The sequence below is a fragment of the Eggerthella sp. BIOML-A1 genome, assembly GCF_009875595.1.
GTDB classification, from domain to species: Bacteria; Actinomycetota; Coriobacteriia; order Coriobacteriales; family Eggerthellaceae; genus Eggerthella; species Eggerthella lenta.
Map to the genome: position 1 here is coordinate 270,077 of NZ_WWRZ01000006.1, position 80,845 is coordinate 350,921.

Sequence of the window (80,845 nt, forward strand, 5' to 3'; positions counted from 1 at the left end):
GCATCGGGCGAGGCCGTGGGCCTGCCCGCGGGGCAGATGGGCAACTCCGAGGTGGGACACCTCAACATCGGCGCCGGGCGCGTGGTGTTCCAGGAGCTCACCCGCATCAACCGTGCCTGCGCCGACGGTTCGCTGGCGGCGAACCCCGTGCTGAACGAGGCGTTCGCGGCGGCCGCACGGCCGGGGGCGGCGCTGCACCTCATGGGGCTCGTGTCTGACGGCGGCGTCCATTCCTCCAACGAGCACCTCTACGCGCTCGCGCGCGCTGCGAAGGAGGCCGGGGCATCGCATATCGTGGTGCACTGCTTCATGGACGGCCGAGACGTGCCGCCGAAGAGCGGTGCGGGCTATCTGGACGAGCTGGAAGGCGTGCTCGCCGAGCTGACGGATGAGGGCTGCACGGCCGAAATCGGCAGCATCTCGGGACGCTACTACGCCATGGACCGCGACAACCGGTGGGAGCGCGTCGAGCAGGCGTGGCGCGCCGTTGTGGCCGCCGAGCCGCGCGCGGACGCGACGGCCGCCGAGGTCATGGCCGCTTCCTACGCCGTGGACGTCACCGACGAGTTCGTCGTGCCCACGGCGCTGACCGGGCGCGGCGTGCGCGACGGCGACGCGGTCGTGTTCTTCAACTTCCGCCCCGACCGCGCCCGCGAGATCACGCGCGCGCTGGTGGACCCTGCCTTCGCGGGTTTCGAGCGCGGCGCGCGCCCGCAGGTGAGCTTCGTGTGCCTGACCGAGTACGACCCCGAGATACCCGCTCCGGTGGCCTATCCCAAGGAGTTCCCCGAGGAGGTGCTGGCCGACGTGCTGGCCGAGGCGGGCCTTGCGCAGTACCACATCGCCGAGACCGAGAAGTACGCCCACGTGACGTTCTTTCTGAACGGCGGGCGCGAGGAGCCGAAAGCGGGGGAGGAGCGCGCGCTCATCCCCAGCCCCAAGGTTGCCACCTACGACCTGAAACCTGAGATGAGCGAGCCTGACGTGGCCGCCACGCTGGCCGCGGCCATCGACGCGGACGAGGCCGACGTGTACATCGTGAACTTCGCGAACCCCGACATGGTGGGGCATACGGGCGTCATCCCGGCCGCCGTGGCCGCCATCGAGGCGGTGGATGCGGGCGTGTCCCAGGTGCTGGCCGCTCTCGAGCGCAAGGGAGGCACGGCGCTCATCACGGCCGACCACGGCAACGCCGACAAGATGCTCGCCGAGGACGGCAGCCCCTTCACGGCCCATACCACGGCGCCTGTGCCGTTCGCGCTCGTCGACTTCGCGGAAACGGGGCGCACGCTCGACGGTCGGCTCGGCGCGCTCTGCGACATCGCGCCCACGCTGCTCGAGCTCATCGGCCTCGAAGCCCCTGCCGCCATGACGGGGAGGAGCCTGCTGGCGTAGGTGGCGTTTTCGCGGGGATGAGGCGAGGGGGACGGGGCTGGCGTCCCGCTCCGTCTCGTCCCGCTACGCGAACGCCTGCGCCGCCCTTGCCCTGACGGGAGCCTTTCGCTATACTTAGAAACTTGCGTACCGATATACCTTTGATCGAAAGAAGAGAGACGAACCTTGAATCCGCTCCTCATCATCACGCTCATCCTGCTCGTCGTTTCGGGCATCGGCCTCATCGTGTTCATCCTGTTGCACTCCGGCAAGGGCACGGGCATCTCCGACATGATCGCCAGCTCGGTGTACTCCACCCAAACCGGTACGAGCATCGTCGAGAAGAACCTCGACCGCATCACCATCGCGTTCGCGATCATCTTCATGCTTTCGCTTATCGTCCTTATGATCATCTATCCCCACGGGACGATTGCAAAATAGCGAAAATTGCCCCTTCACAACGCAGAAGGGTTCGGGTAGAATAACCTGCGTTGCGTTTCGAGCAACACGTCGGAGTGGTGGAACGGCAGACACGCTAGCTTGAGGTGCTAGTGCCCGTTTAAGGGTGTGCGGGTTCAAATCCCGCCTCCGACACCAGAGAGAATGGAGAGAGCCTTAGGGCTCTCTTTTCTTATACCTCCGCATTGTATATGCGGACGGAGCCGCTTTCGGCGAAAGGAGCGGGCGTGGCGAAGGCGCTTGCAACGAAGAACCCGGTATCGGAGCGCATGCGCTCCATCCGGCGCGTGCTGTGGGTCATCCTCGTGCTGAACCTGGCGGTGGCCGCTGCGAAGTACGTCTACGGCCTGATGAGCGGATCGGCGTCCATGCAAGCCGACGGCATCCACTCGGTGTTCGACTCGGCTGGCAACGTGGTGGGCCTCGTCGGCATCGCGTTGGCGGCGCGTCCGGCCGACGACAGCCATCCTTACGGCCATGCGAAGTTCGAGACGTACGCAAGCCTCGTGATCGGCGTGCTGCTGCTTCTGGCGGCCTTCGAGGTGGGTTCGAGCGCGGTGGGCAAGCTCGTGTCCGGCGTGTACACGGCCGAAGTAACTCCCGTGTCGTTCATCGTCATGGTGGGCACCCTCGCCGTCAACATCGGGGTGACCACCTACGAGCGCCGGTGCGCGAAGCGGCTCAAAAGCGAGGTGCTTGCGGCGGATGCGAACCATACGCTGTCCGACGCGCTCGTGTCCATCGGGGTCATCGTCGGTCTGGCGGCCGTGGCGCTGGGCTTTCCCATGGCCGACCCCATCATGGCGCTCGTGGTGACCGTCGCCATCCTGGCCACGGCCTACGACGTATTCAAGCACGCGCTAGCCACCCTGTCCGATCATGCGCGCATTCCCGACAAGGACGTGCGTGCCGTGGCGATGGGCGTGCCGGGCGTGCAGGATGCCCATCATATCCGCACGCGCGGCACCGAGGGAGAGGTGTACGCCGACCTGCACGTGCTCGTGGCGCCCGGGATGACCGTGGGGGAGGCCCACGAGCTGTCCGAGCGGGTGGAGCGCGCCATCATGCAGCGGTTCCCGAACGTGATCGAGGTGCTCGTCCACATCGAGCCGAACGACGGCCATGAGGACTGAGGGCGCATGACCGAGGCGGTGTTCTTCGACGTGGGCTCGACGCTCATCCGGCCGTGCCCGTCGGTGGCCGAGACGTTCGCGCGCGTTGCGGCCGAGCGCGGCCACGACTTGACCGTGCGCGACGTCGAGCCGCACATGCCGGCCATGGACGCGTACTACGAAGCGGAGTATCTGCGCGACGGCGACTTCTGGTGCTCGCACGAGGGGTCGACGGCCATTTGGCTGGACCAGTACCGCTACGTGTGCCATCTCGCGGGCATCGGTCACGATGCGGAAGGCGTGGCGCAGACGGTGCACGAGGCCTATCGGCGCGCGGAATGCTGGGAGACGTACGCCGACGTCACAGCGTGCCTGAGAGCGCTCAAGGAGCGTGGATACGCGCTGGGAGTGGTATCGAACTGGGATGCGGGCTTGGAAGGGCTCCTGCGCGACCTCAGGCTGCTGCCGTACTTCGACACGGTAGTATCTTCGGCGGTGGTGGGCTACCGCAAGCCGAACCCGGTCATCTTCAACCTGGCTTGCGAGCAGATGGGCGTGCGCGCCGAATCGAGCGTGCATGTGGGCGATCGCCCCGATGCCGACGGGGACGGGGCGGCCGCTGCCGGCATCCGCGCGGTGATCGTCGACAGGCACGATGCCGAGAAAGATTGCGGCTACGAGTGCGTGACGGCGCTCACCGACCTCTTAGAGCTGCTCTAACCTTCATCGTTCGGAGCGAGGCATGAAAAAAGCCCGTCGGTTTGCCGACGGGCTTGTACGATCATGGAGCGGACGACGGGGTTCGAACCCGCGACCCCGACCTTGGCAAGGTCGTGCTCTACCAGCTGAGCCACGTCCGCATGGGTAACGCTTTTCAATTCTCAAACCGTCCGCCCCGCAAGGGGAGCGAATGGAGGCGACGCCCGGATTCGAACCGGGGGTGAAGGCTTTGCAGGCCTCTGCCTTACCACTTGGCCACGTCGCCACCTCGTCGACACCGTCATGAAAAGGCCGGTCAAAACTTTTGATAATGACCGGCCTGTTAGCGACGATGGAGCGGACGACGGGGTTCGAACCCGCGACCCCGACCTTGGCAAGGTCGTGCTCTACCAGCTGAGCCACGTCCGCATGGGTAACGCTTTTCAATTCTCAAACCGTCCGCCCCGCAAGGGGAGCGAATGGAGGCGACGCCCGGATTCGAACCGGGGGTGAAGGCTTTGCAGGCCTCTGCCTTACCACTTGGCCACGTCGCCACCTCGTCGACACCGTCATGAAAAGGCCGGTCAAAACTTTTGATAATGACCGGCCTGTTAGCGACGATGGAGCGGACGACGGGGTTCGAACCCGCGACCCCGACCTTGGCAAGGTCGTGCTCTACCAGCTGAGCCACGTCCGCATCGGCGAGGAAATATAATACTGGAAGTGTCCGTAGCGCGCAACCCCCGATTTCAGAAAAGTTCGCAAAAATATTTTCGAAATTTGTCTTTGATGGTCGGCGAACTTCTGGTAGACTATCTGCTTGCTGACGCGGAAAACTTCCAAAGCAGCAAGCATTCATGGGCGATTAGCTCAGGGGGAGAGCACTACCTTGACACGGTAGGGGTCACAAGTTCAAATCTTGTATCGCCCACCATGAATTCGAAAGAGCCTTCGATCTGCGAAGGCTCTTTTTTGTTGCCCCGGCTCCGAGGCTTCTCTCGTCAAAGTGACCCGGAAAAGTGCGAACGCGCGAACGATTTGGGAAATGACGGCGAAAGCGGGGTCTGCTGGCGCAAGTGGGGCGGTTTGGTAATCTTGGAGCCGCTCTATTCTCTCGTTTGATGCGGGGAGGGGGCGATGCGCGTGCGTTTGTGCAGGTCGGATGTTCTCGGCATGTCGGAGGCGGCGGCACCGGTTACCAAACCCCTTGATTCCTGCCGTACGCAGAGGTTTTCGTCGTCATCGCGGCCCCTGCGGGGCCGGCAGCGTGCCGGACTTGCTGCCGGCCCTGGCGTTCGGTCAGTCTTCCAGTTTGGTGAACTCGTGGTGTCCGCAGTTGGGACATGCGGGAAGGGCTTCGGCATCGCTCGTGATGCGAACGACGTAGCCGCAGTTGTCGCAGCGGTAGCGTCCCGCGCCCGGCTTGTCGCCTGTCTTGTACTTCATGGACGTCTCCTTATCTGATCGTCGGTTGCCTTGGTCCGTTCAGCGTACCGCAGGGCGTCGGCTGGTCGGTTGCGGCGGCGCAACGGTTCTCTATCCGCTCGTTTGCGCGGCATGGCGGCCGTGTTGCTGACAGCGCGCATGCGCATCATCGCCCGAAAAACACGGAATCGAGCGCGAAAGCGTGTTTTTCGGGCGATGATGCGCCATCGGGCAGCCGCCTTGCGCCCCATCCCGCTGCATCTTGCGCCCGCCGCTTACCGGCGGGGCGTTGCGGGGGCGGGCGACTTCGGATATCCTAGCCGTCGTGAGAGTACGCAAGCGCGTACGAAGGGGCGCACCACCTCGGGTGCGATCTGCTTCGTGCGCGCTTTTTTCGTGCCCGGAGGCCGGCGGATGCGCCGGCGGGGGCGGAAAGGAGGGCGAGACGTGGCGCAGGTGAACGGACGGGCGCGGCCCGAGGCGGACGGTTCGACGCTCGCGCAGCTGCTGGAGCGCGACGGCTTCGACGCCGCGCGCGTGGCGTGCGAGCTGAACGGGGCCATCGTGCCGCGCGACGCGTACGCGGCCACGGTGCTGCGGGCAGGCGACGTGCTGGAAGTGGTCCGCTTCGTGGGAGGCGGCTGATGGACGCGCTTTCGAGCCGCATCGGAGAAGAGGCGCGCGTGAGGCTGGCGGCGGCGCGCGTGGGCGTGGCGGGGTTGGGCGGCCTGGGGTCGCACATCGCCGTGATGCTGGCGCGCTCGGGGGTGGGCGCGCTGCACCTCGTGGACTTCGACCTCGTGGACGAGTCCAACCTCAACCGCCAGCACTACTTCCGCGAGCATATCGGCCGGCCGAAGACCGAGGCGCTGGCCGAGCAGCTGCTGCGCATCGACCCGGGCATCGAGCTTACGCTCGACCGCGTGCGGGTGGATGCCGGCAACGCGGCGGCGCTGTTTGCGGGCGAGCGCATCGTGTGCGAGGCCTTCGACGACCCCCGCTGCAAAGCCGACCTCGTGAACGCGCTGCTGACGGAGGCGTCGAATACCGTGGTGGTGGCGGGCAGCGGCATGGCGGGTGCGGGACCGGCCGACGCGCTGGTCACGCGGCGCGTGGGGCGGCGGCTGTTCGTGTGCGGCGACGGCGAGGCCGACGTGGCCGACGAGGCGCTCTTCGCCCCGCGGGTGGCTCTGTGCGCGGCGCAGCAGGCGCTCGTCGTCGTGCGCCTCGTGCTGGGACTCGAAGGAAACTGACGGAAGCAACGGGCCGCAGAGGGCGGTCGGGAAGGGATATCCATGGCATACGAACCGGATACTTGGTCGCTGGGCGACCGGACGTTCACCTCGCGCTTCATCCTGGGGTCGGGGAAGTTCAACCTCGACCTCGTGGAGGCGGCCGTGCGCGATGCGGGCGCCGAGATCGTCACCTTGGCCGTGCGTCGCGCGAACACGGGGCAGGACGGAAGCATCCTTGACGCCATTCCCGAGGGCGTGACGCTGCTGCCGAACACATCGGGGGCGCGCACGGCCGACGAGGCGGTGCGCATCGCGCGGCTGGCGCGGGCGATGGGATGCGGCGACTTCGTGAAGGTGGAGGTCATCCGCGACGCGGCCTATCTCATGCCCGACAACGCCGAGACGGTGCGCGCAACGGCGCAACTGGCCGAGGAGGGCTTCGTCGTGCTTCCCTACATGTTCCCCGACCTCGTCTGCGCGCGCGACCTGGTACGCGCGGGCGCGGCGGCCGTCATGCCGCTGGCGGCGCCCATCGGGTCGAACAAGGGGCTGGCCGCGCGCGACTTCATCAAGATCATCGTCGACGAGGTGGACGTGCCCGTCATCGTGGACGCGGGCATCGGCCGGCCCTCGCAGGCGTGCGAGGCCATGGAGCTGGGCGCGGCCGCGGTCATGGCGAACACCGCGGTGGCCACGGCGGGCGACGTCCCCCTCATGGCGGCCGCGTTCAAACGCGCCGTGGAGGCGGGGCGCGCGGGATACCGAGCCGGCATGGGGCGCGTGCTCGACCGCGCCGAGGCCTCGTCGCCCCTCACCGGGTTCCTCGCGGATTAGGAGGGGCCATGACGCAAGCAGGCACCCGCTCCGCAACGCCCTCGGCGGTTCCGCGCTTCACGCGCCTCGAGGCGGTGGACCCCGCCGACGTGGCGCGCGATCGCGGCATCGACCCTATGGCCTACCTTCCGGACATGGACGTCACCGACTCGCCCGTGCTCGACGAACTGCTGGCACGCGCGGCGGCGTTCGACTTCGACGCGGCGACCGAGGCCGACGTGCGCGCCGCGCTCGCGGCCGACCGCCTTTCCCCCGAGGGCTTCGGCGCGCTGCTGTCGTCTGCCGCCGAGCCGTTGCTGGAGGAGCTGGCCGCCGCCGCCCGCCGCGCGCGGCGGCGCTGGTTCGGCAGCACGGCGTACCTGTTCACGCCGCTGTACCTGGCGAACTACTGCGACAACCACTGCGTGTACTGCGGCTTCAACCGCGACAACGACATCTGCCGCGCCCGTCTCGACCGCGCGGGCATCGTCGCCGAGCTCGACGCCATCGCGGCGACGGGGCTCGAGGAGATCCTGCTGCTCACGGGCGAAGACCGCGCGCGCACCGACCCCTTCTACATCGGCGAGGCGTGCAAGCTTGCCGCCGAGCGCTTCCGCATGGTGGGCGTGGAGGTGTACCCCATGAACGAGGACGAATACGCCTACCTGCACGAATGCGGCGTCGATTACGTCACGGTGTTCCAGGAGACGTACGACCCCGCGCTTTACGGCAAGCTGCACCTGGCGGGGCGCAAGCGGGTGTTCCCGTACCGTGCGAACGCCCAGGAGCGCGCGATGAGAGGCGGCATGCGGGGCGCGGCGTTCGGCGCCCTCTTGGGCCTCGGCGACTTCCGGCGCGACGCGTTCGCGTGCGGACTGCACGCATGGCTTGTGCAGCGCGCCTACCCGCACGCCGAGCTGTCGCTGTCGTGCCCCCGCCTGCGCCCCATCGCCGGGAACGGGTCGCTGGGGCCGCGCGGCGTGGGCGAGCGCCAGCTGCTGCAGGTGATGTGCGCCTACCGGCTGCTGCTGCCGCAGGCGGGCATCACCATCTCGTCGCGCGAGCGCGCGGGCTTCCGCGACCAGGTCATGGGCATCGCCGCCACGAAGATATCCGCCGGCGTGTCCACGGGCGTCGGCGAGCATGCGGACGGATCGACTGCGGGCGACGACCAGTTCGAGATCGCCGACGGCCGCGACGTGGCGCAGGTGCGCGCCGCGCTGCGCGGCGTCGGCCTCGAGCCGGTGATGAACGACTATGTTCGCCTGTGAGCCCTCGGCGGCGGACCCGACGTTTCGGCGCGTGTTCGTCACCGACCGCCTCCGCTGCGCTCTCCCGTTGCCGCAGCAGACGGCGTTCCTCGCGGAGTCGGGCGCCATCGACGCGGTCATCCTGCGCGAGAAGGACCTCGACGATGCCGCCTACGAGCTCCTCGCAGCGGAGATGGCCGCCGTCTGCGCGCGCTGTGGCATCGCCTTCGTCGCGCACGCGCACGTGGAGGCGGCGCGCCGCCTCGGTTGCGCCGCCGTGCACCTGCCGCTGCCGCTGTTGCGCGCGCAGGGCCGTCCCGACGGGTTCGCGTGGGTGGGCACGAACGTCCACGAGGCCGACGAGGTGGCCGAGGCCGAGGTTCTGGGAGCCGACGTTCTCGTCGCGAGCCCCGTGTTCGCGCCTTCGTGCAAGCCGGCGTCCACGGCGCGAGGGTTGCCCTTCCTGCGCGCTGTGCTGGATCGCGCGCATGCGCCCGTGTTCGCGCTCGGCGGCATCACCGACGAGAACGAGCGTCTGATCAGGGAAGCAGGGGCCGCGGGAGCGTGCCGCATGGCGGATTACGCGCGTCGTCGAGGCGTTCGGCAAGCCGCCCCGTGCAAATACGAGCGAAGTAGGGGATAATAGACCGTCGACGAGCGAACGAGCGGATCGGCAACGGGAACGGGGGAGACGCGGTGGGAGCGTCCAATTTCAGCGAGCGAGAGCTGGCGGGCGCGTGCGAGAAGTACGCGCGTGCGGTGAACGACATCAAAGATCGGTACGGGTTCGATTTCGTGTCTATCGGGTTGACGGCGTTCATCGGCGCGCCGCTCAAGTGGATATACAGCGCAGGCGCTACCGGCGAGCGCCATCGCCGCATCGTGCTGGCACCGGGGCACGGCATCGGCGGCATCACCATCAAGGCGGGCAAGCCCATGATGTTCACGAACATCGACGAGGAGATCGACCCGCGCGAGTACTCGTCGTACCCTATCGTGTTCGCCGAGGATCTGCATAGCTTCTGCGCGTTGCCGCTCACGCGCGACGGGCGCGTGGTCGCCGTGCTGCTGTGCGCGTTCCGCACGGTGAGCGATCGGCACGAAGCGGCGTACCGCCAGGTCATCGACGATCTGGACGGCACCTTGTGCGATTTGGACGTCGTTTCCGACGACTTCATGGATTTCGAAAGAATCGCGGTGGAGAAACGCGCCGACGATCAGAAGAACCCTATCTTCATCCGCTCGGAGCTTGCGCGCGTCATCGCCGCTCAGGAGGACGAGCGCAAGCGCATCTCGCGCGAGCTGCACGACGGCATAGCGCAGGAGCTGCTGACGCTGTCGTTCGTGTTCAAGCGCCTTGTCGCGCATGTTGACGAAGAGGGCTACGAGCTGCTGGCGGAAGCGAACAACGATCTTGCCAACGTGCTTGACGAGCTGCACAACCTGTCGGTGCAGCTGCGACCTTCGGCTCTCGACCATCTTGGTTTCGTTGCGGCTCTGCGCTCGCAGGCTGCCGTGTTCGAGCGCACGTACGGCAACGAGATCGTGTTCGAGGGCAGCCTGTCGTGCGATCGCTTCGATCAGGCTCTCGAGACGCAGGCGTACCGCATCTGCCAGGAGGCCATCCTGAACGCCTGCAAGTACTCGGGTTCCGAGAAGGTGATCGTCCGGCTCGAGGATTCGGCCGGATGGCTGCATGTGAGCGTGATCGACCACGGATGCGGCTTCGACACCGAGCAGCCGGAGATCAAGGGGAGCGGCTGCGGTCTCGTAGGCATGCAGGAGCGCGCGAGCGTCATCGGCGCCCGGCTCGCGATGGAATCCGACGAGCATGGCACGAAGATGACGCTGGTTGCGCCGATGCACGTGGCGGAAGGCAAGGAGGCGGGCGCATGATCAGAGTAATGCTGGCGGACGACCACGAAGTGGTACGCGTGGGTTTCAGGATGATACTCGAGCAGGACCCCGACGTGCGGGTGGTGGCCGAGGCAGCCGACGGCGCGCAGGCTTACGCCATCGTGGCGCGCGAGAAACCGGACATCCTGCTCATGGACATCTCCATGCCCCCGGGGCAGAGCGGGCTGGTGGCCTGCGAGAAGATCGCGAAGGACTTCCCCGGCACGAAGGTGGTCATCCTCACGATGTTCGCCGAACCGGAGTACCTCTTCTACACGCTACGCGGGGGAGCGGCGGGCTACGTACTGAAGAACTCGACGTCAGAAGAGCTGATCGCCGCCGTTCATGCGGTGGCCGAGGGCGGCAGCTACATCCATCCGAAGATGACGGCCATGCTCACCAAGCAGCTTGTGGCCGGAGGAGAGGAAGAGGATCGCTCCTACCAGCAGCTCTCGAACCGCGAGCTGGAGATCCTCCAGCTTCTGGCCAAGGGCTTCACGAACAAGGAGATATCCGAGCAGATATTCCTCTCGGTCAAGACGGTGGAGGCCCACCGTTCGAAGATATACCAGAAGCTGGGCCTGAAGACCCGCGCCGATTTGGTGGACTACGCCCTCAGGCACAAGCTGCTGAACGTGTAAAGGGGAAGGCGGCGCGCGCGAAAGGTGCGGCCTCTGGTGCATCGCGAAGCCGCGCGATGCACCAGAGGCCGCACCGGGTCATTCCTCGCCGTTCGGGGCGGCCGGCTTGGAGGCGCGTCCCAGGGTGAACGACAGGGCGCGCGTGGGGCAGGCGTCGATGCACGAACCGCAGGCCATGCAGTCGCCGGCCCGCACGATCGCGTCGCATCCGTCGAGCGCTGGCTCGAGGATCGCGGGATCGGACAGGCATGCATGCTTGCACGCGTCGCAGTGAATGCAGGCTGCGGGATCGATCTTCACGTTTACCTGGCCGAATCGGCCAAGCGCCTCGTAGAAGCCGCCCAGCGGGCACAGCGAGCGGCACCACACGCGATAGCCCCAGAACAGTTCCGTCAGCACGATGGCCAGCAGCACCCAAACGCCTGTCACGGCACCGAAGAGGATGCCCTTGTTGACGGCGCTTATGGGCGAGAATGCCTCGAACACCGGCACACCGGTCAGCGCTGACAGGCCCAGCACGGCAAGGGCGATCCACAGCTTCGCATGGCGCGGCACCGGCATCTCGCGCACGTCGATGCGCAGCTTGCGGCGAGCGAAGTCCACGATCTCGAGGAGCAGGTTCACCGGGCACACCCATCCGCAGAACGCCCGGCCTCGGATCAGCCCGTACACGATGAGCACCGGCAGCGCGGCCAGCAGCCAATCGAGCTCGAACGTTTTGGAGGCGGCGATGACCTGCAGAGCGCCGAAGGGGTCGAGGATGTCGAGACCCCCGATGGACGAGGAGGACAGGCTGCCGAAGAAGGGAAGCTGGGCGGGGGTCGCCGCGGCGTCGTCGCCGCCGACGGACGTTCCGAACAGGCTCCATCCGGCCGCAAGCACCGGGGCGGCGAACAGCACGAGAGCCGCCGCCTGCACGGCATGGCGCAGCCAGGACCAGCGAAACGCGCGCCGCGTGTCCGAAGCTTCGCTCATCGCGTACCGGCCTCGGCCAGCGTGGGATCGTCCTCGAAGTTAGCGTACACGAGGTTGATGCCGGTCACGCCTTCGATGCCGATGAAGCCGCTCGCGATGTCGTGCGAGTCGTCCACGGTGTCGGCCTCGATGGTGACGACGATCTTGTGCCCGTTCGTCTCGTGCACCTCGACGCCTTCGCGCTGCGCCAGCTCCCGGGCCACGTCGTCGGTGCGATCGGGCATCGTTTCCACGACCAAACTCGAAATAACCATGATGGGTTCCTCACGTTCGTTCTTCTTATCCTCCGAGGGCCCGCCCCCTTGGAAGGAGGGGGCGGGGCGAGGAGGGAGGGCGGACGCGCGACGCTCCGTCCGCCGGGTAGGCACGTATCTCTTACGCCTGCGCGTGGCAGGTGATGCACTGCTCGTGCGTCGGGTCCATTTCCAAGGAACCCGCGTCGCCGCCCGCGTAGTGGTCGGCGGGCAGGGCGGTTGCGTCGGCCAGCATGGGGTTGGCCTGGTCGTTCGCGCCGTGGCAGCCGTAACAGCCCGCCGCGCCGAGGTTTTCGAAGCGCCCGTCGTGGCTCGTCGGCATCAAAGGCGGAGCGCCGGCGGGCACGTTCGCGTTCACGTCTTCCCTGGGGGCTTCCTGGCTGCAGCCTGCAACCGTGCCCAAGCCCAGCGCCATCACGGCCACGAGGGCGGCGGTTATCATGTGCTTCTTCATCGTCTTCCCCTTAGAGCTTCGTAATGGATACGCAGGTCTTCTTGTAGTCGGGTTCCTTGGACAGCGGGCAGTACACGTCCTGCACCGCCAGGTTCACCAGGGTCTCCTCGGCGAAGAACGGAGCGAACGTCACGCCGGCCGGGGGCTCGGTGCGGCCCGCCGTGGACACCTTGATGTCGAACTCGCCGTACGTCGACTTCACCTTCACCATGTCTCCGTCCTGGATGCCCAGCTTCTTGCAATCGTCCGGGTTCATGTTCAGCAGCGCCTCGGGCAGCGCGCGGTCGAGCTCGGGCACGCGACGGGTCATCGTGCCGGTGTGCCAGTGCTCCAGCAAGCGACCCGTGACGAAGTAGAACGGGTACTCGTCGCTGGGGGTCTGCGCGGGCGGTTCGTAGGGGCGGAACACCACGGACGGCTTCAGGTTGGCGGACTTGTAGAAGCTCACGCCGCCGGCCTGTCCGGGCTTGCCGTACTGCTTCACGCCGACCTCGTCGAAGCCCTCGTCCTGCGAGCCCTCGGCGAAGCGCCACTTCGTGGACTTCCAGGTGCCGTTCACGTTGCGCACCGGCCACGTCATGCCGTGGTTGGCAAGGTACTCCTCGTAGGGGGCCAGCTGCTTTGCCTCCATTTTGAGCTTGGCGCCGAACGTGCCGTCGGTATCGTCGTTGATAGCCTTGGCCTTGTCGTTCATCTCGGGGTTCGAGAAGATGCGGTACTCCTCCCACAGCAGGCGGTTCGTCTCGCGGTCGTCGTTCTTGAAATCGCGGGCGTTCTTGTCGTAGATGAAGCCGAACAGGTGGTCGAAGGCATCCTCGCTGCCGATCTTCTCGCCGTCGAGCACGCGATGCGCTACTTCCATGAACGTCCAGAGGTCCCACTTGGCCTCGCCCGGAGCGTCCACGGCCTTCTCGAAGACGGCGGTGCGGCGCTCGGCGTTGCCGAACTGGCCCTCTCGCTCCACCCACAGCGCCACGGGGAGCACGACGTCGGCGTACTGCGTGGACAGGGTGGGATACACCTCGTTGACCACGATGAACGTGTCGAAGATGCCCTTGTTGTCAGCGCCTTCGCCAAGGAAACGGGTGAGGTTCGGCATGGACTGCGCCCAATTGTTATGGGCGGACCACATGAAGTCGATGTTGCCCTTGGAAAGCTCGCGGAACATCTTCACCGTGTGCATGCCGGGAGCCTTGATCTCGTCGAGGTAGCCTTGCGGGAGATCCCAGATAGCCTCGGTGTAGCGGCGGTGCTGCTCGTTTGCCACCAAGAGGTCGGCCGGCAGGCGGTGGCTGAACGTGCCCACTTCGCGGGCGGTGCCGCAGGCGGTGGGCTGCCCGGTCAGCGAGAAGGGGCCGCAGCCGGGCTGGGCGATCTTGCCGGACAGCAGGTGGACGTTGTAAATGCAATGGTTCATCCATGTGCCGCGGTTGTGCTGGTTCACGCCCATGGTCCACAGCGACATGACCTTCTTGTTCGGATCCGCGAACACCTCGGCCAGCTCCTTGAGGTCCTCGACGGCCACGCCGGAGAGCTGAGAGGTGTACTCGAAGGTGTAGGGTTCCAGGCGCGCGGCGTACTCCTCGAAGGTGATAGGGCTCACCGCGTCCACCTTCGAGCCGATCTCGCTCTTGTCGTAGCCGTCCTCGAAGGAGTTGCCGATGTCCTCGGTGCCCTGCTTGAACTGCAGGTGGTCGTTCACGAAGGCCTCGTCGTACTTCTTCTCCGACACGAGGTAGTTCGCGATACAGTTCGCGATGGCGAGGTCGGTGTTCGGATGGAAGATCATCGTCTTGTCGGCGCTCGCGCTCGTGCGCGTTCTGATGGTGCCGAGGTCGTAGTGCTTCACGCCCTCGCCCGAGAGCTTGCGGGCCGTCAGGCGCGAGTATAGCATGGGGTGCGCTTCGGCCATGTTGGCGCCCCAGGTGACGAACACGTCGGCTTCGTCGAGGTCGCTGTATGATCCGGCGGGCTCGTCGGTTTGGAACACGTTCATGAACGCCACCACGGCGCTGGCCATGCACAGGCGCGCGTTCGGGTCGACGTTGTTCGAGAGAAGACCGGCTTTGATGAACTTGGCGCAGGCGTAGCCTTCGGTGATGGGCTGCTGGCCGCTCAGCCAGAAGGCCAGGCGCGACTTGTCGTTCTTCCACGTCTCTTTGAGCTTGGAGGACACGAGGTCGAGAGCTTCGTCCCAGCTCGCCTCGCGCAAACCTTCGCCGGTGCCCTTCGTGGACTTGTCCTCGCGGATCATCGGCGTGGTCAGGCGGTCGTCGCCGTACATGATCTTCGCCAAGTAGTAGCCTTTGACGCAGTTGAGACCCTTGTTGGACTCGTTGTCCGGGTCGCCTGTCACGCTGATCAGCTTGTTGTCCTTGACCTCGCAGATGACGCCGCAACCGCAGCCGCAGAAGCGGCACACCGACGTGTACTTCTGTCCGTCGCCCGAAGCGGCGGTCGTCGATTGGCCTTCGCCGCTTGCGCATCCCACGAGCGACGACATGGTGCCTGCCGCCGCCGCGCTCGCCAGCGCTACTGCCGTGGCCTTGACGAATCCTCGTCTTGAGATGTCCATGACATCCCTCCTTTTCCTCCCGTTACCCATTGCTATGTCCTAAACCTCCAACGGTTTGGCAGCTTGTTCAGGGGAGCTCGGCGCAGCTGCGCCGAGCTCGTCATGCCGAGGGCTCGATGCCGCCCGCCCGCTCCTCGTCGCTTGCGATGCGGATGGCCACGCGGGGCTCGCTGACCACGCAACGTTCCACGCATAGGCCGCATCCCACGCACTTGTCCTCGTCGATGACGGGGGCGAACACGGAGTGGATGGCATCGCCTTCGCGCAGGCGGTAGTCGATGACGATAGCTTCGTCGATGAGAGGGCAGGTGCGGTAGCATACTTCGCAGCGCATGCCCTGGAATGCGATGCATAGATCCTCGTCGATGACGGCGATGCCCATCTTCACGTCGGAGCGGGTTTCGATGTCGCGCAGCGCGTTCGTGGGACAGGCCTCGACGCAGGGAAAATCCTCGCATAGGCGGCAGGCCTGGGCGCGCGCATCGATCATCGGCGTTCCCACGGCGGTTCCTGCGTCGTCGCGTGCCGGCTTGATAGCGATATAGGGGCAGGCCTCCATGCATTTCCCGCACTTGACGCAGCGCGAAGCGAAGTCTTTCTCGCCATGCGCTCCGGGGGGCCGCAGCAGATCGGCTTCGCCATGGGAGGCGTAGAGCGCCGCCTGGAATGCCACCAAGGCTGCCGATGCACCCGCTATGACGCTCGATACTTTCATGAAATCTCCTCTTCCTTGCTCCGTATCATGCGCTCGAGCAGGTCATATGCCTATCGGGGTATATCCGAGGGCGCGTGAGGATAAACCCGACGCGGGGCAAGGGTTTTATACTGTTTTTAGAAAAGAATAATATTGAGGTGGAGAAACAAAGCGCCCCGCATCGTCGAAAGCGATGCGGGGCGCGAATATTCGAATGCTCGAATGCGAGGATGGAAGCGTGCGGCTAGGAGCTCAGGCGAACGCCGACGTACACGGCGGTTTCGGGCAGGCCCGAGATGTCGTACATCTCGGACAAAGGGAGAGCCGAGACCTTCCATGTGTACGCGGTTCCGTCGACGTCGACCGTGCCCTGCTTGAACGTGTTGCCCACTTCGTCCACGCCCATGCCGTCCTCGGCGATGGTGGCCGGATCGAAGCCCTCGGCGGCGATGGCGGCGTCAATGGCGGCATCGAGGCTGCCCGAAGAGAAATCGGCGTAGCGCAGTCGCATGGACGTGCCGTCGCTGCGGTCGGCGTCGAGCGTCCACGAACCGTTGAGCAGCAAGGCCGCCTCGCTTGCGGAAAGCTTGGACACGCCTTTGTTGTACATCAGTCCTGCGTCGAGCTCGCTCACGTCGGACGGAAGCTTGATCAGCTCGAGGGCGGCTTCCGGATCGTCCGACATGCCTCCCTTGTCGATGACGGTAAGGCCTGCATCGGCGACGGCCTGCTTGATCTCGTCGTCGTTCAGCGTGATGTAGGATGTGAGCGCCGGCAGGTCGTAGGACACCTCGCGCGACAGGTTCTCCTCGACGCTGGCTTGCGCGCGAGCCGTGCCGCCCCTCACCGCGTCTAGGACGTTGAACAGCAAGTAGCCGCCGATAAGGGCTGCGACCAGGACGAAGGCGAACATGATGGCGATTTGCGGCCTCGGCATGTCGAGCGGGCGACGAAGGCCGCTGTCATCCAGATAGCGCACGGGGCCGTCCGTGTCCGCGTATTCGTTTCTGCGTGATTTGAATAGCATTGCGTCTCCTGCGACGATGTGCATGATCGGCGCGCAACCCACGTTGCGCTCTGCGCATTATAGCATTGCCCGCCGCGCCCCGCGTGCAAGCGCCTGCGACAACGCGATATGTACGCGTTGTGTTGAATTACGGTTTCGGTCATTATGGAGTTCCTGCGTCGTGGTAGGATACCAGACGCCCGTGGGGGAGTAGTTGGCTTGCGTTTCGAAAGCGCAAGCGGCACGATCAACATCATGGCCGAAAGGCCTGGCGTGTCTTAAATAACGGGACTCATGGCGCGGTCCGCTCTCATGCGGCCGCGCCATGAGTCTTTTTTTATGGACGTCCCCCGCGCGGAACAGACGAGGAACTCGAAGAAGGAGCTTGCAACCCGTGGATCTATCAATCTTCGCGTCACCCGAGGCATGGATCAGCCTGGTCAGCCTCATCTTCCTGGAAATCGTGCTCGGCGTGGACAACCTGGTGTTCATATCGATCACGACGAACCGCCTGCCCGAGGACAAGCAGCACATAGGCCGTAAGCTCGGCCTGGCCGGCGCCCTGGTCATGCGAATCATCTTCCTATGTTTCGCGTCGTTCCTCGTGCATATGACCACGCCGCTGTTCACCATCGACCTCGGGCCTTACGCGCACGGATTCTCGGTGCGCGACCTCGTGCTGCTCGTCGGCGGCGGCTACCTTATATACAAGGGTATCGCCGAGCTGCGCGACACGCTCAAGCTGACCGAGCTCAAAGCCGAGCACTGCGAGGAGCACAAGGCGCTGCACCGTATCGCGCTGCCGCAGGCCGTGGGCACCATCATGGTCATGGATCTCGTCTTTTCCATCGACTCGGTCATCACGGCCGTGGGCATGGCCGACCACCTCATCATCATGATCATCGCCGTCATGCTGGCCGTGTTCCTCATGATGATCTTCATCGACCCCATCTCGAACTTCATCAACGGCCACCCCGAGATGAAGATGCTCGCGCTCACGTTCATCGTGGCCATCGGCGGCCTGCTGGTCATCGACAGCGCGGGCTTCCATACCGGCATCGAGCTTCTGCATATGCCGCTCGAGAAGCTGATCGTGTACTTCGCCATGGTGTTCTGCATCGTGCTCGAGCTCATCCAGATGCGCTACAACGCCAACTTCCTCGCGTGGCGCAAGGATCGTTGGAAGAACGAGACTGCCGCGCAGATCGACAGCGTGCGCGCCGAGATGATGGAGCAGATGAAGCGCGAGGACGCCCGGCCGCAAGACGCGGACGCGTCCGGCGTTTCGGACGCTCGTCCCGAGCGCATCACGCCGGTCATCATCGGAAACAACGTGTACGTCATGATGCCCATGGCGGGAGAGGACGCCGCGTCGTTCAAGGAGCTGATGGCGACTTCCGACACGGCGAACGCTGCGTTCGGCCAACCGCTCGAGATCGGCGCGCAGGTGGAAGACGTCCCCGCATCGGAAGATCCGTCCTACGAGGTTCCGGAAGGGAAGTAGCGCTTGTCGGAAAGGGACCTGCAGGCCCCTTTCCGTTCGGTTTGATGCCTGTTCGTCGATGTCGGACGAAGGCGATCCTCGTCGGACAGTTCCCTATTCGACGGCGAACAGGTCGTAGCCTTCCTCGCTCACGAAGAAGCGCGCCGCGCGCGGCAGGATGCGCGCCGAGAACGGGGTCATGAGGCGCGTCGCCTCGCCGTCGTACTGCACCTCCATGGGCGGGTCGGCTTCCACGCGCACCGTGCGTGCCCGGTGGATTTCCAGCGCGCCCGTGCGGTCGGGAAAGTCGCCGCCGCGGTCGAGGAGGCCGGCCAGCACCGCCGGAATCAGCTCGAAGGCGGTTTTCGCCTTGAGCACCACCACGTTGAACTCGCCGTCTCGCGGCTCGTTGTCGTGCGTTACCGTGATGTCGAACTGGATCTTCGAGAAATTCACGAGCAAGATGCCAAGCCCGTCGCTCTCCAGGCGCTCGCCATCGAGGTCGAGGATGAAATGCGATTTCTGCGGCATGGGGTTCGCGATGGCCGCCGATAGGTAGGCCATGGGACCGAACAGGCGCTTGCCCGCTTCGGCGCCGTGCATGATGGCCGCGTCGTAGCCCGCACCCGCCATGATGCCGAAGCCGAACTTGCGGCCTTCGACTTCGATCTCGCCGAGGTCGAAGTCGAGCGTGCGGCCCTCGCGCACCATCTTCGCCAGCGCGTGGGGCTCCATGGGGGAGGCCAAGTTGAGCGCAAGCAGGTTCGCGGTGCCGGCTGGGAAGGGCAGGACGGGGATGCCCGAGTCGGCGAGCATGTAGCTGACCGTGGCCACGGTGCCGTCGCCGCCGCTTGCGATGACGGCGTCGAACGACGCGGCGTCGTCCAGAAGGGTGCTCACTCCGGTGGTTCCGTCCGTCGAGCGCAAGCACGCCTCGTCGCCGTCCTGCATGAACGAGCGTACGAAGTCGTACACGGCTCCTTCGCCGAAGCCGGAGGAGAGGTTGTTGATGACGAGCAGTTTCACCGGTTCCCTTTCCGATCGTTTGCTATGATGGCATGGTACAACATGAACCGAGAAACACAAGGTAAGGAACACCGGGTGTACATAGCAAACCAAGAAAACCTCGCGGCGTTCGCGGAGCGCGCCATGCATTCCAGCGTGCTGGCCATCGATACGGAGTTTCTGCGCGAGAAGACCTACTATGCGAAGCTATGCCTGATCCAGCTCGCGACCGACGATGAGACGGCCATCGTCGATCCGTTCGCCGTCGACGATCTGAAGGTGCTCGCGCCCGTGCTGCGCAACGAGAACGTCATGAAGCTGTTCCATGCAGGCAACCAGGATCTGGAGATCCTGCTGCGTGAGGTGGGCGTGCTGCCGCATCCCCTGTTCGACACGCAGGTGGCCGCCGCGCTCCTGGGCCATACGCAGCAGATCGGCTACGCGGCGCTCGTGCATGCCGAGTGCGGCGTGACGCTGAAGAAAATCGACTCGTTCACCGATTGGTCGCGTCGTCCGCTGTCCGATTCGCAGTTGGAGTACGCGGCCGACGACGTGGTGTATCTGCCGCGCATGTACGAGCGCATGCGGGCGCAGCTCGTGGAGCTGGGGCGACTGTCATGGCTCGATCGCGACTTCGAGGATTTGGCGGATCCGGCGCGCTACGCCGCCAACGAGCGCGAGCGCTACAAGCGGCTCAAGCGCGTGTCCCAGCTGTCGCGCCGTCAGCTGTCGGCCGCGCGCGAGGTAGCGGCCTGGCGCGAGCTTGAAGCGCAGCGACGCGACGTGCCCCGCAAGTGGGTGGTCACCGACGAGCAGATCGTGGAGGCCTGCAAGCGCGAGCCCCGTTCCATCGACGACCTGTTCATGGTGCGCGGGCTGTCCGACCGCCTCTCCACGAAGGACGCGCGCACCGTGGTGTCGCTGATCGCGTCCGCGTTGGACGCGTCTCCCGACACCTGGCCAGAGCCTGATCGCTGCGGCAAGAACGAGCCGAACGTCGACGCGGAGCTGGATCTCATGTGCGCGCTCGTGCGGCTGCGCGCGAAGCAGAACGGCGTGGCGTTCCCCACGCTGGCCAGCCATGACGACCTGGCGCGCGTCGCGCGCGGGTACCGCGAGGGCGTCGATCTTCTGCGCGGTTGGCGTCGTGCGCTCGTGGGAGAGGAGCTGCTGGAGCTTCTGGAAGGCAGGCTCGCGCTCAGCATCGACGGCTCCGAGCTGCGCGTGGAGCATCGGAGTTGAGCGCCTCCGGCGTCTCGGCGCCGTCAGTTACGAATCTTTCGCGCTGAATCCATGACGGTTTCGAGGCGATCATCTGTTTCATTATAGAATAGCGGGGAACGAAAACGATGCGGACGAGAGCGTTCGCGCATGCAACCTTCTGAAGGAGTGTTACACCCATGTTCGGATTGAGCAACGGATACCTGCTGCTGATCGTCGTCACGCTGGCCATCGGCGGCCTTGCAACCTGGTACGTGAACTCCCAGCTTAAGAAATACACGCACGTGCCCATATCCACGGGCCTCACCGGCGCCGAGGCTGCGCGCCGCATGCTCATGTACTACGGCATCGGCGACGTCGAGGTGCATCGCGGCGGTCCCGGCCAAGACTTCTTCGACCCGCGGACGAACTCCGTCACGCTGTCGCCCGACGCCTACGCCGGGCGCTCCATCACGGCCACGGCCACGGCGTGCCACGAGGTGGGCCACGCCTGCCAGTACGCGCAAGGCTACGCTCCCATGAAGATCCGCGGCGCGCTGGTGCCTGTGGTGAACCTGGCGTCGAATGCGTGGATCTTCCTGTTGATGATGGGCATCTTCCTGAACATCGCCGGCCTCACCACGGCCGCCATCGTCATGTACGCCGCGGTGGTCATCTTCCAGCTGGTCACGCTGCCGGTGGAGTTCAACGCCTCGCAGCGCGCGATGGCCTACATGAACACGACGGGCCTGCCCCAGGCCGAGCAGGCGGGCTCGTTCAACGTGCTGCGCGCCTGCGCCCTCACCTACGTGGCGGCCGCCCTCACCTCCATCCTGCAGCTGCTGTGGCTGCTCGGCCAGCGCCGGGACTAGCGGCGAGCCATGGGGTACGGGGAGACGGCGCGCCAAGACGGCCTCGGCGCCGCGCTTGAGCGGGCTCGCGCGGCGACGCGCTCCGAGGGCGGGGGGTCGCCGGATGCGCTGTCGGTGTCGGGCGCGATGGCGTTGGCGAAGGGAGCGCTCGAGGGCGTGACCGTGAGGCTCGTGGGCGAAGTGTCCGAGGTCTCGAACAAGCCCGGCTACAAAGCCGTGTACTTCACCGTGAAGGACCAGCGCGCCGCGTTGCCGTGCATGATGTGGAACAACCGTTTCCAAGCGTCCGGCGTGCGGTTGGCCGTGGGCCAGCTCGTGGAACTGACCGGGCGTTTCGCGCTGTACGCACCGAAGGGCCGCATGAATTTCGACGTGTTTTCCATCGCGCTGGCCGGAGAGGGTAACCTGCGCATGCAGGTGGCGAACCTCGCGCGCAAGCTGGAAGCCGAGGGCCTTATGGCGCCGGCTCGCAAACGGCCGGTGCCTGCGTATCCGGCGCTCGTCGGACTGGTCACCTCGCCGCGGGGCGCGGCCGTTCACGACGTGCTGCGCACACTGCGCCGCCGGTTCCCGCTGGCTCGCGTGCTCGTCGCGGGCGTGGCGGTCGAGGGCTCGAACGCGCCCGCCGGCATCGTTGAGGGCATGCGCGCGGTCGTGCGCGCCGGGGCCGAGGTGGTGCTCGTGGTGCGCGGCGGCGGGTCGTTCGAGGATCTCATGCCCTTCAACGACGAGGGGCTGGCGCGCATGATCGCGAAGTGCCCCGTGCCGGTGGTCACCGGCATCGGCCACGAGCCCGACACGTCCATCGCCGACATGGTGGCCGACCTGCGCGCCTCTACGCCCACGGCCGCCGCCGAAGCCGTAAGCCCCGCCCGCGAGAGTCTCGGCCGCTTGTTCGAGGCGCGTTCGTCGTCGCTGCGCGCCAGCATGTCCCGGGCGCTCGACCGCGCCGGGGCCGAGGTGCGGCGCTGCGCTACGCGTCCGCTGTTCTGCGACGCGCAGCTTCTGTACGCCACCGAGGCTCAGATGCTCGACCTGGCCTCCGATCGTCTGTTCCGGGCGCTGCCCGCGAACCTGGCGCGCGACGAGGCTTCGGTCGCGCGCCAGCGCGAGCGCTTGGCCTGCGCGTTGCCAGCCAGCCTCGATCGCAGCCGCACGCGTCTCGAGCACGAGCGCGAGCGCCTGGCGTCGTGCGGCGGCGCTCTCGTGCCGCGCTTCGGGCAACAGGCGGCGCTTGCCGCCGCGCGTCTGCACGACCTGTCGCCGCTTGCCGTGCTGGGGCGCGGCTACGCCATCGCGCGCACGGAAGACGGCGCCGTGGTCAAGAGCGTGGAGGCCGCGCCGCCTGGCACGGCCGTGGACGTCGCCGTCGCGGACGGCGTGCTCGCCTGCCGGGTGGAGCAAGCCAGGCGCGTGGACACCGAAATCATCGATTGGGAGGATGCATCATGACGGAGAACACCGAACTCAGGCCCATCGAGGAGCTGACGTTTCGCGAGGCCATGGCCGAGCTGGACGGCATCGTCGGAGTGCTGGAAAGCAATTCGCTGGAGCTGGAAGACAGCCTGAGAAGCTACGAGCGCGGCGTGGCCCTGCTCGCGGCGCTGCAAGGCCGTCTGGCTGAGGCTCAGCAGAAAGTGGACGTGCTCATGGGCGAGCTCGTGGCCGACGCCGACGACGGTGCGCGCGACACCAGCTTGTCCTAGCGGGGAAAACCGGCTTTCGAGAAGGAGAAGGATATGCGCAAGGAAGACTGCCTGTTCTGCAAGATCGTGGCGGGGGAGATCCCCTCGGCGAAGGTGTACGAGGACGACCGCGTGCTCGCGTTCGAGGACGTGAACCCGCAGATGCCCGTGCACACCCTCATCGTGCCGAAGAATCACTACGACAACATCGGAGACGGCATCCCCGACGACGAGATGGGTTATCTGTTCAACACGGTGAAGAAGATCGCCGAGCTCAAGGGCATCGCCGAGAGCGGTTACCGCGTGATCGTCAACACGAACGACGATGCGCAGCAGTCCGTGCATCATATCCACGTGCACGTGCTGGGCGGCGCTCCCATGAACTCGGGCGATCCTTCGGCGAAGTAATATTCTGACCTGCGAATACGCTTCGATCGAGGTCGTCTTGCCGTTGTCCGGCAGACGGCCTCGACGCTTGTTTTCGGTGAGCGGCGCGCCGCTGGCCGATACAGGCCTCCGTTTGCCCGCGGAGCTTTCCGCCGCCACCTTAGAATATATGCTTTAGGAATACCGAAGGAGGCAGGTCGTTGAACGTACTAGTCATCAATGCGGGGTCATCTTCCTTGAAGTACCAGCTGGTCAACGTGGAGCAGCAGGAGCTGCTTGCGAAGGGCATCTGCGAGCGGGTAGGTTCGGCCGAGGCGTTCCATAAGCACGGCCTCGATAAGAACGAAGAGGTCATCGATGCCAAGATGGCCGATCATGACGATGCGATGGCGCTCGTCCTCGAATCGCTGACGAGCGGGCCGACGAAGGCCATCGACTCGCTCGAGGAAATCGATGCGGTAGGCCATCGCATCGTGCAGGGAGGCAAGTACTTCGATCGCTCGGTGCTTATCGACGACGACGTCATCCAGAAGATCGACGAGCTGGCGGAGCTCGCGCCTCTGCACAACAAGGCGGCGCTCATGGGCATCAACGCGTGCCTCAAGCACATGCCGAGCACGCCGATGGTTGCCGTGTTCGATACGTCGTTTTTCCAGACGCTGCCGCCGAAGGCTTACATGTACCCCTTGCCCTACGAGCTGTACGAGAAGTACGCCATCCGCAAGTACGGCGCCCACGGCACCTCGCACCGCTACATCTCCGAGCGCGCGGCCGCCGTGCTGGACGAGCCGATCGAGGACCTCAAGCTCATCACGTGCCACCTGGGCAACGGTTGCTCGATATCGGCCATCGACCATGGTGTGGCGGTGGACACCTCCATGGGCCTCACGCCGCTCGACGGCCTTATGATGGGCACGCGCTGCGGGGCCATCGACCCGGCCATCGTCCCGTTCGTGATGGAGCACGAGGGCCTGACTGCGGGCGAGATGAACGACCTCATGAACAAGAAATCGGGTCTTCTGGGCATATCCGGCATCTCGAACGACCTGCGCAGCGTGAGGGATGCCTCCGAGCAGGGTCACGAGCGCGCCATGCTGGCCTACGACATGTACTCGAACTCGGTGAAGAAGTATATCGGCCAGTACATCGCCGTCATGGGCGGCGTGGATGCCATCGTGCTCACGGCCGGCGTCGGCGAGAACTGCGAGAAGATGCGCCGCATGATCTTCGCGGGCTTGCAGCCTCTCGGCATGATCCTCGACGAGGAGAAGAACCGCCAACGCGGCTTCGAGCGCGAGATATCCACCGAGAGCTCTCCGGTGAAGATCATCATCATCCCCACGAACGAGGAGTACATGATCGCTCGCGACACTTACGAGATTCTCCATGAGAAAGTGGACGTCCCGCTGGTGTAAACGCACGAAGCTGTAAACGACGAGGCCCCCGCAGTTCAACGCGGGGGCCTCGTCGTTTGGCAAGCAGGCGGCGTCCGCCTTACTCCGCCTGCTTCGCTTGAGCCTGCACGCAGGTGATGGCGATGACGCCGACGATGTCGTCGGCGGTGCAGCCGCGGGAAAGGTCGTTCACGGGGGCGGCGATGCCTTGGGTGATCGGACCGTAGGCTTCGGCCTTCGCCAGGCGCTGCACCAGCTTGTAGCCGATGTTGCCGGCATCGAGGTCGGGGAATATCAGCACGTTGGCCTTGCCTGCGACGGGGGAGTCGGGAGCCTTCGAGGAGCCCACGGACTCGACGATGGCCGCGTCCAGCTGCAGCTCGCCGTCGAGCGCGAGACCGGGCGCCAGCTCCTTCGCGATGGCCGTTGCTTCGACCACTTTGGCCGCGTCGTCGTTCTTGGCCGAGCCGTAGGTCGAATGCGACAGCAGCGCCACGGCGGGCTCGGTGCCCATGAGCGTCTTCCACGACTTCGCGGAGTTCACGGCGATGTGCGCGAGCTTTTCGGCATCGGGCTGCACTTCCAGGCCGCAGTCCGAGAACAGGAACGTCCCCTCTTGGCCCAGGTCGCAGTCGGGCACCACCATGACGAAGAACGAGCTGACCAGCTTCACGCCCGGCGCGGTCTTGAGGATCTGCAGGCAGGGGCGCAGCACGTCGCCCGTGGCATGGCATGCGCCGGCCACCATGCCGTCGGCGCCGCCGGTCTTCACCATCATCACGCCGAAGTACAGCACGTCGTCCATGAGGCCCATCGCCTGCTCGGGCGTCATCCCCTTGGCCTTGCGCAGCTCGTAGAGCGCCTCGGCGAACCCTTCGCGCAGCTCGGACGTGCGCGGGTCGATGATGCGCGCACCGCTGAGCTTGTAGGGGCTGGCCGCGATGGCGTGGGCGTCGCCGAGGATGACGAGGTCGGCGATGTCGTCGGCCAAGATGCGCTCGGCCGCCGCCAGGGTGCGCTCGTCGTCGCCTTCGGGCAGCACGATCGTCTGGCGATCCGCTTTGGCGCGGGCGAGCATCGTTTCCAGGAATGAACTCATGGCAGGCCTTTCGATTCGCGCGACGCCCTCTTCGCATGCTGCAGCGGCGGGTCGTCGCTCGCTTCCATTTTATCCGCTTTGTATGATAATCCACGCAACCCGGAGCCTTCCCGGTAAAATAGCGTTCGGCATCTATGGCGCGGCAAATACCGCGCTTTATTTCTAGGATATCGCGACCGCGCGGTTCGTGCGGGTCAATACGGACAAGGAAGGTTCCCCATGGGTGTGCGTTACTGCGATTTGCATGACATCGATCGAGGCGATTTCGACGCCGTGGTGGTGGGCAGCGGGTTCGCCGGCAGCGTCATGGCGCGCGAGCTGGCAGAGCGCGGCGGCAAGCGTGTTCTCGTGATCGAGAAGAAGCCCCATATCGCCGGCAACATGTACGACGAGGCCGACGAGGCGGGCATCCTCGTGCACCGCTATGGGCCGCACATCTTCCACACCAACGACAAGCGCGCGTTCGACTACGTCCGCCGCTTCACCGAGTGGCGCGACTACCAGCACGAGGTGCTGGCCGACTGGTACGGCACGTACATGCCGGTGCCGTTCAACAAGAACTCGATGGAGATCGCCTTCGGCGAGGAGCGCGCCTCGCAGCTCATCGAGAAGCTCATCGCCACGTTCGGCGACGAGCGCAAGGTGACCATCACCGAGCTGCGGAGCGTCGACGACCCCGATCTCACCGAGGTGGCGGACTTCATCTACAAGAACGTGTTCCTCTACTACACGCAGAAGCAGTGGGGGCTCACGCCGGAGGAGGTGGATCCGTCGGTGACGGCGCGCGTGCCCGTGTTCCTGTCGCGCGACAACCGCTACTTCCAAGACGCCTACCAGGGCATGCCGCTCGAGGGCTACACCCCGCTGTTCGAGCGCATGCTCGACCACGAGCGCATCATGGTGTGCCTGGAAACCGAAGCCGAGAACGTGTTCGAACTGGAGTTCGAGAGCAACGACGAGAACGCGCCTCTGTCCGCCATTCTCATCAAGGGCGCGCCGTTCGAGGGGCCCATCGTCTACACCGGGCCGCTCGACGAGCTGTTCCTGTCGCGTTTCGGCCGACTGCCGTACCGCAGCCTCGATTTCGTGTACGAGACGCACGACGTCGAGCACGTGCTGCCTTGCGGAACGGTGAACTTCACGGTGACCGAGGATTACACGCGCATCACCGAGTTCAAGTACCTCACCGGCCAGGTAAGCGACAAGACCACCATCATGAAGGAGTACAGCCACTCCTACGACGATCCGAAGAAGCAGATCCCGTACTACGCCATCATCAACGACGAGAACGCCGCGCACTACGAGCGCTACCGCGCGCTCACCACGTCGCTTCCGAACTTCCATCCGCTGGGCCGTCTGGCCGAGTACCGCTACTACAACATGGACGTCATCATCGGCCGTGCGCTGGCGCTCGCCGACGAGCTGGTGGGGTAGCGGCATGAAGACCATCTCCTTCGCCGTGCCGTGCTACAACTCGGCCGCCTACATGGATACCTGCATCGAGTCGATTTTGAAATGCGGGGACGACATCGAGATACTCATCGTCAACGACGGATCCACGAAGGACGACACGGCCGCCAAGGCCGATGCGTGGCAGGAGCGTCACCCCGGTTTGATCCGCGCCATCCATAAGGAAAACGGCGGTCATGGATCGGCGGTGAACATGGGATTGGCGAACGCGACGGGCCGCTACTTCAAGGTGGTGGACTCCGATGACTGGCTCGACGAGCACGCCATGGCCGAGATCATGGTTTACCTGCGCCGTCAGGCCGAACTGCCGCATCCAACCGATCTCGTCATCGGCAACTACGTGTACGAGAAGGTTCACGAGGGCGCGCGCACGGTCATGCACTACCGTAACGTGTTTCCCGAGGGGCGCGAGTTCGGCTGGGCCGACGTGGGCCATTTCGGGCAAAGCCAGTATCTGCTCATGCACTCGGTGATCTATCGTACCGAGCTTTTGCGGGACATCGATCTCAAGCTGCCCGAGCATTGCTTCTACGTGGACAACATCTTCGTGTACGTTCCTCTTCCGCATGTGAAGACCATCTACTACCGTGACGTGGACATGTACCGCTACTTCATCGGGCGCGAAGATCAGAGCGTGAACGAGAACGTCATGATGGGTCGCATCGACCAGCAGCTGCGCGTGACGCGCGAGATGATCGATGCCGTGCGCCTGCCCGACGACGTGCCCGAGAAGCGCCTGGAGCGCTACATGGAGAACTACCTGTCCATGATGATGTGCATCTGCTCCATCTTCCTGCGCATGATCGACACCGACGAGGCAGAGGACAAGCGCGAGGCCATCTGGGAGTACCTCAAAGCGCACAATCCGGACGCCTACCGTCCCATCCGGCGCAGCACGCTCAACATGGGCACGAACCTGCCCACCTCGTTCGGTCGCCGCATCGGCATCACCGGCTACCGTATGGCTCAGAAGATCTTCAAGTTCAACTAGCGTGCATGCGGAACGGCGAGTCCGTTAGCGGAAGCTGTCGCCCGAAACGGACAGAATCGCCGCTCAAACCGTCCGTTTCGGGCGACAGTGTTCGTCTTGCGAACTGCGCGGCTCAAGCCGTCAGGTTGTTTGTTTTCTGGGAAGATGGAACGAAGTTGCATGGATGCGGATGGCGGTGGTGCGCGATGAAAGCCAACGATGTCGAAATGGCCCAGCTTTTCCTTCGGGCGGAGCGCATGCGGATGTGCGCGATTTCGTCCTGCGAGCGGACGCGCAAGATTCTGCGGCGGCATGTGGAGCGAGGTGAGGTCGTACGGCCTGCTCGGGGCATGTATGCCAGAGCCGCTTATTGGAGCGGGCTTTCGAAGCCCGAGAAAATGCTTCATGTGATGCGCACTGCACAGAGCATTCATCCCGATTGGGTTTTCTGTCACGAATCGGCTGCCGTTGCGTTCGGTCTGCCGGTATCGTACGAGAGGCTGGGCGCAATCCACGTTGCGACGACCCGATCGAATCGCAATGCGAACTCGAAGACCGTTCGGTGGCACGTTGTCGCCGAAGACGAATCCGTCATTGTGCAGGGACTCCGTGTGACGTCGCTGCAGAGGACCGTCTTCGATTGCATGCGCATGGCGGATTTCGGGCAGGCCCTGGCCGTTGCGGATTTCGCGCTACGCCTCGGTGGGGGCAGGGCAAGCGCGTTCGTTTCCCATGTTAGGCGCATCGGCGGCAATCTCGAAGGAGCGGCACATGCCATGCGGACGATGCACTACGCTGATGCCCGTAGCGAAAGCGGTGGCGAATCCATCGCGCGCGCCGCGATGATCCAGCATGGCTTCGCGCTTCCCGAGCTTCAGGTGGCTTTGCCTCGGCCGCTCGATCGACGGCGTTCGTATCGCGTCGACTTCCTCTGGACGCGGCTGGACGGCAGCAGGGTTATCGGCGAGTTCGATGGGATGCAGAAGTACGAGGACGCGGCGCTGCGCGGCGGCCGGACACCGATGCGCGTCCTTGCCGACGAACAGCACCGAGAGGCTCAGCTCACCCTTTACGGCATGCCGATCATGCGGTTCTCGAGCAAAGACGTGGCGAACACGGGTCGCTTCGTCAAGCTCCTCGATCAGTATGGAATTCCTCGGGACGATGAAACGGCTCGTGTCGTTCGGCGCCTGTCGCGCTCTCGCTCGACTTCGGCGCACGTGTTCGCCGTATGCGCCTTGCACGACGAGCCATTCTTCGCCTGATTGGGGAAGCTGTCGCCCAAAACGGACGGAATCGCCGCTCAAACCGTCCGTTTCGGGCGCCGCGGCCGCGATCACGCCGCGTTTACGCTCCCAGGCCCGTCGCCACGGCGGCGAGCGCCACCAGGACGCCTACGATGGATTCGCCGCCCAGCAGGCCGGACGACACCACGAGGCCCGTTTCGCCCTGGGCCTTCTCCTTCTCCGCGGCCGCCTCGGGCGAGAGCCCCTTGCGGCGCAGCTTGCACACGGCGTCGTAGGCGACTTTGGCCATGGCTCCCAGAAACGCGGTCAGCGACATGTAGAAGGGCAGGTAGATGCCCAGCCCCAGCATCATGGCGGGGAAGTTCAGCAGGTAGAGGACGAATCCCGCCGCAAGCCCGATGGCGAACGCCGGCACCGAGGGGATGCCCGACACCATGGTGGCCACGACGGACGCCTGCGCGGACACGAACGACGCCGTGGGGCCGAACGACTCGGGGCCGTACGCGCTCACGAGGATCGCCATGACGGCGACGGCCACCAAGGCGCCCAGCACGGCGCCGATGGCCTGGCCGATCCACTGCGCCTTGGGGCTGGTGCCCAGCACGTGGCCGGCGTGGAAGTCGTTCATCACGTCGCCGGCCAGCCCGCACGCCACGGCCACGATGCCCGCGACGAAGAAAAGCTGCACCTGCGGCACGCTGGATACGGCCGCCACGGCCAAAAGCACGATGAGGCCGAATATCTCCATGGGGTCGATGCCCGTCTGGCCGACGCTCTGCGCGCTCATGGCCGTGGCGACGAAGGCGAGCAGCACCACGATGACGGCCGGGACGGGGCCCAGCTGCAGGCCGAAGCAGACGATGAGCGCGACGGCGGCCACGGCGAGCGCGGCCAGCCCGGCGGTGAGGCGGAAGCTGCCGATGCGCAGCCGTCCGTCCTTAGCGCCGCTTGCGGGCGCATCCATGGTGCTTGCGGCGGTGAGGCCGAACGCGTTCGAGCTGCGGGCGTCGCGCAGCATGCGCCAGGCCTTGGGCAGGATGTTCTTGAAGATGACGCCCAGGCCCGCGCCCATCATGACGCCCATACCGAGGCTGGACACGATGCCCTGCGCGGACGCCACGTCCCAGAGTCCCGCGGCCGAGCCGCCCACGATGATGCCGAAGTTCGCCAGCAGCGCTCCGACGAACCACACGACGACGGCGCCCGTGCCCACGAGGAAGCCCACGGCCAGAAGCATCGGCGACAGGTAGATGCCGAACGCAACGCCGGGGACCGCGGCGTTGCCGAAGAGCATCGCGGGGATCACGCCGAAGAAATCGCGCAACGCCGTGAACGCGCCCGCGAAGCCCATGGAGCCGAACAGCTTCCAGCCGGTCTTGCCGCCGGAATCGCCCGCGATGAGCGTCTGGGCGGCCGCTTCGCCGATGGGGTACTCCAGCTCGGAGTCCTCGATGAAGTGGCGGCGCAGAAGCGCGGTGCAGACGAGGCCCATGATGACGCCCGAGACGGCTACGAGGAGCATCTCGAACCAGCCCACCTCGTCGGCGTAGCCCAGCATCCAGATGCCGGGGATGGTGAAGGCCAGGCCGCCCGCCACCATGGCGCCGGCGCTCATCACGGTGTGCGTGACGTTCGCCTCGTTGAGGCTGGCCTTGCCGTGCCCGAGGGCCTTGAGGAAGAACAGCGAGATGATGGCCGCGAACACGATGGGCCAAGGAAGCGCCCCCATCTTGAGGGCCGTGTACACCGATGCCGCGGTGATGATGGCGCAACCGACGCAGCCTATGACGATGCCGCGCAGCGTCAGCTGCCCTTTGACAGAATCCATTCTCTTCTCCTTTGCGTATATCCGCTTCCCCTCACGTTTTAGGAAGTCGGGTTACTGAACGGACGGGTACAGTATACTGGACGAAAAGGGCGAGCGGTATCGCTAAATTCGCATGATTGTGGCAATTCGGGAAGGGCGGGAGGCTATGGACAACGGAAGGGACGCAGCGCGCACGGTGCTATGCGTGGACGTGGGGAACTCGGATACGAACCTGGGCCTCTTCGTCGGCGGCGAGCTGGAAGCCACCTGGAAGGTGACCACGACGGAGCGCATGACGGCCGACGAGGCGCGCATGCGGATGGCGGGGCTGTTCGACATGCTGGAGCGCGACGGCCGTCGTGCGATCTGCGACGATGCCGTCATCGCGTCGGTGGTGCCGGGGCTCACGGATGCATGGGTGACCGCGACGCGCGCGCTTACCGGCCGACGCCCCCTCGTGGTGGGACCCGGCGTGAAGACGGGCGTGAAGATGCGCTACAACGACCCCGGCGAGCTGGGAGCCGACCGGGTAGCCGACCTCGTTGCCGCCCGCACGGCCTATACGGCGCCCTTCATCGTGGTGGATCTGGGCACGACGACGAACTTCGAGGTGGTTGACGAGGGCGGCTCGTTCGTGGGCGGCATCATCGCGCCCGGCGTGAAGCTGTCGGCGAAGGCGCTGTCGGATGCCGCCGCGCAGCTGGCGATGGTCGATCTCAAGGCCCCGGCATCGGTGGTGGGCAAGAACACGCGCGAGGCCATGCAGGCGGGCGTCGTGATGGGGGAGGTCGCGCTCATCGACGGCCTCATCGACATGGTATGGCGCGAACTGGGCTACGAGACCGACGTCATCGCCACGGGCTCGGATGCCGCTGCCATCGCCGCGCTGTCGCAGCGCGTCGCCCGTACCGACGAGCATCTCACCCTGCGGGGCCTGAGCATGCTGCACACGTTGAACCGTCGCTAAAAATTAACCAAGGTTTACAATTTAATCCAGTTCGCGTACAATTCCCACCTTGTTAGACAAAGGTAACTATTTGCCGGCGCAGGGCGTCGGCGCTGGGAAGGATGCTCATGACGAACGAGAGAGACCGGCGCGCGGCCAGGTGCCTTCGCGCCCTGTGGGCGGTCGGGGGCTTCGCCTGCTTCGGGCTTGGGGCGCTGGGGGCGGTGCTTCCCGTTCTGCCGACGGTGCCGTTCCTGCTGGGAGCCGCGTACTGCTTCGCGCGCAGCTCGGAGCGCCTTGACGCATGGTTCCATGGGACGAAGCTGTACCGCACCGTGCTCGAAGGCTTCGCGAAGAAGCGCGCGATGACCGTGAAGGCGAAGCTCATGCTGCTGGGCCCCGTCACGCTCGTGTTGGGCGCCTCGTTCCTTCTGATGGCGAACGTGCCGGTGGGACGCGCCGTCGTTGCTGCCGTATGGGTGGCGCATGTCGCGTATTTCGGCTTCATCGTGAAGACGGATCGCGGCTCTGCGACCGAGCGCGGCTCCGAACGCGTTGTCGAGCGGACGGAGGGCTAGGCATGTTCAGCAAACGGCTGGCGGGCATGGTGCCCGAAGCGCGCAAGTACGTAGCGGCAAGCGTCGCGCTCCAGTGGGTCGCGCTCGCGGCGAACATAGCGCTCATGCTGCTCATGGGGGCGTTCGTGCAGTCCCTCGTCGAGGGTGGGGACGTCGCCGCGTCGCGGGCGAACCTCGTGATGGCCGCTGCGGCGGCTATCGTCGTGCGCGTTTGCTGTTTGACGCTCTCGCAGCGCATGGGCCAGGCGGCGGCTGCGGCCGCGAAGCGCACCGTGCGCAAGCTCGTATACGACAAGCTCGTGCGCCTCGGTCCGTCGTACTCCGAGCGCGTGTCCACGAGCGAGGCCGTGCAGGTGAGCGTCGAGGGCACCGAGCAGCTGGAGAGCTACTTCGGTTCGTACCTGCCCCAGCTGTTCTATTCGGTCTTGGCGCCGCTCACCCTGTTCGCCTGTCTCGCGCCGCTGTGCTTTCCGGCTGCCGTGGCGCTTCTGGCCTGCGTGCCGCTCATACCCGCGTCCATCGTCGCCGTGCAGAAGATCGCGAAGCGCGCGATGGGCTCGTACTGGGACGCCTACACCGACTTGGGCGCGACGTTCCTCGAGAACCTGCAGGGCCTCACCACGCTCAAGATCTACCGCGTCGACGCCGATCGCCACGAGGCGATGAACCGCGAGGCCGAGACGTTCCGCCAGGCCACGATGCGGCTTTTACGCATGCAGCTGAACTCCGTGACGGTGATGGACGTGTTCGCCTACGGCGGGGCGGCGGTGGGCATCGTCATGGCGCTGTGGCAGTTCTCGCTCGGGCAGGCGCCGTTTTTCGCGGCTTTCGCCGTGATATTCCTGGCGGCCGAGTTCTTCATCCCGCTGCGCACGCTGGGGTCGTTCTTTCACACGGCCATGAACGGCATGGCGGCGGCCGACAAGATGTTCGCGATTCTCGATGCGCCGGAACCCAAGCGCGGCTCGCGCGTCATCGAAGCCGATCGCATCTCCTTTGCATGCCGCGGCGTGGGGTATTCCTACGATGGCGAGCGCACCGTGCTTTCCGACGTGGATTTCGATGCGGCCGCCGGATCGTTCACGGGCATCGTCGGCGAGAGCGGTTCGGGAAAGTCGACGTTGGCGGGCATCCTGTCGGGACGCAACGCCGGATTCGCGGGGTCGGTCGAAGTGGGCGGCGTGCCGATCCAGGAGGCGTCGCGCGCCTCGCTTGCGAGCACCGTCACGGTCGTTCCGTTCTCGAGTTACCTGTTCAAGGGGAGCGTGCGCTCGAACCTGCTGCTAGCCGACCCCCAGGCGAGCGACGAGGAGCTGTGGGAGGCGCTTCGTCGCTGCCGCGCAGAGGGGTTCGTGGAGCAGGCGGGCGGGCTCGATGCAGCGATAGCGGAGGAAGGCGGAAACCTTTCGGGTGGTCAGCGGCAGCGACTCGCGCTGGCTCGCGCCTTGCTCCGAGATACGCCTGCGTACGTGTTCGACGAGGCCACGTCGAACGTCGATGCGGAGAGCGAGCGAGCCATCGTCGAGGTCGTCCATGAGCTGGCGCGCACGAAGACCGTCGTCGTGATCTCGCATCGCCTGGCGGCCGTGGCCGGCGCCGACCGCATCTACGTGTTGGAAGACGGCCGTGTGGCAGAAGCCGGGACGCACGGCGAATTGCTGGAGCACGGCGGCCCGTATGCGCGCCTATGGAGCCGGCAAGCCGAGCTCGAGCGCTTCTCTGCGGCGGTCGAAGCGGACGATCCCGAGGATCGGCTGACGGAGGCGCCGTCTGCGGTTTCCGGAGGATCCGCGCGCGCCGCGGCCGAGCCTGCGCGCTGCCCCGACTGCCCTGCGCATGGGCGAAGAGGGGAAGAGCCTGCGCCCGTCGAGCCGACGCGCCGATCGCACTTGTCGGTGATGCTGCGGCTGGTGGGGCTCGTGCGCCCTCTGGCTCCCTGGATGGCGTTGGCCGTCGTGCTGGGAGTGCTGGGCTTCGGGGCGGCCATCTTCCTTACGGTGTTCGGGGTCTACGCGCTCGTCGACCTGGCGGGCTTTCCGCAGACTGTCGGCTACGGCGCCGCGCTGGCGCTCGTGGCCGTCTGCGGCGTCGCGCGCGGGCCTCTGCGCTACGGCGAGCAGCTGTGCAACCATTATCTCGCGTTCAAGCTGTTGGCGCTCGTGCGCGACCGCGTGTTCGCCGCGCTGCGCCGCTTGGCTCCGGCGAAGCTGGAAGGCCGCGACAAAGGCGACCTTGTTTCGCTTGTGACCGGCGATATCGAATTGCTGGAGGTGTTCTATGCGCACACGTTGTCCCCGGCGATCATCGCGTTCGTTGTGTCTGCGGGCATGACGGCGTTCGTCGCGACGATATCTCCGGCGCTGGGGTTGCTGGCTCTTGCATCCTACCTGCTGGTGGGCGTAGCGGTGCCGTACGCCTCCTCGAAGGCCAGCGGCATGGGCGGGCGCGAGCTGCGGGAGGGACTGGGCGGTATGAACGCGTTCGTGCTTGACAGCTTGCGAGGCTTGCGCGAGACGCTGCAATTCGGCCGAGCGGCCGAACGTTCGCGCGAGCTGGACGAACGCATGGACGAGCTTGCCCGCGCGGAAGCGCGCCTCAAGGGGCGCGGCGCTCTGGCGATGTCGTTGACGAACGGGCTGGTGCTGGCGCTCGACGTTGCGATGGTGCTGGCGTCGGGGGCGCTGTGCTTGTCCGGTGCCATCGCGCCCGACGGAGCTCTTGTGGCCACGGCCGCCCTCATGTCGTCGTTCGGCCCGGTCATCGCCGTGGCGAATCTCGGCTCCACGCTGCAGCAGACGCTTGCGTCCGGGGGGCGCGTGCTTGAGCTGCTTGACGAGCGCCCGCAGACCGAGGAGGTCGACGACGGTGTGGATCTGGGGACGTTCTCGGGCGCCGCGGTGCGTCGCGTCGACTTCTCCTATGGAGGGTATCCCGTGCTCGACGACGTGAGCCTGCGCATCGAACCGGGCAGCGTGGTGCACCTGTCCGGGCGCAGCGGTTCGGGCAAGTCGACGCTGTGCAAGCTGCTCATGCGCTTTTGGGATGCCACGCGCGGCGTGGTGGAGGTGTCGGGCACGGATGTGCGCCGTGCGAACACGGCCAGCTTGCGCGAAACGCAGGGCTACATGACGCAGGAAACGCATCTGTTCGCCGGCACCATAGGCGAGAACATCCTCCTTGCGAAGCCGAGCGCCTCGCCCGAAGAGCTGGCCGAAGCATGCCGCAAGGCGGCGTTGAGCGGTTTGATCGAACGTCTGCCGCGCGGGCTGGACACGCCGGTGGGCGAGCTGGGGGAGACGCTCTCGGGAGGCGAGCGGCAGCGCATAGGCCTTGCACGCGTGTTCCTGCACGACGCGCCGTTCGTGCTGTTGGACGAGCCCACGTCGAACCTCGACAGCCTGAACGAGGCCGCCGTGCTCCGCGCGCTCTCCGAGGGCCGCGGCGACAAGACCGTCGTGCTGGTGAGCCATCGCGCCTCGACCGCCGCGATAGCCGACGTGGAATACACGGTGGATCGAGGACGGTTAGGTTAAGGGTCGAGCGCCGTTCGGGCTACTCCCATCCGCCTTCGCGCAGCGTGTTCCCATCCAAGTCCTTCAGGGTGAACGTGCCGTGTTCGTACACGGCGTAGCTGGGGGAGCCGTCCTTCGGGATGGAGGTGCTTCCCGGGTTGACGAACAGCACGCCGTCGCGCTCGTCGAGCGTCTTCGCATGGGTATGGCCTGACAAGAAGGCGCTGCCGGGAGCGAGCGTAGGCGGGTCGTCGGGGGACTTGCCCGGCAGGTGGCCGTGGGAGAGGTACAGGACGTGCCCGTCGGCCTCGACGAGGGCGTAGTCGGCCATGCACGGGAAGTCGAGCACCATCTGGTCAACTTCGGCATCGCAGTTGCCGCGCACGGCAACGATGCGCTTCGCCAGGCCGTTGAGCAGCGCGATCGCCTCTTTCGGCGCGTAGCCTTCCGGCAGGTCGTTGCGCGGGCCGTGGTACAGCAGGTCGCCCAGCAAGACGATGCGGTCGGGCGCTTCGGCTTCGATGCGGTCGACGAGCGCGCGCACGGCGGGCGCCGCGCCGTGCAGGTCGGATGCGATGAGCAGCTTCACAGGCGTTTCCTTTCCTCGGTGGGCCCTCAGCCTAAATCGGAGCAGTAGCCGCGCGTGATGATGCGCTTCTTGCTTCTCGGGAACAGATGGGCGTAGAGCGCCATGAAGTAGCTGTCGGTCATCGAGGCCATGTAGTCGACGACCACCTGGTTCGGATCCGATGCCAGGTACTCGTCGATCTCCACGGTGCGAGACTTGGCGGCGAGGGAGGCGGCATGGTGCTTGAACACCGGCGAGCCCTCGTCGCCTGCGAGAAGATCCTCCAAGAGGCGCTCGTACAGCTCCTCGAACATCTCTTCCACGATGTTGCCTGCGCCGTTCACCATGCCTTCGCGCTCGTATATGAGCTCGTAGTTCTGGCGTTTGGCACGCTTGAGGTCGGCGAACGCCTCCTCGCTGAGCGCGATGCGGTCGGTGCCGTAGCTCGTGTTCACGAGGTCGACGGTGAGGTTGTTGATGATGCGTGCGTTGTCGCGGCCGATGACCTCGCTGTCGAAGACGTCGAGCGAGTCGATCACGCCCATGTCGAGCGCGTCGGCGCGGTCCTTGCCCACGTAGGCGATCATGTCGCTGACGCGCACGACGCAGCCCTCCAGCGTGGAGGGGCGCAGCGTCTTGATGGTCCGCTCGTCGGCGTTGCAGGCCTCCACCAGCGCGTCGAGCGCGGCGAAGTCGGCCGTGTCGCCCATGCGCAGCACCTGCTGGGCGAACTCGCCGTTGTGGCACAGCACGCCGTCGAGGGTCTGCAGGCTGACGTTGCGGCGGTACAGCTGGTCGAGCACGCGCACCGAGTGCACGTTGTGGTTGAAGTAGCGCCCGGTGCGCGCGTGGTAGCAGGCGCTGAGGTAGCGCTCGCCGGCGTGGCCGAAGGGCGTGTGCCCTACGTCGTGGCCCAGTGCGATGGCCTCGATGAGCTCGCAGTTCAGCCCCAGCAGCGATCCGATGCCGCGGGCCACGCGGCTGACCAACTGCACGTGCAGCCCGCGGCGACAGATGTCGTCGTTCTCCACGAACGAGAACACCTGTGTCTTGTCGGCGTAACGGTTGTACGCCGGCACGTTGAGGATCTTCTCGATGTCGCGCGCGAACGCGGGGCGCGTGAGCGTGGCGTTGTCGTGAGGGTTCCGTTCGCGGCGCACGACGTTCGCGTCGTCGAAGCGATGCGGGTGCGCGCGCCCGGCGGCGCGGTCGGCGCGGATGGCGGCCTCGATGTCGGGGTTGAGTGAGAGATAGGGGATGTTCGTGCGTTCCATGGGCGTCCTCTGCTGATGCAGCCCGCCGCGCGGCGGCGGGCGTCGCGGGTATCGAGGACATTGTAGCGCATGGAGCCGCGTACGGCGAAGAGGCCGGCGAGCGAGCGCATGCGCCGGCTCCAAGCGGTTGCAGTCCGCTTACGCACGCTTTTGACAAGCAAAACCGCCTTTCATACGTACGAAAGCTTGACAAAAGCGTGCATTAACGAAGCGGGTCAGTGCTGATGGTAACGAAGCGCCTAGTACCGGTACAGCGCGGCGATGCCGGAGTCGCCGGGAATCTTCTCGGCGGGAAGCTCGAACACGTCGGCGTCCTGGGCAAGGGCCGCGCGGACGAAGCCGTCGGCCAGCTCGGGGCCCTGGAAGCGGCCGTGCGGCTCTCGCTCGAACAGGAAGACCTCGCCCGTCTGCTCGTCGAAGCCGCCGGGGATGTAGGCGCCTTCGGCCAGGAACAGGGCGCGCACCTTGCGCTCCACGAGAGCGAGCCCGATGGCTTTCAGGTCCGATGACGCGCCGCCGTGCGCCTCGGCATCGCCGAACTTCTCCAGCAGCTCGGTCGCACGCGCCTCGCGCACATGCTCGATGACGGCTTTCGCATCGGACAAGAGCTCGGGGGCCTCGATGCCGCCGATGTCCTTCTCGATGCCCTCGTCCAGCAGATGGGGGATGGTGGAGATGCGGCGGAAGGCGCTTTGGTGCTCGGGCAGGCTCACGAGGATCACCGGCAGGTCGGTGCCGGCCACGAGGTAGTCGGTCACCGCCTTGTTCACGTACTGGAAGAACTTTCCGGCCTCCTCCTTCCTCACGTCGTTGCGCGACTTCCAGCCGTGGTAGGGCGGCATATGGTTCTCGAGCGACGAGTAGTCCAGCGCACCCTCGTGCCCGTCGTACACGAGCGGGAACTCCTCGCTGAACGCGTCGAGCACGTCGCGGGGCAGCTCCACGCGCTCGAGCGAGCCGAAGTCGCCGTGGACGAACGCGAAGCGGTCGGCCGAAAGCCCCAGTAGGAAGTAGTGCGATCCGAACTGGAAGTTCTTCAGCAGCGGCTTGACGTAGAACCGCTCGCCCACGAACGCGAGCGGGCCCGCCTCGTAGCCAAGCCGGTAGATGTAGGTTCGGTCGTTGCCTGCGAGCACGGCGAGGCTTCCGCCGGGCGCGGGGCTCATCAGATCGTCGAAGTGCTCGGCTGCGTAGGCGAGCCGCTCGTCGACGCCTTTGTATTCGCGGCGCTCGCGCTCCTGGGCGAGCTTCGCGCGCGCCTGCTCCACGAGGGCCTCGAACTCGATGCGGTCGCTCTCGTCGCCGGGAGCACTGCCGTGCGTGGGCAGGTAGAGCGATACGAGGGGCGGCTCGACCTGCTCGTAGAGCGCAGAATCGAAGTCCGCCAAAATCGTGATGTCGTCGTTCATGGCAAACCTCTCTTTTCGGGCGATCGTTCGGAATGCCGGCGAAGCGCGACCGGCCGATCAAGCATAGCAGCGGTCCCGCCGGCGTCCGATACCGCTGCGGTTTTGTCAGGATTCGGTTGGCATCCTGCTGATTGCCCTGCGCCTTCCCGCCGCGGCGCCGCGAGCGCGCGCTTGCGCTATACTGGACAGCGACGAACACGGAAAGGGAGTGCATGCAGAACAGGCAGTGGATATTCGCGGTTATCGGGGGCTTGAGCTTCGTCCTCATGACGGGCAGCCTCGTGCTCGCGTACGCGAACGCGGGCGAGGAGGGCGTCGGCATCGCCGAGCTGGGGCCGTCGCTGGCGTTGGCATTCGTGTTCCTCGTGAACGTGGTGCTGGCGAAGCAGAACAGACGCAGGTAGGGGTCGCGATGGCGGGCGGCATCAGCGAAGAGGACATCCAGAAGGTGCGCGAGGCCAACGACCTCGTCGAGGTTATCGGAGAGCGGACGCCGGTGAAGCAGCGCGGGCGCGATTTCTGGTGCTGCTGCCCGCTGCACAACGAGAAGACCCCGTCGTTCAAGATCGATCCGGCCTTGCAGCTATGGCACTGCTTCGGCTGCGGCGAGGGCGGCGACGTGTTCGGCTTCATCATGAAGACCGAGGACCTGTCGTTTCCCGAAGCCGTGCGCCGGTTGGCCGAGCGCGCGCACATCGACATCGCCGAGAGCGGCGGGCGCAAGAGCATCGGCAGCAGCCGCAAGGCCCGCCTCAAGGCCGTCTGCGACGAGACCTCGCAGTTCTACCATTGCCAGCTCATGCGCAACCCCGGCTCCGACGCGTCGGCGGCGCGCAGCTACCTGGGCGCGCGCGGCCTGGGGGGCGAGGTGCCGAAGACCTGGCAGCTCGGTTTTGCGCCGGGGCACGGGCAGCTGGTGCGCCACCTGTCTGCGAAGGGCTTCAAGCCCGACGAGATGGTGCAGGCGAACGTGGCGCTGTCGAACGACGGGGGCAAGCTGCGCGACCGCTTCTACAACCGCATCATGTTCCCCATCAACGATCCGCAGGGCGAGTGCATCGCCTTCGGCGGACGCGTGGTGGGCAAGGGCGAGCCGAAGTACCTGAACTCGCAGGAGACTCCGCTGTTCCACAAGTCGCAGGTGCTCTACGGTATGGACAAGGCGAAAGCGGCCATGGCCTCGACCGGCATAGCCGTGGTGGTGGAGGGCTACACCGACGTCATCGCGCTGCACGAGGCGGGCGTGAGGAATGCGGTGGCCACGCTGGGCACCGCGCTCACCATGCGCCATATCCGCTTGCTGTCGCGCCACGCGCAGCATCGCATCGTATACCTATTCGACGGCGACGAGGCAGGCCAGCGCGCCGCCGATCGGGCGCTCGCGTTCATCGACGACTCCATGACGCCCGAGGCGGGCAAGAGCCGCATCGAGCTGGCTGCCGTCACGCTGCCGGACAACCTCGACCCGGCCGACTTCGTGGCCCAGCGCGGTGCCGAGGAGCTGCAGAAGCTCATCGCGAACGCCCAGCCGCTGCTGAAGTACGGCATCGAGCGCCGCCTTGCGCGCCATGACCTCAGCCGCGCCGAGGGCCGCGCCGCCGCCCTTGCCGACGCGCTGCAGGTGCTGGCCCCCATCAAGGACTCCATGCTCGCGCGCGATTACGCCGTGCAGATAGCCACGAGCGTGCGCGCCCGCGAGCAGGACGTGATCGACCAGCTGGAGCATTTGAAGGCTCCGAAGGCCGAAGGGGAGCGCGACGACGAGTCCGCGCCGGAAGGTTTCGAGCGTGCCGTCGCTCCGCGGAGGCCGGCTCGCAACCTGCCGCGCGCCGAGATCAACCGCCGTCGTTTCGAACGTCAGCTGCTGACGCTGGCCGCGCGCCGCCCCGACCTGGCGCTCCTGCATGCCGACGCGCTCGCGCAGACGCAGTGGCACGAGCAGGCGCACGCCGCGATCGCCCAGAGCATGCTCGACGTGCTGGCCGAGGATCCGGCGGCCTCCTCGGCGCGGCTCGTGACGGAGGCGTCCCGCGCGCTTCCGGACGCCGCTGCCGTGCTGACGTCGGGCACCGTGTCGGAGACGGCTGCGCCCGAGCAGCTGGCGGCCTTCCTCGTGGAGGAGCTCGCCATCGGCGATGCCGAGGATGCGGTGGGCGCCCTGCGCGCGCAGATCGCCGACCCGTCGCGCCTCGATCCCGACGAGCTGGAGATGCTCTACGAAGCCGTGGCCGCCATGCAGCAGGACCTCAAGCGCCGCCGAGCCGCCCATAAGCCGCTTTCCCCGCGTTCCTGATCGGTTTCCTCGCCTCGCGCACGCCGAAGACGAGGGATGGTATACTCGACGCAGGAGAAAGGAGGAGCCCGTGAGCCCCTTCATCTGGTTGGCCGTGGCCGCCGTCATGGCCGTCGTCGAAGTCGTGTCGTTCGGCCTCATCACCATGTGGTTCGTCATCGGCGCGCTCGCAGCGTTCGCTGCGAACCTGCTCGGTGCCGACCTGCTTGTCCAGATCGTCGTGTTCCTGGTCGTTTCCGTCGTGTGCCTCGTGGCCCTGCGCCCCGTGTTCGTGAAGTACCGCGACCGCGGAAAGCAGGAGGAGCCCACCCATGTCGGGCAGACCGCCGTCGTGGTGGAGGACGTCGACAACGAGGGCCTCACCGGACGCGTGGAAACCGACAACCGCATGACCTGGGCCGCGCGTTCCGCCGACGGCTCGTTCATCCCCCAGGGCGCCGTCGTGCGCATCGTGGGGCAGGAGAGCGTGAAGCTCATCGTCGAAAGGAAGGTGTCCTAGCATGATCACCCTCGACCCGCTTCTGATCGCCATCATCGTGATCGTCGTGCTCGTGGTGCTGTTCTCGGTCACGTGCATCAAGATCGTCCCGCAGGCCGAAGCCGCCATCGTGGAGCGCTTGGGCTCGTACCTCGACACGTGGAACAACGGCCTGCACGTCAAGGTGCCGTTCATCGACCGCGTGCGCCCCTACATCTCGCTCAAAGAGCAGGTGTTCGACTTCCCGCCGCAGCCCGTCATCACGAAGGACAACGTCACCATGTCCATCGACTCGGTGGTGTTCTTCAGGATCATGGATCCGAAACTGTACACTTACGGGGTCGAAAGCCCGATCCTCGCCATCGAGAACCTCTCGGCCACCACGCTGCGCAACATCATCGGCGACTTGGACCTCGACACTACGCTGACCTCTCGCGACACCATCAACGCGAAGATGCGCGCCATCCTCGACGAGGCCACGGACGCCTGGGGTATCAAGGTGAACCGCGTCGAGGTGAAGAACATCACGCCGCCCTCCGCCATCCAGCAGGCCATGGAGAAGCAGATGAAGGCCGAGCGCGAGAAGCGCGAGGCGGTGCTTCTGGCCGAGGGCGAGAAGCAGGCCGCCATCACCATCGCCGAGGGCAACAAGCAGGCGCAGATCCTGTCTGCCGAGGCTGCGAAGCAGCAGGTGATTCTCGCCGCCGAAGCGGAGAAAGAGAAGCAGATCCGCGAAGCCGAAGGCGAGGCCGAGGCCATCAAGAACGTGCAGCAGGCCACGGCCGACGGCATCCGCATGGTGCGCGAGGCCGGCGCCGACAACGCCGTGCTCACGCTGCAGGCCTTCGAGGCGCTGAAGGCCGTGGCCAACGGCCGGGCCACGAAGCTCATCATCCCCTCCGAGATCCAGGGCATGGCGGGCCTTGCCGCCTCCCTCAAGGAGATCGTGGCGGACGACAAGCAATAGCCCTTCCCACCTCGCGTTTTGTGGAGCTTTCGGAAGTTTGCTGGACAAGGTGCGCCCGAAACCGGACAATACGAATCCGACGATAACCCGCGCCGCCCTGAAACGGGCGGCGCGTCCCATAATTCAGAAGGACGTGTTGACCGTGATTTCCATCGTGCAGTCCCCCAACCCTATCCTGAACCAGGTGTGCGATCCGTGCGACCTAGGCGATAAGAGCTTGAAGAAGCTGGCCAAGCAGATGGCGAAGGCCATGTACAAGAACGACGGTTGCGGCCTTGCTGCGCCGCAGCTCGGCGTGGCGAAGCGGCTCGTGGTGATCGACTGCGACCAGGAAGAAGGCGAGCAGAATCCCATCGTGCTGGTGAACCCCGTGCTGGTGGACACGCAGGGCGATCCGGTGGTGGCGGGCGAGGGGTGCCTGTCGTGCCCCGGCATCACGGTTCCCATCGCGCGCCCGCCGTTTGCGCGCGTGCGTTATTTCGACCTCGACGGCGAGGAGTGGGAGATCGAAGGCGACGATCTCCTCGGCCGCTGCCTGCAGCACGAGCTGGACCACCTCGACGGCATCACCATGTTCGAGCGCTGCGACCCGATGGCCCGCATCGAGGCGCTGCGCGACTACGAGATAGCGCTGGCCGCGGGCGCCCGCCCGGGGGAGACCTCGCTCGAAGCGCGGGTGCGCTAACCATGCGCGTCGTGTTCATGGGCACGCCCGCGTTCGCGGCGACCATCCTCGACGATTTGGCGGAGCAGCATGACGTGGCAGCGGTGTACACGCGTCCCGACGCGGTGCGCGGGCGCGGCAAGCGCTTAGAGCCCTCGCCGGTGAAGGCCGCGGCCGAGCGCCGCGGCTTGCGCGTGCTGACTCCGCGCACCCTGCGCGACGAGGCGGCGCAGCGCGAGCTGGCCTCGTTCGCCCCCGACGTGATCTGCGTCGCGGCCTACGGCGCCATCCTGCCGAAGGAGGTGCTCGACATCCCTCGCTTCGGCTGCCTCAACGTGCACGCGTCGCTGCTGCCGCGCTGGCGCGGCGCCGCGCCCATCGAGCGAGCCATCCTGGCGGGCGACGAGGAGGCGGGCGTGTGCATCATGCGCATGGAGGAGGGCCTGGACACAGGCGCCTACTGCGTGTGCCGCACCGCCATCGTCGACGGCAAAAGCGCCTCCGAGCTTACCGATGAGCTGGCCGACCTGGGCTCGCACGCCCTGCTCACCGCCCTCGTGCATGTCGAGCGCGACGCTGCCGAGTGGACGGAGCAGGACGAGGAGCAGGTCACCTACGCCTCGAAGATCGAGAAGCGCGAGCTGGACCTGTCGCCGAACGACGACGTTGCGCTCGCGGCGCGCAAAGTGCAGGCGTCGAGTGCGCCGCACCCGTCGCGCGCCGTCGTCGCCGGGCGCGGCGTCACCGTGCTCGAAGCGCACGCGCCCGAGGACGCGGCGGGTTGCGAGCTGGCGGCGGGCATCCGTCCGGGGGAGGTGCGCTTCGCGGGCAAGCGCCTGTTCCTCGGCATGGCGGACGGCGCGCTCGAGGTGGGCGCGCTCAAGCCCGACGGCAAGCAGACCATGGACGCGCGTTCGTTCGCCGCGGGCGTCCAGGGAATCAAGGACGGCGGCCTGACCTGGGAGGAACCCCATGCCTGAAGCACGTGAGACGCGAAAGCCCCAAGGCTACGCCGGACCTAAAAACCCTCCGAAGAAGCCGCGCTCGAAGGCGAGCCCCGCACGTTTGGCCGCGCTCGACGTGGTGCGCGCCGTGCGCGAGCGCGACGCGTTCGCGCAGGACGTCATCGGCACGCGCATCGACCGCTCCGACCTCTCGTCGGAGGATCGCGCGTTCGCTACGAAGCTGGCTCTCGGCGTGGTCAGCGCCACGGGCACGCTCGACGAGATCATCGATCGCGCGCTCAACGCGCCCAGCGACGTGAAACCCGACGTGCGCGATGCCTTGCGAGTGAGCACCTACGAGATCATCTTCCTCGGCAAGACGCCGCACGCGGCCGTCGACCAGGGCGTGGAGCTCGTGCGCTCCTTCGCGATGAGCGCGTCGGGTCTGGCGAACGCGGTGCTGCGCAAGATCGTGCTCATGCGTCAGGCGTTTCCCTTCGGCGATCCCATGCGCGACCCCGAGGCGCTCGCGCGCCTGCATGCGTTCCCCTTGTGGTTGGCGCGCAAGCTCATCGTCGACTTGGGGCCGCAGGAGGCTCTCGACTTCATGCGCGCCTCGAACGAGCAGGCGCCGCTGTTCATCGCCGTCAACGCGGCGAAAACCTCCGACGAGGCCCTGGTCAAAGCGTTCGACAAGCTGGACGAGGGGCTGGACCCGGTATCGGTGGACGGCGTGAGCGTTGCCGGCTGCTACCGTGTGCTCGACACACGCGCGCTGCTGCTTCCCGAGGTGAAGCGGATGTTCTCGCAGGGCAAGATCCTCGTGACGGACGCCGCTTCGCAGCTGGTGGCCGCCTCGGTGCTGCCTGAGCGGAAGCCCGCGTCGCTTCTGGAGGTGGGCGCCGGTCGCGCCACGAAGACGATCCTGCTGCAAAGCGATGCGACGCGCGCCTACGGCTCGCAGCTGGTCCTGTCTACGCTTGACAACCATGCGTTCAAGACGCGGCTTCTGCTGGAGCGCGCCGAGCGCTACGGCGCGGAGGTGGCCGAGGCGTTCACGGGCGACGCGCTGGAGCTGGACGCCGTGGTGGGGGACCGCGCCTTCGACGAGGTGTTCATCGACGCCCCGTGCTCGGGGCTGGGCACGCTGCGCCGCCATCCCGAGATCCGCTGGCGCATCAAGCCGGCCGACATCGTTGAGTTCGCGCGCGTGCAGCTGGGCATGCTGCAGGCTGCCGCGCCGCACGTGGCCCCGGGCGGCGCGCTGGCCTACGCCACGTGCACGGTAACCCGCGAGGAGAACAACGGCGTGGTGAAGGCCTTCCTCGAAAGCGAGGCCGGCGCGGGCTTCAAGCTGGCACCCGTCAACGGCCGCTCCTGCGTGGCCACGCGCCTCGCCCCCGGCTCCCCGGATGCTCACTTCGCCGTCCGCTTCGAGCGCATCGCGTAGGCGCGGCTGTCCTTGCGACGCTGCGGGCCCGGGGCATGCGCCCGGGCCCGTTTTTCTTTATGTACGAGGATAAATAGCGGGTGCAAACCGTCGGAAAAGCCTTACTATGGGTACCGAAATCTTTGAAGCGAATAGGAGACTTACATGCTTTCCGAGCGCATACTGTCGCGCCTGATCCATACCATGACCAAGCAGCATCTGGCTCTCAACCCCACGAGCGAGACCATGATGCCGTCCGCCAATCCCGGGCAGAAGTACATGCTGTACATGCACGTCCCTTTCTGCGAGCGCCTGTGCCCGTACTGCAGCTTCAACCGTTACCCGTTTCGCGAGGAGGTCGCCCGGCCCTACTTCGCGAACATGCGCAAAGAGATGCTGATGTTGAAGGATCTCGGCTACGACTTCGAGAGCATCTACGTAGGCGGCGGCACACCCACCGTCATGATCGACGAGCTGTGCGAGACGCTCGACATGGCTCGCGACAACTTCAACATCAGGGAGGTCGCCTCCGAGACCAACCCGAACCATCTGACGCAGCCGTGGTTGGACAAGCTGCAGGGTCGTGTGCAGCGTTTGAGCGTGGGCGTGCAAAGCTTCGACGACGACCTGCTCAAGCAGATGGACCGCTACGAGAAGTACGGCAGCGGCGACGTCATCCTGGAGCGCATCGCCGAGGCGGAGCCGTACTTCGACTCGCTGAACGTGGACATGATCTTCAATTTCCCCTCGCAGACCGAGGACGTTCTCATGGCCGACCTCGAGAAGATCGCGCTGTCCGGTTGCCGCCAGACCACGTTCTCTCCGCTGTACGTGTCGTCGGCCACTACGCGCAAAATGGCCGCTACGTTAGGCGCGATGGACTACGACCGCGAGTACCGTTACTACCAGATCCTCGACGGCGTGCTGGCCGGCGGCGACGACCCGCTGTTCGACCGCACCACGCTGTGGACGTTCACGCGCCCCGACAAGGCGGGCAAGCCGGCCGACGCGCCTCAGATCGACGAGTACCAGGTGAACTACGACGAGTATCCGGCCATCGGCAGCGGCTCCATCACGCACCTGAACGGCTGCTTGTACGTGAACAACTTCAGCATCAAAGACTACAACGCGGCCATCGAGAGCGGGCGCATGTCCATCATGGGCAAGACCGAGATGAGCAAGCGCGACCTCATGCGCTACCGCTTCCTGCTCGATTTGTACAAGCTGCGGCTCGACAAGCGCGCCTTCGAGCGCGACTTCGGCTGCAGCATCGAGACAGGTCTTCCCATGGAATTGGCTTTCATGCGTCTGAACAGGGCGTTTGAAACCGACAACGCCGAAGAGCTGACGCTGACGCCTATCGGACGCTACCTGACCGTGGTCATGTACCGCCAGTTCCTCAGCGGCATGAACAACTTGCGCGACCAGGCGCGCGCCGCGCTGACCGGCCCGGAGCGCGAGCTCCTGTTCGGCGACGGCGTTCCCGCGTAAGAGATTGTCATCCTGGGCGTAGGCCGTAATCGAAGGATTCCGTGCGGCATCGGCCGGGGCGCTTCCGGCTACCGCCGCACGGGATCCTTCGATTACGCAGCGTCGCTGCTCCGCTCAGGATGACAACTTGGGTCGCCGCCGCCATCGGGCCGCTTTTTTGTTTCCAAATGGTTTCGTCCTCCCCTGAATCGAAGCGGTTTGCTATACAATAAGTAAACTTTTATACCAACGATATACCAGAAGGAGGTCAAGCGAGCATGGAGCCGAACATCGAAGAGGTGGCTGGGCGAATTCGGGCGCTGCGCGAAGACCTCGATATCACCATGCAGGAGATGGCCGACGCGACGGGGCGCTCGGTGGCCGAGTACGCCGCACAGGAGTCGGGGCAGCAGGATCTGTCGTTCACGTTCCTCTACAAGTGCGCGCAGCGTCTGGGCGTCGACGTCATCGAGCTTCTGACCGGCGAGGATCCGCATCTGTCGGGCTATTCGTTGACCCGCGCCGCCGAGGGCCTGTCCATCAAGCGCCGTGCGGGCTTCGAGTACCTGCACAAGGCTCCTCATTTCAAGAACAAGCTGGCCGAGCCCTTCCTGGTGACGGCGCCGTACCTCGAGGAAGAGCAGGACGCGCCCATCCACCTTTCCTACCATAAGGGCCAGGAGCTCGACTACATCATCTCCGGCCGCATGCGCTTCGCCTACGAGGATCATATCGAAGAGCTCGAGGCAGGCGACCTTCTCATGTACGATTCCAGCCGCGGCCACGGCATGATCGCCACAGGCGGAGAGCCGTGCACGTTCCTCGCGGTGGTCATGAAGCCGAACGGGGAGATTATCTAGGCGCAGCGCCCCGGGCAGACGGCGAGAAGCCGAACAAGCCCCCAGCGTATGCGCCCCGCATCCGATGATCCCATCCGTCTCGCGGCGGATCCTTCCGCTGCATCGATCTTCCGAGAAAGACACCATTATGAGAAACATCAACCTCCGCTACGTGAACGAGGCCTACGACGAGGACGGCGTGCTTTCCTCGTTCGAGGTGAGCTGTCCGGCAAGCTTCAACTTCGGCTACGACGTGGTCGACGACATCGCCGCGAACGACCCCGACCGCCGCGCCATGGTGTGGTGCAACCCCGAGGGCGAGAACCACGTGTTCACGTTCGCCGATATGAAGCGCTGGTCGGACAAGACCGCGAACTTCCTGGCCGAGCAGGGCATCGGCCGCGGCGACATGGTCATGGTCATCCTGCGGCGCCACTACCAGTTCTGGTTCGTGGCCACCGCGCTGGCGAAGCTGGGCGCCGTCATGGTTCCCGCCACCTTCATGCTCAAGGAACACGACCTGGAATACCGCCTGAACGGCGCGTCCGTCAAGGCCGTCATCGCCACATCGCTCGGCGACATCGCCGAGGTGTGCGACCGCGTGGCCGACGCGTGCCCCACGCTTGAGCGCCGCATCCTCGTGAACGGCGCGGGCGGCGGCCTCACGCCCGAGGACGCCGACGGCAACCTCGTGTTCCCCGACGACGGCCTGCCGCTGGGCGAGGCGCTGTCGGGGCCGGAAGGCGTGTGCGCGGCGGGCGTCGAGCGCGCCGGCTGGCTCGACTTCAACACGTGCGTGCGCGCCGCGTCCGAGGACTTCGAGCGCCGTGAGACGGCGGCGGCCGACCCTATGCTCATGTACTTCTCGTCCGGCACGTCGGGCAACCCCAAAATGGTGCTGCACGATTCCGAGTACGCCATCGCGCATCTCGTCACGGCGAAGCATTGGCACAACGTGGATCCCGACGGCCTGCACTTCACCATCGCCGACACGGGCTGGGGCAAGGCGGTATGGGGCAAGTACTACGGCCAGTGGCTTATGGAGGCGTGCGTGTTCACGTACGACTTCGACCGCTTCCACCCCTCCGAGATCCTGTCGCTCATCGGCGAGCACCGCATCACCACGCTGTGCTGCCCGCCCACGATGTACCGCATGATGATGACCGAGAACGTCGACGCCTACGATCTGAGCTCGCTCCAGTACTCCACGACGGCGGGGGAGGCCTTGAATCCCGATCTGTTCGATTTCTGGAAGGAGCACACGGGGCTCACCATCTACGAGGGCTTCGGGCAGACCGAGACGCCGCTGACCATCGCGAACCTGACGAACTCCACTCCGCGACCCGGCTCCATGGGCAAGCCGGTGCCGCTGTACAACGTTGAGATCCAGCGCGACGACGGCACCCGCTGCGCCGTGGGCGAGACGGGCGAGGTGTGCATCGACATCCACGAGAAGGCTGCCGGCATCATGCTGGAATACTACCGCGACCCCGAGAAGACCGCGGCCGCCATGACGTGCGGCTGGTACCACACCGGCGATACCGCGTGGTGCGACGAGGACGGCTACTTCTGGTACGTCGGGCGCAACGACGACGTCATCAAATCGAGCGGCTACCGCATCGGCCCCTTCGAGATCGAGAGCGTGCTTCTGGAACACGAGGCGGTGCGCGAGTGCGCCGTCACCGGCGTGCCCGACCCCACGCGCGGCAAGGCCGTGAAGGCCACCGTTGTTTTGGCCGAGGGCTTCGAGGGTTCCTCCGAGCTGACGCGCGAGCTGCAGACCTGGGTGAAGCACAAGACCGCGCCGTACAAGTACCCCCGCATCGTGGAGTACGTGGACGCGCTGCCCAAGACCGTGAACGGCAAGATCCGCCGCGCAGCCATCCGCGAGTCGGACGAGGCGGCGAAAGCTCCGGAAGGCCTCGTATGATGATGGATGCGCCCGTGGCCGTGGTGTGCGGGCACTACGGCGTGGGCAAGACGAACCTGACGCTCAACATCGCGCTCGACGCGGCTGCGGGGGGACGCGCGGTCACGGTGATCGACCTCGACGTGGTGAACCCCTTCTTCCGCTCCAGCGACTACCGCGCGCTGCTCGACGAGCGCGGCATCCGTTTGGTCGCGCCCGTGTTCGCGGGCACGAACGTGGACGGACCCAGCTTGTCCGGCACCATCGAGCCGGCCATCGACGGCGCCCAGCGAGCCTGGCGCGACGGCGACGAGCGTCCCTTCGTGGTGATCGATGCGGGCGGCGACGATGCGGGCGCCACGGCGCTCGGGCGCTTCGCGCGCACGGTCGAGCAGGCTCCCTACGAGATGCTGTACGTGGTGAACCGCAACCGAAACCTCACGCAGGAGCCGGCCGAGGCGGTGGAGGTGCTGCGCGAGATCGAGGCGAAATCGCACTTGCGGGCCACGTGCGTCGTGAACAACACGCACCTGCAGCACGACACCGACGCCCAGGTCGTGGAGCAGGGCCTGCCGTTCGCGCAAGCGGTTGCGCAAGCGGTCGGGCTGCCCTTGGCATGCACCACGGTGCCCGCTGCGGCGGCGCGCCAGGTCGCCGACCGGGAAACTACCCACCGCGCGCCGAATGGGGATCGGCAAACGTACTATCCTGTGCAAGTATATGTAAGAACTCCCTGGGAATAGACAAGAGAGCTGCGCGCCGGACGCTCCAGTCCGGCCGTTTATGCATTCGGACGAGACGAGGAAGGCGGATCATGGCGAGAATCAGCGTAGACGACTCCTTCTGCAAGGGGTGCGGCCTGTGCGTCGACGCGTGCCCCGAGCAGATCATGGCGCTCGACCGCGACAAGATCACCGTGAAGGGCTACCATCCCGCGTACTGCACCGACCTGGACGCGTGCACGGGATGCATGTCCTGCGCGGTCATGTGCCCTGACGTTGCGATCACGGTAGAGAGGTAGACCATGGCAGAGAAAGTGCTCATGAAGGGTAACGAGGCTTTGGCGGAGAGCGCCCTGCGCGCCGGCTGCCGCTTCTTCTTCGGATACCCCATCACGCCGCAGACCGAGCTTGCGGCCTACATGTCCAAGCGCATGGAGAAGGTCGGCGGCACGTTCTTGCAGGCTGAAAGCGAGATCGCGGCCATCAACATGGTGTACGGGGCGGCTGCGGCCGGCGCGCGCGTCATGACGTCGTCCTCGTCGCCGGGCATCTCGCTCAAGGGCGAGGGCATCTCCTACATGGCCGGCGCCGACCTGCCGGGCGTCATCATCAACGTGCAGCGCGGCGGCCCGGGCCTCGGCGGCATCCAGCCGTCTCAGGCCGACTACTGGCAGGCCACGCGCGCGCTCGGCCACGGCGACTTCCGCGTGGTGGTGTACGCTCCGTCCACCGTGCAGGAGATGGCCGACTACGTGTACAACGCGTTCGACGTGGCCGACAGGTACCGCACGCCCGTCATGATCCTGGCCGACGGCATGCTGGGGCAGATGATGGAGCCCGTGGTCATGCCCGAGCCCGTCGACTCGCTGCCCGAGAAGCCCTGGGCCGCATGCGGCCACAAGCACCAGCGCCCCCATAACGTGGTGAACTCGCTGTACCTCACCGCCGAGGCCCTGGAGAACCTCAACGTGGAGCGCTACGAGCGCTACGCCGCCATCGAGCGCGACGAGCAGCGCGCCGAGGCGTTCATGACCGACGACGCCGACATCGTGGTGGTCGCGTTCGGCGCGAGCGCCCGCGTGGCGCGCAGCGCGGTGGTCGCGGCTCGCGAGAAAGGCGTCAAAGCCGGCCTCATCCGCCCCATCACCCTGTGGCCGTTCCCCGTGGACGCCATCGAGGCCACCATCCCTCAGGCGAAGACCTACTTGTCGGTGGAGATGAACATGGGCCAGATGGTGGACGACGTGCGCCTGACCGTGGCCGGCCGCCGCCCGGTGGACTTCTACGGCCGCACCGGCGGCGTCATCCCGACGCCGGTGGAGGTGCTGGCCAAGCTGGAAGCCATGAACGAAGCAATCGCCGCATCCGCGAAAGGAGGGGAGTAGGCCATGGCCGACAAGGAAATGAAAGTCGTGTTCGAGCGACCCCATGCGCTCCTGCCCGTCGTCACCAACTATTGTCCTGGGTGCTCCCACGGCATCGTCAACCGTCTTGTGGCCGAGTGCCTCGACGAGCTGGACGTGGAAGGCTCCACCGTGGGCATCGCGCCCGTCGGCTGCACCGTCACGTCCTACGACTTCTACGGCTGCGACATGATCGAGGCCGCGCACGGCCGTGCGCCGGCGGTGGCCACCGCCGTGAAGCGCGCGCTGCCCGACGGCGTCGTGTTCGCCTACCAGGGCGACGGCGACCTGGCGTCCATCGGCATGGCCGAGACGGTTCATGCGGCCACGCGCGGCGAGAACATCACCGTCGTATTCGTGAACAACGCCATCTACGGCATGACCGGCGGCCAAATGGCTCCCACGAGCCTGCCGAACCAGGTGACCCAGACCTCTCCCTACGGCCGCAACACCGAGACGGCCGGCTTCCCCATCCGCGTGTGCGAGCTTCTGAGCTCGCTCGACGGCGTGGCGTACCTCGAGCGCGTCACCGTCGACTGCCCGAAGAACGTGCGCAAGGCGAAGAAGGCCATCAAGAAAGCGTTCCAGACCCAGATCGACAAGCGCGGCTACTCGCTCGTCGAGATCGTGGGCACGTGCCCGACGAACTGGGGCATGACGCCGCAGGACGCATTCGCCTGGATGAACGAGAACATGCTGCCGTACTATCCCTTGGGCGTGTACAAGGACGTGGTGGCCGAGGGCTACGCGAACGCGGCCGAGGCGGCTTCGGCGCGCAACGCCGCCTGCCCCATCGCGCACCCCGACCCGCAGGTGGAAGGAGGCGCACGATGAGCCGTTCCGTCAACATGGTGCTGGCCGGCTTCGGCGGCCAAGGCGTGCTGTTCGCCGGCAAGCTGATCGCCTACGCCGGTCTGCTGGAGGACCGCGAGGTGTCGTGGCTGCCTTCCTACGGCCCTGAGATGCGCGGCGGCACCGCCAACTGCAGCGTGTGCCTGTCCGACGATCCCATCGGAAGCCCGCTCGTGCTCGCCCCCGACGTGCTCGTTGCCATGAACCAGCCGTCCCTCGACAAGTTCGAGCGCAGCGTGGCCGAGGGCGGCATCGTGGTGGCCGACTCCACGCTCGTCCAGCGCATCCCCGAGATCGAGGGCGTGCGCATGTGCGCCATCCCCGCGACGGCCATGGCCGAGGAGGCCGGCTTCAAGAAGCTGGCGAACATCATCCTGGCCGGCAAGCTGTTCGCCGAGACGCGCTTCTGCGAGGAGGAGACCCTCTGGAAGGCCATCGAGAAGTGCGTGCCCGCCAAGAAGACGGCGATGCTCGACATGAACAAACGAGCCCTGCAACTGGGAATCGACGCATGATCGTTCCGACGGCCTGCCGGCCGTCGGAACTGCTCGACGCTGCGACGCGCAGCTAGTCCCCGTAGGGGGCGGCTTTCCGTGGCGCTCGATCTTGGCGCTCCAAGCCCTCGTCGCGTACCCAAGGTACGCTTCCTCGGGCTTTCACGCCAATCTCGGGCACCACGGAAAGCCTCGCTGACCGATTTGGAAATGTACGCGTTAGAAAGTGTAGGATTCGCATGGTAGCTGAACTGGCCGAGATCGGCCTGCGCATCAAGGGTCTGCGCGAGGCGTGCGACGTCTCGCGCGAGGACATGGCGGCCGAGCTGGAAGTGCCGCTGGAGACGTATGTCCGCTGGGAGGAAACCGGCGACGACGTGCCCATTTCGGCCATCTACCACATGGCGCACCACTTCGGCGTGGAGTTCACGGAGATCCTCACGGGCACCGCGGCCAAGCTCGACACGTACCAGGTGGTGCGCTGGGGCGAAGGGCGCGAGGTCGACCGTTATCCGGGATACCACTTCGAGGACCTTGCGTGGCGCTACACCGGCAAGATCATGCAGCCGTTGCTCGTGGTGCTCGATCCGTCCGACGAGCCCGCGAAGCTCGTGACGCACACCGGTCAGGAGTTCAATCTCGTCATCGAGGGCACCGTCGTGGTGACATGGGCGGACAAGGAGTTCGAGCTCAACGCCGGCGACAGCATCTACTTCAATCCGGAGCATCCGCACGGCCAGCGCTGCGGCGGAGATGTCCCTGCAAAATTCGTGACGATCATCGCAGAGTAGGAAGCACAGCCCGTGAACCATATCCTGAAAAAATACTGCCCCCGCATCGAGTTCGATTCGTACGAGGACTTCTTCGAGAACTTCAAGATCGACGTGCCCGAGGCGTTCAACTTCGGCTTCGACGTGGTGGACGAGTGGGCTCGCGTCGATCCCGAGAAGCGTGCGCTCGTATGGTGCGACGATCGCGACGAGGAGCGCACCTTCACGTTCGACGACTTGTCGAAGCTGTCGAACCGGGCGGCCAACGCGTTTCGCAAGCTCGGCATCGGCAAGGGGGACGTGGTCATGATGATCCTGCGCCGTCGCTGGGAATACTGGGTGTGCGCCGTGGCGCTGTGCAAGCTGGGCGCCACCATCATCCCCGCGTCGTTGCAGCTGACGAAGAAGGACATCGTCTACCGTGCCGATAGCGCGCAGGTGAAGGCGGTCGTTTGCGTGAACGACGAGTACGTATGCGGGCAGATGGAGGAAGCGCTGCCTGAATCGCCGTCCATCGAGAACCGCATCATCGTGGCGGGCGAGCGCGACGGCTGGACGCCGTTCGACCAGCTGATCGAGGGCGAGTCCGACGAGTTCGAGCGCCCGAGGGGCGAGGCGGGCGTCACGAGCAAGGACATCATGCTCATCTACTTCACGTCAGGCACCACGGGCATGGCGAAAGCGGTGTGCCACAACTTCGCCCACCCGTTGGGCCATATCATCACCGCGAAGTACTGGCAGCAGGTGGAAGAGGACGCGCTGCACATGAGCGTGACCGACAGCGGCTGGGCGAAGTTCGGCTGGGGCAAGATCTACGGCCAGTGGATCGCCGGCGCCACCGTCTTCGCCTACGACATGGACAAGTTCGTGCCCACGAAGCTGCTGCAGAAGATCCAGGACTACAAGCTGACCACGTTCTGCGCGCCGCCGACGATGTACCGCTTCATGCTGCAGGAGGACGTGAGCGCCTACGACCTGTCGAGCGTGCACAACTTCGCCACGGCGGGCGAGCCGCTGAACGCCGAGGTCACGTTGGCGTGGGAGCGTTTGACGGGCAAGAGGATCCGCGAGGGCTTCGGCCAGACCGAGGGTCCGGTGCTGCTGGCGACGTTCCCGTGGGTCGACCCGCGTCCGGGTTCCATGGGCAAGCCTTCGCCGCTTTTGAACATCAAGCTGCTGGACGACGACGGCATCGAGGTGCCCGACGGCGAGGAGGGCGCCATCTGCGTGACGGGGCTCAAGGAGGCGTACCCGCCGGGACTGTTCGTGGGGTACTATCGCGACGAGGAGCGCACGCGCGAGGCCGTGGGCGGGGAGTACTACAACCTGCACGACATGGCGTGGCGCGACTCCGACGGCTACTGTTTCTTCGTGGGTCGCAACGACGACGTCATCAAGTGCTCGGGTTACCGCATCGGGCCCTTCGAGGTGGAGAGCGCGCTCGTGGAGCATCCCGCCGTGGTGGAGTGCGCCGTCACGGCGGCGCCCGATCCCATCCGCGGCAAGGTGGTGAAGGCCACCGTCGTGTTGGCGCGCGGTTACGAGCCTTCCGACGAGCTGGTGCGCGAGCTGCAGAACCACGTGAAGCACACGACGGCGCCCTACAAGTATCCGCGCATCGTGGAGTTCGTCGACGAGCTGCCCAAGACCATCGGCGGCAAGATCAAGCGCAAGCTGATCAGGAACAACGACGGCATCGAGGATTAAGGGGCCGACCTGCCGGCGGCGCCGGCGGTCGGCAGGTCGACTTTGCATCATCGCCCGAAAAACACGCTTGCAGGAGCGATTCCGTGTTTTTCGGGCGATGATGTGCGTTCGCGGGCGTCGTGCTATGATGCGATCATGGGTCACGATGAGCCGACATACCGCGACTACGCCGTCTGGGCGCGCCAATCGCTCGAGGATATCGCGCGCGACTGCCACGTGCAGGCGTTCCGCGCGAGCGGGCCGGGAGGCCAGTGCGTGAACACAACGGACTCGGCGGTGCGCATGACGCACGTGCCCAGCGGCATGACGGTGACGTCCCGCGAGTCGCGCAGCCAGTTCCGCAACCGCCAGCTGTGCTTGCAGAAGCTGCGCGACCGGTTCGTGCGCGAGGCCGTGCCGCCGAAGGCGCGCCGCGCCACGAAGGCGACCCGCGCCTCCAAGGAGCGCCGTCTCGCCCAGAAGCGCCGGCGCTCCCAAACGAAGGCGCAGCGCGGCCGCGTCGACGAGTGACGCAGGCGATCAGCCAGTGCGTTCCCTCCGTGGTTGGGCGTCCTCCCGCGGAGCCGGGTTGCCGCAGCGTTTCCTGCCAAATTTTCTATTTCGGCGTACGTCGCCGTCGTGACTCGGACTGGTCGAGCGGGCGCGAAGCCGCCCGCGCCGGCGGGGTAACGCTTGCGTGTCCTTCCTTCTACGAGCGCGCTACGGTTCGGCGACCGCGCGCTGCGCAGGCGTATCGTGGACGAGTAACGACGGTTCACGCCGCCCGTCAGCGGCGGCGTATGAGTGATAAGGAGCACGCATGGCGGATTTGCAAAGCCCGAAGGATCGTATCACCCTGCGAAACGGATACGGCATTCCCTGCCTGGGGTTCGGCACGTGGAAGATGCCCGATGGGGAAGTGGGGATCGATGCCGTTCATCAGGCTCTTCATGACGGGTATCGCCATATCGACACGGCGGCAGCCTACGACAACGAGGGCACGGTAGGCAAGGCGCTCGCCTCGGGAGGCATATCGCGCGAGGACCTGTTCATCACCACGAAGGTGTGGAACACCGATCGCGGCTACGATGCGACGCTCAAGGCGTTCGAGGAATCGCGTGCCAAGCTGCACCTCGACTACGTCGACCTGTACCTCATCCACTGGCCCGCTGCGCAGGGCGCCGAGGCCGAATGGCAGCGCACGAACCAGGAGACGTGGCGCGCGCTCGAGACGCTCTACCTCGACGGGCTCGTGCGCGCCATCGGCGTGAGCAATTTCAAGCCCCATCATCTTGAACCGCTTATGGACGCGGCCGATATCCTGCCGATGGTCGACCAGATCGAGCTGCACCCCGGCTGCAACCAGGAGGTCACGCGCGAGTTCTGCAACCGCCACGATATCGTGGTGGAGGCGTGGTCGCCGCTGGGCTCGGGTCGCGTGCTGGAAAACCAGCTGCTCATCGACATCGCTGCCAGCTACGGCTGCACGGTGGCGCAGCTGTGCCTGCGTTGGTGCCTGCAGCGCCGTGCCATCCCTCTGCCGAAGTCCACGGACCCGGCGCGCATCGCCGAGAACGCGCGCATCTTCTGGTTCGACATCACCGACGAGGACCTGCAGCGTATCGACGAGCTGGATCCTCTCGGCCAAAGCGGTCTCGATCCCGACACCATCGACTTCTAAACCTGCTCGGAAAGCCCGCGAAAGCGGGCTTTCCTTTTTGCGGAGCTTGCGGCGTTCGATGCGAAAACACCTGGCCGACAGGCTGGCAACGCATCGGCAAGGACGGTCGGGTCTTCCAGCGCCCTTCCGGGCTCTGCCGTATCGTGTATCGGGTACGTCTCGGCGCTTGCGCGCCGGACATCCGAGTGGCCTGGCGAAAGGAGCGGCTGCATGGTGGATAAGGCTCACGGCGGCGCGAAGCGCGCCTCGTCCGACGCGAGCGCCGGCAGGCAGCCGGGCGGGCAGAAGCTTGCGCGCGTGCTCGGCGTGCCGGACATGATTGTGTACGGGCTCATCTTCATGGTTCCCATCGCGCCAATGGGCATCTACGGCGGCGTGTTCTCGGAGTCGGGCGGCATGCCTGCACTCGTGTATCTCGTGGGCACGCTGGCCATGGTGTTCACGGCGCTGTCCTACGGCATGCTCATCCGCGAGTGGCCGGTGGCGGGCTCGGTGTACGCCTACACCTCGCGCGGCCTCGGCAAAGGCATTGGTTTCGTCACGGGCTGGACGCTGCTGCTCGATTATCTGTTGATTCCCTTGCTCATGTACGTGGTTGCCTCGACGGCGCTGTCCGGGCTCGTGCCCGAAGTGCCCCCGTGGGCGTTCGCCGTGGCGTTCGTGGCTGCGAACACGTTCGTGAACGTGCGCGGCATCGGACTCACCGATATCGTGAACCGCGTGGCGCTTGTGCTGGAGATCCTCGTGCTGCTCGTCTTCGTCGTGCTGGGCGTTCGATGGCTGCTCGCCGACCCTTCGTCGCGCGGTTTCTCGCTCGACCCGCTCTTCAATCCCTCGACGTTCGACCCGAACCTCGTCATGAGCGCCGTGTCGTTGGGCGTGCTGTCGTTTCTGGGCTTCGACGGCATCGCCACGCTGTCGGAGGAGGCGAAGGACGGCCGACGCGGCCCGGGTCGCGCCATGATGGCATCGCTGGTCATCGTGGGTGCGCTGTTCGTGCTGCAGACCTACATCGCGGGCTGCATCAGTCCCGACGGCGCCGCGTTCGCGGGCGACTCGGGCAACGCCTTCTACTTGGTGGCGCAGGTCGTGGGCGGACGCTGGCTGTACATCGTGTGCGCCGTTGCCACGGCGCTGGCCTGGGGAATCTTCACGGCGTTGGCCGCTCAGACGGCCGTGTCGCGGATACTTTTCGCCATGGGGCGTGCCGGCGGGCTGCCGAAGCCGTTGGCCAAGATCCATCCGAAGTACCATACGCCCTACGTCGCCTCTCTGTTCGTGGGAGCCCTCACGCTCGTGCTGGTGCTGACGTTCGGCAGGCTGGGCACCGACACCATATCCCTGTTCGTGAATTTCGGAGCGCTCTCCGCGTTCCTCATGCTACACGTTACCGTCATCGGGTACTTCTTCATCAAGAAGCGCGACGGGCGCTGGGCGGCGCATTTACTGTCTCCCTTGTGCGGCATCGCGGTGATCGGATACACGTGGTGGAGCCTCGACGTGCCGGCGAAGGTGCTCGGCCTTATCTGGATGGCGGCGGGCATAGCGTACTACCTCGTGCTGCATTACGGCTTGAGGCGCGATGTCGAGCTGGACGGGTAGTTTTCATCGTCACGTTATCCCAGCTGCGAAAACGGCGCTTTTCGCGTCGTAACCGGTTCTGGACAATATAACCCTCTTCATCGGACAATATAGCGACACGTCGAAAACTGAGGAGGTTCCGGTTTGAGGATAGCGATCTGCGATGATGACGGAGCGCTGCGAAGCGATCTGCGCAGTGCGCTGGACCGGTCGCTGGCAGGGCGTAACGTTCGGGCTCGGTACCAGGAGTACACGGCCGGCGAGCGCCTGGTAGCCGATGCGGCGAACGGAGATCCGTTCGATCTGGTGTTCCTCGACGTGTACCTCGAAGGCGTGGACGGCGTGTCGGCGGCCCGCGCGTTGCGCGCGGTGGACGCGGCGGTTCCCATCGTGTTCCTCACCGTCTCGCGCGAGCATGCGGTGGAAAGCTACGAGGTGCGTGCGACCGACTACCTCATGAAGCCGCTCGACCCGGCCGCCATCGAGCGTGTCCTCGATCGGGTTCTGCCTGCGAGCGAGCCTCGACTGGCGTTTCGGGTGGGCGCATCGCGGCGCTATTTCGCCTTCGGCGACATCGTGTATCTGGAAAGCCGCGATCATTCGGTGCTGCTGCACACCGCGGACGGAGCCTGCCATCGCGGCTTGGCCAAGCTCGACGACGTGCAGCAGGATCTGAACGATCCCCGCTTCCTGCGCTGCCATCGCAGCTGTTTGGTGAACATGGACTACATAGCCGACGTTTGCGACGATTTCATTCTACGCGACGGAACATGCGTGCCGGTACGCGTGAAAGAGCGTCGCAAGATGCACGAGGCCTATCACCGCTACTTCGTCGATGCCCTATGCGAGGGCCGCGCCGAAGCCTAGGCGCGGCCCTCGCATAGCTTTTCCCCGTTGCGGCGTTCGGCGTTTCGCGAAGCCGCCCTTCCGCAGCGCTCGTTCTCACGTTACGATACCGTTACAGCCGCGTGGCGGGTGGAGGACGGCGCGTACGATGTGCGCGCGGTATCGTCAACGACCGAGGAAAGGAATCTTGCATGAACGACACGGTGAACGAGGAAGGTCGCCTCCCGGTGCCGCTCAAGGTATTCGGCGTTCTCAGCATAGTAGGAGGACTCGCTTCCCTCGGCGACCTGGCGCCGGTGATCTTCTCCTTCGTGCAAGGCGTCGGCGGCGGCACGTACCGAACGGCGTCCATCGTCATCTTCGCCGGTCTCATGGCGGTGCTCACGTCATCGGCCGTGCTGTTCGTGTTCTTGGGCGTGCGGCTGCTGCGCAATCGCCGAGCCCACGCGGCGCAGGCGGCGAACACCCTCGCGGCGCTCACCGTGCTGGCCGTCATCGGCACGCTGATGCTGTTCGGCTTGTCTGCGCACCACATCGGCTACCTCGTTCAGATCGTCATTCTCGTCGCGGTGACCAGCTATCTCGACCCGCAGTTGCACGAGGAGCGCCGGCTACAGCGCAAGCTCAAGAAGATGGACAAGGAGCAGCGCTCGGAAGAGAGGAGGTTGGCGCGCGAGCGCAAGCCGAAAAAAGGGTTCATCACGCTGAACTTCTTCAACCTGTTCTGGATCTTCGTGGTGTGCTGCGTGCTGGGGCTCATCATCGAGGTGCTGTTCCATTTCGCGCTATACCATGAGTATCAGGATCGCGCTGGGCTTCTGTTCGGGCCGTTCTCTCCCATCTACGGTTTCGGCGCTCTGCTCATGACCATCGCGCTCAACCGTTTCCACGACAAGCCCGTGTGGGTGGTCTTCCTCGTGAGCGCCGTCATCGGCGGTGCGTTCGAGTATTTCACGAGCTGGATCATGGAGTTCTCGTTCGGCATCCGCGCATGGGACTATTCGGGCACGTTCTTGTCCATCGACGGACGCACGAACTTCGTGTTCATGGTGATGTGGGGCGTGCTGGGCGTGGCGTGGATCAAGCTTCTGCTGCCGCGGCTTTTGAAGTTGATCAACCTCATTCCGTGGAACTGGCGCTACGCGGTGACGGCCGTATGCGCGGGGCTCATGCTGGTGGACGGCGTCATGACCGTGCAGTCCATCGACTGCTGGTACGCGCGATCGGCGGGCAAGGCGCCCGACACGCCCATCGAGGAGTTTTACGCGAAGCATTTCGACAACGCCTACATGGAGCACCGCTTCCAGACCATGACCATGGATGTGAACGACGCCGCTCGAGCCGATCGGTAAGCGCGGCGATGCGCGCGTCCGTCAACGCTTGCGTATCGAATGGGCGCATGCGGCGGTAAAGGACAGGAGCGGCTGTTCGCAGGGTGTACAATCGAACCATTGAAGGGCGCACACGTTCGAACGTTCGAGCGCCCGGTCGAAGCTTGCGGGAAGGAGCTCTCATGGGAATCGTCGCCGCGTACGCCGTGCCGCATCCGCCCCTCGCCATGCCCGAGGTAGGCCGGGGCCAGGAGCGCGCCATCCAGGACACCCTCGACGCGTATCGCGAGGTGGCGCGCCGCATCGCTGCCCACGCGCCCGAGACAGTCGTCGTGGTGTCGCCCCACGCCCCGCTGTTCCGCGACTGCTTCCATCTGTCCACGGGCGACTTCGACCGCGGCGACATGGGGCGCTTCGGCGCATGGGACTCTTCCATGACCGTGCAATACGACGGCGAGATGACGGCCGCCATAGCCGCGTGCGCGCGCAAGCACACGGTGCCGCTGTGCGGCAGCGGCATGGGCGGGAAGGATCTCGACCATGCCACCATCGTGCCGCTGCATTTCGTGAACGAGGCATATTCGACGTACCAGGTGGTGCGCATCGGGCTGTCGGGCCTCTCGCCCCAGACGCACCTCGCGCTGGGGCGCTGCATCGCCGAGGCGGCCGCCGATCTGGATCGCAGCTGCGTCCTCATCGCCAGCGGCGACTTGTCCCATAAGCTTGCGAGCGACGGCCCGTACGGCTACGCTCCGCAGGGCCCCGTGTTCGACCGTATGGTCACCGCGCTGTTCGATGCGGGCGATTTGAGCGGTCTGCTGGAGATAGACGAGACGTTCGGCGAGGAGGCGGCGGAATGCGGCCTGCGCTCGTTCTGGATCATGGCGGGCGCGTTGGAAGGCCTTCCCATCTCGCACGAGCTGCTCAGCTACGAAGGCCCCTTCGGCGTGGGTTACGCGGTGGCCGCGTTCGAGGTGCAGGGCTCGGCCGGCGACGGCGCCGTGCGGACCGCGGTTGACCGCGATGAGGATCGCAGCGGTGCGCGCGACGCAGCCGCGAACGATGCGCCGGTCGACCCGTACGTTGCGCTTGCCCGCGCCAGCGTCGAAGGGTTCGTGCGCACGGGCAACCCCATAGCGGTGCCCGACGGCCTGCCGCCCGAGCTGTCGGACAAGCGCGCCGGCGTGTTCGTGTCGCTGCACGAACACGGCGAGCTGCGCGGCTGTATCGGCACCATCTCGCCGGTGACGGGCAGCACGGCCGCCGAGATCGTGCGCAACGGCGTGGCGGCGGCTTCGGAGGATCCGCGCTTCCCGCCCGTGCGCCCCGACGAGTTGGACGCGCTGTCGTATTCGGTGGATGTGCTGTTCACGCCCATGCCCGTCGAGTCGATCGACCAGCTGGACCCGGCCCGCTACGGTGTGATCGTGACGAAAGGCTGGAAGCGGGGGCTGCTGCTGCCGAACCTCGACGGCGTGGACTCGGCGCAGCAGCAGGTGGACATCGCGAAGCGAAAGGCCGGCATCGACCTGTTCGACGACGACGTGGAGCTGGAGCGCTTCGAGGTGGTGCGCCACGAACGCGGGGGAGAGCCGCGCCGTGGCTGACGGGCGCGCCGTGTGCGGCGTGTGCCCGCACGCCTGCGCGCTTTCCGAAGGACGGCGCGGGCTGTGCAGGGCGCGCGTTGCCTACGGTGGACGGGTCGTCGACGAGAATTACGGGCGCGTGACCTCGATCGCGCTCGATCCGGTGGAGAAGAAGCCGCTCGCGCGGTTCCGCCCGGGCTCGACCGTGCTGTCGCTGGGAAGCTACGGGTGCAACCTGCGCTGTCCGTTCTGCCAGAACGCGGATATCGCCTGCGCGGGCGCGGAGGATGCGGCATGGCGCTACGTGGCGCCCGAAGAGGCGGTCGGCCTGGCGCTGCGGGCCCGCGATCGCGGATGCGTAGGCGTCGCGTACACGTACAACGAACCGCTCGTGGGTTACGAGTACGTGCGGGACGTCGGACGGCTCGCGAGCGAGGCGGGGCTTGCGAACGTGCTGGTGAGCAACGGGATGGTGAACGAAGAGCCGCTTACCGAGCTCCTCGGCATCGTGGACGCGGCAAACATCGACCTCAAGGGGTTCACGCAGGGATTCTACGATACGGCGGGCGGCGACCTGTCCGCGGTCAAGCGCACCATCGAAACGCTGGCGGCCGATCCGACGTGCCACCTCGAGGTGACGACGCTCGTCATCCCCGGGCTCAACGACGATCCCGACGAAATCGATGCGGCAGCGGCTTGGCTGGCATCGCTCGATCCCGCCATCCCGTACCATCTCACGCGCTTCTTCCCGTGCCATCGGATGCTCGACCGGCCTCCAACCCCCGTGTCCGCGCTCCATGCGCTGGCGGATGTGGCGCGTCGCCACCTGAGCGACGTACTTTTGGGGAATTGCTGAACGATACGCAACATTTCGGAACGCGCGTCCTCGTCGCGGACAAATGCGCTATCATATCTACGGTGCCGAAACGGCACCTTCTTATTGGAGATGGATGGGTCCTGGTGGGCTCCACGGCCTTCAAAGCCGCTGTGAGGCGTGCAGAACGTCTCGGGTGTGTTCGATTCGCACACATCTCCGCCAGAAACGCAAGCGCCCCGATCGGGGCGCTTTTCGTATTCCCGGATAGAACCTCCCTCGGGGCGTCATCTTCCTCCCGGCACCCTCGTGTCGCCTTCGCGGCGAGTGACGGCTTGGGAGTCGAAGTACTCGAGCAGGGGGATGGCGTACTTCCTGCTGGTGCCCATCGCGTCCTTGAGCTCGGCTGCGGTGGCGGGGCCGTCAACCAGACGGGCGCGCACGGCTTGCTCGAAGGCGGCCAGCGCCGATACGTCGAAGTAGAAGTCGGCTCCGATGCGCCGTACGAGGCCCTGCTTCTCCAGACTTCCCAGCGCGCGGTGGACGAGCGAGGAGTCTAGGCCGCTCGATGCGATGAGCTCGCCTGTGGACGGCGGCGCCCCGGCTGCGGCGGCCAGCGTCTCGCGCAGCTGCTCGGCGGCCTGCTCCTCCAGCTTGCGCGCGCCTGCTCCGGCTTTGGGATGGCTCACCTCGCCCCCGTCCGTCACCGCGGCGCCGCGCGCGACCGCGTCGTCCAGCAGCGCGTCGAAGCAGCCCGCGTCCGCGCGCGGCAGGCAGCGCCGGCGCAGCGCGTCCTTCGCGATGCCGGTGGCGGCCGGGTTCTCGGCATGGAACTTCAGCAGGGCGTTCTCGATGGCGGCGCGCTGCTTCTGCAGCACGGAGGGGGCGGCGTAGCGCAGCGCGCGCTCGCCGCCGAGGCGCACCGCAGCGCCGCGCGCGGCAAGGGCTTCGAGCTCGCGGGCGGCCGCGTCCTCCTCGAGCCCGGAAAGCGTCGCCAGCTCGGCGGCCGTTACGGGCGCGGCGGTCAGCGCGAACGCGGCGTGCGCCACGGCGGCCTCGTCGCCTTCGCGCAGCGCGTCCAGCAGCTCGAGCGCGCCCGGTGCCAGCGTGGTGGTGCGGCGGGGGCGGGCGCGCAGCACCTCGCCGCCGCCGACGACGTGCACGGGCGAGTACGAGCGCACGACGAAGCGGTCGCGCCATGCTACGGGCAGCGGCTCGTCGAGGCGGATCTGCGCGTAGGCGCGCTCGCCGACGCCGAGCGACGGCCGTCCGTCCATGAGCAGCACGCGGCCGGTGACCTCGCGCGTGCCGTGCGCCACGTGCACGCGCGCGCCGCTGACGAGCGGCTTGCCCTTGCCTGGCACGCCGAGGAACGCAAGGTGGGCGTCGAAGCGGTCGGTGGCGCTCGCCGCACCGGGCGCGGCCAGGAAGTCGCCCGGTCGAACCTCGTCGGTGGACACGGCGTTCAGGTTGAGGGCGACGCGGTGCCCGGCGTCGGCGCGATCGACGGGCTCGCCGTGCACCTGCACGCTGCGCACGCGCGTGCGCAGGCCGGAGGGCAGCACCTCCACCTCGTCGCCCGTCCGGGCCGACCCGCTCCACAGGGTGCCCGTGACCACGGTCCCGGCGCCTTTGATGCTGAACACGCGGTCGACGGGCAGGCGCAGGCGCGAGCCCGCCTTCGCGCGCCGCGTGGTGCGCGCCGCGCGTGTCAGAGCCTCTTGCAGCTCGGGAAGCCCGGCGGCCGTGCGGCTGGACACGGGGACGATATCGGCATCCGCGAAAGGCGTGCCGGCCAGGCGGCCCCGCACCTCGTCGGCCATGAACAGCGCCCATTCCTCGTCCACGAGGTCGGTTTTCGTGAGCGCCACCACGCAGGTGCGTATGCCCAGAAGCTCCAGCACGGCCAGGTGCTCCTCGGTCTGCGGCATGATGCCGTCGTCGGCGGCGATGCAAAGAAGCGCCAGGTCGATGCCCGTCGATCCCGCTATCATCTGGCGCACGAAGCGCTCGTGGCCCGGCACGTCCACCACGCCGAGCACGGTGCCGTCGGGAAGCGCTAGGCGCGCGAAGCCCAGCTCGATGGTGATGCCGCGCTGCTTCTCCTCTGCCAGACGGTCGGGGTCGGTTCCGGTCAAGGCCAGCACGAGCGACGACTTGCCGTGGTCGATATGGCCGGCCGTGCCCAGCACGAGGTCGGTCTGCGTGTGCCCGCTCATGCGCGGCTCCCCTCGGCTCCGGCGTCGAGCGCGTCGAAGTAGGCGCGCACGGCCTCGGCGACCTCGGCTAGCTCGTCCTCGGCCACGGTGCGCGCGTCCAGCAGCACGGCGTCGTGCTTGATGCGCCCGATCACGGGCACGTCGCGCCGCGCAATGAGGAACGTCTCGCACCCCTGCGCGTCCCCGCGCGAAAACTCGATGCGCACCGCATGCGAGTCGATGTCGCACAACGGCAGCGCGCCGCCGCCGGCTCGCGCGGTATCCGGTACCACGTCGATGCGCGCCGCCCCTGCGGGAAGCGCTTCCTCCAAGGTGCGCGCCAGCCGCTCGGCGCGCCCGCGCACGGCTTCGGCCGGCTCGGACAGCATGCGCAGCGCAGGGATGCGCTCGAGCGCGATCGCGGGGTCGAGGTAGAGGCGCAGCGTGGCCTCCAGCGCGGCCAGCGTCATCTTGTCGAGGCGCATCGCGCGGGCGTAAGGGTTCTTCTTCAGCCGGTCGATGAACCGTTTCGCTCCCACGATGATGCCCGCCTGCGGGCCGCCCAGCAGCTTGTCGCCCGAGAACGACACGAGGTCGCAGCCCGCCTGCAGCGACTCGGCCACGGTGGGCTCGGCGTACGCGCCGAACGCATCGAGGTTCAGGAAGGCGCCCGATCCCTGGTCCTCGTACACCAGAAGCTCGCCCGCGCCCGGCTCGCCGGATGCCGTGCGCCGTGCGTTCTCGGCATCGGCCAGCGGGCGCAGGTCGCGCGCCGACACGCTCTCGGCGAAGCCCACCACGCGGTAGTTCGAAGGATGCACCTTCAACAGCATCGAGGTGTCGGCGCCGATGGCGCGCTCGTAGTCGACGGTATGCGTCTTGTTCGTGGTGCCCACCTCCACCATGCGCGCCTGCGACAGCTCCATGATGTCGGGTATGCGGAACGATCCGCCGATCTCCACCAGCTCGCCGCGCGACACCACGGCTTCGTGCCCGCGCGCGAACTCGTGGAGCACCATCATGACCGCCGCCGCGTTGTTGTTCACGGCCAGCGCCGCCTCGGCGCCGGTGAGCGTGCAGATGAGGCGCTCCACATGGTCGTGGCGGCTGCCGCGCGCCATGGCATCGGTGTCGTACTCCAGCGTGGAGTAGCCGTGCGCCACGTCGCTCACGGCGCTCACGGCCTCGTCGGCAAGCGGGCTGCGCCCGAGGTTCGTGTGCACGACGATGCCCGTGGCGTTGATCACGCGGCGCAGCGACGGGGGCGCCCGGGCGCGCGTCGATTCGGCGAGCGCCGGAACGTCGACCCGTTCGCATGCTCCCGCAAGCACGGCTCGACGCGTCTCGTCGACGGCCTCGCGCACGCAATCGGCCAGCACGCTGCGGGGGAGGAGCGACAGAAGTGCGCTCACCTCGGGCAGCTGGAGCATCTCCTCCACCTGCGGGAGCGCGCGGAGCAGATCGGTGCGTGACGGATTCGCCATGGAAACGCCTTTCTCGAACACGGGTGCGGGGATGCGCGGCCGACGCGGCCGCTCGCCAAAGTATACCAGTGTTGCGCGCGCCCATGCACCGACGGCCGGGTATCGATTCGGCGATGCGACGAGCAGGACGACGAGATGGGGAAATTGTCGAGGAAAACGCTTTTGTTTCTCCCTGCGCCCGCGAGTTGCGGTATCATACCGTGCGACTTCGCAGGGGACGCGCGAAGAAGCCGCGACCAGGCAAGGAAGGAACCAGATGCGATCATGATGCAGGACGAGATCCAAACGCTCAGGCCGGATGCGCTGTCGCCGGCTGAAATCGCGGAGAAGGCCGAGAAGGTCGGCGAGGCCAAGGCGGCCATGCCGAAGGCGAAGTGCTTCGCGTCCGCGATGCTGGCCGGCGCTTTCATCGCGTTCGGGGCGCTGTACTTTTGCGTGTTCCTGGGTGACCCTGCCGTGCCGTTCGCGGTGCAGCGCGCGGTGGGCGGACTCTGCTTCTGCCTCGGGCTGGTGCTCGTGCTGTGCTGCGGCGCGGAGCTGTTCACCGGCAACGTGCTTCTGGTGTGCGCGAAAGCGTCGGGCCGCATCGGCTGGAAGCCCCTGCTGGGTAACTGGCTGCTCGTGTGGCTCGGCAACCTCGCCGGCGCGCTCGTCGCGCTCGCGCTCGTCCACTTCGCGAACGTCGCCGCCATGAACGGAGGCGCGGTGGGCGAGGCCTTCGTCAGCGTGGCCGCGGGCAAGGTGGCGCCCGATTGGACGACGCTGTTCTTCAAGGGCGTCATGTGCAACATCCTCGTGTGCCTGGCCGTGTGGATCGGGTTCTCGGCGCGCACCGTCGCCGACAAGGTGCTCGGCATCCTGCTGCCCATCTCTGCGTTCGTTGCGTGCGGGTTCGAGCACTGCGTGGCGAACATGTTCTTCCTCCCCATGGGGCTGTTGCTCAACTCGATGGGGGTGGGTGCGCCCGACGCGGTGACGCTGGCCGGCATCGCGACGAACCTGTCGGCCGCCACGCTGGGCAACGTCGCCGGCGGCGTCGCCGTCGGCATGGCGTACTGGTTCGTGTACCGGAAGAAGGACGTCGATCGGTAGGGGCTTTTCCGCCGGCCTTTCGCCGATAAGCTGCCCTGCGATTGCGGCGGGCGGCTGCGATACGGTATCATTACCTCGTCGCCTCGCATTGGCACGATTCTGCGCGGGTGCCATTTCTGCATGCAAGGCGACGCTTCATCATCGCGCACCTCATCGCGTCCCGCATGCGCATGCGCGCATCCGGCGACGCTGCACCGTCATTTCTGCAACGACAACCGAATAACATCGCAACTTTGCTATCGACTGGTATCGAAGGGGGCCTTCATGGCTGACTATCAGGCAATGTGGAAAGACTTGGGCATGGATCTGGAGACGCACGACCAGCTGTGCGCCGTGCTGCCGATGGCGTTCGGCGACACGTACCTCACGCAGGAGAACCGCCCTGAGAACATGGCGTTCTACGACTTCGTGGTGTCGGAGATCCACGGCGTGCGCCCCGCGGAGCTCATCGAGCTGCAAAAGCAGGGCGGCAAGGTGTTCGGCACGTTCTGCGTGTTCGTGCCCGACGAGGTGGTCGTCGCCTGCGGCGGCGCCGTCACGGGGCTGTGCGGCGGCTCGCAGTTCTGGGTGCCCGAAGGCGAGAAGGTGCTGCCCAGCGGCATCTGCCCGCTGATCAAGGCGTCGCTCGGTGCGCACTTCGGCAAGACGTGCCCGTACTTCAGCGTGGCCGACATGTACGTGGGCGAGACCACGTGCGACGGCAAGAAGAAGGCCTACGAGATCCTGGGGGCCGACAAGAAGACCTACGTTATGGACGTGCCGCAGATGAAGCGCGAGAAGGACATCGCGGCGTGGAAAGACGAGATCGCGCTGTTCGCCAAGGAGGTGGAGGCCGAGACGGGCAACGAGCTGACGGCCGAGAACCTTGCCCGTGCCATTCGCACCATCAACGAGAAGCGTCGCGCGCTGGCCCGCGTGTTCGAGGCGCGCAAGGTAGACCCGGTGCCCATCAGCGGCAAGGACGCCCTGCTCATGATGCAGATCGCGTTCTTCGACGACCCGGTGCGCTGCGCCGAGACGGCGAACAAGCTGGCCGACGAGCTGGAAGCGCGCATCGAGCGCGGCGAGGGCGTGGTGCCCGCCGGCACGAAGCGCATCCTGATCACGGGCACGCCGCTGGCCATCCCGAACTGGAAGCTGCACCATATCGTCGAGACGAGCGGCGCCGTGGTGGTGTGCGAGGAGATGTGCACGGGCACGCGCTACTTCGAGAACGAGGTGGACGAGGGCGAGGGCACGCTCGACGGCATGTTCCAGGCGTTGGCGCAGCGCTATATGAAGAACAACTGCGCGTGCTTCACGCCGAACCCGGGTCGCGTCGCGGACGTGGTGCGCATGGCGAAGGAGTACAAGGTCGACGGCGTGATCGACGCGAACCTCAAGTTCTGCACGCTCTACGACGTGGAGAAGGCGCCGCTGGCGGACGCGCTTGCCGAGGAGGGCATCCCGTGCCTGGGCCTCGAGACCGACTACGCCGACAACGACGCCGAGCAGCTGCGCACGCGCATCGGCGCGTTCATCGAGATGCTGGACGCGTAAGGCCATGCAACAAGACGCTGCCGATACCGTGAACAAGGACGCACGTCCCGAGGATTGCTATATCCTGTTCTCGAGCCATACCGACGGCTGGCGTCTGTACGAGCTGGCGCGCGACGCGGGGGCCAAGGCGAGGATATCGCCCACGCCCCGCGCCGCGCGCGCTTCCTGCGGGGTGTCGTTGCTCGCGTCGTGCGACGACGTGGAGCTGCTGGAGCGCCTCGCGCAGGAGGAGGGCGTCCCGATCGAGGGCGTAGCCCGGCTGCCGCGCCAGCTGAACGCGCGGCGCGACATATTTTGCTGAAGGGGAACGACCGCGGTAGGCTGTCGTCCTGCAGGCGGTGCGGAGGCCGTGCATGCTTTCATCCTGAGCGCAGCGCGCAGCCCGGAGTCGAAGGATCCCGCGCGGCGCCAGCTGGAAGCGCCACGGCCGTCGCCGTGCGGGATGACAACCGACGATGAGAAAGAAGGAAGACGATGGAGCAGATCGACGCACGGGGTCAGGCGTGCCCGCTTCCCGTGGTGCGCGCCAAGAAGGCGCTCTCGGCCATGGGGGAGGGCGTGCTCGAAGTGCTCGTTGACAACGAGACCGCGGTGCACAACCTGGAGGCGCTGGCGAAGACGCTCAAGGTGGAAGCCGTCGGCGAGAAGCGCGGCGAAGATGCGTTCGCGGTGACCTTCTCGAAGGGCGCGGCGGCGTCGGACGGCCAGGCGGGAAGCGCCGCGAGCTGCCCGGCGGTCGATCCGGCGCCGACGGGCGGCCGGGTGGCGGTGATCCCGTCCGAGTTCATGGGCTCGGGGGACGACGAGCTGGGAGCCGTGCTGATGAAGGGCTTCGTGTTCGCCCTGACGCAGCTCGACGAGCTGCCGGAGACGGTGCTCATGTACAACGGCGGCGTGAAGCTCGCCTGCACGGGCTCCTCGTCGCTCGACGACCTGCGCACGCTCGCCGAGGCCGGCGTCGAGATCATGAGCTGCGGCACGTGCCTGAACCATTACGGGCTGGCCGAGCAGCTGGAAGTGGGCGAGGCCACGAACATGTACGTGATCGTGGAGAAGCAGGCGAGCGCGCGCGGCATCATTCGCCCGTAGGGCCGAGCCGAGACGTAAGGATCGTGGAGCTATGATCTACTTCGACAACGCGGCCACCACCGCCGTCAAGCCGCCCGAGGTGGCCGAGGCGGTGGCGCGGGCCGTCAACAGCTTCGGGGGCGTGGGCCGCGGTGTGCACGAGGCGTCGCTCGACGCGGGCTATGCCGTGTTCCGGGCGCGCCAGCAGCTGGCTCGGCTGTTCGGTGCGGCCGACCCGTCGTGCGTATCCTTCGCCAGCAACGCCACCGAGGCGCTGAACACGGCCATCGCCGGGCTCGCGCGGCCGGGGGACAAGCTGGTGACCACGGCCGCCTCGCACAATTCGGTGCTGCGCCCGCTGTACCGTCTGGCGGACGAGCGCGGTTGCGAGGTGGTCGTGGTGCCCCACGACGCGCGCGGCGCGCTCGACTACGACGCGTTGGAGGCGGCGCTTCCGGGAGCGCGGCTGGCGGCGGTGACCCATGCTTCCAACCTCACCGGCGACGTGTACGACATCGCCCGCATCGCGCGCCTGTGCCGCGAGCGCGGCGCGCTGCTGGTGGCGGACGCGGCCCAGACGGCGGGCGTCGTGTCCATCGACATGGGGCGCGATGGGCTGGACGTCGTGGCGTTCACCGGGCACAAGAGCCTGTACGGCCCCCAGGGCACGGGCGGCCTCGCCGTGGCGGAAGGCGTGGAGATCGAGCCGCTGAAGGTGGGCGGTTCGGGTACGCACAGCTACGACCGGCATCATCCCGCGCGCATGCCCGAGCGCCTGGAGGCGGGCACGCTGAACGCCCACGGCATCGCCGGCTTGGGCGCGGGGCTGGCCTATATCGAGGAGCGCAGCGTGGAGGAGCTGGGCGCGCAGGTGCGCGCGCTGGCCGAGCGCTTCGAGCGCGGCGTGCGCGGCATCGACGGCGTGCGTGTGCTGGGCGGGGGCGGCGACGCGGGGCGTTGCGGCATCGTCGCGCTCAACGTGGGAGATGCGGACTCCGCGGCGATCGGCGACGCGCTCAATGCCGAATTCGGCATCTGCACGCGCGCCGGCGCCCATTGTGCGCCGCTCATGCACGAGGCGCTGGGCACGCAGAGCCAGGGCGCCGTGCGGTTCAGCTTCAGCAGCTTCAACACCGAGGACGAGGTGGACGCCGGCATCGCCGCCGTGGCCGCCATCGCCGAGGAGGCCTGAACCGTGCGGAGGAAGACGCCGAAAGCCGTGGTGACCTTCGCGTCCACGAGCGACGCGATGGCCGTCGAGGCCGCCGCCCGCGAGACGGGCCTCCCAGGCAGGATGATCCCCATTCCATCCGAGGTTTCCGCAGGTTGCGGCCTAGCCTGGTGCGTCCCTGCCGAGGAGCGGGACGCGCTGCTGGACGCCTTCGAGAGCGGCGGCCTGGCATACGAGGCCGTGCACGAGGTGGAATTGTACTAGGCACCCCTCCGCGCCAAGAAAAGATGAAAGGACCTAGCCTATGCCCTCGATCGGCATCGACGTAGGAAGCACGGCCGCGAAGGCGGCGGTGTTCGAAAACGGCCGGCTCGCCGAGACGCTTGTGTGCCCTACGGGGTTCAGCAGCGTTGACGCGGCCGAGCGCCTGGCCCAGCAGCTGCTCGCGCGCGGCTTCGACCCGCGCAGGCTTCCCTGCGTTGCAACGGGCTACGGACGCGTCGCGGTCCCCTATGCGGATCGCGTGGTCACCGAGATCACTTGCCACGGCAAGGGCGCCGGTTTCCTGTTCGGCGGCGGGGGCACCGTGGTCGACGTGGGCGGCCAGGACACGAAGGTCATCGTGCTGCGCGGCGGCAAGGTGGTCAAGTTCGCGATGAACGACAAGTGCTCGGCCGGCACGGGGAAGTTCCTCGAGGTCATGGCGAACCGCCTCGGCGTCAGCCAGGAGGAGCTCGCGCGCCTCGCGCGGGCGGGCGCGCCCACGTCCATCTCGTCCATGTGCACGGTGTTCGCGGAATCGGAGGTCATCAGCCTCATCGGCAAGGGAACGCCGCGCGAGGACATCGCGTACGCCGTGATCGAATCGGTGGTGGAGCGGGTGTCGGTGCTCGTGGCGCAGGGCAAAGGCGCGCCCTACTTCCTGACGGGCGGCCTGTGCGACAACGGGTACTTCGTCGAGCGCCTCGGCGCGCGCTTGGGCGAGCCCGTGGCCACCGAGTCCCGCGCGCGCTTCGCAGGCGCCGTGGGAGCCGCGCTGCTGGCCGCGGAAGGGGAGGGGCGCCGAAGTTGAGCCGCGTCGGCTTTCTGCCGCGGAATCGGTCCTTTTCGCCCATGTCCTCGACTTATGTGCGCTTCCGCCATGCCGAATCGCCCGTTTGCGTCGCCTTCGCGTGCTACGTGCTTTAAAAACGCAGGTCGGAAATTAACCGAGGCGTACTTTCGTCCGTTCGACGTCTCGGCAGGTGCACATAAGTCGCGAACATGGCGCTTTCCCGGGGTTTTCAATGGCGAAGGTGCGCATAAGGTAAGGACATAGCCTTTCCCGTGCAACGTCCGCCGGCCGCATCGCCCCCCTTCGGGGCGATGCGGCTCTACTTCATGCTGATCTCGCCCGCCGCGCCGTCGCGAACACGGCCGATCAGCGCAGGCGCGCGACCGGCGGCCGCTTCGAACGCGCGCGCGAACTCGTCGGCCTCGTCGGGCGCCACGGCCACCAGCAGGCCGCCGGACGTCTGCGGGTCGCACAGCACGCCCATGCGGTTCTCGAATTCCTCGTCTCCGAGGCCGCCCTGCCTCACGAAGGCGCGCGCCCAGTCGATGATGCCGAACGTCTTGGCGGGGCGGCAGAAGTCGCAGGAATACCGGTAGACGCCCTCGAACAGCGGCAGGTCGTCCCAGACGAGCTCGGCCGACGCGTTCGAGGCGTCCAGCATCTCGTGGAGGTGCCCGGCCAACCCGAAGCCCGTCACGTCGGTGGCGGCGTGCACGTGCGCGGCCGCCATCGCCTCGGAGCCCGCCTTGTTGAGCTCCATCATGGACGCGATGACGGGGCGCATGCCCTCGTCGTCCTCGAGGCCGGCCCGGAACGCCGAGTTCATGATCCCCGAGCCGAGGACCTTCGTGTAGAACAGCGCGTCGCCCGGCTGTGCGCCGCCGTTGCGCACGATGCGGTCGGGGTGCACGGTGCCGAACACCGACAGGCCGTACTTCGGCTCGTCGTCCTCGATGGAGTGGCCGCCCACCACGAACGCGCCCGCCTCGCGCACCTTGTCGGCGCCGCCGCGCAGCACGTCGGCCACCACGTCGGTGCCCAGGCTGCACGGGAACGCGAGGATGTTGAGCGCCGTCAGAGGCTTCGCCCCCATGGCGAACACGTCGGACAGCGCATTCGCCGCGGCGATGGCGCCGAACTCGTAGGGGTCGTCCACCACCGGGGTGAAGAAATCGAGCGTCAGCACCGCGGCCGTGTCGTCGTTCAGACGGTAGACGGCGGCGTCGTCGGACGTGTCGAAGCCCAGCAGCAAATCTGCGTCGGGCGGCGGCGCGATGTCCTTCAGTATCTCTTCGAGGTCTCCCGGACCCCACTTCGCCGCTCAACCGCCCTTCTCGGTAAGGCGGGTGAGACGAATGCGCTCTGTCTCGCTCATGGGACTCCTTTCGCATGCGACGAATCGGTCGTTTCTCGCAGTATAGCAGTCCGTCCCGTCGGCCGTTCGTCCCGCCTCCAAGGCGTCATGCATCCCGTCTTCGGCGCCGTACCCGGATCGCGCTGGCCGTTCGCCGGAACCGCCTATGCCGTTCGCAGCCGGAAAGCGACCGTTCGTTTTGCCTCTTCAAGGGGAAGTATGACGTTTACCGAATATTCTCGAATAGATCACAGGATTTTGCGCATAAAACGGGTCGCCTCATCAGAAACTGATGATGTCGCATCCGATGGAGCTTGTTAGGATTGCGGCGGTCGAGCGGTGGAGGGCTGCCGACTCGGCCACGGCATGTATGTACCGGTACCACGAGCAGGACGACGTCTCCCATGCCCTCGGCGACGTTCTCTCGCTGGCATCGGCGCACGATTCTCAACGGACGAGAAGACGAGAAGGAAGGAGAACGAGGACATGAATCTGTCACGCAGGGGCTTTTTCAAAGCCGCCGGCGCAGCGTTCGCCACTACCATGGCGTTCGAGCTGTCCTCACAGTCGGAGGCGCTGGCCGTCGAGCCCGCAGCCGACTGGAAGCTCGTGAACACGGAGGAGTACACGAACATCTGCTGCTACTGCTCCGGCGGTTGCGGCGTGATCTGCTCCACCCGCGACGGCGAGCTGATCAACATCGAAGGCGATCCCGACCATCCGGTCAACCAGGGCGGTCTGTGCCCGAAGGGCGCCACGATGTTCCAGCTGCGCAACGTGGTGGATCCCGCCACGCGCGAGGTGATCAAGAACCCGAACCGCAGGACCCGTCCGATGGTTCGACGCCCCGGCGCCTCCGAGTGGGAGGATATCACCTGGGACGACGCCGTCGCCGAGATCGCGCGTTGGGTCAAGGACACGCGCGACGCCACGTTCGAGACGGTGTCCAACGGCATCACGGTCAACCGTTGCCACGGCATCGCCAGCTTGGGCGGCAGCCAGCAGAACTCCGAGGAAGAGTACCTCATCAACAAGATGATGCGGTCGCTAGGGGTGATAGCCATCGACAACCAGGCTCGTGTTTGACACAGCCCCACGGTTGCCGGTCTGGCAGCAACATTCGGTCGCGGTTCGATGACGAACCACTATTGCGACATGCAGAACGCCGACGTCATCTTGACGATCGGCTCCAACAACGTCGAGAACCACCCCGTTTCGTCGAAGTGGGTGCAGAGGGCGCTTGACAACGGCGCCACGTGGATCGTCGTCGATCCGCGCTACACGCGCTCGGCCGAGATGGCGGACATCTACTGTCCTATCCGCTCGGGCACCGACATCGCTTTCTACGGCGGTCTGTTCAACTACATTCTCGAGCACGACCTGTGGCAGCACGAGTACGTGCTGAACTACACGAACGCGTCCTACCTGTTGGACGAGGAGTACTCCTTCGACGTGGAGACGGGCATCTTCTCGGGCTTCGACAAGGACAGCGCCACCTACGACGCGAAGACCTGGCACTACCAGGTGGAGTCCACGAAGGAGTGGGACACCTCGGAGGGCGGCGCCTACGCCTGGGCCAAGGCCGAGGGCGTGCCCGAGTTCACGCCTCCCACCGTCGAAGTGCCGAAGCGCGACATGACCCTGCAGGACCCGATGTGCGTGTTCCAGCAGATGAAGAAGCACTATTCCCGCTACGACCTGGACACCGTGTCCGCCACGTGCGGCATGGACAAGGAGCTTTTGGAGAAGGTGTACGCCACCTACGCGGCCACCGGCGCTCCCGACAAGTCCGGTACCATCCTGTACGCGCTCGGCCAGACGCAGCACACGTACGGCGCGCAGAACTGCCGCTCCATGGGCATCCTGCAGCTTCTGCTGGGCAACGTCGGCGTGGCCGGCGGCGGCGTGAACGCGCTGCGCGGCGAGCCGAACGTGCAGGGCGCCACCGACATGGGCATGCTCGTGGCGAACCAGCCTGGCTACCTGAACTGGCCCACCGAGTACGGCACGCCGTCTCTGCGCAAATGGTGCGAGAAGGAGACGTACGCGGACGGTTACTACACCAACAAGCCGAAGTTCATCGTCTCCGCGCTGAAGGAATGGTTCGGCGACGCGGCCACGGTGGAGAACGACTACGGCTACGACTGGTGGCCGAAGGTGCCGAAGAGCCCCGACTACTCCATCATCGGCTCGTTCGAGCTGATGAGCCAGGGTATCATCAAGGGCTACTTCAACTGGGGCATGAACCCCTGCCACTCGGCGCCGAACGCGAGCAACGTGCGCCGCGCCATGGCGAACCTCGACTGGCTCGTGGTGGCCGACTGGGTGGAGACGGAGTCCGCCACCTTCTGGAAGGCCCCCGACATGAACGCCGCCGACATCGACACCACGGTGTACTTCCTGCCCGCGGCGCTGATCTACGAGAAGCCGGGCACCATCTTGAACTCTGGCCGCTGGCTGCAGTGGCGCTACCAGGCCGTCGAGCCGTGGGAAGACGCCAAGCCCGACTACGAGATCTGCGACGTGTTGTGGAAGGCCATCGTCGACCTGTACAAGAAGGAAGACGGTGTGGCTCCCGAGCCCGTCGTCAACACGAAGTGGGACTACTACGTTGACGGCAAGATCGACCCGCGCCCCGTGGCCTGGGCCCTCAACGGCTACAACTACGCCGAGGGCGGCTTCGAGAACGGCGCGCCCGATTTGCTGAGCACGTTCGCGAACCTCAAGGCCGATGGCTCCACGGCCTGCGGCATGTGGATCTACACCGGCTTCTGGGCCAACAACGACGCTCCACTCGACCCGGCCGAGCAGGCCATCGGCAGCCGCGTCGCCGACGACCCGACGGGGCTGGGTCTGCATCCCAAGTGGTCGTTCGCTTGGCCGCTCAACCGTCGCATCATCTACAACCGCGCCTCGGCGGACCTGGAAGGCAAGCCCTGGAACCCGAACCGGGTGCTGGTCGAATGGACGGGCGAGAAGTGGGTGCAGAACGACGTCGGCGACTTCGTGGCCGTGTCGAACGGCACGCCCGTGCCGCCCAACGACAAGGCGTTCATGATGCTGTGGGAGCAGAACGCGCGCCTGGAGAGCTACGGCATGGGCGACGGTCCTTTGCCCGAGCACTACGAGCCCTTCGAGAGCCCGGCGGACAACAAGCTGAACGGACGGCAGAACTCGCCGTGCGTGCGCTTCGCCGAGTTCGAGTCGGTCAAGCGCGGCGACCGCAGCCAGTACCCCATCGCGGTGACCACCTATTCGGTCACCGAGCATTGGCAGACCGGCGGCCAGACCCGCACGTGCCCGGCCCTCAACGAGGCCATGCCCGAGCAGTTCGTCGAGATGTCGGTGGAACTGGCGGCCGAAAAGGGCATCGAGAACGGCGAGCGCGTCCGCGTGTTCAACAACCGCGGGTCGGTCGAGGTCATGGCGCTGGTCACGCCTCGCTTCAAGCCGTTCAAGGTGAACGGCGAGACCGTGCACCAGGTGGGCATGACGCACCACTTCGGCTGGGCGGGCGACTTCGCCACCGGAGACATCGTCAACGACCTGCCGCCGAACGTGGGCGACCCGAACTGCTGGGTGCCCGAGTACAAGGCGTTCCTCGTCGACATCGAGAAGGCATAGGAGGGGTGAGCTATGAGTGAGAAAGCCATATTGTTCGACTCCTCCCGCTGCACCGCGTGCCGCGGCTGCCAGGTGGCCTGCAAGTGCTGGAACGGCCTGCCGTCCACCCTCGAGAAGAACGGGAACCCTTCCACGGGCTCGTACCAAAGCCCGATGGATTTGAACGGCGACACGCGCCTGCTGATCAGCTTCCATGAGGAGGCCGGCGGCGACAAGGGCGTGAAGTGGGCCTTCGGGCGCCGCTCGTGCCAGCACTGCGCCGACGCCCCCTGCGCTACCATCTGCCCTGGCGGGGCGCTGAAGAAGGACGAGGCCACCGGTTTCGTCAGCGTGGACGAGTCCAAGTGCATCGGCTGCAGGTACTGCTCCACGGCCTGCCCGTTCGACGTGCCGCAATACCACGGCGACACGAGCAAGATCAACAAGTGCACCGGATGCCTCGACCGCGTCGAGCAGGGCCTGGCTCCGGCGTGCGTGACCACCTGCCAACCGCAGGCGCTCATGTTCGGCGATCGCGAGGAGATGCTTTCCATCGCCCGGGAACGCGTGGACTACCTGCACGGCAAGGGCTATGCGGACGCCGCCTTGTACGGTGAGGACGAGGTGGGCGGCCTTCACGTGATCCAGGTGCTGAAGCACGGCGTGGAAGCGCACGGCCAGGTCGTCGACCCGCAGGTCAACCCGATGGTCGGCCTGACCCAGATCATGAAGCCGGTCACGGGCGCCGTCACGGGCCTCACGGTTGCCGGCTTGGCGGCCATGTTCGTGCTGGGCATCGGCTACAAGCGCGACAAGCTGGCGTACAACCCCGAGACGGACGACACGATCTCCGTCGACACCGGAGAGGTCGTCAAGCACGGCGACGGCCAGGACGAGGAGACGGTGATGGAGCATATCACCGAGAACCTTCCGGGCAAGAAGGGAGGCAACCGATGAGCAAGGGACCCGTCAAGGTTTCCGCTGAGGAAGCCGCCAAGAACCAGGCGTTCTTGGCAAGCATGGCAGCCAGCGGCAAGGAACGCTACATCAAGCGCCACTCGCTGCAGGCGCGCTTGACGCACGGCATCACCATCGCGGCGTGCATCCTGCTGTGCATCTCCGGCCTGTTCGTGTTCGTTCCGGCCCTCGCGGCCGCTGTCGGCGCGGACACGGTGTTCGCCATTCGCATGTCGCATCGCATCATCGGCGTCGTGTTCGTCGCGGTGCCGCTGATCAGCGCCCTGCTGGCTCCGAAGGGCGTGGCGCACATCTTCAAGAACCTGTTCGATCGTTGGGATTCCGACGACAAGAAGTGGATGATGCTGTTCTTCCCGTACCTGTTCATGGCCAAGTGGATCCACATGCCCGACCAGCGCGAGGTCAAGAGCGGCCAGCGTTTCGCCGACGGCATGCTGTGGTTCGCCGGAGCGCTCATGGGCATCACGGGCATCATCCTTCTGCTGGGCACGACGCTGTTCGATTTCGGTGCGGGCGTGCACGGCGTGACCCTGTTCCTGCACGACATAGGCTTTCTGCTGATCGCGGTGTTCGGCCTGGCGCACATCTTCCTGGGCGCCGGCATCTTCCAGCCGTACCGCGGCACGGCGAAGCTCATGTTCGGCGACGGCACGGTGTCCGAGTCCGACGCCCTGTACCACTGGGGCCACTGGGCCCGCAAGGAGATCGCCACGGGCGAGAACGTGGTGGAGAAGGCGAAGTAAAAGCGCGGCGACCCGTTCGTGGGGGGGGGGGCGG

Annotated in this window: 72 protein-coding genes, 8 tRNA genes and 2 pseudogenes (1 of these 82 only partly in view); 61 read left to right on the forward strand and 21 right to left on the reverse strand. The window is 66.2% G+C overall.

Annotated elements, in window-relative coordinates; all coding sequences use genetic code 11:
• From gpmI to GT590_RS09140, 5 genes are all read left to right on the forward strand, one after another.
• Nucleotides 1-1,395, forward strand: partial view of a 2,3-bisphosphoglycerate-independent phosphoglycerate mutase gene (gpmI, locus tag GT590_RS09120; protein ID WP_114557057.1) — the 3' portion only. The gene continues 177 nt to the left of window position 1, outside the view; only the last 1,395 of its 1,572 coding nucleotides appear in the window; its start codon lies beyond the left edge, outside the window; the stop codon is at nucleotides 1,393-1,395.
• A gap of 165 nt (nucleotides 1,396-1,560) precedes the next feature.
• Nucleotides 1,561-1,815, forward strand: coding sequence for a preprotein translocase subunit SecG (gene secG / locus GT590_RS09125; protein ID WP_009307174.1), 255 nt, complete (start codon nucleotides 1,561-1,563; stop codon nucleotides 1,813-1,815).
• A gap of 68 nt (nucleotides 1,816-1,883) precedes the next feature.
• A tRNA-Leu gene (locus GT590_RS09130) sits at nucleotides 1,884-1,971 on the forward strand.
• Nucleotides 1,972-2,060: 89 nt separating this feature from the next.
• Nucleotides 2,061-2,966: a cation diffusion facilitator family transporter gene (locus GT590_RS09135; protein WP_009307173.1), complete on the forward strand. Its 906-nt coding sequence runs from the start codon at nucleotides 2,061-2,063 to the stop codon at nucleotides 2,964-2,966.
• Nucleotides 2,967-2,972: 6 nt separating this feature from the next.
• Nucleotides 2,973-3,665 carry an HAD family hydrolase gene (locus GT590_RS09140; protein ID WP_009307172.1) on the forward strand — a complete coding sequence of 231 codons (693 nt, stop codon included), beginning with the start codon at nucleotides 2,973-2,975 and terminating at the stop codon, nucleotides 3,663-3,665.
• A gap of 64 nt (nucleotides 3,666-3,729) precedes the next feature.
• Here the strand turns inward: GT590_RS09140 and GT590_RS09145 are convergent.
• From GT590_RS09145 to GT590_RS09165, 5 genes are all read right to left on the reverse strand, one after another.
• Nucleotides 3,730-3,805: transfer RNA gene (locus GT590_RS09145), tRNA-Gly, on the reverse strand.
• Nucleotides 3,806-3,856: 51 nt separating this feature from the next.
• Nucleotides 3,857-3,930: transfer RNA gene (locus GT590_RS09150), tRNA-Cys, on the reverse strand.
• A 67-nt stretch (nucleotides 3,931-3,997) separates the two neighbouring features.
• Nucleotides 3,998-4,073 (reverse strand) — tRNA-Gly (locus GT590_RS09155).
• A 51-nt stretch (nucleotides 4,074-4,124) separates the two neighbouring features.
• A tRNA-Cys gene (locus GT590_RS09160) sits at nucleotides 4,125-4,198 on the reverse strand.
• A gap of 67 nt (nucleotides 4,199-4,265) precedes the next feature.
• A tRNA-Gly gene (locus GT590_RS09165) sits at nucleotides 4,266-4,341 on the reverse strand.
• 162 nt (nucleotides 4,342-4,503) lie between these two features.
• Between GT590_RS09165 and GT590_RS09170 the strand changes: the two genes are divergently transcribed.
• Nucleotides 4,504-4,578, forward strand: a tRNA-Val gene (locus tag GT590_RS09170).
• Nucleotides 4,579-4,943: 365 nt separating this feature from the next.
• On the opposite strand, the pseudogene GT590_RS09175 reads toward GT590_RS09170, so the two are convergent.
• A pseudogene (locus tag GT590_RS09175) lies at nucleotides 4,944-5,093 on the reverse strand (hypothetical protein); the annotation flags it as partial.
• 423 nt (nucleotides 5,094-5,516) lie between these two features.
• Here GT590_RS09175 and thiS point away from each other — a divergent pair.
• Genes thiS through GT590_RS09210 form a run of 7 tightly spaced genes read left to right on the forward strand, consistent with a single transcriptional unit; the run spans nucleotide 5,517 to nucleotide 10,904 of the window.
• Nucleotides 5,517-5,714 (forward strand): sulfur carrier protein ThiS, encoded by a 198-nt coding sequence (thiS, locus tag GT590_RS09180; RefSeq protein WP_009307167.1) that lies wholly within the window; start codon nucleotides 5,517-5,519, stop codon nucleotides 5,712-5,714.
• Nucleotides 5,714-6,322, forward strand: coding sequence for a sulfur carrier protein ThiS adenylyltransferase ThiF (thiF, locus tag GT590_RS09185; RefSeq protein ID WP_009307166.1), 609 nt, complete (start codon nucleotides 5,714-5,716; stop codon nucleotides 6,320-6,322). The genes thiS and thiF overlap by 1 nt, the downstream gene beginning before the upstream one ends.
• Before the next feature lie 42 nt (nucleotides 6,323-6,364).
• Nucleotides 6,365-7,138: a thiazole synthase gene (locus GT590_RS09190; RefSeq protein WP_009307165.1), complete on the forward strand. Its 774-nt coding sequence runs from the start codon at nucleotides 6,365-6,367 to the stop codon at nucleotides 7,136-7,138.
• A gap of 8 nt (nucleotides 7,139-7,146) precedes the next feature.
• The gene (gene thiH / locus GT590_RS09195) at nucleotides 7,147-8,388 is read left to right on the forward strand and encodes a 2-iminoacetate synthase ThiH (protein WP_009608642.1); all 1,242 of its coding nucleotides are present in this window, start codon (nucleotides 7,147-7,149) and stop codon (nucleotides 8,386-8,388) included.
• On the forward strand, nucleotides 8,375-9,010 hold the full coding sequence (locus GT590_RS09200; protein WP_009608585.1) for a thiamine phosphate synthase: 636 nt from the start codon (nucleotides 8,375-8,377) through the stop codon (nucleotides 9,008-9,010). Before thiH ends, GT590_RS09200 begins: the two co-directional genes overlap by 14 nt.
• A gap of 53 nt (nucleotides 9,011-9,063) precedes the next feature.
• Nucleotides 9,064-10,263, forward strand: a complete 1,200-nt coding sequence (locus GT590_RS09205; protein WP_009307162.1) for a GAF domain-containing sensor histidine kinase — start codon at nucleotides 9,064-9,066, stop codon at nucleotides 10,261-10,263.
• Entirely contained in the window at nucleotides 10,260-10,904 is a 645-nt protein-coding gene (locus tag GT590_RS09210) for a response regulator transcription factor (RefSeq protein ID WP_009307161.1), read from the forward strand. Before GT590_RS09205 ends, GT590_RS09210 begins: the two co-directional genes overlap by 4 nt.
• 78 nt (nucleotides 10,905-10,982) lie before the next feature.
• Here GT590_RS09210 and GT590_RS09215 read toward each other — a convergent pair whose 3' ends face one another.
• From GT590_RS09215 to GT590_RS09240, 6 genes are all read right to left on the reverse strand, one after another.
• A complete protein-coding gene (locus GT590_RS09215) occupies nucleotides 10,983-11,879 on the reverse strand; it encodes a 4Fe-4S binding protein (protein WP_009307160.1) in 897 nt (298 codons plus the stop codon).
• Nucleotides 11,876-12,133 (reverse strand): chaperone NapD, encoded by a 258-nt coding sequence (locus tag GT590_RS09220; RefSeq protein ID WP_009307159.1) that lies wholly within the window; start codon nucleotides 12,131-12,133, stop codon nucleotides 11,876-11,878. The genes GT590_RS09215 and GT590_RS09220 overlap by 4 nt, the downstream gene beginning before the upstream one ends.
• A gap of 121 nt (nucleotides 12,134-12,254) precedes the next feature.
• Nucleotides 12,255-12,587 carry a hypothetical protein gene (locus GT590_RS09225; RefSeq protein WP_009307158.1) on the reverse strand — a complete coding sequence of 111 codons (333 nt, stop codon included), beginning with the start codon at nucleotides 12,585-12,587 and terminating at the stop codon, nucleotides 12,255-12,257.
• Between the two features lie 10 nt (nucleotides 12,588-12,597).
• Entirely contained in the window at nucleotides 12,598-15,162 is a 2,565-nt protein-coding gene (gene napA / locus GT590_RS09230; RefSeq protein ID WP_114557843.1) for a nitrate reductase catalytic subunit NapA, read from the reverse strand.
• Between the two features lie 100 nt (nucleotides 15,163-15,262).
• A complete protein-coding gene (locus GT590_RS09235) occupies nucleotides 15,263-15,877 on the reverse strand; it encodes a 4Fe-4S dicluster domain-containing protein (protein ID WP_035585196.1) in 615 nt (204 codons plus the stop codon).
• A 223-nt stretch (nucleotides 15,878-16,100) separates the two neighbouring features.
• Nucleotides 16,101-16,883, reverse strand: a complete 783-nt coding sequence (locus GT590_RS09240) for a hypothetical protein (RefSeq protein ID WP_015760750.1) — start codon at nucleotides 16,881-16,883, stop codon at nucleotides 16,101-16,103.
• 373 nt (nucleotides 16,884-17,256) lie between these two features.
• Between GT590_RS09240 and GT590_RS09245 the strand changes: the two genes are divergently transcribed.
• Nucleotides 17,257-18,366 (forward strand): TerC family protein, encoded by a 1,110-nt coding sequence (locus GT590_RS09245; protein WP_021410311.1) that lies wholly within the window; start codon nucleotides 17,257-17,259, stop codon nucleotides 18,364-18,366.
• A 93-nt stretch (nucleotides 18,367-18,459) separates the two neighbouring features.
• Here GT590_RS09245 and GT590_RS09250 read toward each other — a convergent pair whose 3' ends face one another.
• Nucleotides 18,460-19,371, reverse strand: coding sequence for a diacylglycerol kinase family protein (locus tag GT590_RS09250; RefSeq protein WP_009307153.1), 912 nt, complete (start codon nucleotides 19,369-19,371; stop codon nucleotides 18,460-18,462).
• A 75-nt stretch (nucleotides 19,372-19,446) separates the two neighbouring features.
• Here GT590_RS09250 and rnd point away from each other — a divergent pair, with 75 nt between their 5' ends.
• From rnd to GT590_RS09280, 6 genes are all read left to right on the forward strand, one after another.
• Nucleotides 19,447-20,592: a ribonuclease D gene (gene rnd / locus GT590_RS09255; protein WP_009307152.1), complete on the forward strand. Its 1,146-nt coding sequence runs from the start codon at nucleotides 19,447-19,449 to the stop codon at nucleotides 20,590-20,592.
• Nucleotides 20,593-20,750: 158 nt separating this feature from the next.
• Nucleotides 20,751-21,422, forward strand: coding sequence for a zinc metallopeptidase (locus GT590_RS09260; protein WP_009307151.1), 672 nt, complete (start codon nucleotides 20,751-20,753; stop codon nucleotides 21,420-21,422).
• A gap of 9 nt (nucleotides 21,423-21,431) precedes the next feature.
• Complete coding sequence (xseA, locus tag GT590_RS09265; protein ID WP_161171051.1) at nucleotides 21,432-22,874, forward strand: exodeoxyribonuclease VII large subunit; 1,443 nt, start codon at nucleotides 21,432-21,434, stop codon at nucleotides 22,872-22,874.
• Complete coding sequence (gene xseB, locus GT590_RS09270) at nucleotides 22,871-23,128, forward strand: exodeoxyribonuclease VII small subunit (protein ID WP_009307149.1); 258 nt, start codon at nucleotides 22,871-22,873, stop codon at nucleotides 23,126-23,128. The genes xseA and xseB overlap by 4 nt, the downstream gene beginning before the upstream one ends.
• 33 nt (nucleotides 23,129-23,161) lie before the next feature.
• Nucleotides 23,162-23,515 carry a histidine triad nucleotide-binding protein gene (locus tag GT590_RS09275; protein WP_009307148.1) on the forward strand — a complete coding sequence of 118 codons (354 nt, stop codon included), beginning with the start codon at nucleotides 23,162-23,164 and terminating at the stop codon, nucleotides 23,513-23,515.
• A 179-nt stretch (nucleotides 23,516-23,694) separates the two neighbouring features.
• Nucleotides 23,695-24,909, forward strand: a complete 1,215-nt coding sequence (locus GT590_RS09280) for an acetate/propionate family kinase (protein ID WP_009307147.1) — start codon at nucleotides 23,695-23,697, stop codon at nucleotides 24,907-24,909.
• Between the two features lie 79 nt (nucleotides 24,910-24,988).
• Here GT590_RS09280 and pta read toward each other — a convergent pair whose 3' ends face one another.
• Nucleotides 24,989-25,987, reverse strand: coding sequence for a phosphate acetyltransferase (gene pta / locus GT590_RS09285; RefSeq protein ID WP_009307146.1), 999 nt, complete (start codon nucleotides 25,985-25,987; stop codon nucleotides 24,989-24,991).
• Between the two features lie 219 nt (nucleotides 25,988-26,206).
• Between pta and glf the strand changes: the two genes are divergently transcribed.
• From glf to GT590_RS09300, 3 genes are all read left to right on the forward strand, one after another.
• Complete coding sequence (gene glf, locus GT590_RS09290; RefSeq protein ID WP_009307145.1) at nucleotides 26,207-27,421, forward strand: UDP-galactopyranose mutase; 1,215 nt, start codon at nucleotides 26,207-26,209, stop codon at nucleotides 27,419-27,421.
• A 4-nt stretch (nucleotides 27,422-27,425) separates the two neighbouring features.
• Complete coding sequence (locus tag GT590_RS09295; protein ID WP_114538295.1) at nucleotides 27,426-28,448, forward strand: glycosyltransferase family 2 protein; 1,023 nt, start codon at nucleotides 27,426-27,428, stop codon at nucleotides 28,446-28,448.
• A gap of 185 nt (nucleotides 28,449-28,633) precedes the next feature.
• On the forward strand, nucleotides 28,634-29,692 hold the full coding sequence (locus GT590_RS09300; RefSeq protein WP_114551591.1) for a hypothetical protein: 1,059 nt from the start codon (nucleotides 28,634-28,636) through the stop codon (nucleotides 29,690-29,692).
• Nucleotides 29,693-29,774: 82 nt separating this feature from the next.
• On the opposite strand, the gene GT590_RS09305 is transcribed toward GT590_RS09300, so the two are convergent.
• Nucleotides 29,775-31,502: an OPT/YSL family transporter gene (locus tag GT590_RS09305; RefSeq protein ID WP_009307142.1), complete on the reverse strand. Its 1,728-nt coding sequence runs from the start codon at nucleotides 31,500-31,502 to the stop codon at nucleotides 29,775-29,777.
• A 145-nt stretch (nucleotides 31,503-31,647) separates the two neighbouring features.
• On the opposite strand from GT590_RS09305, the gene GT590_RS09310 reads away from it, so the two are divergent.
• The 3 genes from GT590_RS09310 (at nucleotide 31,648) to cydC (ending at nucleotide 36,538) form a co-directional block, all read left to right on the forward strand.
• A complete protein-coding gene (locus tag GT590_RS09310) occupies nucleotides 31,648-32,448 on the forward strand; it encodes a type III pantothenate kinase (RefSeq protein ID WP_015760745.1) in 801 nt (266 codons plus the stop codon).
• Nucleotides 32,449-32,555: 107 nt separating this feature from the next.
• Entirely contained in the window at nucleotides 32,556-33,005 is a 450-nt protein-coding gene (locus tag GT590_RS09315) for a YbaN family protein (protein ID WP_009608708.1), read from the forward strand.
• A gap of 2 nt (nucleotides 33,006-33,007) precedes the next feature.
• Nucleotides 33,008-36,538, forward strand: coding sequence for a thiol reductant ABC exporter subunit CydC (gene cydC, locus GT590_RS09320; protein ID WP_021410243.1), 3,531 nt, complete (start codon nucleotides 33,008-33,010; stop codon nucleotides 36,536-36,538).
• Nucleotides 36,539-36,557: 19 nt separating this feature from the next.
• Here the strand turns inward: cydC and yfcE are convergent, their stop codons facing one another.
• The 3 genes from yfcE to GT590_RS09335 all read right to left on the reverse strand — a co-directional run bounded on the left by yfcE (nucleotide 36,558) and on the right by GT590_RS09335 (nucleotide 39,768).
• Nucleotides 36,558-37,106 carry a phosphodiesterase gene (gene yfcE / locus GT590_RS09325; protein ID WP_009307138.1) on the reverse strand — a complete coding sequence of 183 codons (549 nt, stop codon included), beginning with the start codon at nucleotides 37,104-37,106 and terminating at the stop codon, nucleotides 36,558-36,560.
• 26 nt (nucleotides 37,107-37,132) lie between these two features.
• The gene (locus GT590_RS09330) at nucleotides 37,133-38,359 is read right to left on the reverse strand and encodes a deoxyguanosinetriphosphate triphosphohydrolase family protein (RefSeq protein ID WP_009307137.1); all 1,227 of its coding nucleotides are present in this window, start codon (nucleotides 38,357-38,359) and stop codon (nucleotides 37,133-37,135) included.
• A 239-nt stretch (nucleotides 38,360-38,598) separates the two neighbouring features.
• A complete protein-coding gene (locus GT590_RS09335) occupies nucleotides 38,599-39,768 on the reverse strand; it encodes a hypothetical protein (RefSeq protein WP_009307136.1) in 1,170 nt (389 codons plus the stop codon).
• A 212-nt stretch (nucleotides 39,769-39,980) separates the two neighbouring features.
• On the opposite strand from GT590_RS09335, the gene GT590_RS09340 reads away from it, so the two are divergent.
• From GT590_RS09340 to GT590_RS09460, 25 genes and pseudogenes are all read left to right on the forward strand, one after another.
• On the forward strand, nucleotides 39,981-40,172 hold the full coding sequence (locus GT590_RS09340) for a hypothetical protein (RefSeq protein ID WP_009608583.1): 192 nt from the start codon (nucleotides 39,981-39,983) through the stop codon (nucleotides 40,170-40,172).
• A gap of 8 nt (nucleotides 40,173-40,180) precedes the next feature.
• On the forward strand, nucleotides 40,181-42,061 hold the full coding sequence (dnaG, locus tag GT590_RS09345) for a DNA primase (protein ID WP_021410241.1): 1,881 nt from the start codon (nucleotides 40,181-40,183) through the stop codon (nucleotides 42,059-42,061).
• Nucleotides 42,062-42,131: 70 nt separating this feature from the next.
• A complete protein-coding gene (locus GT590_RS09350; RefSeq protein ID WP_015760740.1) occupies nucleotides 42,132-42,560 on the forward strand; it encodes an NfeD family protein in 429 nt (142 codons plus the stop codon).
• A gap of 1 nt (nucleotide 42,561) precedes the next feature.
• On the forward strand, nucleotides 42,562-43,506 hold the full coding sequence (locus GT590_RS09355) for an SPFH domain-containing protein (protein ID WP_015760739.1): 945 nt from the start codon (nucleotides 42,562-42,564) through the stop codon (nucleotides 43,504-43,506).
• Nucleotides 43,507-43,639: 133 nt separating this feature from the next.
• Nucleotides 43,640-44,191, forward strand: coding sequence for a peptide deformylase (def, locus tag GT590_RS09360; protein WP_015760738.1), 552 nt, complete (start codon nucleotides 43,640-43,642; stop codon nucleotides 44,189-44,191).
• Nucleotides 44,192-44,193: 2 nt separating this feature from the next.
• Complete coding sequence (gene fmt / locus GT590_RS09365; protein WP_015760737.1) at nucleotides 44,194-45,150, forward strand: methionyl-tRNA formyltransferase; 957 nt, start codon at nucleotides 44,194-44,196, stop codon at nucleotides 45,148-45,150.
• A complete protein-coding gene (locus GT590_RS09370) occupies nucleotides 45,143-46,564 on the forward strand; it encodes a transcription antitermination factor NusB (protein WP_015760736.1) in 1,422 nt (473 codons plus the stop codon). The genes fmt and GT590_RS09370 overlap by 8 nt, the downstream gene beginning before the upstream one ends.
• A 144-nt stretch (nucleotides 46,565-46,708) precedes the next feature.
• On the forward strand, nucleotides 46,709-48,034 hold the full coding sequence (locus GT590_RS09375; RefSeq protein WP_015760735.1) for a coproporphyrinogen III oxidase family protein: 1,326 nt from the start codon (nucleotides 46,709-46,711) through the stop codon (nucleotides 48,032-48,034).
• 257 nt (nucleotides 48,035-48,291) lie between these two features.
• Nucleotides 48,292-48,873 (forward strand): helix-turn-helix domain-containing protein, encoded by a 582-nt coding sequence (locus GT590_RS09380; protein ID WP_015760734.1) that lies wholly within the window; start codon nucleotides 48,292-48,294, stop codon nucleotides 48,871-48,873.
• A gap of 127 nt (nucleotides 48,874-49,000) precedes the next feature.
• Complete coding sequence (locus tag GT590_RS09385) at nucleotides 49,001-50,782, forward strand: AMP-binding protein (RefSeq protein WP_161171052.1); 1,782 nt, start codon at nucleotides 49,001-49,003, stop codon at nucleotides 50,780-50,782.
• Nucleotides 50,779-51,504, forward strand: coding sequence for a hypothetical protein (locus GT590_RS09390; RefSeq protein WP_021410242.1), 726 nt, complete (start codon nucleotides 50,779-50,781; stop codon nucleotides 51,502-51,504). The genes GT590_RS09385 and GT590_RS09390 overlap by 4 nt, the downstream gene beginning before the upstream one ends.
• Nucleotides 51,505-51,575: 71 nt before the next feature.
• Nucleotides 51,576-51,782 carry a 4Fe-4S binding protein gene (locus GT590_RS09395; RefSeq protein WP_015760731.1) on the forward strand — a complete coding sequence of 69 codons (207 nt, stop codon included), beginning with the start codon at nucleotides 51,576-51,578 and terminating at the stop codon, nucleotides 51,780-51,782.
• Between the two features lie 3 nt (nucleotides 51,783-51,785).
• Nucleotides 51,786-52,868 (forward strand): 3-methyl-2-oxobutanoate dehydrogenase subunit VorB, encoded by a 1,083-nt coding sequence (locus tag GT590_RS09400; protein ID WP_021410238.1) that lies wholly within the window; start codon nucleotides 51,786-51,788, stop codon nucleotides 52,866-52,868.
• A gap of 3 nt (nucleotides 52,869-52,871) precedes the next feature.
• On the forward strand, nucleotides 52,872-53,720 hold the full coding sequence (locus GT590_RS09405) for a thiamine pyrophosphate-dependent enzyme (protein ID WP_057385134.1): 849 nt from the start codon (nucleotides 52,872-52,874) through the stop codon (nucleotides 53,718-53,720).
• Nucleotides 53,717-54,253, forward strand: a complete 537-nt coding sequence (locus tag GT590_RS09410; protein ID WP_114550171.1) for a 2-oxoacid:acceptor oxidoreductase family protein — start codon at nucleotides 53,717-53,719, stop codon at nucleotides 54,251-54,253. Before GT590_RS09405 ends, GT590_RS09410 begins: the two co-directional genes overlap by 4 nt.
• A 218-nt stretch (nucleotides 54,254-54,471) precedes the next feature.
• Nucleotides 54,472-55,023, forward strand: a complete 552-nt coding sequence (locus GT590_RS09415; protein WP_021409396.1) for a helix-turn-helix domain-containing protein — start codon at nucleotides 54,472-54,474, stop codon at nucleotides 55,021-55,023.
• 12 nt (nucleotides 55,024-55,035) lie between these two features.
• Nucleotides 55,036-56,709: an AMP-binding protein gene (locus GT590_RS09420; RefSeq protein WP_015760726.1), complete on the forward strand. Its 1,674-nt coding sequence runs from the start codon at nucleotides 55,036-55,038 to the stop codon at nucleotides 56,707-56,709.
• A 207-nt stretch (nucleotides 56,710-56,916) separates the two neighbouring features.
• Nucleotides 56,917-57,219 (forward strand): annotated as a pseudogene (locus GT590_RS09425) (peptide chain release factor-like protein); the annotation flags it as partial.
• A gap of 289 nt (nucleotides 57,220-57,508) precedes the next feature.
• Nucleotides 57,509-58,369 carry an aldo/keto reductase gene (locus GT590_RS09430; RefSeq protein ID WP_015760725.1) on the forward strand — a complete coding sequence of 287 codons (861 nt, stop codon included), beginning with the start codon at nucleotides 57,509-57,511 and terminating at the stop codon, nucleotides 58,367-58,369.
• A 210-nt stretch (nucleotides 58,370-58,579) separates the two neighbouring features.
• Nucleotides 58,580-59,971: an APC family permease gene (locus GT590_RS09435; protein ID WP_015760724.1), complete on the forward strand. Its 1,392-nt coding sequence runs from the start codon at nucleotides 58,580-58,582 to the stop codon at nucleotides 59,969-59,971.
• Nucleotides 59,972-60,094: 123 nt separating this feature from the next.
• On the forward strand, nucleotides 60,095-60,817 hold the full coding sequence (locus GT590_RS09440) for a LytTR family DNA-binding domain-containing protein (RefSeq protein ID WP_015760723.1): 723 nt from the start codon (nucleotides 60,095-60,097) through the stop codon (nucleotides 60,815-60,817).
• A 170-nt stretch (nucleotides 60,818-60,987) separates the two neighbouring features.
• The gene (locus tag GT590_RS09445) at nucleotides 60,988-62,148 is read left to right on the forward strand and encodes a putative ABC transporter permease (RefSeq protein WP_015760722.1); all 1,161 of its coding nucleotides are present in this window, start codon (nucleotides 60,988-60,990) and stop codon (nucleotides 62,146-62,148) included.
• Between the two features lie 161 nt (nucleotides 62,149-62,309).
• Nucleotides 62,310-63,734 carry an AmmeMemoRadiSam system protein A gene (gene amrA / locus GT590_RS09450; RefSeq protein ID WP_015760721.1) on the forward strand — a complete coding sequence of 475 codons (1,425 nt, stop codon included), beginning with the start codon at nucleotides 62,310-62,312 and terminating at the stop codon, nucleotides 63,732-63,734.
• A complete protein-coding gene (amrS, locus tag GT590_RS09455; protein ID WP_009307108.1) occupies nucleotides 63,727-64,569 on the forward strand; it encodes an AmmeMemoRadiSam system radical SAM enzyme in 843 nt (280 codons plus the stop codon). The genes amrA and amrS overlap by 8 nt, the downstream gene beginning before the upstream one ends.
• An 86-nt stretch (nucleotides 64,570-64,655) precedes the next feature.
• Nucleotides 64,656-64,752: transfer RNA gene (locus GT590_RS09460), tRNA-Sec, on the forward strand.
• A gap of 62 nt (nucleotides 64,753-64,814) precedes the next feature.
• Here the strand turns inward: GT590_RS09460 and selB are convergent.
• Both selB and selA read right to left on the reverse strand, forming a co-directional pair.
• Entirely contained in the window at nucleotides 64,815-66,746 is a 1,932-nt protein-coding gene (selB, locus tag GT590_RS09465; protein WP_114513351.1) for a selenocysteine-specific translation elongation factor, read from the reverse strand.
• A complete protein-coding gene (gene selA / locus GT590_RS09470; RefSeq protein WP_161171054.1) occupies nucleotides 66,743-68,209 on the reverse strand; it encodes an L-seryl-tRNA(Sec) selenium transferase in 1,467 nt (488 codons plus the stop codon). The genes selB and selA overlap by 4 nt, the downstream gene beginning before the upstream one ends.
• Nucleotides 68,210-68,473: 264 nt before the next feature.
• On the opposite strand from selA, the gene GT590_RS09475 reads away from it, so the two are divergent.
• The 7 genes from GT590_RS09475 to GT590_RS09505 all read left to right on the forward strand — a co-directional run bounded on the left by GT590_RS09475 (nucleotide 68,474) and on the right by GT590_RS09505 (nucleotide 74,151).
• Nucleotides 68,474-69,301, forward strand: a complete 828-nt coding sequence (locus GT590_RS09475) for a formate/nitrite transporter family protein (protein ID WP_035585215.1) — start codon at nucleotides 68,474-68,476, stop codon at nucleotides 69,299-69,301.
• Nucleotides 69,302-69,565: 264 nt separating this feature from the next.
• Complete coding sequence (locus GT590_RS09480) at nucleotides 69,566-70,840, forward strand: double-cubane-cluster-containing anaerobic reductase (RefSeq protein WP_161171055.1); 1,275 nt, start codon at nucleotides 69,566-69,568, stop codon at nucleotides 70,838-70,840.
• Nucleotides 70,841-70,844: 4 nt separating this feature from the next.
• Entirely contained in the window at nucleotides 70,845-71,141 is a 297-nt protein-coding gene (locus GT590_RS09485) for a DUF3343 domain-containing protein (protein WP_015760718.1), read from the forward strand.
• Nucleotides 71,142-71,314: 173 nt separating this feature from the next.
• Complete coding sequence (gene yedF, locus GT590_RS09490) at nucleotides 71,315-71,929, forward strand: sulfurtransferase-like selenium metabolism protein YedF (protein ID WP_015760717.1); 615 nt, start codon at nucleotides 71,315-71,317, stop codon at nucleotides 71,927-71,929.
• Nucleotides 71,930-71,960: 31 nt separating this feature from the next.
• Nucleotides 71,961-73,100, forward strand: a complete 1,140-nt coding sequence (locus GT590_RS09495; RefSeq protein WP_021409708.1) for an aminotransferase class V-fold PLP-dependent enzyme — start codon at nucleotides 71,961-71,963, stop codon at nucleotides 73,098-73,100.
• Between the two features lie 3 nt (nucleotides 73,101-73,103).
• Entirely contained in the window at nucleotides 73,104-73,343 is a 240-nt protein-coding gene (locus tag GT590_RS09500) for a DUF3343 domain-containing protein (RefSeq protein WP_015760715.1), read from the forward strand.
• A 40-nt stretch (nucleotides 73,344-73,383) separates the two neighbouring features.
• Nucleotides 73,384-74,151 (forward strand): acyl-CoA dehydratase activase, encoded by a 768-nt coding sequence (locus tag GT590_RS09505; protein WP_015760714.1) that lies wholly within the window; start codon nucleotides 73,384-73,386, stop codon nucleotides 74,149-74,151.
• A 301-nt stretch (nucleotides 74,152-74,452) separates the two neighbouring features.
• Here the strand turns inward: GT590_RS09505 and selD are convergent, their stop codons facing one another.
• Nucleotides 74,453-75,508: a selenide, water dikinase SelD gene (gene selD, locus GT590_RS09510; protein ID WP_161171056.1), complete on the reverse strand. Its 1,056-nt coding sequence runs from the start codon at nucleotides 75,506-75,508 to the stop codon at nucleotides 74,453-74,455.
• A 465-nt stretch (nucleotides 75,509-75,973) separates the two neighbouring features.
• Between selD and GT590_RS09520 the strand changes: the two genes are divergently transcribed.
• The 3 genes from GT590_RS09520 to GT590_RS09530 are packed head-to-tail and all read left to right on the forward strand — an operon-like array spanning nucleotide 75,974 to nucleotide 80,811.
• A complete protein-coding gene (locus tag GT590_RS09520) occupies nucleotides 75,974-79,111 on the forward strand; it encodes a molybdopterin-dependent oxidoreductase (RefSeq protein WP_161187001.1) in 3,138 nt (1,045 codons plus the stop codon).
• Between the two features lie 12 nt (nucleotides 79,112-79,123).
• A complete protein-coding gene (locus GT590_RS09525; RefSeq protein ID WP_161171058.1) occupies nucleotides 79,124-80,047 on the forward strand; it encodes a 4Fe-4S dicluster domain-containing protein in 924 nt (307 codons plus the stop codon).
• Entirely contained in the window at nucleotides 80,044-80,811 is a 768-nt protein-coding gene (locus GT590_RS09530) for a cytochrome b/b6 domain-containing protein (protein WP_161171059.1), read from the forward strand. The genes GT590_RS09525 and GT590_RS09530 overlap by 4 nt, the downstream gene beginning before the upstream one ends.
• The last annotated feature ends 34 nt before the right edge of the window (nucleotides 80,812-80,845 follow it).

Coding starts and splice junctions, on each gene's coding strand:
- GT590_RS09215 (WP_009307160.1), bottom strand. CDS start 11,879: ATGAGCGAAGCTTCGGACACGCGGCGCGCGTTTCGCTGGTCCTGGCTG.
- GT590_RS09475 (WP_035585215.1), top strand. CDS start 68,474: ATGATGCAGGACGAGATCCAAACGCTCAGGCCGGATGCGCTGTCGCCG.
- GT590_RS09200 (WP_009608585.1), top strand. CDS start 8,375: ATGTTCGCCTGTGAGCCCTCGGCGGCGGACCCGACGTTTCGGCGCGTG.
- GT590_RS09405 (WP_057385134.1), top strand. CDS start 52,872: ATGGCCGACAAGGAAATGAAAGTCGTGTTCGAGCGACCCCATGCGCTC.
- GT590_RS09235 (WP_035585196.1), bottom strand. CDS start 15,877: ATGAAAGTATCGAGCGTCATAGCGGGTGCATCGGCAGCCTTGGTGGCA.
- xseB (WP_009307149.1), top strand. CDS start 22,871: ATGACGGAGAACACCGAACTCAGGCCCATCGAGGAGCTGACGTTTCGC.
- GT590_RS09390 (WP_021410242.1), top strand. CDS start 50,779: ATGATGATGGATGCGCCCGTGGCCGTGGTGTGCGGGCACTACGGCGTG.
- GT590_RS09410 (WP_114550171.1), top strand. CDS start 53,717: ATGAGCCGTTCCGTCAACATGGTGCTGGCCGGCTTCGGCGGCCAAGGC.
- yedF (WP_015760717.1), top strand. CDS start 71,315: ATGGAGCAGATCGACGCACGGGGTCAGGCGTGCCCGCTTCCCGTGGTG.
- GT590_RS09225 (WP_009307158.1), bottom strand. CDS start 12,587: ATGAAGAAGCACATGATAACCGCCGCCCTCGTGGCCGTGATGGCGCTG.
- GT590_RS09300 (WP_114551591.1), top strand. CDS start 28,634: ATGAAAGCCAACGATGTCGAAATGGCCCAGCTTTTCCTTCGGGCGGAG.
- GT590_RS09140 (WP_009307172.1), top strand. CDS start 2,973: ATGACCGAGGCGGTGTTCTTCGACGTGGGCTCGACGCTCATCCGGCCG.
- GT590_RS09355 (WP_015760739.1), top strand. CDS start 42,562: ATGATCACCCTCGACCCGCTTCTGATCGCCATCATCGTGATCGTCGTG.
- fmt (WP_015760737.1), top strand. CDS start 44,194: ATGCGCGTCGTGTTCATGGGCACGCCCGCGTTCGCGGCGACCATCCTC.
- GT590_RS09435 (WP_015760724.1), top strand. CDS start 58,580: ATGGTGGATAAGGCTCACGGCGGCGCGAAGCGCGCCTCGTCCGACGCG.
- GT590_RS09295 (WP_114538295.1), top strand. CDS start 27,426: ATGAAGACCATCTCCTTCGCCGTGCCGTGCTACAACTCGGCCGCCTAC.
- xseA (WP_161171051.1), top strand. CDS start 21,432: ATGGGGTACGGGGAGACGGCGCGCCAAGACGGCCTCGGCGCCGCGCTT.
- GT590_RS09340 (WP_009608583.1), top strand. CDS start 39,981: ATGCAGAACAGGCAGTGGATATTCGCGGTTATCGGGGGCTTGAGCTTC.
- GT590_RS09330 (WP_009307137.1), bottom strand. CDS start 38,359: ATGGAACGCACGAACATCCCCTATCTCTCACTCAACCCCGACATCGAG.
- thiH (WP_009608642.1), top strand. CDS start 7,147: ATGACGCAAGCAGGCACCCGCTCCGCAACGCCCTCGGCGGTTCCGCGC.
- GT590_RS09415 (WP_021409396.1), top strand. CDS start 54,472: ATGGTAGCTGAACTGGCCGAGATCGGCCTGCGCATCAAGGGTCTGCGC.
- GT590_RS09485 (WP_015760718.1), top strand. CDS start 70,845: ATGCAACAAGACGCTGCCGATACCGTGAACAAGGACGCACGTCCCGAG.
- glf (WP_009307145.1), top strand. CDS start 26,207: ATGGGTGTGCGTTACTGCGATTTGCATGACATCGATCGAGGCGATTTC.
- GT590_RS09220 (WP_009307159.1), bottom strand. CDS start 12,133: ATGGTTATTTCGAGTTTGGTCGTGGAAACGATGCCCGATCGCACCGAC.
- GT590_RS09480 (WP_161171055.1), top strand. CDS start 69,566: ATGGCTGACTATCAGGCAATGTGGAAAGACTTGGGCATGGATCTGGAG.
- GT590_RS09395 (WP_015760731.1), top strand. CDS start 51,576: ATGGCGAGAATCAGCGTAGACGACTCCTTCTGCAAGGGGTGCGGCCTG.
- cydC (WP_021410243.1), top strand. CDS start 33,008: ATGTTCAGCAAACGGCTGGCGGGCATGGTGCCCGAAGCGCGCAAGTAC.
- GT590_RS09240 (WP_015760750.1), bottom strand. CDS start 16,883: ATGCTATTCAAATCACGCAGAAACGAATACGCGGACACGGACGGCCCC.
- GT590_RS09190 (WP_009307165.1), top strand. CDS start 6,365: ATGGCATACGAACCGGATACTTGGTCGCTGGGCGACCGGACGTTCACC.
- GT590_RS09310 (WP_015760745.1), top strand. CDS start 31,648: ATGGACAACGGAAGGGACGCAGCGCGCACGGTGCTATGCGTGGACGTG.
- selB (WP_114513351.1), bottom strand. CDS start 66,746: ATGAGCGGGCACACGCAGACCGACCTCGTGCTGGGCACGGCCGGCCAT.
- amrA (WP_015760721.1), top strand. CDS start 62,310: ATGGGAATCGTCGCCGCGTACGCCGTGCCGCATCCGCCCCTCGCCATG.
- dnaG (WP_021410241.1), top strand. CDS start 40,181: ATGGCGGGCGGCATCAGCGAAGAGGACATCCAGAAGGTGCGCGAGGCC.
- GT590_RS09495 (WP_021409708.1), top strand. CDS start 71,961: ATGATCTACTTCGACAACGCGGCCACCACCGCCGTCAAGCCGCCCGAG.
- GT590_RS09400 (WP_021410238.1), top strand. CDS start 51,786: ATGGCAGAGAAAGTGCTCATGAAGGGTAACGAGGCTTTGGCGGAGAGC.
- GT590_RS09370 (WP_015760736.1), top strand. CDS start 45,143: ATGCCTGAAGCACGTGAGACGCGAAAGCCCCAAGGCTACGCCGGACCT.
- GT590_RS09315 (WP_009608708.1), top strand. CDS start 32,556: ATGACGAACGAGAGAGACCGGCGCGCGGCCAGGTGCCTTCGCGCCCTG.
- selA (WP_161171054.1), bottom strand. CDS start 68,209: ATGGCGAATCCGTCACGCACCGATCTGCTCCGCGCGCTCCCGCAGGTG.
- GT590_RS09375 (WP_015760735.1), top strand. CDS start 46,709: ATGCTTTCCGAGCGCATACTGTCGCGCCTGATCCATACCATGACCAAG.
- napA (WP_114557843.1), bottom strand. CDS start 15,162: ATGGACATCTCAAGACGAGGATTCGTCAAGGCCACGGCAGTAGCGCTG.
- GT590_RS09530 (WP_161171059.1), top strand. CDS start 80,044: ATGAGCAAGGGACCCGTCAAGGTTTCCGCTGAGGAAGCCGCCAAGAAC.
- GT590_RS09525 (WP_161171058.1), top strand. CDS start 79,124: ATGAGTGAGAAAGCCATATTGTTCGACTCCTCCCGCTGCACCGCGTGC.
- GT590_RS09445 (WP_015760722.1), top strand. CDS start 60,988: ATGAACGACACGGTGAACGAGGAAGGTCGCCTCCCGGTGCCGCTCAAG.
- pta (WP_009307146.1), bottom strand. CDS start 25,987: ATGAGTTCATTCCTGGAAACGATGCTCGCCCGCGCCAAAGCGGATCGC.
- GT590_RS09260 (WP_009307151.1), top strand. CDS start 20,751: ATGTTCGGATTGAGCAACGGATACCTGCTGCTGATCGTCGTCACGCTG.
- GT590_RS09385 (WP_161171052.1), top strand. CDS start 49,001: ATGAGAAACATCAACCTCCGCTACGTGAACGAGGCCTACGACGAGGAC.
- thiF (WP_009307166.1), top strand. CDS start 5,714: ATGGACGCGCTTTCGAGCCGCATCGGAGAAGAGGCGCGCGTGAGGCTG.
- GT590_RS09380 (WP_015760734.1), top strand. CDS start 48,292: ATGGAGCCGAACATCGAAGAGGTGGCTGGGCGAATTCGGGCGCTGCGC.
- GT590_RS09275 (WP_009307148.1), top strand. CDS start 23,162: ATGCGCAAGGAAGACTGCCTGTTCTGCAAGATCGTGGCGGGGGAGATC.
- GT590_RS09210 (WP_009307161.1), top strand. CDS start 10,260: ATGATCAGAGTAATGCTGGCGGACGACCACGAAGTGGTACGCGTGGGT.
- GT590_RS09505 (WP_015760714.1), top strand. CDS start 73,384: ATGCCCTCGATCGGCATCGACGTAGGAAGCACGGCCGCGAAGGCGGCG.
- GT590_RS09335 (WP_009307136.1), bottom strand. CDS start 39,768: ATGAACGACGACATCACGATTTTGGCGGACTTCGATTCTGCGCTCTAC.
- GT590_RS09305 (WP_009307142.1), bottom strand. CDS start 31,502: ATGGATTCTGTCAAAGGGCAGCTGACGCTGCGCGGCATCGTCATAGGC.
- GT590_RS09430 (WP_015760725.1), top strand. CDS start 57,509: ATGGCGGATTTGCAAAGCCCGAAGGATCGTATCACCCTGCGAAACGGA.